Here is a 113,809-nt window from a genome sequence, read left to right on the forward strand (position 1 = left end):
TACATCCTGTGCGGGGGTTGCGGCGGTGACGTCCGACATCGTGTTCTTCCTGAATCTGCTGGGTCTGCGTGCAGGGCCCCTCAAGTGGAGGGGCCGGGTACGCGGGGGCGCGGGGCCTGGGCTCAGGCGCCGATCTTGCGGGCGACTTCGGCCATCTGCTCGCGCAGGGCGGGGTCGATTTCCTCGGGCCTGACGTGGGCGAGGATCTTCTTCAGCACGCGCTTCTCGTTGTCGTCGATGACGCCGTCGCGCTCGGCGATGGCCAGCAGGGCGGCCAGTTCGTGCACGTCCAGGCGGCCGTCGTTGGCGAAGCAGTGGATGGAGCGGAAGGACAGCTCCAGGTAGTCACGGGATTCGGCCATGGCGGGGTTCCTCTTGGCGGGTAGGCGGGCCCGGCCCCTTTCGCAAGGCGGGGCGGACCCTGTGCGCGGCGTCGGGCCCCGGGGGTTCCGGGGCCCGCTCGATCAGGCTTCGGCAGCCGGGGCGGCGTCAGCCTTGGGCGCGACGGCCGGGGTGCGGCCGTTGAGCAGGCGGGCGAGCACGTCCTGCACCACAGGGCTCTTGCCCACCACGCCTTCGATGGCCTTACCGACGGAGAGCGACTTGGCGAAGGAGTTGAAGAAGTCGCCTTCGCCGCCGACGATCTCGATCTTCGCCTTGCCCAGGGCGGTGGCGAGCACCTCGGCCTGGTCCTTGGCGATGTCCTTGTTGGCGGCGATGGCGGCCATGGCTTCCTCGAAGCTCTTCTCCAGCTGCATGCGGAACTCTTCGTGCTGGCGGGCGCTGTCGCTGAGGGCGTCGAGGGCGCTGAACTTCTTGCCCAGGCCTTCGGCCTCGGCGTTGAGGCGCTGCAGGAGGATTTCCGCTTCCGCCGAACCCAGGTCCTTGGTGGCCTTGGCCTTGGCGGCGCCGAGCTGTTCTTCGCCTCGGGCCTGGGCGCCGAGCTTCTCTTCCAGCACCTTGGCTTCGGCCAGACCGTCCTTCTCCTTGGCGGCGGCCTGGGCTTCGAGGATGCGGGCTTCGGCAAGGCCCTTCTCCTGCTCGCCACGGGCTTCGGCGATCAGCTGTTCGGCGCGCACGCGGGCGTCGGCGAGGCCGTCCTTCTCCTTCGCGGTGGCGGTCGCTTCCAGCACGCGGGCATCGGCCAGGCCGGGGGCGGCGCGCTCGGCCTCGATGCCTTCGGCCATGCGTTTCTTGGCTTCGGCCTGCTTGGCGGCGGCTTCCAGTTCGGCCTGGGCGAGGTTGTTGATCTCGACGGCCTTGTGCTTGGAGCGGGTCTCGTCGGCTTCGGCCTGCTTGACCTGGCGCACCAGCTCCTGCTCGGCTTCGGCCTGTGCCTGGAGCACGATGACCTGCTTGGCGCGCTCGGCTTCGGAGACTTCACGCACTTCCTTGATGCGCTCTTCTTCCTGGGCGACGGTCTTCTCGACGGCGACGCGCTCGCGGATCACATTGGCGATGTTCTTGCGCTGTTCTTCCAGCGCCTTTTCCTTCTCGATGCGCTGCAGCTCGACTTCGCGCTCGCGGGCGACCACTTCCAGGTCCTTGGCGCGGGTGACCTTCTCCACTTCGATAACTACGGCGCGCTGGCGGTTCTGCTGGGCCACTTCCACTTCGCGCTGGTGGTTCTCGACGCGGATGTCGATCTCCTGCTGGGCCTGGATGCGGGCCTGCTCGGCCTTGAGGCGTTCCTCTTCCTTGACCTTGGCGGTCTCGGCTTCCTCGCGGGCGCGGATGGTCTCGATCTCGCGCTTCTGCCGGGCCTCGGCGTCGGCCTGCTGGCGTTCGAGGGCCAGGGCGGCTTCGCGGGTCTCGACGTTCTTCTTCTGGATCGCCAGTTCCTGGTTGCGCTCCAGCTCGTTGGTGATGACGTTCTGGTTGGCGGTCAGTTCGGTGATCTTGCGGATGCCTTCGGCGTCGAGGATGTTGCTCGGGTCGAGGGAGTGCTTGGCGGTCTGTTCCAGGTAGTCGATGGCGACGTCTTCCAGCACGTAGCCGTTCAGGTCGTTGCCGATCACCTCGATGATGCGGTCGCGGAAGTCCTGGCGGTTCTCGAAGAGTTCGACGAAGTCGAACTGCTTGCCGACGGTCTTCAGCGCTTCGGAGAACTTGGCGTTGAACAGTTCGTTCACCGCGCCCCGGTCGGAGGCACGGTCGACGCCGATGGCCTTGGCCACCTTGAGCACGTCCTGCTGGGTTTCGTTGACGCGCAGGTAGAAGGCGACGGTGATGTCGGCGCGCATGTTGTCACGGCAGATGAGGCCGTCCTTGCCACGGCGGTCCACTTCCAGGGTGATCAGCGAGATGCGCATGAACTCCTTGAGGTGGATGACCGGGTACACCAGGGCGCCGGTGAAGTGCACCTTGGGGGTGGAGGACATGTCGTTGACGATCAGTGCGGTGCCCTGCGGGACCTTGATGTAGAAGGCCTTGAACAGGGCCAGGAGCCCGACGACCACGAGGACGACGAGACCGACGCCGATCAGGATGGGCAGCAGCGAGGCTAGGTTCATTGCAATCATTCTCCTTTGATGCTGAGGCACACCGGGGTCAGAGCCCGCGGAATTCGTCCTCGGTGATGACCCGATAGGCGTGCTGCGCCTCCAGGTATTCCAGTAACACGACGCGGTCGCCGCGCTTGAGCCCGAGGGCTTCGTCGGCACGGACCTTGAGGATCAGCCCGGCGCCACCGTCCTCCAGCACGGCTTCGCCCTGCCCGGCGGTGACGCGGCCACTGCGTACCACGGCCGTCTGGCCGATGACGCTGCGGGTGCTGGTGGCCTCGGCCTTGAGGAACAGCGGGCGCAGGGGGCGGCACAGGGTGGAGGCGATGGGCACGGCCAGCACCAGGGCGCCGATCATCACCACCAGGCCGAGCGGGTAGCGCAGCCAGCCGAGGGGCAATTGGCCGAGCAGCCAGAGTTCGACGAAGTAGCTGATGAACCAGCCGAAGAAGAACAGCAGGGTCAGCACCAGGGTGACCGGCACGCCGTTGAGCTTGAGCTTGGACAGCAGGCCGGCGAGGCCTTCGGCGTTGCCGTGGCCTTCGAGCAGGGAGTCGGCCTCGACGTCCAGCAGGTCCACCTCCAGCAGGCCGAAGGCGACCACGGTCCAGTAGATGACCGCGATGAGCAGCAGGAAGCTGAACACCACGGTGGGGAACGAGAGGGCGGTGATCAGGAAGAGGTCCATCGTTTCCAGTCCTTGAAACAGGGCGGGCGGGGCCGCGGTCGGGTTTGTCAGCGTTTGTCCCGCAGCCTCGCCAGGACGCTGTCGGCACTGCTGGGCCCGGTGGCGATGCCGGCGGCCCGCAGGCGCGCTTCCAGGTCGTCGCCGCGCTCGGCACTGGCCAGTTCGTCGGCCGCCTCCAGCCGCGCGGCACGCTCGGCCTGCTGGCGCTTGAGGCGCTCCAGCGAGTCCAGGGCGGTGCCCAGGCGGCTGTGGGTATCGCCCTGGCGCTGGGCCACGGCCTGCTGGGCACGCTGCACGCTTTCGGTGGCCTTGACCGTGTCCACCTGTTGCTTGAGGTGGCGGATGTTGGCCTCGGCCTGGGTCACGGCCTTGCGCAACTGGGCGACCTGGGCGCTGAAGCCTTCGGCCTGGCCGCGCTCGCTCCGGTGCTGCGCTTCCAGCTCGGCGATCTTCTCCGCCACTTCACGGGCCAGGGCCTCGTTGCCGCTTTCCAGGGCCTTGAGGGCATAGCCTTCGTATTCGTCGACCTTGGCCTGGCACTGGGCGGCGCGCTCGTCGGCGAGCTTCTGCCGGGCCATGACGCCGGCCAGGGCTTCGCGGGCCTGGCGCAGGGCCTGATCGGCGTCGCGGATCTCCTGGTCGAGGATGCGCAGGGCCTGGCTGTCCACCAGGGCGTCGCCGGCTTCGCCGAGGCCGCCACGCAGGGCGTCGATCAGCTTGCTCCATACGTTCATGGGTTTCTCCGGGGTCAGGCCTGGGGCGCCAGGTAGCCTTCGTAGGCTTCCGTGGCGCGGATGACGTTGCTGGCCAGGGTCTCGATCTCGAACACCACGTTGGACAGGATCGAACGGGCGCTCAAGGCGCCGAACATGATGTAGCAACGCTCGCCGCCGGGACGCGTCTCCAGGCCGATGCTGGAGAGCGGAAAGAGCTGGCGGCTGAGCAGGATTTCTTCGTTGAAGCGCGCCACGTCGCGGACTTCGGACTGGGGCCAGAGCAGTGCCTCGACGAGGATCTGCTCGCCGTGCACGGCGAGGAACAGGGGCAGGTCGCCGAACTCGCGCATGGTCACCAGCAGGCTCGGCTCGGCGCCTTCGATCAGCTCCACCTGGGCCTCGCCCTGGCGGAACAGCTCGGTGGCGGCCAGGGCGTCGCACAGCGCGCGGGCGTTCCAGATCTGCGGCATCTCCATCGCATTCTCCTGTTCCAGGTGGACCGGCCCCGGCTGGGGCTGGCGCAGCGTCCGCTCCACCGCGAGCAGCGCGCGGGCGTTCTCGGGGAGGATCCAGACCTCTTTCTTGACCAGCCCCTGGTCACGCAGGCGCTGGCGGAAGAGTCGCTGGTAGTGGGCGGATGATTTCTGCATGGAGTCGGAGCCTAGACCATCACATGTGAGCCCGCAATAGCTCACATGTAATAGGCGCGCACCGATTCACACCGCCGATTCCCGAGCCGATTAGACCTGCCGATGCCGGCCAGGGACAGCACGGATGTCCCGGGGCGCGACGGGGTTCGCGTTACGCCGGTGGCTGCCAGGGGCGAAGGGATCGTCTAGGCTAGCGCGACCTTTTCCACTGCCCTCCCGGACGACCATGGACACCTCCCGCAAGCCCCTCGCCGGCCTGAAAGTGATCGAACTCGGCACGCTGATCGCCGGCCCCTTCGCCTCCCGCCTGTGCGCCGAGTTCGGTGCCGAGGTGATCAAGGTGGAGTCGCCCGACGGCGGCGACCCGCTGCGCAAGTGGCGCAAGCTCTACGAAGGCACTTCGCTGTGGTGGTTCGTGCAGGCGCGCAACAAGAAGTCCATCACCCTCAACCTCAAGCACGCCGAGGGCCTGGAGGTGCTCAAGCGCCTGCTGGCGGAGGCGGACATCCTCATCGAGAACTTCCGCCCCGGCGTGCTGGAGAAGCTGGGGCTGAGCTGGGAGGTGATCCACGCACTGAATCCGAAGCTGGTGATGGTGCGCCTGTCCGGCTTCGGCCAGACCGGGCCGATGAAGGACCAGCCGGGCTTCGGCGCGGTGGGCGAGTCCATGGGCGGGCTGCGCTACATCACCGGCTTCGAGGACCGCCCGCCGGTGCGCACCGGCATCTCCATCGGCGACTCCATCGCCGCGCTGTGGGCGGTGATCGGCGCGCTGATGGCCCTGCGGCACCGGGAGGTGAACGGCGGGCTCGGCCAGGTGGTGGACGTGGCGCTCTACGAGGCGGTGTTCGCGATGATGGAGTCGATGGTCCCGGAGTTCGACGTGTTCGGCTTCATCCGCGAACGCACTGGCAACATCATGCCCGGCATCACCCCCTCCTCCATCCACACCAGCGCGGACGGCCGGCACGTGCAGATCGGCGCCAACGGCGATGCGATCTTCAAGCGCTTCATGCTCGCCATCGGCCGCGAGGACCTGGCCAACGATCCGCAACTGGCCAGCAACGACGGCCGCGATGCGCGCCGCGACGAGCTCTACGGGGTGATCGACCGCTGGGTGGCGGCGCTGCCGCTGGAGCAGGTGCTGGAGACGCTGAACCGCGCCGAGGTGCCGGCCAGCCGCATCTACTCCGCCGAGGACATGTTCAGCGACCCGCAGTTCCTCGCCCGGGAGATGCTGCTGCAGGCCCGCCTGCCGGACGGCCAGCCGTTCCGCATGCCGGGCATCGTGCCCAAGCTCTCGGACACCCCCGGCTCGGCGGACTGGATCGGCCCGGAGCTGGGCCAGCACAACGCCGAGGTGCTCGGCGAGCTGGGCTACGACGCGGCCCGCATCGACGCCCTGCGTGCCGCCGGGGCGATCTGACGCCCCTGCCCTTCCCCTAGCGTTCTCTCCGCGCGCCCTGCCCAACGGGGCGCCATCCACCCCCTCGTACGTCCCCTTCGTCCCCTTCACAAACCCGGGAAACCTTTCGTCCTGCTTGCTCCAGCCGGCCTGGCAAGGGCTGCCCCTGCAGCACCGCCACCGGCACCAACAAGGAAAGGTACGAGCATGGCGAGCAACCCGGACGCGAGCCTCGAGACAGGCACGCCGCATCATGTGTGGAAACTGCTGATCGAACATGAACCCGTGCTGCGCAGACGCTGCCAGCAACTCACCGCCAACCGCCAGGATGCCGAGGACGCCCTCAGCGAACTGCGCCTGCGGCTCTTCACCCTGCTGCTGCGCGAGCCCCAGCGCCTGGAGCGCATCGAGAACCTCCCTGCGTGGTTGCGACGGGTGGCCAGCAACCACTGCATCGACCGGCTGCGCAGCACCCCGAGCACCTGCAGCCTCGACTGGCTGGACCTGCACCCGGCCGACAGCGCCGGCAACGAACCCGAACGCCAGGCCTGCCTGCGGGAAGCGATGGAGACCCTCGGCAAGGCGCTCCACCAACTGCCGCCCAACCTCGGCGATGCACTCTGGCAGCACTGCGTGGACGGCATGGCCTACGGCGAGCTGGCGCGCCACCTGCAGATCAAGGAGCCCAACCTGCGCAAGCGGGTTCAACTGGCCCGCGATCAGCTGAGGCAACAGGTCGGCGGGTTGTGCCAGGGGCTGCAGCCCTGAGGGGCGCCGGAGAGCCCACCTCGCACGCGAGGTGGGCCCAGGTTCAGAAGCTGGCGATGGGGTAGACCGTGCTCAGCGTCCAGAGCCCCGCGACCTGCTTGATGTAGCCCCCGACAGTAAAGGGATTGCCCCCTTCACCGGTGCAGTAGCCCACGGCGCCGATCAAGGGAGCCGACGGGCCGGCAAAGAAGTTGGCATACGGGGGACGTGCAGGGCCACCAGGCGGCGGCGGAGGAACGAATGGGCCGACATCCTTGAAGGGATGGGTATAGGCGTAGCGGATCGAGGCGATCACCTGTACCTGGCTGCAGCTGTCCGGAAAGAAGGTGGACGGAGCAGCCTTGGGCACCATCACACCAGCGGCATTGGCCACCTGAATCCCTCTGCCCAGGTAGCGATAGGGGCCGGGGTGGTTGATGCCAGGCTGGACGATGTACTGCACCCCGGCGGTGATCCGGGCGGCGAAGGGCGCGCCAGGCGCTGCCCCCAACAGTGGATCATGGCTGTTGGGCCGCGAGTGGAAGCCCGTCGCGACCCCGGCAGCATTGACCTCGCCACAGAAGATGTGGCGCTGGCTGATCTGCGGGTTCATACGGCTGTTGGCGAGGCCAGCGCCGATCTGCACCGGTACCGGGTTGACCCCGGCGGCACCGGCCGAGCAGTCGATCTGGGCGAGGGCCGGGAGGCTGCAGCAGGCGGCCAGCAGGCCGAGCGGCAATGCGTTAACGAAGCGATCCATGGCATTTCTCCTTTACTGGACTGGGCGGAAAGTGCCCAGCAGGCAAGACGCAACGCGGCTGCATCCGTGAAGGCCGCACCGACACCCAGCACGCGACGGCACGGCACTTCACAGCCGCCCCTGCCGGCCGTCAGGGAGACAGACCCAGGCATTCGCCGGGGTCACAACGGAACCAAGGAGAAAAGGACATGACGACTTTCAACGTGAACTTCAATGTGGACGACATGGAAGGCAAGACCGTGCTGGTCTTCCTCAAGCCGCAGAACCCGCAGCGCGACTACCGCGTCCACGCCTGGCAGGTGCTGACCGGCTCGGCCGGTGCCACGGAGTCCTTCGACTACGAGGCGGTGATCGAGACCGACGTGAGCAGCCTCGGCGAGAAGGCCGGCAACCAGATCATCTCCGGGCGCCGCGCCATCCTGCCCGGCCAGCTGCTGCAGGCGGTCAGCCCGAGCGGCCTGTCGCCGCAACTGGAGCCGGCCTCCACGTCGCTGGCGCTGGAGAAGCTGACGCCCCAGCAGTGCGGGGTGATCAACAAGACCAACCCCTACACCCAGTTCGACAGCAACTGGTACGTCAACGGCCGCCCGGTGGTGACCATGCCCAAGGTGGACTCGCGCATGACCGTGAGCTTCGAGTACGAGCCCAACTTCTACTTCATGGTCGCCACCCCGCCCATGATCGGGCAGACCTACATCGTGCAGAACTTCTCGGACATGACCCGCTACGTGGCGCCCATCACCGCCACCGAAGTGGACGTGACCCTGACCCGCCCGAGCGGCCTGTGGACCTTCGACTTCATCGCCCGCTGAAGCCCTGGCGCCCCCGCATGAAGAAGCCCCCGGCGAGTGATCGCCGGGGGCTTCTTAGCATCTGGCATCCTGCGGCATTCACCCGGCATGCCGTGGGATGGCTCGGAACAGCAGGGGCGTGGCGCCGGAGCCCGCAGCACCTGGGGTAGGATCGGGGCCCAACGTCAGCACTGCGCCACCAGGCGCCAGGAGAGGTGAAAAATGGAACGTTTTACCGAGGATCTGGCCCGACTGGATCACTTCGTACTGCGCGCACTGCGCTTCCAGGCCATAGCCCTGGTCTTTCTGATGCTGGGCCTGCTGCCAGGGATCGTGGGCTTCTACCTGCTGGATGGCCTTGGCTGGCACGAGGCCACGCTGAACGCACTGTCCATGCTGGGCTCGGTGGGCCTTGCACACCCGCCGAGCAGCCTGGCTGGCAAATACTTCGCCGCGCTGTATGGGTTGTTCCTGGACAGCGTCTTCCTGGTGGCGCTCGGTGTGGTGGTCACCCCGTTCGCCCACCGCCTGCTGCACCGCTGGAACCTGGCCAACGACTGAGCCTGCCATCAACCGTTTCCCGTACCTGAAAAAGGCCGGCTCCCTGAGGGGAGCCGGCCTTTTTCAGGTTGCATCTGTGAACAGCCATCAACCGGCAAGGGGGTGGGGACTGGCCCATGATCGGTGTCTGCCCCATTGCGTCCGGGGCCTGACGGAGACAGGGAGAAAGGACATGAAATATGAAATCAAGATCATCAATCAGAGCCAGCAAGGCAGCGACCGTGTGATTTTCCAGAAACCGCCCCAGCTGCCGAACACCCCTCGGCCCATAGCCTGGCAGGTGATACGCGACATCAGGGCGCCGGACACGAAGATCGACTTCAAGCTCGACTATGGCGTCTATGTGCCCGGACAGCGCGCCGTCTCCACGCCGGTGGACATGACGAACTGGGGAGCGCTGGAGCTGGAAAGCAGCGCACCTGCAGTGACGGAACAGGACGCGCAGGGGAAAGAGAGCACGGACTGATCCGCCCCGAAACAACAAAAAGCCCCTGGCGATCACTCACCAGGGGCTTTTTCATGGCCGTTCAGCTCAGAGCGGCTTGCCGCGGTTGCCGTGGGCCGCAACGAAGGCCTGGACCTGCTTGAGGTCGTTGGCCAGCACGGTGCAACGCTCTTCGCGCTGGAACAGGTCGGACAGGTGTGCCGGCAGTGCCGGGGCCTGGCCAACGCCGGCTTTCTCCACCGCTTCGGGGAACTTGACCGGGTGCGCGGTGCCCAGGGTGACCATGGGGGTGGACAGGCTGCGGCGGCATTCGCGGGCGGCGCGTACGCCGATGGCGGTGTGCGGGTCCAGCAGCTCGCCGCACTCCTTGTAGACCTCGGCGATGGTCTCGCAGGTCTGCTCGTCAGTGACGGCGAGGGAGTCGAACAGCTTGCGGGCTTCGGTCCAGCGGTCCTGCTCGACGCTGAAGCCGCCACCCTGCTTGAAGGTGTCCATCAACTGGGCGATGGCGGCGCCGTTGCGGCCGTGCAGGTCGAACAGCAGGCGCTCGAAGTTGGACGAGACCATGATGTCCATGGACGGCGACAGGGTCGGGTGCAGGGTTTCCTTGACGTACTGATTGCCGCTCATGAAGCGGTGCAGGATGTCGTTGCGGTTGGTGGCAACGATCAGCTGGCTGATCGGCAGGCCCATGTTGCGCGCCAGGTAGCCGGCGAAGATGTCGCCGAAGTTGCCGGTGGGCACCGAGAAAGCCATGGAACGCGCCGGGCCGCCCAGCTGCAGGGCAGCGTGGAAGTAGTAGACGATCTGGGCCATGATCCGCGCCCAGTTGATCGAGTTCACGGCCACCAGGCGGGTGCCCTTGAGGAAGCCCTGGTCGGCGAAGCTGGCCTTCACCATTTCCTGGCAGTCGTCGAAGTTGCCTTCGATGGCGATGTTGTGGATGTTCTCGCCGAGGATGGTGGTCATCTGCCGGCGCTGCACCTCGGACACGCGGTTGTGCGGGTGCATGATGAAGATGTCGACGTTGTCGCAGCGGCGGCAGCCTTCGATGGCGGCCGAGCCGGTGTCGCCGGAGGTGGCGCCCATGATCACCACGCGCTCACCGCGCTTGGCCAGGACGTAGTCCAGCAGGCGGCCGAGCAGTTGCAGGGCGAAGTCCTTGAAGGCCAGGGTCGGGCCGTGGAACAGCTCCAGCACCCACTCGTTGCCGTTGAGCTGGCGCAGCGGCGCAACGGCGTTGTGGGCGAAGACGCCGTAGGTCTCCTCGAGGATCTTCTTGAAGTCGGCGTCCGGGATGCTGCCGGTCACGAAGGGGCGCATCACCTGGAAGGCCAGTTCGTGGTAGGGCAGGCCGGCCCAGGAGGCGATTTCCTCCTGGGTGAAGCGCGGCAGGTTTTCCGGGACGTAGAGGCCACCGTCGCTGGCGAGGCCGGCCAGCAGGACGTCTTCGAAGTTCAGGGCCGGGGCCTGGCCGCGGGTGCTGATATAGCGCATTTCTTCAAACCTTCGGTTCGAGCCTCCGGCAGCGCGGCGCCCGGCGGCGTCTATGCACCGGGCGGGCCTGCGCGCGGGCGGCTCCGAGTTAATTGAGCTGTTCGACGCGGATGCGGACTACGCTGCCCACCACGTCGTCGAGGGCTTCCAGTGCGGCGATGGCGTCGTTAACGCGCGCTTCGACGACCCGGTGGGTAACCAGAATCATCGGCACCAGGCCATCCTGCTCTTCGACTTCCTTCTGCATGATGGATTCGATGTTGATGCCACGTTCGGACAGGATGGTGGCCACCTGGGCCAGTACGCCCGGGTGGTCCTTGGCCTGGATGCGCAGGTAGTAGGCGCTCTCGCAGGCTTCGATCGGCAGGATCGGGTGATCGGACAGCGCATCCGGCTGGAAGGCCAGGTGCGGTACGTGGTTCTCCGGGTCGGCGGTCAGGGCGCGGACCACATCCACCACGTCGGCGACCACGGCAGAGGCGGTGGCCTCCATGCCGGCACCGGCGCCGTAGTAGAGGGTGCTGCCGGCGGCGTCGCCGTTGACCATCACGGCGTTCATCACGCCGTTGACGTTGGCGATCAGGCGGTCGGCCGGGATCAGGGTCGGGTGCACGCGCAGCTCGATGCCGCTGCTGGTGCGACGGGCCACGCCCAGGTGCTTGATGCGGTAGCCCAGGGCTTCGGCGTAGTTGACGTCGGCGCTGGTGAGCTTGGAGATGCCCTCGGTGTAGGCCTTGTCGAACTGCAGCGGGATGCCGAAGGCGATGGACGCGAGGATGGTCAGCTTGTGGGCGGCGTCGATGCCTTCGACGTCGAAGGTCGGGTCGGCTTCGGCATAACCCAGGGCCTGGGCTTCCTTGAGGACGTCCTCGAAGGCACGGCCCTTCTCGCGCATCTCGGTGAGGATGAAGTTGCCGGTGCCGTTGATGATGCCGGCCAGCCAGTTGATGCGGTTGGCGGCCAGGCCCTCGCGGATCGCCTTGATCACCGGGATGCCACCGGCGACGGCGGCTTCGAAGGCGACGATGACGCCCTTCTCGCGGGCCTTGGCGAAGATCTCGTTGCCGTGCACGGCGATCAGCGCCTTGTTGGCGGTGACCACGTGCTTGCCGTTCTCGATGGCCTTCAGCACCAGGTCGCGGGCCAGGGTGTAGCCCCCGATCAGCTCGATGACGATGTCGATCTCAGGGTTGTTGGCCACGTCGAAGATGTCGGCGGTGATGGGGGTGGCACCGGTTTCGCACTTCGGGTTGGGGCGACGGGCAGCGATCTGGGCAACCTCGATTCCACGCCCGGCACGGCGGGCAATCTCCTCGGCGTTGCGTTTGAGTACGTTGAAAGTGCCGCCACCGACGGTCCCCAGGCCACAGATGCCTACTTTTACCGGCTTCACGCTGAACTCCCCATTTCACTGCGAAAAACGGCCGGCGAATCGCCGGCCGTATAAAAGAACCGCACTTTACGAAGCGCCCGATTGTTGGTCAATCGAGCTGGCGCCCTCGCCTCACTTGGCGTCGAGCGCGAGCTTGGCCAGTTGCGGGGCGGGCTGGTAGCCCGGAATCAGCTGGCCGTTGCCGAGAACGATGGCGGGGGTGCCGTTCACGCCGATCATCTGGCCCAGTTCGAACTGCTTGGCCACCGGGTTATCACACTTGGCGGCGGGCACGTCGAGGCGGGACTTGGCCTGGTTCATGGCGGCCTGGCGGTCCTTGCTGCACCAGACGCTGACCAGGGTGTTGTAGCCGTGGCTGCCGATGCCCTGGCGCGGGAAGGCGACGTAGCGCACTTCGATGCCGCGACGGTTCAGCTCGGGCACTTCGCTGTGCAGTTTCTGGCAGTAGCCGCAATCGGTGTCGGTAAAGACGGTGATGTGGGCCTTGGCCGGCTGGTCCTTGGGTGCGAAGACCACCATTTCACCGGCGGGAATCGCGTTGATTTCCTTGGCGATGGAGCGGCTTTCGGACTGCTCGGTGAGGTTCACCGGCTTGCCGTTCTGCACGTGGTACAGGTAGCCCTGCATCAGGTACTGGCCGTCGGCGCTGGTGTAGAGCATGCGGCCGCCCTTGAGCTGGACCTGGTAGATGCCGTCCAGCGGGCTTTCGCCGATGGATTCGACGGGCAGGCCGAGGTCAAGGCTGGCGAGGGTCTTGCGGATGGCCTGGTCCGGATCGTCGGCAAGGCTGATGGAGCTGACCAGGCCGAGGGCCATGGCCGCGAAAAGGCGGGTCACGCGCATGGTTACTCCTGTGGAGCGGCGACTGTCGGATAGGTGCGAAAGCCTAACACAGAAGGCCTGCCGGGCCGTGCAGAGGAGCCGAACGGTGGCTCGCCGGGGACGGCTGGGCGGTGCTGTGAGGGCTGCGCGGAGGTTGGAGCCGGTGTGAGCGGCCAGGTTCCCTGAAGCAGCCCTCGAAGGATGCAGGCGGCGGCCTTGGGGGGGTGTAGGCAAAAAGCGGGGCGACGCGGAGCAAAGTAAAGCGCAGTGCAAGACGTCCCTGTCGGGGCCACATCGCTCCGTTGAACCCCGGCCCGGCCATCCATGGCCGGTCGTTCGCCGGGGCGACGCGGCGCGCAGCAGAGCGCCTTGCAGGACATCCCTGTCGGGGCCGCATCGCTCAGTTGGGCCCCGGCCCGGCCATCCATGGCCGGTCGTTCGCCGGGGCGACGCGGAGCGAAGTAGAGCGCCGTGCAAGACGTCCCTGTCGAAGCCGCATCGCTCAGTTGGGCCCCGGCCCGGCCATCCATGGCCGGTCGTTCGCCGGGGCGACGCATGCGTCGTCTATTCCGGCTCACCCCCTCGGGTGGTGGCGGGCGTGGAGGTCCTTGAGGCGGGCCTGGGCGATGTGGGTGTAGATCTGCGTGGTGGACAGGTCGGCGTGGCCGAGCAGCATCTGCACCACCCGCAGGTCGGCACCGTGGTTGAGCAGGTGGGTGGCGAAGGCGTGCCGCAGGGTGTGGGGGGACAGGGGCTTGAGGATGCCGGCCACCTTCGCCTGGTGCTTGATGCGGTGCCAGAAGGTCTGCCGGGTCATCTGCTCGCCGCGCAGGCTGGGGAAGAGTACGTCGCTGGGCTTGCCATCCAGCAGGAAGGGCCGCGCTTCGCGGACGTAGCGCTCGATCCAGGCGATGGCTTCCTCGCCCAGCGGCACCAGGCGCTCCTTGCTGCCCTTGCCGAAGACCTTGACCACGCCCTGGCGCAGGTTCACCTGCTCCAGGGTCAGCCCCACCAGTTCGCTGACCCGCAGGCCGCACGCATAGAGCACCTCAAGCATGGCGCGGTCACGCAGGCCGATGGGGTCCTCCAGGTCCGGCACCTCCAGCAGGGCCTCCACATCGGCTTCGGACAGCGACTTGGGCAGCGGCCGGCCCAGCAGCGGCATCTCCACCTGCAGGGTCGGGTCCTCGGCGATCTCGCCCTCGGCCAGCAGGAAGCGGTAGAAGCCTCGCGCGCCGGACAGGAAGCGCGCCGTGGAGCGGGCCTTGTAACCCTGCTCCAGGCGCCAGGCGAGGTGGTCCAGCAATACGTCGCGCCCGGCCTCCGCCAGGTTGCAGCCGCGCTCGTGCAGCCAGCCGTTGAAATGCGCCAGGTCGCTGCGGTAGGCGGAGCGGGTGTGGGGCGAAAGGCCTTTCTCCAGCCAGAGGGCGTCGAGAAAGCGGTCGATCAGGGGGTGGTCGAGTGCAGGCATGGGGAACGCTGGTGGGATGAACGGCGTCTAGTCTTCCACAAGATTCCTGCCCCTCACCAGCGACAAGGAGTCCTGATGGACGAAACCCGCATCCTCCTGGCACTCGGCGGCATCGGCCTGGCCGCGCTGTGCAGCCAGTGGCTGGCCTGGCGCCTGCGCCTGCCGGCGATTCTCTTCCTGTTGCTGTCGGGCATCCTCGCCGGGCCGGTGCTCGGCGTGCTGGACCCGGGCGCGCTGTTCGGCCCCCTGCTCTTCCCGCTGACGTCCCTGGCGGTGGCGCTGATCCTCTTCGAGGGCAGCCTGACGCTGCACCTGTCGGAATGGCGCGAGATCGGCTCGGTGGTCCGCCGCATGGTGACCCTGGGGGCACTGGCGACCTGGGTGGTGATCGCCGTGGCCACACACCTGCTGCTGGGCTTTTCGTGGGAACTGGCGGTGCTGTTCGGCTCGCTGACGCTGGTGACCGGGCCGACGGTGATCGTGCCGATGCTGCGGGTGGTGCGGCCCCGGGCCTCGGTGGCGAACATCCTGCGCTGGGAAGGCATCGTCATCGACCCCATCGGCGCCCTGGCGGCGGTGGTGACCTTCAGCTTCATCGTCAGCCGCGACCAGGGCGGCTGGAGCCAGAGCCTGGCGACCTTCGCCGGGGTGATCGGTTGCGGCACGCTGCTCGGCGTGCTGGGCGGCTGGGCGCTCGGCGTGGTGCTGCGCCGCCACTGGCTGCCGGAGTACCTGCACAACCTGGCAGCGTTGGCGGCGGTGCTGGGTGTGTTCATCGCCTCCAACCTGCTGGTGCACGAGTCGGGCCTGCTGGCAGTGACGCTGATGGGGATGTGGCTGGCGAACATGCGTGGGGTCGATGTGAAGCCGATCCTGCACTTCAAGGAAAACCTCAGCGTGCTGCTGATCTCGGGGCTGTTCATCCTGCTGGCGGCGCGGCTCGACCTGAAGGCGCTGCTGGCCCTGGGGCCGGCCACCCTGGCGCTGCTGGCGGTGATCCAGTTCGTCGCACGGCCGCTGAACATCGGCCTGAGCACCCTGGGCTCGGCTCTGGGCTGGCGCGAGCGGGCGCTGCTGGCGTGGATCGCTCCCCGGGGCATCGTGGCAGCGGCGGTGTCCGCCATCTTCGCCCTGCGCCTGCACGAGCACGGCGACCCGAATGCCCAGTTGCTGGTGCCGCTGACCTTCCTGGTGATCATCGGCACGGTGGTGCTGCAGAGCGCCACCGCCCGCCCCCTCGCGCGCCTGCTGGGGGTGGCCGAGCCCGCACCGGCAGGCTTCCTGATCATCGGTGCCAACCCGGTGGCGCGAGCGCTGGGCAAGGCGCTGAACCAGCTCGGCAGCCGGGTGCTGCTCACCGACTCCAGCTGGGAGAACATCCGCGCGGCGCGCATGGACGGCTTGCCCACCTACTTCGGCAACCCCACCTCCCAGCATGCGGACGCCCACCTGGACCTGGTGGGGCTCGGGCACCTGCTGGCGCTGTCACCCTCCAGCGAGATGAACGCCCTGGCCTGCATGCGCTTTCGTCATGATTTCGCCGAGCCTCGCCGCTTCACCCTGCCCAGCGGGGCGGACAGCCGGCGCAGTGACAAGCACCGCAGCAGCGAGCAGGTTCGCGGCCGTGAGCTGGGCCTGCCGGCACTCACTTATCCACAGTTCGCCAGCCGCCTCGGCCGTGGGGCGGAGATCCGCATCACCACGCTGACGGAGGCCTTCGACTGGCCGGCCTACCAGGCGCTCCACGGGAACCGTGCGACCCTGCTGCTGGCCCGTGACACCCGGGGCTGGGTGCACATCGCCGGGCCTTCGCAGGCACTGGAACCCCAGCCGGGCTGGAGCCTGGTGGCTCTGGTGGACGCCGACACTGTCAGCGATGCGGAGTCATAGACCGATGGCGATGTAAGCCTATCCTTCGTTGGGTGACAGCCTCTTCCCACAAGAGGATGATTCTACCTTGCCACTATCCCTGCCCTGGTCCCGCCCCCATGTCCAACCATCAGAACTCGCGTCTTGGCCAGATCCTGGTCAACAAGGGACTGATCACCACCCAGCAGCTGGATGCTGCCATCAAGGTTCAGCTCACCAGCGACAAACGCCTGGGTGAGCTGCTCATCGAGCAGGGCCTGCTCAGCAAGCGGCAACTGGAGAAGGCGCTCAAGCGCCAGAGCAACCTGCGACTGGCGGCGACGCTGGTGGCGGCACTGCTGAGCCCGTTCCAGATGATCAGCGCCCAGGCCCAGCAACTGCCCAGCGCCATGAGCCAGGACTACGTGCCGCCGGGCATGCAGCCGCTGAGCGAGGCGGAGATGAGCAGCGTCAGCGCCCAGGGCCTGGACGATGTGCTGCAGGGGCTGTTCGTGCAGGCGGAGGCAGGCGACGGCATCGCCACGGTGCAAAGCCTGGCGCGCCTGGTGATGCCGGTGCTGAACAGCCTGGAGGCGGAAACCTCGATGAAGGGCGTGGTCTACGACACCTCACGGCTGACCTCGACGATGAACGCCGACGGTTCCATCAACGTGCGCCTGCCCAGCTCCATCGGCGAGCTGCGCTTCGACAACATCCGCGTGGCCGGCAGCGGCCCGAACGCCGGGAGCTTCGGCAGCCTGACGCTGCACGACATCGACCTCTCCCAGGCGTCCCTGAAGATTGCCATGCGCCCCTGAAGGCAGCCCGCCGACTCAGTCGGCGGGGATTGCCGCTTCCGGCAGCACCGGCACCGGACGCTTGTCGTCGTCGATGGCGACGAAGCTGAACGCGCCGCTGATGGCGCGCTCGCGCCCGGCCTCGTACATCCCTTCGACGAACACCTCGACCTCCACCTTGAGGCTGGTGTTGCCCACCTTCACCACACGCCCGATCAGCTCAACGATGGAGCCGGCCGGTATCGGGTGCTTGAAGTCGATGCGGTCGGTGGAAACCGTCACCAGCGGCAGCCGGCAGAAGCGGGTGGCGCAGATGAAGGACACCTCGTCCATCCAGGCCAGCGCGGTGCCGCCGAACAGGGTGTTGTGGTGGTTGGTGGTCGGCGGGAACACCGCCTTGGTCACACGGCTCTCGGACAAGGCGATGCGCCGTTCTATCTCTCGTTCTCTCGGGGTCATGCCACGACTACCTCGGTGAATCCCACTGTGGCGGCCACGTTTCGGTGACGGCTGGGCTTGCATGTGCACCCTGCGGTATACGCAGGGCCTCCACGCTCCTGTCGATCCTCGGCAGGAGCGCTCTCCCCACGACCAGGCCGGGGGGCGCGGATTATTCCACAGCCACCGCCTCGACGATGGGGTGAGGAGCCGACGACGGGATACCCCTCCCTTGAGAAGATCAGGTTCCGGCAACTGACAACGGTCTTTCCCGAAATCCGGCCCTGTATCAGCCGGGTCTCTCGCCCCTTGCAGGCACTTGCGCCGGACATGCTCGGAATAACCAGAATTTCCGACTTCAGGTAAGTAACGTCCGATCAAAAAGCGGGAAAAACCTGAAACATGCTCATTCCCCCTCCCCCTGCATAGGCCCGACCGGGGCACTGGGATATTTTCTCTGCGCGGCGCCCAGGGTCTGCAATCCAGACCGCCCGCCACCATTAGGAAACGACCATGTGCCTCCGTCTGCTCAAGCCCCTCGTGCTTCTCGCACTCACCGTGCCCCTGCTGGCGCAAGCCGCCTCCCAGTCGATTCCCCTCGGTGCCCGTCCCCTCGCACTGGAAGAGGACATCACCCTGGAACCCGAGGAACGGGCCTGGCTCGCCCAACGCGGTGAGCTGCGGCTGGCCATTGCCGACGACCTGCCCCCCTTCGACATCACGTCCAGCGGCCGCGACTTCGAGGGCATCACTGCCGACGTCGCCGGCCTGCTGTCGCGCCAGTTGCAGGTGCCCGTCCGTGTCGAACGCTACCCCAGTCGGAGCGCAGCCTTGCGTGCAGTGAGCAGTGGCGAGGCCGACCTGCTCAGTGCGTCCAACGACTTCGAAGGCCGCGAACAGGCACTGGCCTTGAGCCTTCCCTATGCACCCGACCAGCCCAGCCTGGTCGCCCGGCAACAGGACAAGCGCGACTGGCCCCGGGATCTGGACAGCCTGCGCATCGCCATCGTCGGCAACTACCTGCCCCTGGACATGGTGCAAAACCGCTATCCGGACGCCATCCTGACGCTCTACCCCTCCACCAGCGCGGCCCTCAACTCGGTGGTCGACGGCGACAACGACCTGTACCTGGGGGATCTGGTCAGTGCGAACTACCAGATCAACCAGGTCTATGACGACCACCTGCACATCGTCCGCCTGGCCGACCTGAAGGCCAGCGGCATCAGCTTCGCCAGCGCACGCGGCAACACCCGCCTGCTGGCGCTGGTGAACAAGGTCCTGCAGCGCTTGCCCACGGGCAACCGCACGCCGCTGATCAAGCGCTGGAGCGGCGGCGCCAGCCCGAGCCTGCTGGACCCGGAACTGCCGTTCACCGAAGAGGAGCGCGCCTGGCTGGCGGCGCATCCGGTCATACGCGTCGCCACCTACGGCAACTACGCGCCGGTGTCGTTCTTCGACAATGAGGGCAACTACCACGGCATCACGGCCGACATCCTCGACCAGATCCGCATCCGCACCGGCCTGCGCTTCGAGATCGTCCGCACTCCCCAGCCCGAAGACATGATGAATGCCGTGCTGAACGGCGAAGCCGACATCGTCGGCGCTGACGGCATAGCCCGCATCCGCCAGCGCGACATGGCCTATTCGCGCCCCTACATGCACGTGCCGTTCGCCACCATCACCCTCAACGACGCGAAGTCCCCGTCCCGACTCAGCGAGTTGCACGGCCAGCGCCTGGCGGTGATCCGCGGCTACTTCCTCAACGACTACATCCGCAGCCGCTACCCCGGTGTTCGCCTGGTGGAGACCAGCTCGCTGCTGGACTGCCTGGTGGCAGTCGCCAACGGCGAGGCGGAGGGCGCCGTGATGTCCACCATCGTCGCCGAGTACTACATCCGCCGGATGTTCCCGGAGCAGCTGCGCATCTCCGAACTCATCGACGTACCCCAGGAAAGCATCGCCTTCGCCATGCGCAAGGAGGACACCCTGCTGCAGTCCATCCTCGACAAGGCAACCGCTGCCATCCCGCCGGATGAGCTGGCGGTGCTGGTCAAGCAACGATGGCGTTCGAACGTCGAGATCAGCGGCACGCGCAGCACCGTGAACCGTGAGCTGATCATGCAGATCCTCTCAATTTCGGGGCTCCTGCTGCTGGTGTCGCTGGGCTGGATCCTCTACCTCAGGCGCCAGATCGGCCGCCGGAAGAAAGCCGAGCAAGCCCTCAACGACCAGTTCCACCTGATGGAGGCACTGGTCAACGGTACGCCGCACCCGATCTACGTTCGCGATCGCGACGGTCACCTGCTGATGTGCAATGACAACTACCTGCAGGCCCTGGCCCTCCGGCGCGAGGACGTGATCGGGCAACCGCCGCCCGCCGCCAAGCTGGGCAGCGAGAGGCAGCGCCAGACGCTGCTGGACGACTACCGCAAGGTGACCGAGTCCGGCGTGCCGTTGCGCTGCGACCGGGAGCTGTACAGCCAGGCCGGCCCCCTCAGCATCTATCACTGGATCGAGCCGTACCGGGATTTCCGTGGTGAGATCAAGGGCGTGGTCAGCGGCTGGATCGACATCAGCGAGCGCCTGCAACTGGTGGAGGACCTGCAGGCCGCCAAGGAGCGGGCCGATGACGCCAACCGAGCCAAGAGCACTTTCCTGGCCACCATGAGCCACGAGATCCGCACGCCGATGAACGCCGTGATCGGCATGCTGGAACTGGCCCTCGAACGGGCCGACCAGGGCCAGTGGGACCGCGCCGCCATCGAGATCGCCCACGGCTCCGCGCGGGACCTCCTGGAGCTCATCGGCAACATCCTCGACATCGCCCGCATCGAATCGGGGCGTCTCAGCCTGTCGCCGGTGCGCAGCAACCTGCGGGAGCAGGCGGAAGCGGTGATCCGGGTGTTCGACGGCCTGGCCCGGCAGAAGAACCTGCGCCTGACCCTGGAGTTCGACCACCGCGCAGGTGGCGACGTACTGGTCGACCCGGTGCGCTTCCGCCAGATCCTCACCAACCTGGTGGGCAACGCCATCAAGTTCACCGACGCCGGCGGGGTCTCCATCGACATCCAGGCACAACCGCGCCCGGACAAGCGCCTGGGCATCCTGCTCAAGGTCGAGGACAGCGGCCGCGGCATCTCCGACGAGGACCAGGCACAGCTGTTCCAGGCCTTCAGCCAGGGCAGCGTAGGCGCCGACGAGGCACGCCGGGGCACCGGCCTGGGCCTGGTGATCTGTCGCGTGCTTTGCGAAATGATGGGCGGCACCATCCGCCTCGAAAGCGAACTGGGCCGGGGCACCTGCATCTGGGTGGAGCTGGACCTGCTGGAGCTGGACCCGCTCCCCCGCCACGCCCGCCAGGAGGAAGAAGACGCCCCCGTGGCACGGCAGGTGCCGCTGGACGTGCTGGTGGTGGACGACAACCCCGCGAACCGCGAACTGCTCAAGCAGCAGCTGACCTTCCTCGGCCACCGCGTCACCGAGGCGGTGGACGGCCGCGACGGGCTGGACCACTGGAGCAAAGGGCACTTCGACCTGGTGATCAGCGACTGCAACATGCCGGTGATGAACGGCTACGCCCTGGCCCGCGCCGTGCGGGAGGAAGAAGCCCGCCGGGAAAGCGGACGGGTGCACTTCATCGGCTACACCGCCAACGCCCAGAGCGAGGAACACGAGCGCTGCCGCAAGGCGGGCATGGACGCCTGCCTGTTCAAACCCATCAGCCTGCGTCAACTGGCCCGGCAACTGGCCACCCTGCAGCCTTCACAGGCGCTGGAACCCCTTGAGATGCCGGAGCTTCCGGCACTGCCGACGACACACCCGGAGGGCCTCTTCGGCATGAAGGAATTCCTGCAACTGGCCGGCAGCGACCCGGCACTGCGCCAGCGCCTGCTGGACACCTTGCTGACTGCCAATCGCGAGGACCTCGATCAGTTGCATCGCAGCCTGGGTGAGAAAGACTGGGAGGAAGTCGCCGCAGCCGCCCACAAGATCAAGGGCGCCGCGCGGATCGTCCATGCACAGCCCCTGGTCAGCTGTTGCGAGGCCCTGGAAGAAGCCTGGGAAGGTCGGCAGCCCGAGGACGTGATGGAGCAGCTCGCCCACGACGTCACCCGGGAAGTCGAACGCCTGGAGCAGGCACTGCTGGAGTTCTGCGCCGAGCCGGTATGAGCCCCGCCCCAACGGCGTGCCGATGGCCGCCTCGGGGGGTGGCTACCTACCAACCCGGCACGCCGACGTGATGAGCGCCGGCGGTCAACCGCCTACAACCAGGCAAACAACGCCAGATGACGATAAGGCTCATTCGCTACGACAAGAGCCAACCCCCGACTCCCACTGCCACTTCCCCACAGGCTCGAACACCCTGCCTACCCGAGTGCCTGCATATCGCTTTCTGCAGGGCAACAAAAAGCCCGCCGCGGTTTCCCGGGGCGGGCCTTTTGCTGTGGAAGCGGGTCTTAGACCAGCTTCTCCTTGATGCGAGCAGCCTTGCCGGACAGGTCGCGGAGGTAGTACAGCTTGGCCTTGCGCACGTCGCCGCGGCGCTTGACGGTCAGGCTGTCAACCAGGGGGGAGTAGGTCTGGAAGGTACGCTCGACGCCAACGCCGTTGGAGATCTTGCGTACGGTGAAGGCGCTGTTCAGGCCGCGGTTACGCTTGCCGATGACCACACCTTCGAAGGCCTGCAGACGGGAACGCTCGCCTTCCTTCACCTTCACTTGCACGATCACGGTGTCGCCAGGGGCGAACGCCGGGATCTCTTTGTTCATTTGTTCAGCTTCGATCTGCTGAATGATCTTGTTGGTCATCGCTGTGCTCCTAAGACAGGCCTTTCGGGCGTGCCATCGATACGTTAACTATCGTCCCGCTGGCGGATGTACTCCTCCAGCAGCTTTTTCTCTTCTCCAGAAAGCGAGCGGCAATCCAGAAGATCGGCCCGACGTTCCCAGGTGCGCCCAAGCGCCTGCTGCAAACGCCATCGCCGGATGTGTTCGTGGTTGCCGCTGAGCAGCACTTCAGGAACACGCTTATCCGCGTACACCTCAGGTCGGGTGTAGTGAGGACAATCGAGCAGGCCGTCCGTGAACGAGTCCTCCTCGGCGGAGTCCGCGTGGCCCAGCGCGCCGGGCAGCAATCGCGTTACCGCGTCGATCAGCACCATGGCCGGCAGCTCACCGCCGGACAGGACGTAATCGCCAATCGACCATTCCTCGTCGACATGCGTCTCGATGAAACGCTCGTCAATGCCTTCGTAGCGACCGGCGATGAGGATGAGGGCTTCCTCCTGCGCCAGTTCGCGCACGGCCGCCTGCTTCAGCTGGCGCCCCTGCGGCGAAAGGTAGATCACCTTCGCCCGATCTCCCGCTGCGGCCTTGGCGGCTGCCAGTGCCCGCTCCAGCGGTTCGATCTTCATCACCATCCCGGGACCACCACCGAAAGGCCGATCATCCACCGTCTGGTGGCGATCCTCGGTGAAGCTCCTTGGGTTCCAGCAATTGAGCTTCAGGAGCCCCTGCTTGACCGCGCGGCTGGTGATGCCGTACTCGCTGATGGCGGCGAACATCTCCGGGAAGATGCTGATGACTTCGACCTGCATGCTTTTCATGTCATGCGGCTCAGAAGTCGGCGTCCCAGTCCACCCTCATTTCACCCGCATCCAGATCGATCGCTTGCACGCATTGCTCCGTGTAGGGCAACAGGCGTTCGCGGTCATCCAGGCTGCCGGTGCAGGGCTTGACCACCATCACGTCGTTGGCGCCGGTCTCCAGCAGATGATCGACCTTGCCGAGCAGCTGCCCGTCCTGGTTGATCACGGAGAGACCTTCCAACTGGTGCCAGTAGAACTCGTCTTCCTCAAGTTCAGGCAGCTCGCTTTCGGGAACACGGATTTCAAAACCCGCGTAGGTCCTGGCGACATCGCGGTCGTCCAGCCCTTTCAGCTTCACTACCAGGAACTTGCCTTGGACACGTCCGCCGGCAACTTCGACTTGCTTGACCTCGCCGTCACGCGTGAGCGTCCAGCGGGGGTAATCGAGCACGTTATCCAGTGGATCCGTGAAGGAATACACCTTCACCTCGCCACGTACGCCGTGCACCGAGAAAATCTTGCCGAGAACGATCAGTTCATCGGCGGCGGCCGGCGTCGCGCTCATGGGAGTTGCTTAGGCAGCAGCCTTGGCAGCTTCCTTCAGCAGCTGAGCAACGCGCTCAGACGGCTGGGCGCCTTGGCTCAGCCAGTAGCTGACGCGCTCCTGGTTGACGGACAGCTTGACTTCGGAACCCTGGGCAACCGGGTTGAAGAAACCGATGCGCTCAACAAAGCGGCCATCGCGCGCGTTGCGGCTGTTGGTCACGGTCAGGTGGTAGAAGGGGCGCTTCTTGGAGCCGCCACGGGCAAGACGGATGGTTACCATTGAACTTCGTTCCTGTAGGTCGGTGCTTTTCAAGCGTGTGTGCACACATGGGCCATGGGCCCGAAAGGCCGCATATTCTAAGGATTATCCGGCCGAATGCAAATCTGTTTGTACGCGCCACCTGTCGGTGGCCCCGAAAGCCGCGCCCCGGGCGGGGCCTGGAGGCGCTGGCGCCTCACCACGGCTGACGGAGAGGACCGCTGGCGCGGTCTTACATCTTCGGCATGCCGCCGGGGAACATGCCGCCCATGCCACGCATCATGCGCGACAGGCCGCCCTTGGCGGTGACCTTCTTCATCATCTTCTGCATCTGCTTGTGCTGCTTGATGAGTCGACCGACGTCCTGCACCTGGGTGCCGGAGCCGAGGGCAATGCGGCGCTTGCGCGAGCCGCTGATCATTTCGGGATCACGGCGCTCGGCGGGCGTCATGGAGTTGATGATGGCTTCCATCTGCTTGAACTGCTTCTCGGCGGCATTCTGCGCCCCCCCCATCTGGGAGAGGTTGACGCCACCGAGCATGGGCAGCTTGTCCATGAGGCTGCCGAGGCCGCCCATGTTCTTCATCTGTTGCAGCTGGTCACGGAAGTCTTCGAGGTCGAAGCCTTTGCCCTTCTTGATCTTCTTGGCGAGCTTCTCGGCCTTCTCGCGGTCGAGGCCCTGCTCGGCCTGTTCGATCAGGCTGAGCACGTCGCCCATGCCGAGGATGCGCGACGCCACGCGATCGGGGTGGAACGGATCGAGCGCTTCGCTCTTCTCGCCCATGCCGAGGAATTTGATCGGTTTGCCGGTGATGGCGCGAACCGACAGGGCAGCACCGCCACGGGCGTCACCGTCGACCTTGGTCAGCACCACGCCGGTCAGCGGCAGCGCATCGTTGAAGGCCTTTGCGGTGTTGGCCGCGTCCTGGCCGGTCATGGCGTCGACCACGAACAGGGTCTCCACCGGCTTGATCGCCGCGTGGACCTGCTTGATCTCCTCCATCATCTCGCCGTCGACGTGCAGGCGACCGGCGGTGTCGACGATGACCACGTCGATGAACTTCAGCTTGGCTTCGCGGATCGCCGCCTGGGCGATGTCCACCGGCTTCTGGCTGGTGTCGGAGGGGAAGAAGGTCACCTCCAGGTCATTGGCCAGGGTTTCCAGTTGCTTGATCGCCGCCGGGCGGTAGACGTCGGCGGATACCACCAGGACCGACTTCTTCTTGCGCTCCTTGAGGAAGCGCGCGAGCTTGCCGACGGTGGTGGTCTTGCCCGCGCCCTGCAGGCCGGCCATGAGGATGACCGCCGGCGGTGCGGCATTCAGCGCCAGGTCTTCGTTGGCGGCGCCCATCAGGTCGACCAGCTCGGCCTGGACGATCTTCACGAAGGCCTGGCCCGGGGTCAGGCTCTTGGAGACCTCGGTCCCGACCGCGCGCTCCTTGACCTTGTTGACGAAGTCCTTGACGACGGGCAGCGCCACGTCGGCTTCGAGCAACGCCATGCGCACTTCGCGCAGGGTGTCCTTGATATTGTCCTCGGTCAGCTTGGCCTTGCCGGTGACGTGGCGCAGCGTCTGCGAGAGGCGGTCTGTGAGATTTTCGAACATGCGCGATCCTTTCAGGCCCTGGAGGCCCCGGGTGAGCTTGCGGCAGGCGGCGGAGTATAGCGAAGAGCGGGCGGCGCCGACACCGCCAGCGGTCTTTCGTGAGCACGCCGTTCTGTGCCACACTCAGCGCCTTTCGGGCTTGCCTTACAAGGACTTATGCACCCTCTGCTGCCCAGCCTCCTGGCTGCCTTCCTCTATGTAGGCGGCGCCATCCACCAGGGCCTTCGCCTGCGCGAGCGCAAGACGCCGGACAAGCGCATGCTCGCCGTGCTCGGCCTGCTGGCCCTGATCAGCCACGCCACCGCGCTGTTCTTCCAGCTCATCGCCCCGGCCGGCCTGACCCTCGACTTCTTCAACGCCGCGAGCCTCATCGCCGCCGCCGTGATCGGCCTCACACTCCTGGCCTGCAGCCGCATGCCGGTGGAGAACCTGCTCCTGCTGTTGTATCCGCTTGGCGCGCTCACGGTGCTGCTGGCGATCTTCGTGCCCTCGGGCACGGTGCAGCCGATCGACGAGGAGCCGGGCATCCTCGCCCACATCCTGCTGTCGATCCTGGCCTACGGCATGTTGACCATCGCCGTGTTCCAGTCGCTGCTGCTGCTGCTCCAGGACCACCAGCTCAAGCACAAGCACCCGTCCGGGCTGATCCGCAACTTCCCCGCCCTGCAAACCATGGAAAGCCTGCTGTTCGGCTTCCTCTGGGCCGGCTGGGGCCTGCTGTCGCTGTCACTGATCTCGGGCTGGCTGTTCGTCGAGAACCTCTTCGCCCAGCACCTGGCGCACAAGACCATCCTTTCCTGCTTCGCCTGGGTGGTGTTCGCCGTGCTGCTCTGGGGCCGCCACCAGCTGGGTTGGCGTGGCCACAAGGCGATCCGCTGGACCCTGGCGGGCTTCTGCCTGCTGATGCTGGCCTACTTCGGCAGCAAGCTGGTCCGCGAATTCATCCTGCACATCTGAGATGCCCGCCCCCGGCCTCCTCCTTGGCCTGATCCTCGGCCTGCTGATCGCCTCGGCAGGCGCCTGGGTGCTGGCGCGCCGCAAGCCGGCTCCCGAGCGCATCCAGGAAGACGAGAGCCCCCAGCAACGCCTGCCCCACGAGCTGACCCGCGCCCTGCAACGGGTCACCATCAGCGAGATCATGGTTCCGCGCAGCGAGATCCAGGGCATCGACATCGCCCAGTCGCCGGAGCGCATCCTGGAACAACTGCGGGCCACCACCCACACCCGCCTGCCGGTGTACCGCGAGGACATCAACCAGGTGGAAGGCATGCTGCACATGCGCCAGGTGGCGCGGCTGCTGCCCAAGACCGGGATCACCGCCGACGAGTTGCTCGGCGTGTGCCGCGAAACCTACTTCATCCCCGAGAGCACGCCCTTGCTGACCCAGCTGGTGAACTTCCAGAAGGAGCAGCGCCGCGTCGCCATCGTGGTCGACGAATACGGCGATGTGATCGGCCTGGTGAGCCTGGAGGACATCTTCCAGGAGCTGATCGGCGAGTTCGGCAGCCTGGAGGACTTCGCCCCCACCCGCACCATTACCCCGGCCGAGGACGGCAGCTACGAACTCGATGGCAGCCTGCACCTGCGCGAGCTCAACCGCCTGCTCGGCTGGCACCTGCCGTGCGACGGCCCCAAGACCCTCAATGGCCTGATCACCGAAGCCCTGGAACAACTGCCCGATGCCAGCGCCTGCCTGAAGATCGGCCGCTACCGCCTGGAAATCCTCGAATCCGGCGAGAACCGGATCCAGCGTGTGCGCGCCTGGCGAACCTGACCGCCTTGCCGGCTTTTTCCCGGCCTTTCTATAATCGCCCTCGGCTCATCCAGCCCCTCTCGCGCACCGGCTACCCGCCCCCGCCACGGCCAGACCCGGCCACCTGAGACCACCCTGCCCTGTCGCCACCCGCCGCAACGGAGCAGTCGCAAGGCCCTGAAGCCGGCTATCCGCCGACCTCGCCCCAGCCCCTCAGTCCACACGCCAATACCAGGGGCGTCGCCCGTGCCGACGCCCGCCAGGGGACAACCGCATGACTTCCACTGCCTGCACCGAGACTCCGGCCACCACGCCTCCCGCGAACTCACCCGCCCGCGTCGCCACGGCCAGCTTCATCGGCACGGCCATCGAGTTCTACGACTTCTATATCTACGCCACCGCCGCCGCCCTGGTAATCGGCCCGGTGTTCTTCCCCCAGGGCTCGCCGACGGCGCAGATGCTTTCGGCCTTCCTCACCTTCGGCATCGCCTTCCTCGCGCGGCCGCTGGGCTCGGCCCTGTTCGGGCACTTCGGCGACCGTATCGGACGCAAGTCGACCCTGGTGGCCTCCCTGCTGCTGATGGGTGTGTCCACCACCCTGATCGGTGTGCTGCCCGGCTACGACAGCATCGGCGCCTGGGCACCGATCCTGCTGTGCCTGCTGCGCTTCGGCCAGGGCCTGGGGCTGGGGGGCGAATGGGGCGGTGCGGCGCTGCTGGCCACCGAGAACGCGCCACCGGGCAAGCGCGCCTGGTTCGGCATGTTCCCGCAACTCGGCCCCTCCATCGGTTTCCTCGCCGCCAACGGCCTGTTCCTCTCCCTGGCTCTACTGCTCAGTGACGAGCAGTTCCGGGCCTGGGGCTGGCGCATTCCCTTCCTGCTCAGTGCCGTGCTGGTGATGGTCGGTCTCTATGTGCGCCTGAAGCTGGAGGAAACCCCGGTCTTCGCCCAGGCCCTGGCCCAGCATCGCCAGGTGAAGCTGCCGGTGGTGGAAGCCTTTGCCGGCCACTGGCGCCCGATCCTGCTGGGCGCCCTGGCGATGGTGGTGTGCTACGCGCTGTTCTACATCTCCACGGTGTTTTCCCTCAGCCACGGCGTGGCGAGCCTCGGCTACAGCCGCGAGAGCTTCCTCGGCATGCTGTGCTTCGCGGTGCTGTTCATGGCGGCGGCCACCCCGCTCTCGGCCTGGCTCAGCGACCGCTTCGGGCGCAAGCCGGTGCTGATCGGCGGCTGCGTGCTGGCGATCCTCTCCGGTTTCTCCATGGAGCCACTGCTGACCCAGGGCTCCACCCTTTCGGTGACCCTGTTCCTCAGCCTGGAGCTGTTCCTGATGGGGGTGACCTTCGCCCCCATGGGCGCGCTGCTGCCCGAGCTGTTTCCCACCCCGGTGCGCTACACCGGCGCGTCGGCGGCCTACAACCTGGGGGGCATCGTGGGCGCTTCGGTGGCGCCGTTCTTCGCCCAGAAGCTGGTCAGCCTTGGCGGCCTGTCATGGGTGGGGGGCTATGTATCGGCAGCGGCGCTGCTCAGTCTGCTGGCGGTGCTGTGCCTGAAGGAGACTCGCGACCGGGACCTCTCCGGCCCGCGTTAACCGGCTGCCGCAGCCAAGGGCGGTTGCGGCACCATCTCGAGCCACAGGCGGTCGGCCAGCAGGCCGGCCCAGATCTCGCAGCCCAGCTCGGACGGGTGGTAGCCGTCGATCGCCAGGTAGTCGGAGCGCATCGCCAGGGTGGCGGTGCAATGAAGGGCGCCCATGGGGCTGGTCGTCTCCGCCAGCACCCGGTCCATCAAACGCGCACGCCAGCCCAGCAGCAGGCGCAACGGCCAGGGCAAGGCCCGGAAGTGACCGAGCGGCGGCACGGCGGAAAACGCCACGCAGGCGCCACGCTGGAGGAAGGGCCTGCCCAGCCCTTCCAGCGCCTGGCGCCAGCGGGATCGCGAAGTGAAATGGGTGGTGTCGTTGACGCCGAAGGCCATCACCACCAGGTCGGGTGCCTCGTCGACCACCTGCGGCAACAGGCGCTCGCAGGCCTCCACGGCGGTGATGCCGTTCTCCCCACAGGCCCGCCAGGCTACCGGGCGCTCCAGGCGGCGCGACAGCGCATTGGCCAGTTGCCCCGGAAGTGCCCGTTCGAGCAGGTCGACTCCGACACCCGCGACGGTGGACTCGCCGATCACCAGCAGCCGCAGCGGTTCACCGGCGAACCCCGCGCCCGCCACCCCCTGCTCGGGGCCTGCTGCCGGCGGCAGGCGCAGAGCGGTGCGCCGGGTATGCAGGGCGAGGGGCAGCATGAGGGGCATCAGCGTGATCGCCGATGCCCACCAGAGTGCCCCGGCCCAGCGGCTCACAGCTTGACGTCGACCGACTGGGCGGAACGGGTCGCCTTGGCGCGGGCCAGGTCGGTGGACTCGTCACGCGCCAGGGCTACGCCCATGCGGCGCTGGCCATCGACTTCCGGCTTGCCGAACAGGCGCAGCGCGGTGTCCGGCTCGCTCAGTGCGGCGGCGAGGTTGCCGAAGCTGACTTCGCCGGACTTGCCTTCCACCAGGATGACGGCGGAAGCCGACGGCCCCTGCTGGCGGATGGCCGGGATCGGCAGGCCGAGGATGGCGCGCGCGTGCAGGGCGAACTCGGAGAGGTCCTGGGAGATAAGGGTCACCAGGCCGGTGTCATGGGGGCGCGGCGAGACTTCGCTGAACCACACCTGGTCGCCCTTTACGAACAGTTCGACGCCGAACAGGCCACGGCCGCCCAGTGCCTCGGTCACGGCCTTGGCCACGCGCTCGGACTCGGCCAGTGCCTTCGGGCTCATGGCCTGGGGTTGCCAGGACTCGTGGTAGTCGCCCTTCACCTGGCGGTGGCCGATGGGCGCGCAGAAGGTGGTGCCGCCGATGTGGCGCACGGTGAGCAGGGTGATCTCGTAGTCGAAGTCGATGAAGCCCTCGACGATGACCCGGCCCTTGCCAGCCCGGCCGCCTTCCTGGGCGTAGTCCCAGGCGGTCTGCAGGTCGGCGTCGCTCTTCAGCACGGACTGGCCCTTGCCGGAGGAGCTCATGATCGGCTTGACCACGCAGGGGTAGCCGACGCTGGCCACGGCGGCGCGGTAGTCCTCGAAGGTGTCGGCGAAGTGGTAGGGCGAGGTGGGCAGGCCCAGTTCCTCGGCCGCCAGGCGGCGGATGCCCTCGCGGTTCATGGTCAGCTGCGCGGCACGGGCAGTGGGAATGACGGTGTAGCCCTCGGCCTCCAGCTCCACCAGGGTGGCGGTGGCGATGGCTTCGATCTCCGGCACGATGTAGTGCGGCTTTTCCAGCTCGATGACACGGCGCAGGGCCTCGCCGTCCAGCATGCTGATGACGTGGCTGCGGTGGGCGACCTGCATGGCCGGTGCGTTCTCGTAGCGGTCCACGGCGATGACTTCAACGCCCAGGCGTTGCAGTTCGATCACCACTTCCTTGCCCAGCTCGCCAGAGCCGCAGAGCAGTACACGGGTCGCGCTCGGCGACAGCGGGGTTCCAATACGGGGCATCGGTGTTTCCTCGAAGGATGAAGAGTCGGTGAGGCGCCGGCGCGACCGGCGCCTGGAAGGGTCAGGCCATCAACTGGCCCTTGTCGCGCGCGCGCTCCAGGCAGCGGGCCAGGACCTCGCGGCGCTCGGTGTTGTCCATGCGCCCCCAGCGGCTGATTTCATCAATGCTGCGCTGGCACCCGAGGCAGGTATCGTCATCGTCCAGCGCACAGACGTGTACGCAAGGGGACGGTACGGGGCGTTCGATTTCCATCAGTCTTCCTGTTCGACCAGCTCGCGGGCATAGCGCTGGGCGTTGTGTACGTAGTGGGCGGCACTGGCTTCGAGCATTTTCTTCTGTGGCTCGGTCAGCTCACGGACGATTTTACCGGGAGAGCCCATCACCAGCGAGCCATCGGGTATTTCCTTGCCCTCGGCGATCAGCGCGTTGGCGCCGATGATGCAGTACTTGCCGATCTTCGCCCCGTTGAGGATCACCGCATTGATGCCGACCAGGCTGTAGTCACCGACCGTGCAGCCGTGGAGCATGGCGTTATGACCGACGGTGACCCCCTTGCCGAGGGTCAGCGGGTAGCCCATGTCGGTGTGCATCACCGCGCCGTCCTGCACGTTGCTGTGCTCGCCGATGTGGATCAGCTCGTTGTCGCCGCGCAGCACGGCACCGAACCAGACGCTGGCGCCCGCATCCAGGCGCACCTTGCCAATCACCGAGGCGTCGGGGGCGATCCAGCTGTCGGGATGGGTTTCGACACGGGCGTTGCCCAGGCGGTATTTCATCAGGCGCTCCTGTATGCGGGACTCAGGTGAGTTTGACGAAGGACTCCGGCGGCTCACGCAGCTCGATGCCGGCATCGAAGATGAGGTTGACCAGCTCCACCACCATGATCGCGGTGAGGCCCCAGATCTTGTACCCGTCGTAGTGATAGCTGGGCACGTACCAGCTCTGCCCGAGGTAGTCGATGCGGTGGGTGACCTCGCGGGGGTCATCACGGAAGAACGACAGCGGCACGCTGAACACCGAGTCGATCTCGCCCCGGTTGGCGTGGTACTCGACGTAATCGGGCACCAGCCCGACATAGGGCGTGACCTTGATGCCGTGGCGGGACACCAGGGTGCTCAAGGGCCCGACCACTTCCACCAGGCCTGGCGGCAGGCCGATCTCCTCTTCCGCCTCGCGCAGGGCGGTGTGGATCAGGTCGCGGTCCTCGGGGTCACGTCGTCCGCCGGGAAAGGCCACCTCGCCGCCATGGGTGGACAAGCCACTGGCGCGCAGGGTCAGGATCAGTTCGGGGTCGTCGCTGCGGGTCACCGGCACCAGCACCGCCGCTTCGGGAAAGCTGCGCTCGATGGGCAGGTCGGTGGGGGAATGGCTCCGCACCCGGCGGAGAAGCTCATCCAGCATGGAAGGTCTCGGTCTCTTGTTGTGCCGGGCATCATGGCACGAACCGCCAGGGGCCCCCAAGCCCCGTTCCGCCCTTCGATCCGGCCACCCGCCCCGCTTGCCGAGCCCCTGGCCGGCGCGCCAAGATGACGACCTCCAACCGAGGGCCCCCGATGAAGTTCTGCAGCCAGTGCGGCACCCCCGTGGTGCAACGCATCCCCCAGGGCGACAACCGCCTGCGTCACGTCTGCGATGCCTGCGACACGGTGCACTACCAGAACCCGCGCATCGTCTCCGGCTGCCTGCCGGTCTGGGGCCAGCAGGTGCTGCTGTGCCGCCGGGCCATCGAGCCCCGCCGTGGCTACTGGACGCTGCCGGCCGGCTTCATGGAGAACGGCGAGACCATGGAACAGGCCGCCGCCCGGGAAACCGCCGAGGAGGCCTGCGCCCGGGTCCACAACCTGCGCCTGTACACGCTGTTCGACCTGCCCCACATCAGCCAGGTCTACACCCTGTTCCTCGCCGACCTCACCGACCTGGACTTCGCCGCCGGCGAGGAAAGCCTTGAGGTGCGGCTGTTCCACGAGCACGAGATCCCTTGGTCCGAGCTGGCTTTTCCCACTGTGGGCCGTACCTTAGAATGCTTCTTCGCCGACCGGGTGCAGCAGGTCTACCCGGTGCGCAACGAACCGCTGGCCCCTCTGGTGGCCCATGACAAGAAAGCCTGATCGCTGCCAACACGTGTTCCCGGGGATGCTGTAGATGCGCTGGATGCTCCTAGCCTTTGTTTTCCTGTTCACCACCCTTTCCCACGCCAGCGCTGCACCCGCCCTGGGCGGCAAGCCCATCGACAAGGTGCTGGTGGTGAAGTCCGAGCGCAAGCTGCTGCTCATGAATCGCGGCGACATCCTCAAGAGCTACCGCATCTCCCTGGGCAAGCAGCCCAACGGGCCGAAGCTGCGCGAGGGCGACCAGCGCACCCCCGAGGGCTTCTACTGGATCGACTGGCGCAAGACCAGCGACAAGTACAACCTGGCCATGCACATCTCCTACCCCAACGCCCGCGACGCCAAACTGGCCCGCGAGAAGGGCGTGCCCCCGGGCGGCATGATCATGATCCACGGCACCCCGCTGGACGAGGAGTACCCCGAGTGGTACTTCCACACCCTCGACTGGACCGAAGGCTGCATCGCCATGAAGAACGCCGACATGCGCGAGATCTGGAGCCTGGTGAAGGACGGGACGCTGATCGAGATCCGCCCCTGAGCCCAGCCCCAATAGAAAAGGCGCCTTGAAGGCGCCTTTTTCATGCCTGGTCGAGCAGCTCAAAACACCAGGTCCGACAACCGCCACACCTCGAAGGCCGGGGTCTCGTAGGGATGGGCCTTCTTCAGGGCCCGCACCGCATCGTGGATCAGCTCGTCGGCCACCACCATCTCCACCTTCCACTCGGGCAGGTGCTCGACCTGCCCCACCTGGCCGATGAACGGATCGGCACCGTCGAGGGGCCTGAACTGCCCCTGACCCAGGGCCTGCCAGGAGCAGCTGTCATAGGCGCCGATGCGCCCTCCACCCGCTGCGAAGACCGCCTGCTTGACGGGTTCGACATGGGACTCCGGCACATAGAAGCACAGCTTGTACATCAATAACTCCGTCAGGAAATTACAGGCTGGACAGTGATGGCACGATGATGCCACTTAATCGAGGCCGTCCGCCAAGATTTTATGAATCCGTGGAATCGACCCGCCATTCGACTAACGGGAAGGTGTCGCGTTCAGCCGGGTCCGGAAAAAACGACGGTTCACCGTCCGGCCCAGAAGCGCCGCCAACGCGCCTTGAAACCGACGGCTTCGGGCGCATGGCTGCCATCGCACCAGGGCAGGCGACGGGATCGACCACAACGACAGAGCAGGAGGATACGCGGGCGTTCGGCCTGGAAGGCGAGCCCTTGTCGACAATCGAGGGGACAGTCGGGAAGCCGGGGCGAATGCCCACAGCGGCAGAGCAGGAGGCGCACGCCAGGCTCGACCTGGCGCACTTCGGGCAGCCTGCCCTCCTCCCCCGGGGCCGGGAGAGGAGGACCGGCAGGGTCGTCAGTCGACCCAGACACGCGCGTTGCGGAACATGCGCATCCAGCCGGCGTCTTCCTGCCACTCGTCCGGGCGCCAGGAGTTCTGCACGGCGCGGAACACGCGCTCCGGGTGCGGCATCATGATGGTCACGCGGCCGTCGCGGCTGGTGAGGCCGGTGATGCCACGGGGCGAGCCGTTGGGGTTGGCCGGGTAGCTCTCGGTGACCTTGCCGTGGTTGTCGACAAAGCGCAGGGACACGCAACCGGACAGGTCCGCTTCCAGCAGGGCTTCCTCGCTCTCGAACTCGGCATGGCCTTCACCGTGGGCGATGGCGATGGGCATGCGCGAACCGGCCATGCCACGCAGGAAGATCGAGGCCGACTCCTGCACCTGCACCATGGCGACGCGCGCCTCGAACTGCTCCGAGCGGTTGCGCACGAAGTGCGGCCAGAACTCGGTGCCGGGGATCAGCTCGTGCAGGTTGGACATCATCTGGCAACCGTTGCACACGCCCAGGGCGAAGCTGTCCTTGCGCTCGAAGAAGGCCTGGAAGCCATCGCGGGCACGGGCGTTGAAGAGGATGGACTTGGCCCAGCCCTCGCCGGCGCCGAGCACGTCGCCGTAGGAGAAGCCACCGCAGGCCACCAGGCCCTTGAAGTCTTCGAGGCTGATGCGACCGGCGAGGATGTCGCTCATGTGCACGTCGATGGCCGAGAAGCCGGCACGGTCGAACGCCGCTGCCATCTCCACCTGGCCGTTGACGCCCTGCTCACGCAGGATCGCCACCTGGGGACGCACACCCTTCTTGATGTAGGGCGCAGCGATGTCCTGGTTGACGTCGAAGGACAGCTTGGCGCTCAGGCCGGGGTTCTCTTCGTCGAGGAGAACGTCGAACTCCTGGTCGGCACACACGGCGTTGTCCCGCAGGCGCTGGATCTGGTAGCTGGTCTCGGCCCACTGGCGCTGCAGCATGCGGCGCTCGCCGGTGAAGACCGCCTCGCCATTGAAGGCGATGGCGACGCTGGCACTGTTGAGCGGACGGCCGATCACCGCCACGCAATCGCCCAGGCCGGCAGCGCTGAACTGGGCCAGCACCTCGGCGGTGGCGCCCTGCTGGACCTGGATGACGGCACCCAGCTCCTCGTTGAACAGCACGGCCGGCAGCTCGGCGGCGGCATCGGCCAGGGCGTCCAGTTGCAGGTCCAGACCACAGTGGCCGGCGAAGGCCATTTCCAGCACGGTGGTCATCAGGCCACCGTCGGAACGGTCGTGGTAGGCCAGCAGCAGGCCGTCCTGGTTCAGGCCCTGGATCACCGCGAAGAAGGCCTTCAGGTCCTCGGCATCATCCACGTCCGGCGCGGCCTGGCCGAGCTTGGCGTAGGTCTGGGCGAGGATCGAGCCGCCCATGCGGTTCTGGCCACGGCCCAGGTCGATGAGGATCAGGTCGGTGTCACCCTTGTCCAGGCGCAGCTGCGGGGTCAGGGTGCGGCGCACGTCCTGCACCGGGGCGAAGCCGGAGATGACCAGGGACAGCGGCGAGGTGACGGACTTGTCCACACCCTCGTCCTGCCAGCGGGTCTTCATGGACATGGAGTCCTTGCCCACCGGGATGGTGATGCCCAGCGCAGGGCACAGCTCCATGCCCACGGCCTTGACCGTGTCGTACAGGCGCGCGTCTTCGCCGGGGTGGCCGGCAGCGGCCATCCAGTTGGCGGACAGCTTGATGTCGGAAAGCTTCTCGATGCGTGCCGCCGCCAGGTTGGTGATGGCCTCGCCGACGGCCATGCGGCCGGACGCCGGGGCATCCAGCAGGGCCAGCGGGGTGCGCTCGCCCATGGCCATGGCTTCGCCGGTGTAGACGTCGAAGCTGGTGGCGGTCACGGCGCAGTCGGCCACCGGCACCTGCCAGGGGCCGACCATCTGGTCGCGGGCCACCAGGCCGGTGATGGTGCGGTCGCCGATGGTGATCAGGAAGCTCTTGCTGGCCACGGCCGGGTGGCGCAGCACGCGGGACACGGCGTCTTCCAGCGCAACGGTGGTGGCGTCGAAGTCATCGCCCTGCTCGGCTTCACGGGTGACGCTGCGGTGCATGCGCGGCGGCTTGCCCAGCAGCACGTTGAGCGGCATGTCCACCGGCTTGTTGCCGAAGTGGCTGTCGGCCACGGTGAGGTGCGGCTCCTCGATGGCCTCGCCGACCACCGCGAAGGGGCAGCGCTCGCGTTCGCAGATGGCCTTGAAGCGCTCGAAGTCAGCGGCGTCGACCGAGAGCACATAGCGCTCCTGGGACTCGTTGCACCAGATTTCCAGCGGGCTCATGCCCGGCTCGTCGTTGGGCACGGCGCGCAGTTCGAAGCGACCACCACGACCGCCGTCGTTGATCAGCTCCGGCAGGGCGTTGGAGATGCCGCCGGCACCCACGTCGTGGATGAACTTGATGGGGTTCTCGGCGCCCAGCTGCCAGCAGCGGTCGATCACTTCCTGGCAGCGACGCTCCATCTCGGGGTTGTCGCGTTGCACGGAGGCGAAGTCCAGGTCGGCGGAGCTGGCGCCCGTGGCCATGGAGGACGCGGCGCCACCACCCAGGCCGATGAGCATGGCCGGGCCACCGAGGACGATCAGCTTGGCGCCGATGGAGATCTCGGCCTTCTGCACGTGGTCCGCACGGATGTTGCCCATGCCGCCAGCCAGCATGATCGGCTTGTGGTAGCCACGCACTTCTTCGCCACGTGGCGACTGGACCGCCTGCTCGAAGGTGCGGAAGTAGCCGTTCAGCGCAGGGCGGCCGAATTCGTTGTTGAATGCGGCACCGCCCAGCGGGCCCTCGATCATGATGTCCAGCGCGGTGACGATGCGCTCGGGCTTGCCGTAGGGCTTCTCCCAGGGCTGTTCAAAGCCGGGGATCTGCAGGTTGGAAACGGTGAAGCCGGTCAGGCCCGCCTTCGGCTTGGCACCGCGACCGGTGGCGCCTTCGTCACGGATCTCGCCACCGGAGCCGGTGGAGGCACCGGGGAACGGGGCGATGGCGGTCGGGTGGTTGTGGGTCTCCACCTTCATCAGGATATGCACGGGCTCTTCGGTCGCGCCGTACTGGCGGGTGGCCGGGTCGGGGAAGAAGCGGCCGGCGGTGAAGCCCTCGATGACCGACGCGTTGTCCTTGTAGGCGGACAGCACGCCTTCGCGGTTCATCTCGTAGGTGTTCTTGATCATGCCGAACAGGCTCTTCTCCTGCGCCTGGCCGTCGATGTCCCAGCTGGCGTTGAAGATCTTGTGGCGGCAGTGCTCGGAGTTGGCCTGGGCGAACATCATCAGCTCGACGTCATGGGGGTTGCGCCCCATTTCGTTGAAGCTCTTCACCAGGTAATCGATCTCGTCATCGGCCAGGGCCAGGCCCAGCTCGACGTTGGCCTTCTCCAGGGCGGCGCGACCGCCACCCAGGACGTCCACCACGGTGAGCGGCTTGGGCTCGGCATGGCTGAACAGGGCGGACGCGGCTTCCAGCTCGCCCAGCACCAGTTGGGTCATGCGGTCGTGCAGGACGCTGGCAATCAGTTGTGCATCGGCGTCCGACAGCTGGCCGGCGACGTAATAGGCGATGCCGCGCTCGATGCGCTGGATCTTCGCCAGGCCGCAGTTGCGGGCGATGTCGGTGGCCTTGCTGGACCAGGGCGAAATGGTGCCGAAACGCGGGACCACCAGGAACAGGCGCCCTGCGGGCTCCTGCACCGGTACGCTCGGCCCGTACTGGAGCAGCCGTGCCAGCACCTTCTCCTCAGCGGCGTCGAGCACGCCGGTGACTTCGGCAAAGTGGGCGAACTCGGCGTACAGACCGGAGACGGCGGGTACCTTCTGGGTCAGTTGCTCGAGCAGTTTGCCGTGACGGAAGGCGGAAAGGGCGGGGGCACCGCGCAGGATCAACATCGTCGGGACAGCCTCTGGGAAGGGGTGTACTTGGAGGCCGTGCATTCTAGCCTAAAGGACCTCTTTTCGGCACCTTCGACAAGGCGGGACGACAGCAGGCTCTGAGGACGCTGTATTCCCCGTCCCACGGCGCCTCAAGCCGTTTCGGTTAGCAGAGAAGAATCTCGCTGTCGAGATATGGCAAGAAACGGCGTTTGCGTATACTGCGCCGATGTTCACCCCACCCGTGTTCCGCACGCGCCGTGCCCTGTGGCTGATGGCGACCGGAATCCTCCTGCTGCTCGGCGGCTGCAAACAGCCCAATACCCTCGAGCGCATCCAGGAGGAGGGCGTCCTACGCGTGGTCACCCGCAACAGCCCGGCCACCTACTTCCAGGACCGCAACGGCGAAACCGGTTTCGAGTACGAACTGGTCAAGCGCTTCGCCGATGACCTGGGCGTGCGCCTGGAAATCGAGACCGCCGACAACATCGACGACCTCTTCGGCCGCCTCGGCCAGGCCAAGGGCCCGGTGCTGGCCGCCGCCGGCCTGGTGGCCAGCGATGCCCGCCAGCGCCAGGTGCGCTTTTCCCACCCGTACCTGGAGGTCACCCCCCAGGTCATCTACCGCAACGGCGAACGCCGCCCTACCCGCCCGGAAGACCTGGTGGGCCAGCGCATCCTCGTGCTCAAGGGCAGCAGCCATGCCGAACAGCTCGCCGCCCTCAAGGCCCAGTACCCGGAGCTGAACTACGAGGAATCCGACGAAGTCGAGATCGTCGACCTGCTGCGCATGGTGGATGAAGGCCAGATCGACCTGACCCTGGTGGACTCCAACGAACTGGCCATGAACCAGGTCTACTTCCCCAACGTGCGCGTCGCCTTCGACCTGGGCGACGCCAGCAACCTGGCCTGGGCCGTCGCCCCCGGCGAAGACAACAGCCTGCTCGACCAGGTCAACGGCTTCCTCGACAAGGCCAAGCAGAACGGCACCCTGCAGCGCCTGAAGGATCGCTACTACGGCCATGTCGACGTCCTTGGCTACGTCGGCGCCTACACCTTCGCCAAGCACCTGCAGCAACGCTTGCCCAAGTACGAACAGCACTTCCGCCAGGCCTCCCAGAGCAACCAGGTGGACTGGCGCCTGCTGGCCGCCATCGGCTACCAGGAGTCGCTCTGGCAGCCCACCGCCACCTCCAAGACCGGCGTGCGCGGCCTGATGATGCTGACCCAGGACACCGCCAAGGCCATGGGCGTGTCCAACCGGCTGGACGCCCGCCAGAGCATCGGCGGCGGCAGCAAGTACTTCGCTATGATCAAGGAAGGCCTCTCGGACGACCTCAAGGAGCCGGATCGCACCTGGTTCGCCCTGGCCGCCTACAACATCGGCATCGCCCACCTGGGCGACGCCCGCAAGCTGGCGGAAGCCGAAGGCCTGAACCCCAACAAGTGGCTCGACGTGAAGCAGATGCTGCCGCGCCTCTCGCAGAAGCAGTGGTACCGCAAGACCCGCTACGGCTATGCACGGGGCGGCGAGACGGTGCAGTTCGTGCAGAACATCCGCCGCTACTACGACATCCTCACCTGGGTGACCCAGCCGCAGATGGAAGGCACCGAAGTGGCCGAGGGCAGTCTCCATGTGCCGGGCATCGACAAGACGCCGCCGGCGGACGGTGCCAACGAGAAGCTCTGATACTCGAACCGCCCCCACAAAAAAGCCCGGCAGATGCCGGGCTTTCTCGTACCTGGGGCCTTACCAACCCGAAGGCAGCAGGTTCAGCGCGCTGCAGATCGCATAGGCCGCGCTGGCCAGGTAGATCATCACGATCACCACCTGGATGGCCGGGTGGGCGATCCAGCCACAGGACCAGGCCGGCTGCAGGTCACCCTGGCGGCGGGCCGAGCGCAGCATCAGGATCGGCATGATGGAGAGGATCACCCCACTGAAGGCACCGGCGAAGTACAGGGCGTTCACGAAGCCGACCATGCCGCTGTACGCGAGCACGAAGGGCGGCACGCAGACGATGCCCAGCACCACCAGGCGGGTCTTGGGCTGGGACTCGGAGCCGAGGGCATGGAACTTGTCGAAGATGTTGGTCAGGAAGCTGCCGCCCAGGCCCCAGTAGGAGGTGAGCATGGCGCACAGGGCGAAGGTGTTGGCGGTGTAGAACGCCCACTGGCCCAGCGCCTCGCCCCAGGCCAGGGTGGCCACCTCGGTCTGGCCGTCCAGGCCGGTCAGGGCGATCACCGACATCGGCACGATGGCCAGCAGGCAGAAGGTCAGCACCATACCGGTGATCACCGCCTTCGGCAGTTGCTCCGGCGCATGGCTGAACCCTCGGGCCATTTCCGGGACGATGTACTGCGCGGAGAAGCAGAACACGGCGATGTTGAACACCGGCACCATGTAGATCCAGTCACCTTCCAGCAGGCGCGCCACGTCGGTGTGCTCGTTGAGCAGGGTCGCCACCACCAGCAGTACGATCATGCTGACCATGCCGATGCTGATGAACTTCTCGCCCTTGCCGATGGCACCCAGGCCCAGGTAGAGCACCAGCGCAGCCGGAATGAAGAACACCAGGCTGCCCACCGCCGGGCTGATGCCGAGGAAGGCCGCGAGGATCTTGCCGCTGCCGCTCATGTAGGCGATCAGTGCACCGATGCTGTTGACCGCCACCGACAGGAAGATCGCCCAGGAGCCGAACGAGCCCACGTAGCGCTGGGCCAGGCCGCTCAACTGGGAGTGGGTGCGGGTGCGCAGGGCCGTCTCGGAGACGTAGAGCATGGAGATGGTGGTGAACACGCCGGCCACCGCCAGCCACAGCAACAGCGGCATGAAGCCGGCCTTGCGGCTGGCGTAGGCCATGGACAGCACGCCGGCGCCGATGTTGGTGCCCACGATCATGGCCACCGCTTCGAGGAAGGTCAGTCGCTTGACCTCCAGCCCGGACGCATCGACTGCGCCCTCTTCCGCCGCCCCGAGGTGGGACCGCACTTGCGTTTCACTCATCACAGCACCCTCGACAACATTCAACGGATCAGGAGGGCCACACCGAACTGCCACGGCCTTGCGTCATCGTCGAAAACGGGCACTGCGGGACAACGGTACTGCGGGCGCCTCCTGGCAATGCAACCTCCCAGCTCGATTCACCAAAGAACCGCTCTAGGACGCCACTTCTGGCGGCCGCGCACCTTACCACAGCATTTCTGTAGGACAAGGCTGACAGCCTGCGACCTTGGTCGCAGGCCCTCAGCTCTCCCGACGGGCGGCGCGCCGGGCCTGGAAGAAACCGGACAGCAGTTCGCTGCAGGCCTCCCACAGCACCCCGCCTTCCACCAGCACCCGGTGATTGAGGAAGGCCTGCTCGAAGAACTGGCCACGGCTGATCGCCACCCCGGCCTTCGGCTCGGTGGCACCGTAGACCACCCGGGCGATCCGCGAGTGGACGATGAGCCCGGCGCACATGCTGCAGGGCTCCAGGGTGACGTAGAGGGTGGCCCCCACCAGCCGGTAGTTCTCCAGCGCCTGGGCCGCGTCGCGGATCGCCACCATCTCGGCATGGGCACTGGGGTCGTGGCGGGAAATGGGGCAGTTGAAGCCGCGCCCAACCACCTGCCCGTCGTGCACCACCACCGCGCCCACGGGCACCTCGCCCAGGGCCGCACCCTCGGCGGCCAGGACCAGCGCTTCCTGCATGAAGCGCTCGTCCTGGCTGCGGTCGATGAACATCGGCTGGCGCACGGTCAGGCCACCTCGATAGCGGCCATCAGGCCGGTTTCCATGTGGTCGATCACGTGGCAGTGGAACATCCACACACCGGGGTTATCCGCCACCAGCGCGATGCGCGCGGTCTCGTTCTTGCCCAGCAGGTAGGTGTCGGTGAAGTACGGGATGATCGACTTGCGGTCCGAATCCAGCACCTTGAAGGACATGCCGTGCAGGTGGATGGGGTGCAGGTACTGGGCCATGTTGCGCAGCTCGAAGATGTAGTGCCCCCCCTTCTTCAGGGTCGCGATGGGCCGGTCGGCGCAGGTCTTGTCGTTGATGTCCCAGGCCTTGCCGTTGATCTGCCAGTAGTTGCTGGGCTTGCCGGCAGCGCTGACCAGGGTGGCCGCCCACTCGAAGCGGAAGCTCAGCGTCTCGGCCTTGGCCAGGTCGGGCTCGGGAATCGGGTTCGGCGGCAGTGCAGCCGGCCAGTCACCGGCCGGCTCGTTGCTCGGCACGCTGCGCAGGGTGGCCAGGCGCAGCGGCCCGTTGCGCATGGACAGCTCCTGCCCCGCCTCCGGCACCTTGATGCCCAGCTCGATGCGCATGCCCGGGCCCAGCCAGTATTCCTTGCCCAGCGGGCGCGGCTCGATGGGGTGGCCGTCCAGGGCGTAGATGCGCACCTCGGCACCCGGCAGGTTGAGCCGGTAGGTGATGGTGCTGTCCAGGTTCAGCAGGCGCAGGCGAACCACCTGCCCGGCCGGCAGGTCGAGGGTCGGCGTGGGCTTGCCGTTGATGGTGGTGAGCCGGCCCCGGGTGCCTTCGCGCGCGGCCTCGCGGGGCACGCTGAAGGCGGTGAAAGCGCCTTCCTGATCCACATGCCAGGTCTTCAGCGAGAGCACCTGTTCATGACGGAAGCCGGACGGCTCGCGCTCCTCGACGATCAACGGCCCGACCAGCCCGCGCCCGAGCTGCACCGCACTGGACTCGTGGGGGTGGTACCAGAAGCTGCCGGCATCGTCGGTGCGGAAGCGGTAGTCGAAGTATTCGCCCGGCAACACCGGCAACTGCGACACATAGGGCACGCCGTCCATCTCCAGCGGCAGGCGGATGCCATGCCAGTGAACGGTGGTGGGCTCGTCCAGCTTGTTGATGAAGCGCACCCGCAGCCAGTCGCCCTGGCGCGAGCGCAGTTCCACGCCCGGCGCCTGGCCGCCATAGCCCCAGGCGGGGGTGGTGTGGCCGGGGACCAGTTCGAGGTCGAAGGGGGCGGCGATCAGTTCGTAATCGTGGGTCTTGGCATCGAGGGAACGGCCCAGCCAATAGCGGGCGGCGCCACCGGCACCAAGGCCGACCACGCCGAGGCCGACGAGGCCACCGAGAATCTGTCTGCGGGTGAATGACACGGGTGCAGGCTCCTGTCAGTAAGGCATCGGGCCCATCAGGCGTTACGCGGCCACTCTGTTGGCGGCCTCATCATCGCGGCCCGGGGGCCGCTCGCAGGTCGCGCATTTTCGCACAGCCCTCCCCTTGCGGGGCGGCCGCCCGCCGTGGCGCGATGCCACAGCGGGATCAGCCACGGCGCCCGAGGTAGGCGCGCGTGGTGAGCAGGTACACCGGCAGGCCGGACACCAGCACGATCAGCGCCGCATAGGGCGCCGCCGCGGCGTATTCCAGGTTGGCCGTGTGCGACCACACGGCGGTCGCCAGGGTGTCCAGCCCGGTGGGGCCGAGGATCAGGGTGGCGGTCAGCTCCTTCATGCAATCGAGGAACACCAGCACGAAGCCGGCACCGATGGCCGGGAAGATGATCGGCAAGGTCACCCGCAGGAAGGCCAGGAACGGCGTCTGACCCAGGGTCCGGGCGGCTTCCTCCAGTTGTGGCGAGGCCTTCTCCAGGGCCACCCGCAACGGCGACTGGGCCATGGGCATGAACAGCAGGGCGTAGGCCACCAGCAACAACAGGGTGGTCTGGTACAGCGACGGCGCATAGCCCAGTGCGAAGAACACCAGGGACAACGCAATGACCAGCCCCGGCAGCGCATGCAGCAGGTACGGCAGGCGATCCGCCAGGCGCGCCAGGCGCCCGTGGTAGCGCACCACCACCAGGCACACCGGCAGGGCCAGCAGGCAGCTGATCAGCGCCCCGCCGAAGGAAAGATAGAGGGACGAGCCGAGGGTGCGGAGGATGTCACCGAGCGGGAAGGCGGCGGAGCTGCCTTCATGAATCCAGAAGCCCAGGGTCACCAGCGGCACCAGCGAACCCACCACCACCAGGGCCACCAATACCCCCTGCACCAGCCAGTCCCAGTGCCCCAGGCGCACCGGCGCGATGCGCCGCGCCACGCCCTGCCCGGTGCGTGCATGGCCACGGCCACGCAGGCGCAGCTCCAGGCCCATCAGCAGCATGCACAAGGCCAGTAGCAGGGCGGAGAGCATCGCCGCGTTGGCGTTGCTGAACTCCAGTTCGAACTGTTGATAGATGGCGGTGGTGAAGGTCTGGTAGCGCATGATCGACGGCGCGCCGAACTCCACCAGCATGTGCAGCGCCACCAGCAGGCTGGTGCCCATCAGCACCGGGCGCAGCAGCGGCAGGGTCACCCGCCAGAACACCTGGCGCCGGGTGTAGCCGAGCATGCGCGCGGACTCTTCCAGGGCCGGGTCGAGGTTACGCAGGGTGGCCATCACCGGCAGGTACACCAGCGGGTACTTGGACAGCACCATCACCAGCACCGTGCCCCACAGCCCCTCGAACAGCGGGCTGAGGGAAATCCAGCTGAAGCCGGCGACGAAGGCCGGGATGGCGAACGGCAGGCAGAGCAGCACGTTCCACTGCCGGCGACCGCGCAGGTCGCTGCGCTCCACGCACCAGGCCAGCGCCAGGCCGAGCAGCGCGCAGCCGGCGGTGACCGCCACCATCAGCTTCAGGGTGTTGCCCAGCAGGTGGAACACGAAGGGCCGCCACAGCAGCTGCCAGGCGGTGTGCCAGCCGGACTCCCAGCTGCGCACCGCCACGTAGAACAGTGGCAGGGCCGCCACCAGCAGCAGCGCCATGACCGGCACCTGCAGCCAGATCGGCGGCGCGCGCCGCCGGCGGCTGGGCACCAGCGAGGGTGTGTCCGGCAGCGCCGGGTCGACGGCTTCGGCGTGCATCAGTTCAGCCCGACCTCGCGTTCGAGTTCCAGGGCGTCCTCGGCCAGGCCGATGTCGGAGGCGCTGAGTTTCGGCGGGCGCAGCTGGTCGTAGGGCTTGAGCAGCGGATCAGCCGGCACCTTCGGGTTCACCGGGTATTCGGCCGACTGGCTGAGGATGGCCTTCTGGCCTTCTTCGCTGAGCATGAAGGCCACGAACTGCTGGGCCTCCTTCGGGTGCTTGCTGGCCTTCACCACGGCCACGCCGGACACGCTGGCCAGGCCGCCGGCATCGCCATCGGCGAAGTAGTGCAGCTTGCTGTTCAGCTCGCCCTTCTCCTTCTTCAGCGCCATCCAGTAGTAGCTGTTGATCAGGGCGGCGGCGACTTCGCCATTCTCCACCGCCTTCATGGCGATGACGTTGTTGGTGTAGGTGGAGCCGAAGGCTTTCAGGCCGGTCAGCCACTCCTCGGCCTTCTCGCGGCCCTGCAGCTTGATGATCGCGGCCACCTGGCCGAGGAACTCACCGCTGCTGGGTACGAAGGCGATCTTGCCGCTCCACTCCGGATCGGCGACATCGAGCACGCTCTGCGGCAGGGGCTGGTCGCCCAGCTCCTTGGGGTTGTAGGCCAGCACGCGGACCCGGGAGGTGACACCGATCCAGTGGCCAGCAGGGTCGGCGTACTGCGGCTCGACCTGCTTGAGCAGTGCCTCGTCCACCTTGGCCAGCAGACCCTGGTTGGCCAGCTTGATCAGCGGCGGCGCTTCCTCGGTGTAGATGATGTCGGCGGGCGAGCGCTCGCCTTCCTCGGCGATCTGGTTGGCCAACTGGCCACCACCACCCTTGCGGATGCGCACCTGGATGCCGGTGGCCTTGGTGAAGGCCTCGGCCACGGCCTTGCCGGTGGCTTCGTGCTGCCCGTTGTAGAGGGTCAGGGTCACTGCGTCATCGGCGCGGGCCGCCAGCGGCAGCAGCAGGCCGAGGGACAGCAGGCCGGCGCCACAGGCGCGGGCCAACGCAGTTGCGAGACGTACCGACATGTAACCACTCCTCTGAACTCAGCAATGATCTGTAATGATTATACGGATCAACTGCTGCTCATTCTCAAGAAATGTCTGCGACACAAGGCATCAGGCGAGGGACGGTCGCAGGGCCACCACACGAAAAAGGCGCGGATCGCCTGAGCGGTCCGCGCCTTCGTTCATCCAGCGATCAGGGGAGCTGGATCACTCCCACTCGATGGTCGCCGGCGGCTTGCTCGACACGTCGTAGGTGACGCGGGAGATGCCTTCGATCTCGTTGATGATGCGGTTGGAAACCTTCTCCAGCAGCTCGTAGGGCAGGTGCGCCCAGCGCGCGGTCATGAAGTCGATGGTTTCCACGGCGCGCAGGGCGACGACCCAGGCGTAGCGACGGCCGTCACCGACCACGCCCACGGATTTCACCGGCTGGAACACCACGAAGGCCTGGCTGGTCTTGTGGTACCAGTCGAAGGCACGCAGCTCCTCGATGAAGATGTGGTCGGCGCGACGCAGCAGGTCGGCGTACTCCTTCTTCACCTCGCCGAGGATGCGCACGCCCAGACCCGGGCCCGGGAACGGGTGGCGGTAGACCATGTCGTAGGGCAGGCCCAGTTCGAGGCCGATCTTGCGCACCTCGTCCTTGAACAGCTCGCGCAGCGGCTCGACCAGTTCGAACTGCATGTCTTCCGGAAGGCCGCCGACGTTGTGGTGGGACTTGATCACGTGGGCCTTGCCGGTCTTGGCGCCGGCCGACTCGATCACGTCCGGGTAGATGGTGCCCTGGGCGAGGAACTTCACGTCCTGCAGCTTGGTGGCTTCCTCATCGAAGACCTCGATGAAGGTGCGGCCGATGATCTTGCGCTTCTCTTCCGGGTCGGCAACGCCGGCCAGGCGGCCCAGGAACTTGTCCTCGGCGTTGGCGCGGATGACCTTCACGCCCATGTTCTCGGCGAACATGGCCATCACCTGGTCACCTTCGTGCAGGCGCAGCAGGCCGTTGTCGACGAAGACGCAGGTCAGTTGGTCGCCGATGGCCTTGTGCAGCAGGGCCGCGACCACGGAGGAGTCGACGCCGCCGGACAGGCCCAGCAGCACCTTGTTGCTGCCCACCTGGGCGCGCACGGTGGCGATGGCGTCTTCGACGATGTTCGACGGGGTCCACAGCGCGGCGCAGCCGCAGATGTCCAGCACGAAACGGGAAAGGATGCGGCCGCCCTGCTTGGTGTGGGTCACTTCCGGGTGGAACTGCACGCCGTAGTAGGCACGGGCGTCATCGGCCATGGCGGCGATGGGGCAGCTCGGGGTGCTGGCGAGGATGTGGAAACCCTCGGGCATGGCGGTGACCTTGTCGCCGTGGCTCATCCACACGTCCAGGCCCAGCAGGCCGTCCGCGTCGACGTGATCTTCGATGCCGTCCAGCAGGCGCGCCTTGCCGACCACGTCGACACGGGCGTAGCCGAATTCGCGCAGGTCGGAACCCTGCACCTTGCCACCCAGTTGCTCGGCCATGGTCTGCATGCCGTAGCAGATGCCGAACAGCGGGACGTTGAGGTCGAACACCGCCTGCGGGGCGCGCGGGCTGTTGGCCTCATGCACCGACTCCGGGCCGCCGGCAAGGATGATGCCCTTGGGCGCGAAGGCGCGGATGGCATCGTTTTCCATGTCGAACGGGTGGATCTCGCAGTACACGCCGATCTCGCGAACGCGGCGGGCGATCAGTTGGGTGTACTGGGAACCGAAGTCGAGGATCAGGATGCGGTGAGCGTGGATGTCTTGATGAGCCATGTGCTTCCCCTGGGAAAGTGGCTGAAACGCTGAAGGCTGAAGGCTGGACGAAACCCTGTCCGTCCAGCCCCCAGCCTCCAGCTCCAGTGAAGTGTCAGTTAGCCGACCCGGTAGTTCGGCGCTTCCTTGGTGATCTGCACGTCATGCACGTGGGACTCGGCCATGCCGGCACCGGTGATGCGCACGAACTGCGGCTTGGTGCGCATCTCTTCGACGGTGGCGCAGCCGGTGTAGCCCATGGAGGCGCGCAGGCCGCCCATCAGCTGGTGGACGATGGCGGTCAGGCTGCCCTTGTACGGCACGCGGCCTTCGATGCCTTCCGGCACCAGCTTCTCGGCACCGGCGGCGGAGTCCTGGAAGTAGCGGTCGGACGAGCCCTGGGACTGCGCCATGGCACCCAGCGAACCCATGCCGCGGTAGGCCTTGTAGGAGCGGCCCTGGAACAGCTCGACCTCGCCCGGCGCCTCTTCGGTACCGGCGAACATGGAGCCCATCATCACGCAGGACGCGCCGGCCACGATGGCCTTGGACAGGTCGCCGGAGAAGCGGATGCCGCCGTCGGCGATCAGCGGAACGCCAGTGCCGGCCAGAGCGGCGGCAACGTTGGCGATGGCGGAGATCTGCGGTACGCCGACGCCGGCGACGATACGGGTGGTGCAGATGGAGCCCGGGCCGATGCCGACCTTGACCGCATCGGCGCCGGCCTCAGCCAGGGCCTTGGCGGCTTCGCCGGTGGCGATGTTGCCGCCGATCACCTGGACTTGCGGGTAGGTTTCCTTGACCCAGCGAACGCGGTCGATCACGCCCTTGGAGTGGCCGTGGGCAGTGTCCACCACCACCACGTCGACGCCTGCGGCAACCAGGGCTGCGACGCGCTCGCCGGTGTCGGCGCCGGTGCCGACCGCTGCGCCGACGCGCAGGCGGCCCTGCTCGTCCTTGGAGGCCAGCGGGTAGGTCTTGGCCTTCTCGATGTCACGGAAGGTGACCAGACCACGCAGGTAGAAGTTCTCGTCCACCACCAGCATCTTCTCGATGCGGTTCTCGTAGAGCTTGGCCTTGATGTCGTCCAGCGGGGTGCCCTCGTGGACGGTGACCAGTTTGTCCTTGGGGGTCATGATCGCTGCCACGGTGTCGCCGACGTTCGGCTTCACGCGCAGGTCGCGACCGGTGACGATGCCGACCAGCTCGCCCTCTTCCACCACCGGGAAGCCGGAGAAGCCGCACTCGCGGGCGATCTGCAGCAGTTCGAGGATCTTGGTGGAAGGGGTGACGGTGACCGGGTCACGGACGATGGCGGTCTCGTGACGCTTGACCTTGCGGACCTCGGAAGCCTGCTGCTCGATGGTCATGTTCTTGTGAACGATGCCGATGCCGCCTTCCTGAGCCATGGCGATGGCCAGCCGGGCTTCGGTCACGGTATCCATCGCGGCGGATACCAGGGGAATGTTCAGTTCGATGCCACGGGTCAGTCGGGTCTTGAGACTGACGTCCTTCGGCAGGACCTCGGAATACCCCGGGATCAGGAGTACGTCGTCGAAGGTAAGGGCTTCTTGGCTGATGCGCAGCATGGCGGGGGCTCCCAGGCGGGAAAATTGGAAGCGCGGCATTATATCCCAGCTGCGCACGGGCGCTCAATTGGCCATCACACACCGACGACAGGTCTCATGCCTGCGTCAGATAACGCGCCACCAGCGCCACCCCACTGCACAGCACCAGCCAGGTCACCAGCCGGACGAACGCCTCCCGCGACAGGCGCAACGTCACCCGCCGCCCCACCCACAACCCGGCGGCCATCCCCGGCAGCAGGCACAGGGCGATCAGCAGCAACGAGGCATCGGCATAGAAGCCCGCCAGCAGGAACAACCCCAGGCGGACGAAGGTGCTGCACCCGATCAGCGCGCTCTGGGTGGCGCGGATCTGCTCCTTCGCCTCCAGCCGCCCGCTCAGGTAGAGGGAATAGAGGAAGCCGCCACTGCCGAACAAGGCCCCGAACAAACCGCCGAACAGCCCGAACGGCACCACCCAGCCCACCGCCATCGGCGCACGGCGCACCGGCTGGAGGAACAGCGAATACACGGCATAGAGGCAGACGAACACACCCAGCAGCAGCATCAACAGCTCCGAGCGCAAGGTCGCCAGGCCATAGACCCCTACCCCGCAGCCCAACGCCATCAAGGGCAGCAGCCGGCGCAACTCGCTACCCGACACCGACCTACGCGCCGGCAGCCAGTTGCCGAACGAGGCGGTGAAATCCAGCAGCACCAGCAACGGGATCACCTGGGACAACGGCAGCCAACCCACCAGCAAGGGCGCGGCCACCAGTGCCGTGCCGAACCCGGCGATGCCGAAGACCACATAGGCCAGCGCGATGACACCCTCCAGCAGCAGCCACTCCAGTGGCGTGAACGGCAGCGCCCCCAACAGCTCGAACAGGTGCATGAACGACTCCTTACGAAAAACAGGTGGACTCTAGCGAGCACGCCTGCCATCTCACCAATACAATCCAAGACCTCTCTCTATCTCGAAAAGGCATGGATTGATGGTCTCCCTTCGCCAACTGCGCTACTTCGTGGAAATCGTCGACGCCGGCAGCCTCAGCCGTGCGGCGGAGCGCCTGTTCATCGCCCAATCGGCCCTGAGCCGCCAACTGCGGGAACTGGAGGACGACCTGGGCACCGAACTGCTGCTGCGCGGGCCGCGCCAGGTGACGCTGACCGAAGCCGGCCAGGCCTTCCTGCCCCGGGCCCGGCGCCTGCTGCTGGACCTGGAAGCCGCCAGCGACCTGGCCCGCCAGGTCGGCCAGGGGCAGCACGGCAGCCTGCGCCTGGGCCACTCCAGCTCCGTGCCGCTTATCGCCCCGCTGCAGGCGGCACTGTGCAGCTACCTGGAAGCGCACCCCGGCGTCAGCCTCGAACTCATTCAGCAATCCTCCGAACAGCAACTGGCGGACCTGCGCGAAGGACGCCTGGACGCCTGCCTGCTGCGCATGCCGGTCCTGCGCCAGCACCCCGGGTTGAGCCTCCGCCCGCTGTACCGCGAGCCCCTGCTGCTGGCGGTGGCCGTCGACCACCCACTGGCGCGACGCAACGGGCCGGTGCCCCTGGCCGATCTGCGTGAAGAAGCCTTCGTCTCCATCCCCCACCTGCAACGGGGCGGGCTGAGCTACCGCGCCGCCGAACTGTGCCTGCGGGAAGGCTTCTTTCCCCGTGCCGCGCGGGTGGTGTCGCGCAAGACCAGCCAACTGCACCTGATCGAAGCCGGCCTTGGCGTGGCCCTGGTGGCGGCCTCCATGAGCCGCATCGCCCCTGCCGACGTGCGCTTCCTGCCGCTGGCCGATCCCCAGGCCGACAGCGAGGTCGCCCTGGCCTGGCGCAGCGAGACCCGCGCCCTGAACCGGGGCCTGGTGGAGCACCTCTGCCAGCACCTCGCCAGCGACCCGACCACCGCCGATTGACGAGGCCGGCGGGGCGGGTAAGCTGCGCGCCCTCGTCCACCGGAGCCGGCCATGGAAACCCGTCAGCTGATCATCGTTCCCCAGGTCTCCAGCGTGCCCGGCCACCAGGTCCTGGCCGGGCGCCTGCTGCGCTGGCTGGTGCAGAGCGGCGTGGTCGAGGCGGTCCCGAGCGCCTTCGGCCGGGGCGGCAACCGCGCGCTGCACGCCCCCGCTGCCGGTGCCCGCCGCGTGGTGGAACATCCCGAGCGCCTGCCTATCGGCCAGCCGGGCTGCGGCCTGGAGATCGTCGACAAGCGCTGCATCTATACCCCGGTGCGCGGTTTCCTCAGCGAGGCTGGCTGCCCGGAATGCCGCCGGGAGATCGGCGAGCCGCTGTTCGACAGCCTGGAAGCCTGGTGGCCGGGCGAGACCGACAACTTCACCTGCCCCAAATGCGGCTTCGAGGACGACATCAACGGCTTCCTCTACCTGCAGCCCTGCGGCTTCTCCAACCTGGCCTTCATCTTCAACCACTGGGTAGAGGCCGGCTTCACCCGCGCCTTCCTCGACGGCTTCGCCGACCGCCTGGGTTTCCCCGTGCGCGTGGTGCGCGTCGAAGACTGACGCGTGCGCATTGGCGCCATCCCCGTGCGCCCGTATCATCCCGCGCCATGTACAAGGACCCCTTCCAACGGCTGGGCCTCGATCGCGAGGTGCTGACCGTCAGCCAACTGAACCAGCGTGCCCGCCACCTGCTGGAGGACGTGTTCCCCCAGGTCTGGGTGGAAGGCGAGATCTCCAACCTCGCCCGGCCCGCATCCGGCCACCTCTATTTCACCCTCAAGGACAGCCAGGCCCAGGTGCGCTGTGCGCTGTTCCGGCAGAACGCCCTCAAGGTGCGCCAGGCCCTGCGTGACGGGCTGGCGGTGAAGGTGCGGGGCAAGGTCTCGCTGTTCGAAGGCCGTGGCGACTACCAGATGATCGCCGACGCCGTTGAGCCAGCCGGTGACGGCGCCCTGCGCCTGGCCTTCGAAGCGCTCAAGGAGAAGCTCGCCGGCGAGGGCCTGTTCGCCACCGAGCGCAAGCGCCCGCTGCCGGCACACCCCCAGCGCGTGGGCATCGTCACCTCCCCCACCGGCGCGGTGATCCGCGACATCATCAGCGTGTTCCGCCGCCGTGCGCCCCAGGTCAGCCTGACCCTGGTGCCCACCGCCGTGCAGGGCCGTGAAGCCACCGCGCAGATCGTCCGCGCCCTGGCCCTGGCCGATGCCCAGGGCTTCGACGCGCTCATCCTGGCCCGGGGCGGCGGCTCCCTCGAAGACCTCTGGTGCTTCAACGAAGAGGCCGTGGCCCGCGCCGTCGCCGCCTGCAAGACCCCCATCGTCAGCGCCGTGGGCCACGAGACGGATGTGTCCATCAGCGACTTCGTCGCCGACGTTCGCGCGCCGACGCCCTCTGCGGCCGCCGAGCTGCTGGCACCGGACTCCAGCGGCCTGCGCCAGCGCCTGGAGGGCCTGGAGCGCCGCCTGCTGCTGCGCATGCGCCAGCTGATCGCCCACCAGCACCTGCGCCTGGACGGGCTGACCCGACGCCTGCGCCACCCGGGCGAACGGCTGCGCCAGCAGGCCCAGCGCCTGGATGACCTGGAGATGCGCCTGCAACGCGCCCTCGACCGCCAAGTGAGCCAGCGCCGCGAGCGCCTGGCCCGCCTGGAGACGCGCCTGGCGGCCCAGCACCCGGGGCGCGCCCTCGGCCTGCTGCGCCAGCGCCTCGACGCCCTGGCCGCGCGACTGCCCCGGGCCATGCGCGAAACCCTCGGTACCCGTCGCCTGGAACTGCAGAGCCTGGTGCAGACGCTGCACGCCTTCAGCCCCCTGGCCACCCTCGGCCGCGGCTACAGCATCCTCCTCGACGAGCGCGGCCAGGCTATCCGCAGCGCCAGCCAGACCCAGCCCGGCCAACGCCTCAAGGCACGCCTCGGCGAAGGTGAGCTGGAGGTACGGGTCGAGGACAACCATCTGGCCCCCGTCACCCTCTCACTGCTGGACTGATCGATGCGCCTGTTGCTCGCCCTGCTGCTTCTCGTCGCCCTCCCCGTCCAGGCCGAGGGCTTCATCACCCGGCTGCTGGACAAGCCGGTGCCCGGCGGTGTCGCCGTGGTCCAGCTCGGCCAGGGCGCCCAGGCGCCCACGGCCCGCTACCAGGGCAAGCCGGTGCTGGTGGTCAAGGAAGAGGGGCGCGACTGGATCGCCATCGTCGGCATCCCACTGGGCACCGCCGCTGGCGAACAGCGCATCGAGGTGAACGATGGCCGCCGCCTGGCCTTCACGGTCGGCCCCCGCCACTACAAGGAACAGCGCATCACCCTGAAGAACACCCGCCAGGTGAACCCGCTGCCCGAGGACCTGAAGCGCATCGACCGCGAACTGGCGGAACAGACCCGCGCCTACCGCAGCTTCAGCCCCGGCACGCCGAGCAACCTGCTGTTCGACAAGCCGGTGAACGGCCCGCTCTCCAGCCCCTTCGGCCTGCGCCGCTTCTTCAACGGCGAGGAGCGCAACCCGCACTCCGGCCTGGACTTCGCGGTGGGAGCCGGCACCCCGATCAAGGCCCCGGCGGCCGGCAAGGTCATCCTCATCGGCGACTACTTCTTCAACGGCAAAACGGTTTTCGTCGATCACGGCCAGGGGCTGATCAGCATGTTCTGCCACCTGTCCAAGGTGGACGTTAAGCTCGGCCAGGCACTACCGCGCGGCGGCGTGGTGGGGCGCGTCGGCGCCACCGGCCGGGCCACCGGGCCGCACATGCACTGGAACGTCAGCCTGAATGACGTGCGGGTCGACCCGGCCATCTTCATCGGTGCCTACACCCCCTGAACGTGACGGCCCAGGGCGCAGCGACACCTGCGCTTACACCCCCGGGCTTGGGCCGCCGGGCTGCGTTTTGCTAAGGTCCGGCGGTTTTGGGGCAGACCCCCACCCATCGGAACCCTGAAGGGAGCAGCCCATGCAAGACACGTTCAACCATTCCCTGGAGTGGCTGCGACAGCACCCGGAACTGCACACGCTCGTCGCCTCCTCCGTCCTCCTCCTGCTGGCCTGGCTGTCCAACTGGATCGTCCGGCGCATCCTCCTCAAGGGCCTGCTGCGCCTCGTCGGCGGGCAGATCCAGGACCAGGGGCTGATCAAGCGCCTGGCCAACGTCGTCCCCGCGCTGGTGCTGACCGCCGGGGTGAAGGTGGTGCCCGGCCTGCCCGCTGCGCTGGTGACGGTGGTCACCAATGTCTGCGCGGCGTTCATCATCCTCACCCTGGCCCTGGCGATCAGCGCCCTGCTGGACATCGTCAACAGCCTCTACAACCGCCGCCCAGACGCGCACCTGCGGCCCATCAAGGGCTACCTGCAGGTGCTGAAGATCGCTGTGTTCGCCATCGCCGCGATTCTCATGGTGGCCAGCCTGATCGACCGCTCGCCGCTGATCCTGCTGTCAGGCCTCGGTGCCATGGCCGCGGTGCTGATGCTGATCTTCCAGGACACCCTGCTGTCCCTGGTGGCCAGCGTGCAGATCACGTCCAACGACATCATCCGTGTCGGCGACTGGGTGGAGATGCCCCAGCTGAACGCCGACGGCGACGTGATCGACATCGCCCTGCACACGGTGAAAGTGCAGAACTGGGACAAGACCATCACCACCATCCCCACCAAGCGCTTCATCACCGACTCGTTCAAGAACTGGCGGGGCATGCAGGAGTCGGGCGGACGGCGGATCAAGCGCAGCCTCTACCTGGACCAGAACAGCGTGCATTTCCTCAGCGCCGACGAGCAGGCCGGCCTGCGCCGCTTCCGCCTGCTGGACAGTTACCTCAAGGCCAAGGAAAGCGAGCTGCTGAGCTGGAATGCCCAGCTGGACGAGTCGGCCCGCCTGCCGGTCAACAGCCGTCAGCTGACCAACATCGGCACCTTCCGCGCCTACGTGGAGCAGTACCTGCGCCACCACCCGGAGATCCGCCAGGACATGACCCTGCTGGTGCGGCAGATGGCGCCGACCGCCGACGGCCTGCCGCTGGAGCTGTACTGCTTCACCAGCACCACGGCCTGGGCCCGCTACGAGGCCATCCAGTCGGACATCTTCGACCACCTCCTGGCGATCCTCCCGGAGTTCGGCCTGCGGGTCTTCCAGCATCCCAGCGGTGCAGACCTGCGCGAACTGCAGCGCCCGCGTCCCCGCCATTCGTCGGCCTGAGACGGACGGCCATCAAGAAGCCAGCACGACCGCCGATGACCCTGACGAGCCGGAATTTCCCGGCCTCAGGGTCCGAGCGATCGACTGATGCTGACGGTCAATACCAACACCGCCTCATCGTTCACGCAGCGGCAACTGGGCGACACCAACAGGACGCTCGACAGGGCCATGCAGCGCCTCTCCACCGGCCAGCGCATCAACAGCGCCAAGGACGATGCGGCCGGCCTGCAGATCTCCAATGCCCTCACGTCCCAGGTGCGCGGCCTCGGTATTGCCGTGCGGAACGCCAATGACGGCCTGTCCATGCTGCAGGTGGGCGAAGGCGCGCTGCAAAGCGTGACCGGTGCGCTGCAGCGCATCCGCACGCTCGGGCTGCAGGCCATGAACGGCTCCAACACCGCCACCGAGCGCGCCGCGCTCAACCAGGAAGCGCAGCAGCTCCTGCAGGAGATCAACCGGGTCAACGAAACCACCACCTTCGGTGGTCGCCAGGTGTTCAACCAGGACAACAGCTCACGCCTGGGCAAGCTCGATGAACGCGCCGTGCTCAACTCGCTGCAGGGGTTCTGGATCGGCGAAGGCGAAAAGCGCGTGCTGGATGCCTACGGACTGAAGGCGGACGGTGCTCCGCTGACCATCACCCTGACCAACGATCCGTCGAGCAACGCACTGGCCTCCGTCTCCGGCACTCCGGGGGCTGGCGGCAAGTACTACGATCAGGTGCTGAATGTGAACCTGGCCTATTTCGATGGCTCCACCCTGCCCAACGGCGGCACCAACCCCGGCCAGTACACCGACCGCGTGCTGGCCCACGAGATGGTGCACGCGGTGATGGGGCGGACGATGAACTTCAACGCCCTGCCCGGCTGGTTCAAGGAGGGCACGGCGGAGGCCGCCCAGGGCGCCGACGAGCGCCTGGCCGGCGACATCGCCGCCAGCGGCATCGGCGGGGTGATGGGGGCCTTCGGCAGCATCGCCAGCAGCGCCGGCTATTCGGCCTCCTACGCGGCCGTGCGCTACATGCACGCCGAGATCAAGGCAGCCGGCGGACTGGGCATTCGCGACGTGATGCAATACCTCGCCGGCCACGCCAACTCAACCCTGGACGACGCCCTGGCCAACGCCAGCCGCGGGGCCTTCGCCAGCACGGCGGACTTCACCACGAAGTTCAACACCGATGGCGCGGCCTTCATCGCCGCCATGAACCTGACCAACGCCGACACCGGTGCCATCGGCGGCTTCGATGCCGATGGCGGCGACGTGCTGACCGCCGAGAACGTGCTGCCCAACCGAGGCGTTGGCGTGCCAGGCTCCATCGGCTTCAAGCTCATCCCACCCAAGCTGTTCGACCCCAACGCCACCGGCGGCGGGACCCAGGTTTCCCTGCAGGTGGGCGCCAAGGCCTTTGAAACCATCGACGTGGGGCTGGACGCGTTCAACGTCGGCGCCATGGCACTGAACAACATCGACCTGATCAAGACACCCGGCCTGGCGGTGATGGACATCGACGATGCGCTGGCCTACGTCGACAGCCAACGTGCCTACATGGGCGCCATCCAGAACCGCCTGGACGCCACCATCTCCAACCTGCAGAACATCGGCGAGAACGTCAGCGCCAGCCGCTCGCGCATCCTCGACGCCGACTACGCCAGCGAAACCGCCACCCTCGCCTCCCAGCAGATCCTGCGCCAGGCCGCCCAGAGCGTGCTGGTGCAGGCCAACCAGATACCGCAGTCGGTCCTGACGCTGCTCCGCTGACGCGCAATTCCCCTCAAGCAACGCCCACCCAGAAAGCATAAAAACCCTTTAAAAATCCGCTTTAAGCTGCTTTCCACCAATTTTTCCGCAAGACTTGCCATCCACAACCCGAATCAATAGGGTTATCCGCATGCAAAACGCTCACACCCTCATCCTCCTCCGGCAGCATGCCTGCCTCCGCCTGGTCAGCCCGCGACTGCGTAGCTGAACAGCGTCGCCTCATCCCGGCTTTTTCATTCGCCCAGGGCCCCGCAACGACCAGGCCCAACACAAGGATTTCGCCATGAGCATGCTCAAAGACCCGTCCAGCAAGTACCGTCCGTTCCCCGCTATCAACCTGCCGGACCGCACCTGGCCGTCGAAGACCATCACCGAAGTGCCGATCTGGTGCAGCTCCGACCTGCGCGACGGCAACCAGTCGCTGATCGAGCCGATGGATGCGCAGAAGAAGATGCGCTTCTTCAAGACCCTGGTGCAGGTGGGCCTGAAGGAGATCGAGGTGGCCTTCCCCTCCGCCTCCGACACCGACTTCAACTTCGTCCGCGAGCTGATCGAAGGCGGCCACATCCCCGATGACGTGACCATCCAGGTGCTGACCCAGGCCCGCGAAGACCTGATCACCCGCACCTTCGAATCCCTCAAGGGCGCGAAGAAGGCCATCGTCCACGTCTACAACGCCACCGCGCCGTCCTTCCGCCGCATCGTCTTCAACCAGGACCGCCAGGGCGTGATCGACATCGCCACCAACGCCGCGCGTCTGATCAAGCAACTCGCCGCCGAACAACCCGAAACCCAGTGGACCTTCCAGTACTCGCCGGAAATCTTCAGCTCCACCGAGCAGGACTTCTCCCTGGCGGTGTGCAACGCGGTGATCGACGTCTGGGAACCGACCCCGGCCAACAAGATCATCCTCAACCTGCCCGCCACCGTTGAGTGCGCCACGCCGAACGTCTATGCCGACCAGATCGAGTGGTTCGGCCGCCACATCAACAAGCGCGACAGCGTGATCATCAGCCTGCACACCCACAACGACCGCGGCACCGGCGTGGCCGCCACCGAGCTGGGCCTGCTGGCCGGCGCCGACCGCGTGGAAGGCTGCCTGTTCGGCAACGGCGAACGCACCGGCAACGTCGACCTGGTGACCCTGGCGCTGAACATGTACACCCAGGGCCTGCATCCGAAGCTGGACTTCTCCGACATCGACGCCGTGCGCAAGGTGGTGGAAGAGTGCAACCAACTGCCGGTCCACCCGCGTCACCCGTACGTGGGTGACCTGGTGCACACCGCCTTCTCCGGCTCCCACCAGGACGCCATCCGCAAGGGCTTCGCCCAGCAGCAGGACGGCGCGCTCTGGGAGGTGCCCTACCTGCCGATCGACCCGGCCGACATCGGCCGCAGCTACGAGGCGGTCATCCGCGTCAACAGCCAGTCGGGCAAGGGCGGCATCACCTTCCTGCTGGAGCAGGAATACGGCATCAGCCTGCCGCGCCGCATGCAGATCGAGTTCAGCCAGGTGGTGCAGAAGGAAACCGACCGCCTCGGCCTGGAAATGACCGCCGAGCAGATCCACAAGCTGCTCGACGCCGAGTACCTGCAGGCCACCACGCCCTACACCCTGAAAGGCCATCGCCTGCAGGAAGAGAACGGCACCAGCGCGGTGGACATCGAGGTCCAGGTCAAGGGCGAGACCCAGCACCTGCGCGGCATGGGCAAAGGCCCGCTGGAAGCGCTGGTGGCCAGCCTGCCGGTGAAGGTGGAAGTGATGGACTACTCCGAGCACGCCATCGGGGCCGGCAGCAACGCCAAGGCCGCTGCCTACATCGAGCTGCGGGTGAACGGCGGCCGCGCCCTGCACGGCATCGGCATCGACGAGAACCTGACCACCGCCAGCTTCCGCGCCCTGTTCAGCGCCCTCAACCGCGCCCTGAGCCAGGCCGAGGCCGAAGCGGCCTGAGTCAGCCGCGCTGAAAAAGAACCCCGCCAACAGGCGGGGTTCTTCGTTTCAGGGGAGCGTCGGACTCAGTAGCTGACAACCGGTGACACCCGCTGGTAGCGGCCATCGATGAACGCCTTCAGCCAGGTGCGGTAGCGCTTGCCCGGGGTGTAGGCGAAGTAGTGGTAGCTCAGCTCGTTCTCTGCACCTCGCTCCAGCACGATCTGGCCATCCTCTTCGATCACCCAGGTCAACATGGTGTGCGTACCCTGGGTGCGGGTCAGGTTCTGACTGCCGTCAACCGACAACTGGTAGAGCGGCAGGTAGTCCTCGACCGGTGCCGCGGCCCGACCGTAACGCACCACGTTGGATACGCGCTGGTAGTAGCCGTTCTCGAAGCGGGTCAGCCAGACACGGTAGCGCTTGGTGGGATAGAAGGGCGAGTAGGTGAAGCTCAGTTCGTTCGCTGCATTGCGCTGCAGCACGGTATTGCCGTCCTCTTCGATCACCCAGGTCAGGGGATCGTTGAGGCTGCCGCTGCGAGTCAACTGATTGTTCGCGCCAATGGTCAGCTGGAAGAGATCGGTGAGCCCCGGTGAGAAGTACTCGGCATCGGAGACCTGCACCGATTCGCCCCCAACGGTCTGTTCGATCCAGACCTTGTACTGGCGCCCCTTCTGGAAGGGATAGCGCAGTTCGGACGCACCGCCGGTGGGCTGGCGCAGGACTTCGACGCCGTTCTCGCGGATGACCCAGCTCAGCGGCTTGCCGCTCGGTCCGTTGTGGCGGAGCTGGAAGTCCGCCTCCACCTCCAGGTCGATGTAGGGCGACGGGAACCCCTCGCGGAAGGCCAGCGGGACGGAGATCGCCTCATCCTTGCCATTCACGTTGGCCTCGGCCCAGACCTGGTAGCGCTCGCCATAGGTGAAGGCGAACTGCAACGGAACGCCCGCCTGGGCCGGCTGGCGCACCACCTCGGCCCCTTGGCGGGCAATCACCCAGTTGCCCTGGAACGCGGCCGAGGGGCTGATGCTGCCCTGGCTGGCATCACGGGTCAGTACCACGCGATCGGTTACACCGGGCTGGTAGCTGACGGTATTGGACACGGTCTTGTAACCATCACCGTTGTTGGCTTCGAGCCAGATTCGGTAGCGACTTCCAGCGAGGTTGCGCCAGTACCGATCACGCAGATTGCCGGCAGCATTGCGGTCGAGAACGCGCTCACCGTCCATCTCCACGATCATGCCCAGCTTGTCTCCCAGCTCACCGCTACGGGTCACCCAGAAACCAGGCTCCAGGGTGAGGGTGTAGGGGAACGTGGACGGTGCCGGGCCATCCGGCAGCTTGACGGTGTAGTCCTCGGTCTCACCGTAGCCAATGCTGCCGCAGGGCTGGGCCGCAGAGCCCCAGCGCATCTGCACGCGCATGCGCGTGGTGCCGGTGACGCCGGAGGGAATGGCGATGGGGGCGGACACAGCCGCGCTGCCCTGGGCGGTCAGGACCTTTTCGCTGGCGTCGAAGGTGCCGTTCTGGTTGAAGTCGATCCAGGCGCCCCAGTTCTCGTTGTATTGAGAGCCACGGAAGCCGGGACGCAGTTCCAGGCGGTCGCCCTTGCCAGTGAGCTGGAAAGGTGGCTTGCCAGTGGCATCCAGGTAGCCACCGTCACTACCGGAGACCTGGGTCGTGCCATTGACGCTGACCCCGGCCACCCACTCGCTGCTGCTGTTGCCACGGCTGTCGCAGTAGGTGGCGGCCATCACCGGGCCCATCGCCAGGCAGGTGCCCAGCGCCATGAGTGTCTTGTGCATTGAATTCGCTCCTTGCGTTCATGTTGGGCAGGGAGCGGCAACACCACACCAGGCACACCCTGTGACCTGTCATCGACGCATCCCTGCATCAGCCATGTTAAGGGCTAAGGCGAAGGCTTTCCGGGAATTATTGGCAAACTGCCATCACCACGATCAGCCCTGTTGCTGCCAGTGGCACTTGCCCCAGGCGCACATCGCATCGAGCACCGGGCGCAGGCTGAGGCCGTGCTCGGTGAGGCTGTACTCCACCCGCGGCGGCACCTCGGCGTATACGGTGCGGGTGACCACGCCGTCGCGCTCCAGCTCCCGCAGTTGCTGGGCGAGCATCTTCTCGGTGATGTCCGGTACCAGGCGCTTGAGTTCGGAAAAGCGCCGGGTCTGCCCCATCAGGTGGTAGACCAGCAGCGCTTTCCACTTGCCCCCGACCACCGCGAGGGTGACCTCCACCGGTGTGTTGAACACCCGGTCTCCCAACACCAACCGGGGCCCGGAGGCAGGGAGCGGCTTCTGTTCGCTCATGCTTGATCCTCTTCCGTCGTCGCCTGGCGCTCAGGGCGTAAGCTGGAAGCCGTCGGCGTCGAGGTAGGCCGGGAAACGCTCGCGGTAGGCGGCGAGTGCGGTGGCCGACAGGGTCGTGCGGAAAACGCCATCGCCGTCATCGGCATTCAGCAAGGGCTCCCCCTGGAAATCGAGCACCTGACTATCGCCGCTGTAGGGGTGGCCTTTTCCGTCGCTGCCTACACGGTTGACGGCGGCGACGTAGCAGAGGTTCTCGATGGCACGGGCGGGGATCAGACGGTTCCAGTGATGACGGCGAGCAGCAGGCCAGTTGGCGGTGTACAGCAGCAGGTCGGTGTCGTGCGGGTCACGGCTCCAGACCGGGAAGCGCAGGTCGTAGCAGATCAGCGGGCGTACCCGCCACCCCTTGAGCTCGAACAGCGCCTGGGTCTCCCCCGGGCTGTAGTGCTTGTGCTCACCGGCCATGCGGAACAGGTGGCGCTTGTCGTAATGCAGCACCTCTCCGTCCGGGCGGGCCCAGAGCAAGCGGTTGCGGTGGCTGCCGTCGGCGGCACGGATGATGACGCTGCCGGTGATCACGGCACCCAGCCGGGCAGCCTGGGCCTTGAGCCAGGCATGGGTGGGGCCCTGTTCGGGTTCGGCGAGTGCTTCGGAGTCCATGGAGAAGCCGGTGGTGAACATCTCCGGCAGGATCACCAGGTCAGCGCCTTGCGCGGAATCCAGCAGGGTTTCGAACCGGGCCAGGTTGGCGTCGCGGTCGTGCCAGGCCAGGGTGGTCTGAACCAGGGCCAGCTTCAGGTCGGGCAGAAGGCTCAGATCGCGCATAGTTTTTCCGCTGCCTGGCGCAGCGTCTCCTCACGTTTGGCGAAGCAGAAGCGCACCAGCCGCAGGTCGGCCGGGGCGTGCTGGTAGAACACCGAGACGGGAATGGCGGCCACGCCGTGCTCACGGGTGAGCCACTCGGACATGGCGACATCGTCCAGGTCGGGGCGGATGCCGCTGTAGTCGACCAGCTGGAAATAGGTGCCGGCGGCGCGGGTGAAGCGGAAGCGCGAGTCGGCCAGCAGGTCGCAGAAGAGGTCGCGCTTGGCCTGGTAGAAGCCGGGCAGCTCGGCCAGGTGCTCGGGGTGGGCGGCCATGAAGTTGGCCAGCGCCCACTGCAGCGGGGTGACACCACAAAAGTTGACGTACTGGTGGACCTTGCGCAGCTCGGCGGAGAGCGCCGGGGGCGCCACCACGTAGCCGGTTTTCCAGCCGGTGACGTGGTAGGTCTTGCCGAAGGAGCTGACCACGAAGGCGCGGGCATAGAGCTCGTCGTGGGCCAGCACGCTGACGTGCTGGACGCCATCGAACACCAGGTGTTCGTAGACCTCGTCAGACACCAGGTAGATGTCGCGGCCGCGGATCAGCGCCGCCAGCTGGTCCAGCTCGGCACGGGAGATCAGCGCGCCGCTGGGGTTGTGCGGGCTGTTGAGGATGATCATGCGGGTGCACGGACTGAGCGCATCCTGCATCCGCTGCCAGTCGATGGCGAAACCCGGCAGGGCCAGCGGCACGTGCACGCAGCGCCCGCCTGCCAGTTCCACCGAGGGCTCGTAGCTGTCGTAGCAGGGGTCGAGGACGATGACTTCGTCACCGGCGCGGACCACCGCCTGGATGGCGCAGAAAATGGCCTCGGTGGCGCCGGGGGTGATGGTCACTTCGCTGTCGGCGCTGACCGTGCGGCCGTAGAAGGTCGCCACCTTGGCGGCGACCTGCTCGCGCAGCGCCGGCAGCCCGGTCATGGGCGCGTACTGGTTGTGCCCCTGGGTGATGTGCTGGCCGACGGCATCGCACAGCGCGGCGGGTGCGGCAAAGTCAGGAAAGCCCTGGGACAGGTTGATGGCGCCGACTTCGGCGGCCAGTTGCGACATGCGGGTGAAGATGGTGGTGCCGACGTTGGGCAGCTTGCTGGTGATCATTGCAATCCGGCTGTTGGCGACTGGGAAATGCGCCATAGCTTAAGCGCTGCGCGGGCTGCCGACCACAGCCGACGCGCCCCATGAAAAAGGGCGCCCACAGGCGCCCTCTTCCAACCGGCAGCGGAATCAGCGCTTCTTGTCGCGGCGCTTCTTCTCGGCCTTCTTGTGGTGCGACATGAGGCGACGCTTCTTGTTCACCTGGCGCTCGGTGAGCTTGTTCTTCTTGCCCTCGAAGGGGTTTTCGCCGCCCTTGTACTCGATGCGGATCGGCGTACCGACCAGGCGCAGGACCCGGCGGTAGGTGTTCTCCAGGTAACGGGTGTAGGACTTGGGCACCGCCTCCACCTGGTTGCCGTGGATCACGATCAGCGGCGGGTTGGCGCCGCCCAGGTGGGCGTAGCGCAGCTTGATGCGGCGACCGTTGACCAGCGGTGGCTGGTGCTCCTGCACCGCGTCCTCGAGGATCTGGGTCAGGCGGCTGGTGGGCCAGCGGGTGATGGCGGAGTGGAAGGCGGCCTGGACGGACTTGTACAGGTGGCCCACGCCCGTGCCGTGCAGGGCGGAGATGAAGTGGATGTCGGCGAAGTCGACGAAGAACAGCCGGCGCTCCAGCTCGGTCTTCACGTAGTCGCGCTCGCCCGCCTCCATGCCGTCCCATTTGTTCAGGGCGATGACCAGGGCACGACCCGTCTCCAGCACGAAGCCCAGCAGGTTGAGGTCGTGCTCGACCACGCCTTCGCGGGCGTCCATGACGAAGATCACCACGTTGGCGTCCTGGATCGCCTGGAGGGTCTTCACCACCGAGAACTTTTCCACCGCCTCGAAGATCTTGCCGCGACGGCGCACGCCGGCGGTGTCGATCAGGGTGTACTTCTCTTCGTTGCGCTCGAAGGGGATGTAGATGCTGTCGCGGGTGGTGCCGGCCTGGTCATAGACGATCACCCGCTCCTCACCGAGCATGCGGTTCACCAGGGTGGACTTGCCGACGTTGGGGCGGCCGATGATGGCGATCTTGATGCCGTCCTTCTCGCTCGGGCCGGGGATGCGTGTGGCCTCCTCGCCTTCGGCGACCTCTTCGGTCTCGGCGGCCTCCTGCTCGTCGGCATCGTCGTCACGGGGGAACTCGCCGAGGGCGGCCTGCAGCATCTGGCTGATGCCCCGGCCGTGGGCGGCGGCGATGGGCAGTGCGTCCCCCAGGCCCAGGGGGCTGAACTCGGCACGGGCCAGGTCCGGGTCGACGGTGTCGACCTTGTTGGCCACCAGGAAGGTGCGCTTGTTACGGCGGCGCAGGTGCTCGGCGATGGACTGGTCGGCGGCGCTCATGCCGGCACGGGAATCCACCATGAACAGCACGGCATCGGCTTCCTCGATCGCCTGGAGGGACTGCTCGGCCATCTTCGCGTCGATGCCTTGCTCGTCACCCGAGATACCCCCGGTGTCGATGACGATGTAGGTGCGTCCCTGCCACTTCGCCTCGCCGTACTGGCGATCACGGGTCAGACCGGCGTACTCCGCGACGATGGCGTTGCGGGTCTTGGTCAGGCGGTTGAACAGGGTGGACTTGCCGACGTTCGGGCGGCCCACCAGGGCGATTACGGGAACCATGAGGCTCTCCACTGCATTTTTCAGAAAACACAACGGCCGCTGCCGTCGAACGGCAGCGGCCGGACATTGAACACCAGCTTAGCGGATGGTCAGGGCAACCAGCTTCCCACCGTTGCCGAAGGCGTAGAGCATGTCGCCCACCACCAGCGGACGGGCGCGCAGGCCGTCACCGTCGATCTTCTCGCGACCGACGAAGTGGCCGTCCACCTGGCTCAGCAGGTGCAGGTAGCCTTCGAAATCACCGACCGCCACGTAGCTGGAAAACACCTCGGGTGCCGAGAGCTGGCGACGGGCCAGGGAGTCGTTGCTCCACAGGGCCGAGGTCGAACGCTCGTCGATGCCTTCGATGGTGCCGCTGGCCTGGCTGACGTAGACGCTGCCGAAGCCCTGGGCGACGCCCACGTAGCTGGACGCTTCGCGCTGCCACAGCACGCGACCGCTTTCCAGGTCCAGGCCGGCGACGCGGCCCTGGTAGGTGGAGACGTACAGGGTCCCACCGGACAGCAGCAGGCCACCGTCGATGTCCACCACGCGATCCAGCTCGGAACGGCCCTGGGGCACGGCAACACGCTGCTCCCAAACCGGCAGGCCACGCTGCACGTCGACGGCGATCACCTTGCCGGAGGACAGGCCGGCCACCGCCAGGCGGTTGGTCACGATCGGCGCACCGGTGCCACGCAGGGTCAGCACGGCCGGGGTGTTCTCGTAGATCCAGCGCTGGTTGCCGGTGGACGCGTCGAAGCCGAACAGGGTGTCGTTCTGGGTCTGCACGACCACCACGTCACCGTTGGTGGCCGGCGGAGCCAGCACCTCGCCGTTGACACGGGCGCGCCAGCGCTCTTCGCCGTTGCTGGCGTCGAGGGCGATGATCTCACCCTTCAGGGTGCCCACCAGCACCAGGCCGTAGCCGGCACCGACCGCGCCGGACACCGGCAGGTCGAGTTCCTTGGTCCACAGCTTGTCGCCGGTCATGCGGTCCATGGCGACCACCAGACCTTCGACGTCACCGGCATAGATGACCTCGCCGTCGACGGCGGGCACCAGCATGTTGTAGGTCTCGCCCTGGCCTTCGCCGATGGAGCGGCTCCAGACTTCCTTGAGCTGGACCTCTTCGGTGATCTTCGGCAGCTCGGCCGGCGGCAGTTCCTTCTTGCTGTTGCTGCTGCAACCGGCGGCCAGGACGGCCAGGGCCAGCAGTGCGGCGAATTTCCAGCGCATCGTCATGCGTCCCCTTTGGCGAGGTCGTCGAGCTTCATCTGCAGGCCACCGACTGCGGCGTCATCCGACAGCGCGGCCTTGGCCTTCTCGTAAGCGGCATGGGCATCATCGGCACGGCCCAGCTGGACCAGCAGATCACCCTTGAGTTCTTCACGGCTGGCGAGGAACGCCTTGGTAGCGTCGCCTTCCAGCAGCTTCAGGGCGTCATCGACCTTGCCCTGGGCCGCCAGGACACGGGCCAGGCGCTGGCGTGCCAGCTCGCCCAGGGTCGGGTCGGCCGGCTTGTCGACGATGGCCTTGAGCTCGGCGGCCGCGTCGTCCAGCTTGCCGGACTCCACCGCCACCTTGGCGACGAACAGGCTGCCGTACTGGGCATAGTGAGTGCCGCCGAAATCGCTCTTCAGCTTGTTGGCCAGCTCCGCGACCTTGCCGGCGTCGGGCTTGCCGCTGGGGTTCAGGGCCGTCTCCAGCAGTTGCTGGTAGACGATGGAGGCGCCCTGGGACTGGTTGGTCTGGTACTTCTGCCAGGCCTGCCAGCCGAACACCACGGCCAGCGCCAGTGCGCCGCCAGTGACGAGGGGCTTGCCGTTGCGCTGCCACCAATCCTTGATCGCCGCCAGTTCTTCGTCTTCGCTACGCGTGCTCACCCCAATCAACTCCTATGTTCCAAAGCTCAAGCCTGTTGCAGGCAGGCGGCCAGGTGCTCGGTCAGAGCATCCCAGGCAATGTTCTGTTGTTCCTGGTCTTCGCGCAGGGGTTTGAAACCTACCACGCGCTTGGCCAGTTCGTCCTCACCCAGGATCAGCGCATACCGTGCGCCGCTCTTGTCGGCTTTCTTGAACTGGCTCTTGAAGCTGCCGGCGGCGGCATTGACCAGCAGGCGCAGGCCCGGCAGGCCATCACGCAGGCGTTCGGCCAGGGCCAGGGCAGCCAGCTCGGCCGGCTCACCGAAGGCGCAGATGTAGACGTCGGCCGGGGCGTTAAGGGTGTCGGGGATCTGCTGCAGGGTCTCCAGCAGCAGCACCAGGCGCTCGACGCCCATGGCGAAGCCCACGCCCGGGGTCGGCTTGCCACCGAACTGGCTGACCAGCCCGTCGTAGCGGCCACCGGCACAGACGGTGCCCTGGGCGCCGAGCTTGTCGGTCACCCACTCGAAGACGGTGCGGCTGTAGTAATCGAGGCCACGTACCAGCTTCTGGTTGATCTCGTAGCGGATACCGACGGCATCCAGGCGCGCCTTGAGGCCCTCGAAGTGCGCGACGGACTCTTCGTCCAGGTAGTCGTGCAGCGTCGGCGCATCCACCAGCAGTGCCTGGGTATCGGCATTCTTGCTGTCGAGGATGCGCAGCGGGTTGGTGGTGAGGCGACGCTGACTGTCTTCGTCCAGGCGCTCGAAACGCTCCTGCAGGTAGGCCACCAGGGCGTCGCGGTAGCGCGCACGGGCCTCGCTGGAACCCAGGCTGTTCAGTTGCAGGGTCACGGCGTCGGCAATGCCGAGCTTCTGCCACAGGCGCCAGGTGAGGACGATCAGCTCGGCGTCAATGTCCGGCCCCGGGAGGTTGAACACTTCCACGCCGATCTGATGGAACTGTCGGTAGCGGCCTTTCTGCGGCTTCTCGTAGCGGAACATCGGGCCGGCGTACCACAGCTTCTGCACCTGGCCGCCACCAGTGAGGCCGTGTTCGAGGACGGCACGCACGCAACCGGCTGTGCCTTCGGGGCGCAGGGTCAGCGACTCTTCGTTGCGGTCGAGGAAGGTGTACATCTCCTTGTCGACCACGTCGGTGCCCTCGCCGATGCCCCGGGCGAACAGTTCGGTGAACTCGAGGATGGGCAGGCGGATTTCCTTGTAGCCATAGCCGTCGAGCAGCGTGGCGAAGGTGTTTTCCAGGTAGCGCCAGGCAGGGGTCTGCTCCGGCAGGATGTCGTTCATGCCACGGATGGCTTGGAGGGTCTTGCTCACGGGGTGTCCTTAATTCAGCTGCGGGCGATGACGGCCGCGTCAGCCTCGGCCTTCTCGGCCGCCTTGCGACGGATCAGCCTCTCCAGCTCATCCACCAGGTTCTCGTTCTGCAGTTTCTGCGCCGGCTTGCCGTCGATGTAGACCAGGTTGTTCGGCGTGCCGCCGGTGAGGCCGACATGGGCCTCCTTGGCTTCGCCGGGGCCGTTGACCACGCAACCGATGACGGCGACGTCCAGCGGGACCAGCAGGTCCTCCAGGCGCCCTTCCAGCTCGTTCATGGTCTTGACCACATCGAAGTTCTGCCGCGAGCAACTCGGGCAGGCGATGAAGTTGATGCCACGGGAGCGCAGGCGCAGGGACTTGAGGATATCGAAACCGACCTTGATCTCTTCCACCGGGTCGGCGGCCAGGGAGATGCGGATGGTGTCGCCGATGCCTTCGGCGAGCAGCATGCCCAGTCCGACCGCCGACTTGACGGTACCCGAGCGCAGGCCACCGGCCTCGGTGATGCCGAGGTGAAGGGGCTGCTCGATCTGCTTGGCCAGCAAGCGATAGGCGGCGACGGCCATGAACACGTCAGAAGCCTTCACGCTGACCTTGAAGTTCTGGAAGTCCAGCTTGTCGAGGTAGTCCACATGACGCATGGCCGATTCGAGCAGGGCTTCCGGGGTGGGCTCGCCGTATTTCTTCTGCAGGTCCTTCTCCAGGGAACCGGCGTTGACGCCGATGCGGATCGGGATATTGCGGTCACGGGCGGCGTCGACCACGGCCTTGACGCGGTCCTCGCGGCCGATGTTGCCGGGGTTGATCCGCAGGCAATCGACGCCCAGTTCCGCCACGCGCAGGGCGATCTTGTAGTCGAAGTGGATATCGGCCACCAGCGGGACACGGACCTGCTGCTTGATCAGGCCGAAGGCTTCGGCTGCCTCCATGTCCGGCACGGATACACGGACGATATCGGCACCGGCTTCCTCCAGGCGACGGATCTGGCCGACGGTGGCGGCGACGTCGCAGGTGTCGGTGTTGGTCATGCTCTGCACGGCGATGGGGGCATCGCCCCCAACCGGCACGGAGCCGACCCAGATCTTGCGGGAGGGGCGGCGTTTGATCGGGGATTCGCAATGCATCGTTTATTGACCCAGTTTCAGGCGAGCGGTCTCGCCATGGATGAACGGCGCGATATCCACGGGCTGGCCGTTGTAGCTGACCTGGGCGCCTCGGGCATAGCCCAGTCGCAGTTCGAGGGGGGCCTTGCCGGCAGCCTCGATGCTCTCGCCGGAGCGCTTGATCCCGCTCTGCAGCACAGCGCCGCCAGCATCGGTGAGCTGGAACCAGCAGTTGGCGGTGAACTGCACACGCACCAGGCCTTCACCGGCAGCGGCCACGACCGGGGCGCTGGGCGACGCGGCAGGCGCGGGTGCCTGGGCCGGGACAGCGGGCTGGGCCGGCGCAGTGGCCGGTGCTGCGGTGCTCGGTTGCGCGGGCTGAGTGGCAGCGGAATTGACGGTGGGGGTGGTTGCAGTAGCAGCCGGCGCCTGGGACGGCGTAGCGGGCTGCTGCGGCGAAACCGGGGGAACAGCGGCGGTCTCGCTACCTGCGGCCTGGGCTTCCTGCTCGGCTTCGACAACGGCCTGGTCTTCAGGCTCGTCCAGCGGGTGGATCTGGGTGGTACCGTCGGCACTCTCGACTTCCACGTGCTCCAGGCTCAGCTCGCTGTTGTCGCTGGCGCGACGCTCGGCCTGGTCCTGCCACCAGAGGAAGCCGATGACACCGAGGGCGACGAGGATCGCGAAGCTGACGAAACGCAGCACGCTCTGGGACAGGCGAACCGGTTCCTCGATACGACCGAGGCTGTGCACGTTGCTGCCAGTGGCATCGGTACCGGTGTAACGATCGAACTCGGCAACCAATTCAGCCTGGTCGAGCCCGATGAGCTTGGCGTAGGCGCGGATGTAACCGCGCGCGAAGGTGTGCCCGGGAAGCTGCTCGAAAGAGCCGGCCTCCAGTTGGCGCAACGCGTATTCGGTCAGGTTCAGCTGGCGGGCGATGTCGGCCAGGTCCAGGCCCTGGTTCTCTCGCGCCTGGCGCAGCACTTCGCCCGGATTGCCCCGGGTCGCTGCAACAGGTTCGGGTTGCGACGATTTCATCTTTGCTCCGACAGGTATTGCTGGTACTCGGGCGTACCGGGATAGAGGCGTTTGAGCTGCAGGCCCAGGCTGGCGGCCTGGTCACGGTCGTCGAAGACCGTGGCGATGCGCACGCCGAGCAGGAGGCTGCGGGCTGTCTGGGACGCCATGGACGAAAAGCTCAGGTAATAGTCGCGGGCGGGGACGTATTGCTTCTCGTCGTACAGCAACTGCGACATCTCGAGAAGCGCTCTGGGTTGCTGGCTGTTAAGACGAAGGGACTTCTCAAAATGCTGCTTGGCCAGGGCAGGCTGCTTCAGTTGGAGAGCTACCAGCCCCATATTCTCGAATACGCGGGAACGCTCTGGGTAAAGATTATCTTCGGCTGCAGCCTGGAACTGCTCGTAAGCTTCCTTGTAGCGCTTTTGCTCGAACAAGAAGCTTCCATAGTTGTTTCTGATGCGAGCATCAGCACGCGCAGAAAGCGCCCTTCGATAATGCTCATCAGCCAGCGCAGGTTCTAACTCATTTTGAAAGACAAGCGCTAACGCCGCATGGGCGTCGGGGTTGGAGGAGTCCAGATCCAGCGCCTGCTTCAACGGAACCTTGGCTTGCTCGGACTGCCCTTCCTGCAAATACCCGAGGCCAAGACGAATATAGGCATCACGCGCCTCATCTCGCCCTTTTGACGTTGAGAGGGGATCTACGCTCCCGCTCGAAACACATCCCATGCATAGGCTTGCGAGTAAAGCAGTCAGCGCGATGCGCAGGGTCATGGGGTTCCTCCCTTCAGTTTCGATTGGCTGCGTTCAGGCCGGCGTCCGCATCGGTATCGAGCTGACGCAGGGCGATGTAACGCTCACTGCGGCGGGTACGGTCCATGACCTGCCCGACCAGTTGCCCACACGCGGCGTCGATGTCGTCGCCACGGGTGGTGCGAACGGTGACGTTGTGGCCGGCCTTGTGCAACAGGTCCTGGAAACGGCGAATGGCGTTGTTGCTCGGCCGCTCGTACCCGGAGAAGGGGAAGGGATTAAACGGAATGAGGTTGATCTTGCAAGGAAAATCCTTGAGGAGTGCGATCATCTGCTCAGCATGGACAGGCTGATCGTTCACATCCTTGAGCAGTGTGTACTCGATGGTCAGGAAGCGCTTCTCTCCAAGGCGGGAGATGTAGCGATTGCAGGCATCCAGCACCACCGCGAGGGGGTACTTCTTGTTGATCGGTACCAGCTCGTTACGCAGTTCGTCATTGGGCGCGTGCAGGGACAGCGCCAGGGACACGTCGGTGACCTCAGCGAGCTTGTCGATCATCGGCGCCACGCCTGAGGTGGACAGGGTCACCTTGCGCTTGGAAATGCCGTAGCCGAGGTCGTCCATCATGATGGTCATGGCGGCGACGACGTTGTCGAAGTTCAGCAGCGGCTCGCCCATGCCCATCATCACCACGTTGGTGATGGCGCGGTCGATCTTGGCCGGCACGGTGCCGAAGGATTTGTTGGCGATCCAGACCTGGCCGATGATCTCGGCGGCGGTGAGGTCGCTGTTGAAGCCTTGCTTGCCCGTGGAGCAGAAGCTGCAGTCCAGCGCGCAACCAGCCTGGGACGAGACGCACAGCGTGCCGCGCCCTCCCTGGGGGATGTAGACGGTCTCGACGCAGCTGCCCGATGCCACCCGGACCACCCACTTGCGGGTGCCATCGCTGGAAATGTCCTGGCTGACCACTTCCGGGCCACGGATCTCGGCAGAGGCCTTGAGCTTTTCGCGCAAGGCCTTGCCGATATTGCTCATGGCGTCGAAGTCCTCGACGCCGAAGTGGTGAATCCACTTCATCACCTGACCGGCGCGGAAGCGTTTCTCCCCGATGGTTTCGAAGAAGCTTTCCAGTTGCGGCTGGGTCAGACCCAGCAGGTTCACTTTACCGGTCGATGCAGTCATGGCTTCACCCTCTCCCAGCCGCGATCAGCGGATGCGAGCGCACACCTCGGTGGCGGCGAAGAAGTAGGCGATCTCGCGAGCAGCGGAGGCCTCGGAGTCGGAACCGTGTACGGCGTTCTCGTCGATGGAAACGGCGAAATCAGCGCGGATGGTGCCGGCGTCGGCTTTCTTCGGATCGGTAGCGCCCATCAGTTCACGGTTCTTGGCAATGGCGCCTTCGCCTTCCAGGACCTGGACAACGACCGGACCGGAAGTCATGAAGGACACCAGGTCCTTGAAGAAGGGGCGCTCTTTGTGCTCGGCGTAGAAACCACCGGCTTCACGCTCGGACAGCTGGACCATCTTGGCGGCAACGACGCACAGGCCGGCCTTTTCGAAGCGGGTGACGATCTCGCCGATGACGTTCTTGGAAACGGCGTCCGGCTTGATGATGGAGAGGGTACGTTCAACAGCCATGGAATTACTCCGGAAACTATGGATTAAAGCGAAAAATTAAACCCGCGAATTATACGCGGGTTCCTGTTAAATGCGTAGGGTGGCTGAGCAGGCCTCAGTCGGCCTCTTCGATCCAGGCCGCCTGGATCGCCTCCAGGACCTTCTCCCCGCCTCGCTGGGTGTCATCGTCGAACTCGGGCAGGCTGGTCACCCAGTTGTGGAGATCGACGAAATTGACGTAGCGCGGGTCCACGTCAGGCTTGCTTTCGGCGAGCTGGATGGCGATTTCCAGCACATCGACCCATTTCAGACTCATGGCGCGGCCCTCAGTGCTTTTCCGAAACCTGGTTGATGGTGTACTTCGGAATCTCCACCACCAGGTCCTCTTCGCCTACGACGGCCTGGCAAGACAGGCGCGACTCGGCCTCAAGCCCCCAGGCCTTGTCCAGCATGTCGTCCTCCAGCTCGTCGGAGGGCTCCATGGAGGCGAAGCCTTCACGCACGACCACGTGGCAGGTGGTGCAGGCGCAGGACATCTCGCAGGCGTGCTCGATCTCCAGGCCGTTGCGCAGCGCCGCCGCGATGATGGTCTCGCCCGGCTGGGCCTCTACCACCAGCCCTTCGGGGCAGTGCTCGGCGTGGGGCAGGAATACGATCTGCGGCATGGGGTCATTCCTCGATTTCATTCAGTCGGCGCCCGGCGAGGGCTGCCTTGACACTGGCATCCATGCGCCGCGCCGCGAAGGCGTCGGTCACCTGGACCAGTCGTTTGGTCTGCTGCTCGATCGCCACGCCGTCACTGCCTTCGAGCAGCTCGCGCAGTTGATCCAGCTGGTAGGCGATAGCGGCACGTTCGTCGGCGTCCAGCAGGGTGTCGCCGTCCGCCTGGACAGCCGCCTCGACCGCCTCGATCAGGCGACGGGCCTCAACCTGGTGCTCACGCAGCACCCGGGCCTGCTTGTCGTCATTGGCGTACTGGAAGGAGTCCTGCAGCATGCGGGCGATCTCGCCATCGGTCAGGCCGTAGGACGGCTTGACCTGGATGCTCGCCTCGACACCCGAGCCCAGCTCGCGCGCGGTCACGCCCAGCAGGCCGTCGGCATCCACCTGGAAGGTGACGCGGATCTTGGCCGCACCCGCCACCATCGGCGGGATGCCGCGTAGCTCGAAGCGGGCCAGGGAGCGGCAATCCTTGACCAGCTCGCGCTCGCCCTGGAGCACGTGGATCATCATGGCGGTCTGGCCGTCGCGGTAGGTGGTGAAGTCCTGCGCACGCGCCACCGGGATGGTGGTGTTGCGCGGGATGACCTTCTCCATCAATCCGCCCATGGTCTCGAGACCAAGGGACAGCGGGATCACGTCGAGCAACAGCAGCTCTTCGCCGCGCTTGTTGCCCGCCAGGATGTCAGCCTGGATGGCGGCGCCGATGGCCACCACCTGGTCCGGATCGATGTCGGTGAGCGGCTCACGCCCGAACAGGCCGCCCACCGCCTCGCGAACGCGGGGCACGCGGGTCGAGCCGCCGACCATCACCACCGCCTCCACATCCTCGACTTCAATGCCGGCGTCCCGCACAGCACGCCGACAGGCCTTGAGGCTGCGCGCCACCATGGGCTCGATCAGCGACTCGAAGTGGGCACGGGTCAGGCTGGAGGTCCAGCCACGGTAGGCAACATCTACCTGGTCGGCCGTGGTAAGCGCTTCCTTGGCAGCGCAGGCCACCTGCAGCAGGTTGCGCTGGGCACCGGCATCCAGGTCAGCGGAAAGACCAGCCTGCTCGACGATCCAGCCGGCGATGGCATGGTCGAAGTCATCACCGCCGAGGGCGCTGTCACCGCCGGTGGCCAGGACCTCGAAGACGCCACGGGTCAGGCGAAGGATGGAAACGTCGAAGGTGCCGCCGCCCAGGTCATAGATGGCGACAACACCCTGGGCCTGCTTGTCCAGACCATAGGCGACCGCTGCCGCCGTCGGCTCATTGAGCAGGCGCAGCACATTCAGGCCAGCCAGGCGCGCGGCGTCCTTGGTGGCCTGCCGCTGGGCGTCATCGAAATAGGCCGGCACGGTAATGACCGCACCCACCAGTTCGCCCCCCAGGCTCGACTCGGCACGCTGACGCAATGCGCGAAGGATTTCGGCGGACACCTCGACCGGACTGCGGACGCCCTGCACGGTCTCGATGAACGGCATGTGGGATTCGCCCGCGACGAAGCGGTAGGGCAGGTGCTCGCCGAGGTGCTTCACATCCTCCAGGCCACGCCCCATCAGGCGCTTGACGGAGAGGATGGTGTTCAGCGGATCTTCAAGGGCGGTGTCACGGGCGGTACGCCCGACCTCGACCCGGTCGGCATGGTAGCGAACGGCCGAAGGGACGATCACGTCGCCCTGGGCATCGGGCAGGGGCTCGGCGACACCGCTTCTGACGGCGGCGACAAGGGAATTGGTGGTGCCGAGGTCGATCCCCACGGCCAGGCGACGCTGGTGCGGCTTGGGGCTCAGTCCGGGTTCGGCGATCTGCAGTAGGGCCATGCTGGTCTGCTAGTCAGGCGGCGCCCCCGCCATGGCGAGGGCGACAGGGTTAGTCGTCGAGGCGCTCTTCGAGTTGGCGCACTTCCTGGGCGAGCTTGTCGAGGAACTGCATGCGGCGCACGAGGCGCTCGGCTTCATCGCGGCGGGCTTCGTCATCCCAGCAGGTGCCAAACGCCGACTCGAGCTCGGCCTGGGCCGAACGCAGGCGGTGCTTGAACGAGGCCACACCATCGAGATCGGCGGAGTCCTGAAGGTCTTCCAGCTCTTCGCGCCACTGCATCTGCTGCAGCAGGAAGCCGGGATCCTGGACGGTCGCTTCAAGCGGCAGCTCGCGCCCCTTCAGCGCCAGCAGGTAGAGCGCGCGCCGCGGGGCACTGCGCAGGACCTGGTAGGCCTCGTTGAGCTGGGCGGCATGCTCAAGAGCCAGACGCTGCTCGCGCTCGGGCGCATCGACGAAGCGGTCGGGGTGGACGGTACGGGCCAGCTCGCGATAGCGAACCGCCAGGCGCTCCGGATCGATCTCGAAGCCGGGCTTGAGATCGAACAACGCGAAGTGACAGGGACTACCCACACCGAACCTCAGACGTTGAAGCTTTCGCCGCAACCGCACTCGCCGCGAACATTCGGGTTATTGAACTTGAAGCCCTCGTTGAGGCCTTCACGGACGAAGTCCAGTTCGGTGCCGTCGAGGTAGGCCAGGCTCTTGGGATCGATGATCACCTTGACCCCGTGGCTCTCGTAGACGAGATCCTCGGACGCCACCTCGTCGACGAACTCCAGCACGTAGGCCAGGCCGGAGCAGCCGGTGGTGCGGACGCCGAGTCGGATGCCCTCGCCCTTGCCGCGCCCTTCGAGAGAGCGACGGACATGGCTGGCGGCGGCTTCGGTCATGCTGATGGCCATAACGACTCCTCGATGATCAGATCAGACCCTTCTTCTGCTTGTAGTCCTGGACGGCCGCCTTGATGGCGTCCTCGGCCAGGACCGAGCAGTGGATCTTCACCGGCGGCAGGGCCAGCTCTTCGGCAATGGTGGTGTTCTTGATGGCAGCGGCCTCGTCCAGGGTCTTGCCCTTCATCCACTCGGTGGCGAGGGAGCTGGAGGCGATGGCGGAACCGCAGCCGTAGGTCTTGAACTTGGCGTCTTCGATCACGCCCTGCTCGTTGACCTTGATCTGCAGGCGCATCACGTCGCCGCATGCCGGGGCGCCGACCATGCCGGTGCCGACGTTCGGGTCCTCGGCGTCGAGCTTGCCGACGTTCCGGGGGTTCTCGTAGTGGTCGATGACCTTTTCGCTGTATGCCATGTGCTTATTCCTCGCTCATCAGGGGTGGCGTCAGTGCGCCTGCCATTCGACCTTGGAGAGGTCGACGCCCTCTTTGTACATGTCCCACAGGGGGGACAACTCACGGAGTTTGTCCACGGCCTCGCGCACCTTGGCGGCCGCGTAGTCGACCTCTTCCTCGGTGGTGAAGCGGCCGAAGGTGAAGCGGATGGAGCTGTGCGCCAACTCGTCGTTACGGCCCAGGGCACGCAGCACATAGGACGGCTCGAGGGAGGCGGAGGTGCAGGCCGAACCCGAAGACACGGCCAGGTCCTTGAGCGCCATGATCAGCGACTCACCTTCGACGTAGTTGAAGCTGAGGTTCAGGTTGTGCGGAACGCGGGCGGTGGCGCTGCCGTTCAGGTACAGCTCTTCCATACCTTCCAGGGCAGCCCAGAAGCGCTGGCTGAGACCACGGATGCGCTCGTTCTCGGAGGCCATTTCCTGCTTGGCGATCTGGAAGGCTTCGCCCATGCCGACGATCTGATGGGTGGCCAGGGTGCCGGAGCGCATGCCGCGCTCGTGACCGCCGCCGTGCATCATCGCTTCCAGACGCACCCGCGGCTTGCGGCGTACGTAGAGAGCGCCGATGCCTTTCGGGCCGTAGGTCTTGTGGGCGGAGAAGGACATCAGGTCGACCTTGAGCTTCTCCAGGTCGATTTCCACCTTGCCGGTGGACTGGGCCGCATCCACGTGGAACAGGATGCCGCGGGCGCGGGTCAGCTCGCCGATGGCGGCGATGTCGTTGACGGTGCCGATCTCGTTGTTCACGTGCATGACGGAGACGAGGATGGTGTCGTCGCGCAGGGCCGCCTCGACCATCGCCGGGGTGATCAGACCGTCTTCACCGGGTTCCAGGTAGGTGACCTCGAAGCCTTCGCGCTCCAGCTGGCGAGTGGTGTCCAGGACCGCCTTGTGCTCGATCTTGGAGGTGATCAGGTGCTTGCCCTTGCCCTGGTAGAAGTGCGCGACACCCTTGATGGCGAGGTTGTCGGACTCGGTCGCACCGGAGGTCCAGACGATTTCGCGGGGGTCGGCATTGACCAGTTCGGCCACCTGGCGACGGGCGTTCTCCACCGCCTCCTCGGCTTTCCAGCCGAACACGTGGGAGCGGGAAGCGGGGTTACCGAAGTTGCCGTCGGCCAGCAGGCAATCGCTCATCTTCTGAGCAACGCGGGGGTCGACCGGAGTGGTTGCGGAGTAATCCAGGTAAATCGGCAATCTCATCGGTTGTCTCCTATCAGGCGGGTGCCCTGCTCATTCGATGGCGGACACTTCAATCTTTTCGGGGCTCGAATTCCGTCCACTGGGACGACGCTGGCCATGGCGCTCGTTCTGACGCTGGGCGACTTCCTGGACCTCGTTGCGACTGACGATGTCGCTCAGGCTGATGCTGCTGAGGAAGTCGTGGATCTGGAGGCTGAGGTCATCCCACAGGTGGTGGGTCAGGCAGGCACCGCCGGAGGAGTCGCAGTTGCCCTGGCCCTGGCAGCGCGTGACGTCGACGGACTCGTTGACCGCATCGATGACCTGCGCCACGTAGATGCTGGAAACGTCGCGGGACAGCTGATAGCCGCCGCCCGGGCCGCGAACGCTGCTGACCAGGTTGCCACGGCGCAACTTGGCGAACAGCTGCTCGAGATAAGAGAGGGAGATGCCCTGACGCTCGGAAATATCTGCCAGAGAAACCGGACCTTGCTGCGAGTGCAAAGCCAGGTCGAGCATGGCTGTGACGGCGTAGCGGCCTTTGGTGGTCAGTCGCATGGGAAGTCCACGGTTCGCTGAAGTGCGAGCGAGTATGCCATTCCCGACTATTTAAGTCAACTATAAGCCTGATTAAATAAGTCGGGTATTGCGCTAGACAGGGGCGCGAATGATATCAGAATTTCACCCCCTCGCCTATCAGACCGCCGGACGCTCCGTAGCGCCCTTTTCATCCTCGAAGGCCTCGCAACGCAACTCGGGCAAGGCTGCCGCGCGGTAATCGCTACCCAGCTCGGTCAGCGCCTTGCACATGCCATCGAGGCGCTGATCCACCGCCTGGACGTGATCGAGCAGTTGACCGATGGCGCGCGCCACCGGATCCGGCATGTCCTGCCCGACGCCATAGGCATCGAAGCCGAAGCGTTCGGCGAGGGCCTGGCGCCGCGCAGCCTGCTCGGAATCCTCCTTGATGATGATCCGCGCAGGAATGCCGACCGCCGTTGCGCCAGCCGGGACGGCCTTGGTCACCACCGCATTGGAGCCGATCTTGGCGCCCGCCCCGACCGTGAACGGGCCAAGCACCTTGGCCCCTGCTCCCACCACCACACCATCTTCAAGAGTCGGGTGGCGCTTGCCCTTGTTCCAGCTGGTGCCACCGAGAGTCACGCCCTGGTAGAGGGTGACGTCGTCACCGATCTCGGCCGTCTCGCCAATGACGATGCCCATGCCGTGGTCGATGAAGAAGCGCCGACCGATCCGCGCACCAGGGTGGATCTCGATACCGGTCAGCCAGCGACCGAAGTTCGACACCAGCCGCGCCGCCCACTTCCACCCGGCAACCCACAGCGCGTGCGCGACGCGATGCAGCCAGATGGCGTGCAGCCCCGGGTAGCAGGTGAGCACCTCGAAGGCCGTGCGCGCTGCCGGGTCACGGTGAAATACACCCCGGATGTCTTCCCGCATGCGAGCCAGCATCACTTCTCCCTCCGCTTCTGGATCTCGCCGTGCGCCGCCTTCTGCGTCTCGGTGAGGATGCCGCGCAGGATGTTCATCTCGAGCTTGCTGATGGAGGCGCGCCCGTAGAGGCGGCGCAGGCGGGTCATCAGGTGGCGGGGACGCTCAGGGTCGAGGAAGGCGATGTCCACCAGGGTCTGCTCCAGGTGACCGAAGAAGCGCTCGAGCTCGTCGACCGTCACCGGCTGCACGTTCTCCTCGGCCGTGAGCTCCACCTTCTCCATCTTGGTCGGCTGGCCCTGGACCTGCAGCCAGGCCATGCGTGCCTCGTAGGTCAACACCTGCACGGCGGACGCCAGGTTCAGGGAGCCAAAGGTCGGGTCGGACGGGATATGCACATGGAACTGGCAACGCTGCAGCTCGTCGTTGGTCAGGCCGGCGTATTCGCGCCCGAACACCAGGGCGACTTCGGCCCCGTCGCTGATCTGCTCGACACAACTGGCCGCGCACTCGCGAGGGTCCAGCAGCGGCCAGGGGATATGGCGATCCCGCGCGCTGGTGCCATAGACCAGGCTGCAGCCCACCAACGCCTGCTCCAGAGTGTCCACCACCAGGGCGGATTCGAGGATATCGTCGGCACCCGAGGCGCGGGCATAGGCCTCGCGATCGGGGAACTGCTCCGGCTGGACCAGCACGAGCTTCGACAGGCCCATGTTCTTCATCGCCCGCGCGGCACCACCGATGTTGCCGGGATGACTGGTGCCGACCAGCACCACACGAATGTTCTGCAGCACGCCCGCCTGCTCCCACCTGGACTACAAAAGGGTGGGAAATCTTACAGAAACAGTCGGGTAAACACCACGAAGGCCGATGGGCGCATCTACATGGCCCGGCCTTTTCTGCTAGAATTCGCGGCTTTCTTTAACGACCCCAGGTATACGCCCCATGCAGCCCATGCTGAACATCGCCCTGCGCGCCGCTCGCAGCGCCGGCGAATTGATCTTCCGTTCGATCGAGCGCCTGGACGTGATCGCCATCAACGAGAAAGACGCCAAGGACTACGTCACCGAAGTCGACCGCGCTGCCGAGGAAACCATCATCCAGGCCCTGCGCAAGGCGTATCCGACCCACGGCATCCTGGGCGAGGAAGGCACCTCCATCGCCGGCACCGGCGAGGGCGCCGACTACCAGTGGATCATCGACCCGCTGGACGGCACCACCAACTTCATCCGCGGCGTCCCGCACTTCGCCGTCAGCATCGCCTGCAAATACAAGGGCCGCCTGGAACACGCCGTGGTCCTCGATCCGGTCCGCCAGGAAGAGTTCACCGCCAGCCGTGGCCGTGGCGCCGCCCTGAATGGCCGCCGCCTGCGCGTCAGCAACCGCAAGAGCCTGGAAGGCGCCCTGCTCGGCACCGGCTTCCCCTTCCGCGACAGCCAGCTCGACCACCTGGACAACTACCTGAACATGTTCCGCAGCCTGGTCGGCCAGACCGCAGGCCTGCGCCGCGCCGGCTCCGCGAGCCTGGACCTGGCCTATGTCGCCGCCGGCCGCTTCGATGCGTTCTGGGAGTTCGGCCTGTCCGAGTGGGACATGGCAGCAGGCGCCCTGCTGGTACAGGAAGCCGGCGGCCTGGTGAGCGACTTCACCGGCGGTCACGACTTCCTGGAAAAGGGCCACGTCGTGGCCGGCAACACCAAGTGCTTCAAGGCCGTGCTGACTGCCATCCAGCCGCACCTGCCGCCTTCGCTGAAGCGCTGAACCGCGACTGCAACGAAAAAGGCGCCTTACGGCGCCTTTTTCATGGGCGAGAACCAGCGGTTACTGGTTGACGCCGGCCTGCTGCAACGGCTGGCGCTGCGACAGGATCAGGCGACCGTCCTTGCCCACCGGGATCTGAGCACCCGGATCGTGATCCATGCGCACCTGGTTCACACGACCGTCCAGCTGGTACTGCACGTCATAGCCGACCACCTTCTCGCTGGTCTCGTGCACGGTGTTGCAACGGGTTTCGGTGGTGGTGTAGGTGTCGCTGTTCTGCATGTGCTCCTGCACCTTGTTACCCGCATAACCGCCGCCCACGGCGCCAGCCACGGTCGCGATCTTCTTGCCGTTGCCGCCGCCGACCTGGTTGCCCAGCAGGCCTCCCGCCACCGCGCCGAGCACGGTACCGGCGATCTGGTGCTGGTCCTGGACCGGCCGTTGACGGGTCACGGCGACATCCTTGCAGACCTCGCGCGGGGTCTTGATGGTCTCCTTGACGGGCTGTACCGCGAGCACCTCGGCGTATTCCGGGCTATTGCCCACAAGGCTGTAGGTTGCGACGGCGCCACCGGCGGTTACACCGACCGCACCCAGCACCGCGCCGACGAGCATCGACTTGTTCACTTGAACCTCCTGGTTTCACTCCGGGCTTTCGCCCTATGCCTTGCCTTGGATTACACGCATTCACCCAAGTTCCTACAGACCGACCAGCAACACAGCCAATGGGATGTCTTTCACAAAGCCAGAAACGAGAAAGGCCCGCTTTCGCGGGCCTTTCCGATGAAGCACACCTGCTGTCAGGGGCGCTCGTCCACTTCGGCAGTCGCGGCCGGCGGGATGAGGTCCTCGGAGGTCAGTTTCAGCCAGATGAGCACCGGCGCACTGATGTAGATCGAGGAGTAGGTCCCCACCACGACACCCACCATCAGCGACAGGGCAAAGCCGTGCAGGCTGTCGCCACCGAACAGCAGCAGCGCCAGCAGGGCCAATGCCGTGGAGGTGGAAGTGGCGATGGTACGCAGCAGCGTCTGGGTGCAGGACACGTCGATGTTCTCGATCAGGTCTGCCTTGCGCAGGACGCGGAAGTTCTCGCGGATCCGGTCGAAGATGATGATGGTGTCGTTGAGCGAGTAACCGATCATCGCCAGCACCGCCGCCAGCACCGTCAGGTCGAACGGCACCTGGAAGAACGCCAGGATGCCCAGGGTGACGATCACGTCGTGGATCAGCGATGCCACCGCACCAACGCCGAACTTCCACTGGAAGCGGAAGCCGAGGTACAGCAGGATGCCGCCCAGCGCCAGGAGCATCGCCAGGCCGCCCTGGTCGCGCAGCTCCTCACCCACTTGCGGGCCGACGAACTCGACGCGCTTCACGGTGAACTGGGTGTCGGCGTCGATCTTGCGCAGCGAAGCCGCGACCTGGTTACCCAGCTGCGGGTCTTCGCCAGCCAGGCGGACCAGCACGTCGGTGGTGGCGCCGAAGCTCTGCACCACCGCATCGCGGTAACCGGCCTGCCCCAGCTCTTCCTTGATGCGCTCCAGGTTGGCCGGCTTCTCGTAGGACAGCTCGATCAGGGTGCCGCCGGTGAAGTCCAGGCCGAAGTTCAGGCCCTTCATGAACAGGGCACCGATGCCGATCAGGCTGATGACGACGGTGATGGCGAACGCGAGGTTGCGGATCGCCATGAAGCGAATGGTTGACTTGATCATGGCTGCCTCAGATCCACAGTTTCTTGAAGTTGCGGCCACCGAAGATCAGGTTGACCTGGCCTCGGGTGAACATGATCGCGGTGAACATCGAGGTGACGATACCCAGCGACATGGTGACGGCGAAGCCCTTGATCGGCCCAGTACCCAGGGCGAAGAGGATGCCGCCCACCAGCAGGGTGGTCAGGTTCGAGTCGACGATCGCGGTGTAGGCACGGTCGAAGCCCTCGTGGATCGCACGCTGGACCCCCATCCCGTTGGCCAGCTCCTCGCGTATCCGCGAGTAGATCAGCACGTTGGCGTCCACCGCCATGCCCAGGGTAAGGACGATACCGGCGATACCCGGCAGGGTCAGGGTGGCACCGATCACCGACATCAGGCCGACCAGCAGCACCAGGTTGAATGCCAGGGCCACGGTGGCCAGCACACCGAAGAAGCGGTAGATCGCGATGATGAACAGCGACACGAAGACCATCGCCCACTCGGTGGACTCGATGCCCTTGACGATGTTCTCGGCACCCAGGCTCGGGCCGATGGTGCGCTCTTCGGCGAAGTACATCGGCGCAGCCAGGCCACCGGCACGCAGCAGCAGGGCCAGCTCGGAGGATTCACCCTGGCCGTTCAGGCCGGTGATACGGAACTGGCTGCCCAGCGGCGACTGGATGGTCGCCAGGCTGATGATCTTCTTCTCTTCCTTGAAGCTCTGGACCTCGACTTCCTTCTCGACGCCATCCACCACCTGCTTCACGTAGCGGCTCTGCGGACGTTGCTCGATGAAGATCACCGCCATGCTGCGGCCCACGTTGTTGCGGGTGGCACGGTTCATCAGCTCGCCACCGTGGCCATCGAGGCGGATGTTCACCTGCGGGCGGCCATTCTCGTCGTAGCTCGCCTGGGCATCGGTGACCTGGTCACCGGTGATGATCAGGCTGCGCTCCAGCGGCACCGGCGGACGACCCGGCTCGCGGAATTCGAAGGATTCGGTGCTGGCCTTGCTGGCATCGGCCGCAGCCGCCAGGCGGAATTCGAGGTTGGCGGTCTTGCCGAGGATACGCTTGGCTTCGGCAGTGTCCTGCACGCCGGGCAGCTCCACCACGATACGGTTCGCGCCCTGGCGCTGGACCAGCGGCTCGGCGACACCCAGCTCGTTCACGCGGTTGCGGACGGTGGTGAGGTTCTGCTTGATGGAGTATTCGCGGATCTCGGTGACCTTGGCCTGGGTCAGGGTGAGGGTCAGGACCTGCTGGTCGCCGCGCTCGCCGGTCTTCAGGTCGAAGTCATTGAAGGTCTTGCGGATCAGGGACTGGGCCTTGTCCAGGCTCTCCTGGTCGCTGAAGCCCAGCTGGAAGCCGTTGTCGACGCCCGGCAGGCTGCGGTAGCGCACGCGCTCCTTGCGCAGCAGGGTGCGGACTTCGCCTTCGTAGATTTTCAGGCGCGAGGTCAGGGCCTTCTCCATGTCCACTTCCAGCAGGAAGTGAACACCACCGGAGAGGTCGAGGCCCAGCTTCATCGGCGAGGCCCCCAGGCTACGCAGCCACTGGGGCGTGGTGGGGGCCAGGTTGAGGGCAACCACGTAGTCGTCACCCAGTGCACGGCGGATGGCGTCCTTGGCCGGCAGCTGGTCGCCCAGCTTGGTCAGGCGGAACAGGCCACCACGCTCACTGATACTGGAGCTCTTGACCTCGATGCCGGCTTCCTTCAGCGCCGCCAGCGCGCGGTCCACATCGGGCTGCTGGATCTTCAGCGCGGTGCTGGTGCCGGAAATCTGGATCGCCGGATCATCGGGGTAGAGGTTGGGTGCGGAATAGATGAGGCCGACGGTGAGGACCGCCAGGATCAGCAGGTACTTCCACAGGGGATATTTGTTGAGCATGACACCGCCCGTTATGACGCGGGGCGCCCAAGGCGCCCCGTGAATGGTGAAGATGATTCGTTAGATGGCTTTCAGCGTGCCTTTCGGCAGAGTCGCGGCGATAGCGACCTTCTGGATCTTCAGCTCGACGGTGTCGGACACCTCGATGACCACGAAGTCATCGGACACCTTGACCACCTTGCCGGCGATGCCGCCGGAGGTGACCACTTCGTCACCTTTCTGCAGGCCGGAGAGCAGGTTCTTGTGCTCCTTGGCGCGCTTGGACTGGGGACGCCAGATCATCAGGTAGAAGATGACCAGGAAACCGATCAGGAAAACCCACTCGAAGCCGGTGCCGGCAGGACCTGCGGCGGCGGCCGGAGCGGCTGCGTCGGCGTAGGCGGCGGGGATCAGAAAGCTCATGTAGCACTCCTGTTGCGGAAATTTGAAAAGTGTTCGGCTTGGAAAAATGCGGCGTTATCAGTCCAGGGGCGGTGTCGGTAGTCCGCGCCGGGCGTAGAAGGCATCGACGAAGTCGGCCAATTTACCCTGTTGAATAGCCTCGCGCAAACCAGCCATCAGGCGCTGGTAATGCCGCAAGTTGTGGATTGTATTCAACATGCTGCCGAGCATTTCGCCGCATTTATCCAGATGGTGGAGATAAGCCCGTGAGAAGTGTTTGCAGGTGTAACAGTCGCAGCCAGGTTCCAACGGCGAATCATCGTGACGATGCACGGCGTTGCGGATTCTCAGCACGCCGGTGTCGATGAACAGGTGGCCGTTGCGCGCGTTGCGGGTGGGCATCACGCAGTCGAACATGTCGACGCCACGGCGCACGCCTTCCACCAGGTCCTCCGGTTTGCCGACACCCATCAGGTAGCGCGGCTTGTCCGCCGGCAGGTGCGGCGGGAGGAAGTCGAGCACGCGGATCATCTCTTCCTTGGGCTCGCCCACCGACAACCCGCCGATGGCCAACCCGTCGAAGCCGATTTCCAGCAGGCCTTCGAGGGAGCGCAGACGAAGCTCCTCGTGCATGCCACCCTGGACGATGCCGAACAGCGCGGCGGTGTTCTCGCCATGGGCAGCCTTGGAACGCCTAGCCCAGCGCAGCGACAGCTCCATGGAGCGCTTCGCGGTGTCGAAGTCCGCCGGGTACGGGGTGCATTCGTCGAAGATCATCACGATGTCGGAGCCCAGGTCACGCTGGACCTGCATGGACTCCTCGGGCCCCATGAACACCTTGGCGCCATCCACCGGCGAGGCGAAGGTCACGCCCTCTTCCTTGATCTTGCGCATCGCCCCCAGGCTGAACACCTGGAAGCCGCCGGAGTCGGTGAGGATCGGGCCCTGCCACTGCATGAAGTCGTGCAGGTCGCCATGGCGCTTGATCACCTCGGTACCCGGGCGCAGCCAGAGGTGGAAGGTGTTGCCGAGGATGATCTGCGCACCGATGCCTTCGATATCACGCGGCAGCATCCCCTTCACCGTGCCGTAGGTGCCTACGGGCATGAAGGCGGGCGTCTCGACCACGCCACGGGGGAAAGTCAGGCGCCCGCGACGGGCCTTGCCCTCGGTGGCGAGCAGTTCGAAGCTCATGCGGCAGGTGCGCGTCATGCGAGGTCCTCGGGTCCGCGCGGAGCGGGGTTGCGGGTGATGAACATGGCATCACCGTAACTGAAGAAGCGATAGCCCTGCTCCACCGCCGCCCCGTAGGCGGCCATGGTCTCCGGGTAGCCGGCGAAGGCCGAGACCAGCATCAGCAGGGTGGATTCGGGCAGGTGGAAATTGGTGACCAGGGCATCCACCACATGGAAGGGCCGCCCGGGGTACAGGAAAATGTCGGTGTCGCCACTGAAGGGCTTGAGCTGACCATCCCGCGCGGCGCTTTCCAGCGAACGCACGCTGGTGGTGCCGACGGCGATCACGCGCCCGCCGCGCGCCCGGCAGTCGGCGACGGCATCCACCACATCCTGCTTCACCTCGAGCCACTCGCTGTGCATGTGGTGGTCCTCGATACGCTCCACCCGTACCGGCTGGAAGGTACCGGCCCCCACGTGCAGGGTGACGAAGGCGCGTTCGACTCCCTTGGCGGCGATGGCGTCCAGCAAGGCCTGGTCGAAATGCAGGCCCGCAGTGGGCGCCGCGACGGCACCGGCGTGCTGCGCGTACACCGTCTGGTAGCGCTCGCGGTCGGCGTCCTCGTCAGGGCGATCTATATAAGGAGGCAATGGCATGTGCCCGACCCGCTCAAGCAGCGGCAGCACCTCTTCGGCGAAGCCCAGCTCGAACAGCGCGTCATGGCGAGCCAGCATGGTGGCCTCGGCGCCGCCGTCGATGAGAATCGTCGAGCCCGGCTTGGGCGACTTGCTCGAACGGACGTGAGCCAGCACGCGATGGCTGTCCAGCACACGCTCCACCAGGATTTCCAGCTTGCCGCCCGAAGCCTTCTGCCCGAACAGGCGCGCCGGGATCACCCGGGTGTTGTTGAACACCATCAGGTCGCCAGGGCGCAGGTAGTCGAGCAGATCGGCAAAGCCACGGTGGGCCATTTCGCCGCTGGCGCCATCGAGCACGAGCAGGCGACTGGCACGTCGCTCGCTCAGCGGGTGGCGGGCGATCAGGTGTTCGGGAAGGTCGAAATGGAAATCGGCAACGCGCATGGTGGGTCGTCTCACAGGGGCGCGAATAGTAGCGGAATTACGCAAATCTGACCACGCAGGCGGATTGACCGCCCCAGGCGCCCTCCCTATACTGCGCCGCCATCGTGCCTCGGTGGCGGAATGGTAGACGCGGCGGATTCAAAATCCGTTTCTGGCGACAGAGTGAGAGTTCGAGTCTCTCCCGGGGCACCACGATCCTTAGGTCGCAAGACCACCTCCCCTCGTATCAATTCGTCCTTGTCTGCGCTGTTCAGCGTTCCCAGAACGACATGTCGTCGCTTGCGCACATGCCGCGTCGAAACTCGCCCGCACGGGGGATTGGCAGCCCCGGACAGTTAGCGTAGAGTGTCACGCACTGTGTTTGCATGGGTCGCTGTTGAATCGTGACCTGATGCAGTAGATCCGACAGATCCGCTACATCCCGCTCGACTTCTCTTACTCTTTGCAACCAGTTCCTAGCCCTCGGCCCAATGTCGGGCAGAGGCTGAAAATCAACTCCAGTTCCAAGGAAATTGAGACATGTCGAATCGTCAAACCGGCACCGTTAAGTGGTTCAACGACGAGAAGGGCTTTGGCTTCATCACCCCCGAGAGCGGTCCGGATCTGTTCGTACACTTCCGCGCCATCGAAGGCAGCGGCTTCCGCAGCCTGAAGGAAGGCCAGAAGGTTACCTTCGAAGCCGTCCAAGGCCAGAAAGGCATGCAAGCTGACAAAGTCCAAGTCCTGGCCTAAGTCGCTGCAAGAGAACCCCTGATGTTTCATCAGGGGTTTTTTTATGCCCGCGTTTCAGTGCCTGCCCTTAGAATGCGGCGTCTTCACACGTCACAAGGGCCCTCCATGCCGAAACACATCCTGCGCCCGGAAGGCGAGTTCCCCACAGCCGGGGCCGTTCGCCGCTTCGCCGCCATCTTCTATGACTTCCTCCTCAGCGTCGCCCTGCTGATGGTGGTCACCCTCTTCTACCAGCAGGTCATCCTGCGCTCGATCTACGGCGGCGAGCGCCTGCGGGAAATGGCCGAGCAGGGCCTGCTGGCCCACGACCCGGTCCTGTCCACCTTGCTGCTCTTCAGCCTGTTCGCCTTCTTCGCCAAGTTCTGGACCCACAACGGCCAGACCCTCGGCATGCAGGTGTGGGGTGTGCGCATCCAGAATCGCGACGGCTCGGCGGTCAGCCTGTGGCAGGCCCTGCTGCGCTTCGTGGTCGCCATGGGTTCCTGGCTCTGCTTCGGCCTCGGCTTCCTGTGGATGCTCTGGGACAAGGACAAACGCACCTGGCACGACCGCTACTCGGAGAGCATCGTGGTGCAACTTCCCAAGAGCGCTCACAAGAAATAGCGAACACGAAAAAGCCGGCTCGAAGCCGGCTTTTTCATGAGCGATCTGATCAGCCAGCCCGGCGCAACAGCCAGACACCTGCCAACGCACAGATACCCGCAGGGATCAGCACCGCCAGGAACGGCGGGAAGCCGAACACCAGGCTCGACGGTCCCAGCAGATCCTGGCTGATACGCACCACGAAACCGATGACCACACCGGTAAAGATGCGCTGCCCCAGGGTCACCGAACGCAGAGGCCCGAAGATGAACGAAATCGCCATCAGCACCAGCGCCCCCGTCACCAATGGCTGCAGCAGCTTGGTCCAGAAGGCCAGCCAGTAGCGACTGTTGTTCAGCCCCTGCTCCGCCAGGTAGTGCACATAGCTCCACAGGCCACTGATGGACAGCGCCTCGGGCTCCATCACCACCGTACTGAGCAGTTGCGGGTTGAGCTGGATGTCCCAGCGCTCGCTGCCCGCTTCTATCACCTCGGTGTGGTCGCCACGGAAGTGCGTGGTGGTCACCTCCTCCAACTGCCAGTGATCGCCCTGGTACAGCGCACGCCGGGCGAAACTGGCGGCCTGCATGTGCCGCTCGCCGTCGAACTCATAGCGGGTCACGCCGTAAAGCACGCCATTGGGCTGCACGGCATTGATGTGCACGAACTCATTGCCCTGGCGGTGCCACAGGCCGCGCTTGGAGGTCTGGGCCTCGCCGCCGCCCTGCGCCAGGGCGCGGTTGGCCTGGGCCAGGTTCTCGCTCCAGGGCGCCACGTACTCGCCCAGCAGGATGCCCGCCAGCATCAGCACCAGCAGCGGCTTCATCACCGCCCAGACGATACGGCCGATGGAAACACCGGCCGCCCGCATGATGGTCAGCTCACTGCTGCTGGCCAGGGTGCCGAGGCCGATCAGGCTGCCGATCAGCGCCGCCATGGGCAGCATCTCGTAGGCGCGGCGCGGCGCGGTAAGCAGCACGTAGCAGATGGCGTCCATCAGGGTGTAGCTGCCCTCGATGTCGCCCAGCTCATCGATGAAGGCGAACAGCAGCGCCAGGCTGACGATCACACCCAGCACCGCCAGGATGCCGAAGAACACGCTGGTACCGATGTACCTGTCCAGCTTAGCCATGGGCCACCTCACGAGCGGAACGACGGGCAGCCCACTTCAGGCGGAGCGGTTCCCAGTAAAGCAACAGCAGCCCCACACTCAGGAAGATGCCATGCACCCACCACAAGCCGAGGGCCATCGGGATCTTGCCCTTGTCGAGCTGACCACGGGCGGCGATCAGCATCGACAGGTAAGCCATATAAAGAAGGATCGCCGGCAGCAGCTTGAGGAAGCGCCCCTGGCGCGGATTCACCCGCGACAGCGGCACCGCCAGCAGGGTCACCACGAACACCAGCACCGGGATGGACAGGCGCCACTGCAGCTCGGCCTGGTAGCGCGGGTTGTCGCTGCCCAGCAGGTCGCGGGTCGGGATCGCCTCGCGCTCGCCGATCTCGGCACTGATCTCCGGCTTCGGCAGGAGGATGCCGTAGGTCCCGTACTTGATGGCACGGTAGTCGGCCTTGCCCGGATTACCGTCGTAGCGGTAGCCGTTCTCCAGGATCAGGTAGCGACTGCCGTCCTCGTGGATGACCTGGCGCCCGCTCTCGGCCACCAGCACCCCGATGCCCTGCTCCTTGTTGTCCTGGGACAGGCGCTTCTCGGAGATGAACACCCCGCCCAGCTCGCCACGGTCCGCCGACAGGCTTTCGGTATAGGTGACCCGGTTGCCATTCTTCAGGGTCTGGAAGCGCCCCGGCACAAGGGTGTCGAACTCGGTCAGCGCGTCCTGCTGGTTGAGGATGCGGCCCACAGCCGTCACGCCCTGGGGCGCCAGGCCCAGGCTCAACCAGGCCACCATCAGTGCGACCAGCGTCGCCGGCGCCAGACTGTACGCCATCAGGCGCTGCTGGCTCATGCCGGTGGCGGAAAGCACCGTCATCTCGCTGTCCAGGTACAGCCGACCGTAGGCCAGCAGGAAGCCGAGGAACAGGCCAAGCGGCAGGATCAGCTGGAGGAAGCCCGGTATGCGGTAACCCATGATCAGGAACAGCACGCCAGGGTCCAGGGCACCCTGCGCCGCCTGGGCCAGGTACTTGATGAATCGACCGCTCATGATGATCACCAGCAACACGGCGCTCACCGCGCTGAGGGTCACCAGGACTTCGCGGGACAGGTAACGGAAGACGATCAAACCAGACACTCCAGGGTTGTCAGGCTCAGGCGGCTACGCTCAAACTAGCCGCTTTGTGGCCGGCACGCCCGAACGGGCACGCCACGGAAAATGGCCGGCATTATACCCTGCAATCCCGACTCTTTGTCTTGGGGACATCACATGGAATTCCTCGTCAAAAGCGCACGCCCGGAAACCCTGAAGACCGCCACCCTGGTGGTCGCCGTCGGCGAAGGCCGCAAGCTCGGCACCGCTGCCGGCGCACTGGACACCGCCACCGGCGGCGCCATCGCCACCCTGCTCAAGCGCGGCGACCTGGCCGGCAAGGTCGGCCAGACCCTGCTGCTGCACAGCCTGCCCAACCTGAAGGCCGACCGCGTGCTGCTGGTCGGCGTCGGCAAGGAGAGCGAGCTGACCGACCGTCAGTTCCGCAAGGTGGCCGCGGCCGTCGGCGGCGTGCTCAAGGGCCTGGGCGGCAGCGATGCCGTGCTCACCCTTGGTGAACTCAAGGTCAAGGGCCGCGATGCCTACGGCAAGGCTCGCCTGCTGGTGGAGACCCTGGCCGACGGCAGCTACCGCTTCGACCGCTTCAAGAGCACCAAGGCCGATGCCCCGGCCCTGAAGAAGATCACCCTGCTGGCCGAGAAGGCCGAGCAAGCCGACGTCGAGCGCGGCAGCCTGCACGCCCGCGCCATCGCTACCGGCATGGCCTACACCCGCGACCTGGGCAACCTGCCGCCGAACCTCTGCCACCCCAGCTTCCTCGCCGAGGAAGCCAAGGCCCTGGCCAAGGCCCACAAGAACCTCAAGGTCGAGGTGCTGGACGAGAAGAAGCTCAAGGAGCTCGGCGCCGGCGCCTTCCTTGCCGTCGCCCAGGGCAGCGAGCAGCCGCCGCGGATGATCGTGCTCAACTACCAGGGCGGCAAGAAGGACGACAAACCCTTCGCCCTGGTCGGCAAGGGCATCACCTTCGACACCGGCGGCATCAGCATCAAGCCCGCCGCCGGCATGGACGAGATGAAGTACGACATGTGCGGCGCCGCCAGCGTCCTCGGCACCTTCCGTGCCGTGCTGGAGCTGCAGCTGCCGATCAACGTCGTCGGCCTGCTGGCCTGCGCCGAGAACATGCCCAGCGGTGGCGCCACCCGCCCCGGCGACATCGTCACCACCATGAGCGGCCAGACCGTCGAGATCCTCAACACCGACGCCGAAGGCCGCCTGGTGCTGTGCGACACCCTCACCTACGCCGAGCGCTTCAAGCCCCAGGCCGTGATCGACATCGCCACCCTCACCGGAGCCTGCATCGTCGCCCTGGGCGCCAACACCTCCGGCCTGATGGGCAACAACGACGCACTGGTGAAGCAGATCCTCAAGGCCGGCGAGTACGCCGACGACCGCGCCTGGCAGCTGCCGCTGTTCGAGGAATACCAGGAGCAGCTCGACAGCCCGTTCGCCGACATCGCCAACATCGGCGGCCCCAAGGCCGGCACCATCACCGCCGGCTGCTTCCTGTCGCGCTTCGCCAAGAAGTTCCACTGGGCCCACCTGGACATCGCCGGCACCGCCTGGGTCAGCGGCGGCAAGGACAAGGGCGCCACCGGCCGCCCGGTCCCGCTGCTCACCCAGTACCTGCTCGACCGTCTCTGATCCACTGCGACACCTCCCGGCGCCCCAGGCGCCGGGCCTCTTTCCAGGAACACCGAAATGACCCGCGTCGAGTTCTACGTCCTGTCCACCAGTACCCCGGCAGACCGCCTGCGCGCCGCCTGCCAGCTGGCCGGCAAGGCCTGGCGCCACGGCATGCCGGTGTTCGTCCGCTGCACAGACGATGCCCAGGGCCAGGCCCTGGACGAACTGCTCTGGCAGTTCCGCGCCGAGACCTTCATCCCCCACGCCCAGCACGGGGAAGACCCGCACGCCCCGGTGGTCATCGGCCGGGACCAGCAGCCCGGCGCCAGCCAGGGCCTGCTGATCAACCTCGACCCGACCCTCTCGCCCCACCTCGGCCACTTCAGCCGGGTCATCGAGATCGTCAACCAGGAGCCAGCCCTGCTTGCCGCCTGCCGGGAGAATTTCCGCACCTACCGGCAGCGGGGCTATGATCCCAAACGAGTCGAACTCTGAGCCGCACCATGGACAACCCCAGCCAGCCTCCCCGCCCGGCCCACCTGCTGGACGACCTCGAGTCCATCCGCGCCCTGCTCGATGAACACACCAGCAGCGAGCCGCCCCTGCTCACCGAATCGGTGGACCCTGCCAGCATCCCCCTGCTGTCCGAGATCGTCGAACCGCCGCCGTTCAGCCTCAGCCCCGCTCCCGCGCCCCAGGCCGCCCAGCCGGCGACGCCCGCAGCCCCGCGCCCGGCACCCGCACCGACGCCCGCCCCTGTGAAGGCCGCTGCCCCCGTACCGCCCGTCGCCCCGGCGCCTGCAGCGCCCAGTGCCGCCCAGCCCTCCGTGCGCGCCGGCGTCGAAGCCGCCACGCAAACCCAGCTCAATCGCCTGGACGGCGAGCTGCGCGCCGCCGCCCAACTGATCCTGCAGGACGTCATCGACGACTTCGTCCCGCAGATCGAAGCCGAGCTCAAGCGCCGCCTCAACGCCCGCCTCGCCCGCCTGCTTCCCCAACTGCCGCGACGCAGCTGACCGCCTGCTTAGCGGCCTTTGGCCGCCTGGGTTTTGCCCGTTATACTCGGCGGCTTTCCGATCAGTTGCCGACACGGTCCCGCCGCACACATGGACAAGACCTACCAGCCCCACGCCATCGAAACTTCCTGGTACCAGACCTGGGAGAAGAACAACTACTTCGCCCCGCAAGGTTCCGGCGAGCCCTACACCATCATGATCCCGCCGCCGAACGTCACCGGCAGCCTGCACATGGGCCACGGCTTCAACAACGCGATCATGGATGCGCTGATCCGCTTCCGCCGCATGCAGGGCCGCAACACCCTGTGGCAGCCCGGCACCGACCACGCCGGCATCGCCACCCAGATGGTGGTGGAGCGCCAACTGGCCGCCCAGGGCATCAGCCGCCATGACCTCGGCCGCGAGCAGTTCCTCGACAAGGTCTGGGAGTGGAAGGAACAGTCCGGCGGCACCATCACCCGCCAGATCCGCCGCCTCGGCTCCTCCGTCGACTGGTCGCGCGAGCGCTTCACCATGGACGACGGCCTCTCCGAAGCGGTCAAGGAAGCCTTCGTGCGCCTGCACGAAGACGGCCTGATCTACCGCGGCAAGCGCCTGGTCAACTGGGACACCAAGTTCCACACCGCCATCTCCGACCTCGAAGTGGAGAACCACGACGAGAAAGGCCACCTGTGGAACCTGCGCTACCCCCTGGCCGACGGCAAGAAGACCGCCGAAGGCAACGGCTACCTGATCGTCGCCACCACACGCCCGGAAACCATGCTGGGTGACAGCGCCGTCGCCGTGCACCCGGAAGACGAACGCTACAAGGCCCTGATCGGCAGCTTCGTCGAACTGCCCCTGGTCGGCCGTCGCATCCCCATCGTCGCCGACGAATACTGCGACCCCGAGTTCGGCACCGGCTGCGTCAAGATCACCCCCGCCCACGACTTCAACGACTACGAAGTCGGCAAGCGCCACGACCTGCCGCTGATCAACATCTTCGACAAGAACGCCGCCGTGCTCGCCACCGCCCAGGTGTTCAACCTCGACGGCAGCGTCAACGACAGCCTCGACACCACCCTCCCGGCCCAGTTCGCCGGCCTCGACCGCTTCGAAGCACGCAAGCAGATCGTCGCCGCCTTCGAACAGCTCGGCCTGCTGGAGAAGATCGAAGACCACGCCCTCAAGGTGCCCAAGGGCGACCGTTCCGGCACCGTCATCGAACCCTGGCTGACCGACCAGTGGTACGTCTCCACCAAGCCCCTGGCCGAACCGGCCATCGCCGCCGTGGAAGATGGCCGCATCCAGTTCGTGCCCAAGCAGTACGAGAACATGTACTTCTCCTGGATGCGTGACATCCAGGACTGGTGCATCAGCCGCCAGCTCTGGTGGGGCCACCGCATCCCCGCCTGGTACGACGAGGCCGGCAACGTCTACGTCGGCCGCGACGAGGCCGAAGTCCGCGCCAAGCACAACCTCGGCGACCAGCCGCTGCGCCAGGACGAAGACGTCCTCGACACCTGGTTCAGCTCCGGCCTGTGGACCTTCTCCACCCTCGGCTGGCCGGAACAGACCGAGTTCCTCAAGACCTTCCACCCCACCGACGTCCTGGTCACCGGCTTCGACATCATCTTCTTCTGGGTCGCCCGCATGATCATGCTGACCATGCACCTGGTGAAGAACGAGGACGGCACCCCGCAGGTTCCGTTCAAGACCGTCTACGTCCACGGCCTGGTGCGCGACGGCCAGGGCCAGAAGATGTCCAAGTCCAAGGGCAACGTCCTCGACCCGCTGGACATCGTCGACGGCATCACCCTCGACGCCCTGCTGGAGAAGCGCACCAGCGGCATGATGCAGCCCAAGCTCGCCGAGAAGATCGCCAAGCAGACCCGCATCGAGTTCCCCGACGGCATCAACAGCTTCGGCACCGACGCCCTGCGCTTCACCTTCTGCTCGCTGGCCTCCACCGGCCGCGACATCAAGTTCGACATGGGCCGCGTCGAGGGCTACCGCAACTTCTGCAACAAGCTGTGGAACGCCGCCAACTTCGTCATCGAGAACACCGACGGCCAGGACACCGGCGTCAACGGCGAAGCCGTCGACCTCTCCTCCGTCGACCGCTGGATCATCAGCCAGCTGCAGCGCACCGAAGCCGAAGTCACCCGCCAGCTCGACGCCTTCCGCTTCGACCTGGCCGCCCAGGCCCTCTACGAGTTCGTCTGGGACGAGTACTGCGCCTGGTACCTCGAACTGGTCAAACCCGTGCTCTGGGACGAGAACGCCCCCATCGAGCGCCAGCGCGGCACCCGCCGCACCCTGGTGCGCGTGCTGGAGGTCATCCTGCGCCTGGCCCACCCGTTCATGCCCTTCATCACCGAAGAGATCTGGCAACGCATCAAGGGCCAGGCCGGCGTCAGCGGCGACACCCTCATGCTGCAACCCTGGCCGGTGGCCAACGAAAGCCGCATCGACGCCGCCGCCGAAGGCGACATCGAATGGGTCAAGACCCTGATGCTCGGCGTGCGCCAGATCCGTGGCGAGATGAAGATCTCCATGGCCAAGCGCATCGACATCATCGTCGCCAACACCAATGCCGAAGACCTGCGCCGCCTGGCCGACTTCGAGCCCCTGCTGAACAAGCTGGCCAAGCTCGAATCCGTCCGCGTCCTGGCCAGCGGCGAGGAAGCCCCCATGTCCGCCACCGCCCTGGTGGGTGACATGCAGGTGCTGGTGCCCATGGCCGGCCTGATCGACAAGGACGCCGAACTGGCGCGCCTGGACAAGGAAATCCAGCGCCTGGACGGCGAGGTCAAGCGCGTCGGCGGCAAGCTCGCCAACGAAGGCTTCGTCGCCAAGGCCCCGGCCGAGGTGCTCGAGAAGGAGCGCGCCAAGCTGGCCGAGGCCGAACAGGCCCTGGCCAACCTCACCGAGCAGCGCGGGCGCATCGCCAGCCTGTGATGCACAAGAGCCCGCCCATCGACAGATCGGCGGGCTTTTTACTCCCTGCGACCCCGCTCACCGCTCACCGCTCACCGCTCACCGCTCACCGCTGAAAGGATGTCCCCATGTACGCGCTGATGGCCCTGCTGTTCATCGCCGGTTACCTGTGCATCGCCCTGGAACACCCGCTCAAGGTGGACAAGGCCGCCTCGGCCCTGATCACCGCCGTCCTCTGCTGGACCGCCCTGGTCCTCGGCGTCGACAGCATCGCCCCCGGCCTGGCCCAGGGTGAGCACGGCGTCAGCGGCGAACTGCGCCACCACCTGGGGGAAATCTCCGAGATCCTGTTCTTCCTGCTCGGCGCCATGACCATCGTCGAACTGGTCGATGCCCACGAAGGCTTCAAGGTCATCACCGACCGCATCCAGACCCACAAGCGCGTCACCCTGCTCTGGCTGATCGGCTTCATCACCTTCTTCCTCTCCGCCGTGCTGGACAACCTCACCACCACCATCGTCATGGTGTCCCTGCTGCGCAAACTGATCCGCCACCAACACGAGCGCTGGTTCTACGCCGGCATCGTGGTGATCGCCGCCAACGCCGGCGGCGCCTGGTCCCCCATCGGCGACGTCACCACCACCATGCTCTGGATCGGCCACCAGATCAGCGCCAGCGGCATCATCAGCAGCCTGTTCATCCCCAGCCTGGTGTGCCTGCTGGTCCCCCTCGCCGTCCTCAGCTTCATCCTGCGGGGCGAATTCCAGCGTCCCGACGAGGAAGCCGACGCCGCCGAGCACGACCCCACCACCCCCTTCGAGCGCAACCTGGTGTTCGTCCTCGGCCTCGGCGCCCTGCTCTTCGTCCCGGTGTTCAAGAGCATCACCCACCTGCCGCCGTACATGGGCATCCTCCTCGGCCTCGGCGTCCTCTGGGTCGTCACCGAATGGCTGCACCGCGGCAAGCACGACGAAGACAAGCACCCGCTCTCGGTGATCGGCGTCATGCGGCGCATCGACACCCCCAGCATCCTGTTCTTCCTCGGCATCCTCCTGGCCGTCTCCAGCCTCGCCACCGCCGGCCACCTCACCCAGGTCGCCGCCGCCCTCAAGGACAGCCTCGGCAACGTCTACGCCATCAACATCGCCATCGGCCTGCTGTCCTCCGTGGTCGACAACGTGCCCCTGGTGGCCGGCGCCATGAAGATGTACCCGCTGGCCACCCCCGAGGCCGTCGCCGCAGCCGGCGACCAGGCCGGCTGGCTCGGCCACTTCGTCGTCGACGGCACCTTCTGGGAACTCCTCGCCTTCTGCGCCGGCACCGGCGGCAGTTGCCTCATCATCGGCTCCGCCGCCGGCGTCGCCGCCATGGGCATGGAGCGCATCGACTTCCTCTGGTACCTCAAGCGCATCAGCCTCCTGGCCCTGCTCGGCTACCTCGCCGGCGCCGCCACCTACATCGGCCTCGCCCAGCTCTGAAGGGAACGACACGGATGTCCGGCCCGATCCAGCTGCAATTCGAATCCACCCTGCCCATCACGACAGAGACCGCCTGGCGCTGGATCACCGACGTCGACCTGCTGCGCGCGGAAATGCGCCCCTGGCTGCGCATGAGCGTCCCGCCCGGCGTCCGCTCCCTCGATGACCTCACCCTCGTACCGGGACGCCCCCTGTTCACCAGCCGCCTCTGGCTGCTCGGCTGCCTGCCCATGGGCCACTCCCACCTCACACTGGAATCCCTCGAACCCGGCCACGGCTTCGTCGAAGCCTCCCCCATGACCGGCATGCGCCTGTGGCGCCATGAACGCACGCTGCACGCCGTCGAGGGCGGCGTGCGGCTCTGCGACCGGTTGACCTTCGAGCCGCGCCTGGCGACCCTGCTCGTCCGCGCCCTCACCCGCTTCTTCTTCAACCAGCGCCACCAGGCACTTCGGCGCCGTGCCAGCGCCCTGCACAAGGAACACCCCGGTGACGGACCACCGCCTCCAGACCGCCCGAACCCTCGCCCAGGCCATCGCCGCCGGTGAATGCTCCAGCGTAGAAATGACCCAGCGCGCCCTGGCGTCGATCCAGGCCCGCAACCCGGCGCTCAACGCCCTCGTCACCCTCAACGCCGAACAGGCCCTGGACACCGCCCGCCAGGTTGACGCGGGGCTGATCCGTGGCCCGCTGGCCGGCGTCCCCATTACCCTCAAGGACGCCTTCGAAACCGCCGGCCTGCGCACCACCAGCAGCCACAAGCCGCTTTCCAGCCACGTTCCTCAGCGCGACGCCAGCGCCGTCGCCCGCCTGCGCGCGGCCGGTGCAGTGATCCTCGGCAAGACCAACCTCCCCGAACTGGCCGGCGACCTGCAGTGCAACAGCCCGCTGTTCGGCCGCTGCAACAACCCCTGGGACCTTGAGCGCACCAGCGGTGGCAGCTCGGGTGGCAGCGCCGTCTCGGTGGCCGCCGGCCATGCCTGGCTGGACCTGGGCAGCGACATCGGTGGTTCGATCCGCATCCCTGCCGCGTTCTGCGGCGTGGCAGGCTTCAAGGCCACCGAGAACCGCATCCCCCGCACCGGTCACATCCCCCACCTGCCGGGTACCGCACGCAGCGTTCGCCACCTGCTGGCCTTCGGTTGCCTGGCCCGAACGGTCGATGACCTGCGCCTGGGCTTCGAACTCATCGCCGGGCCGGATGGCCACGACAGCGAAGTGCCGCCGCTGCCGATCCAGCCCGCCCAACCCGTTTCTGCCCGGAGCCTGCGCATCGCCTGGTGGGATGAATTCCCCATCCCACTCTCCACCGCCACCCGCGACGTGCTGAAGGCCACGGTCCAGCGCCTGGAATCGGCCGGCGTCACGGTGCAGCGCATCCAGCCGCCCGGTTTCGACCTGGCCAGCTGCTGGAACGCCTACGGCGCCGTGGCCGGCGCCGAGATCGCCCTCGGCATGCCCCGGCTGACCCGCACACTGTTCGCGACCGCCGGCTCGCTCCTGCCCGGTCTGGGGCCACTCACCCGGGCTTTGCTGAAGGGCATGCGGCTCGACGCCCGCACCTACAACCAGGGCCTCCACCTGCGGGAGCAACAGCTCAACGCCCTGGAGTCCTTCCTCGGCACCTGGGACGCCTGGCTGTGCCCCACCGTCGTCATCAGCGCCTTCGAACACCAGAGCAATCCCCTGGGGCGGCTGACGGTAGACGGCCAACGCTACCCCTACCTCGATGCCGGCATCGGCCTGACCTGCCCCTTCTCGCTGACCGGCCACCCCGTGCTGGACCTGCCCGCCGGGCTCGACGCCCACGGCCTGCCGGTGGGTCTCCAACTGATCGGAAAACGCTGGCAGGATGAACGCCTGCTGGACATCGGCGCGGCACTGGAGCCCCTGTTCGGCCCCAGCCCCGCCCTCGCCTGCCTCGACAAGGACCTGCCATGGAAACCAGCAAGACCCGCACCAGCTTCTACCGCCGCCTCTACGTCGCCTGGCTGATCGACAGCGGCACCGCCACCAGCGTCCCCGCGCTGATGGAGGCCACCGGCATGCCCCGCCGCACCGCCCAGGACACCCTCGCCGCCCTCGCCGAACTGGACATCGACTGCCGCTTCGACCAGGCCGAAGGCGAGCGCAACAACAGCGGCCACTACCGCATCCACGACTGGGGCCCCATCGACCCGGCCTGGATCGATGCCAACCTGAGCCCGATCAAGGCGGTGCTCGGCTATCCCTGACAAGCTGCCGCCGCGTCAGAAACAGGAAGCCCCGCGTGAACAACGACCTGCTGATGGTCCTCGGCCTGCTGGCCGGCGCCGTCACCCTCTTCGCCCTCAACCGCCCGCGCATGGACGTGGTCGCCCTGCTGGTGCTCGTCGCCCTGCCCCTCACCGGCGTGCTCGACACCAGCGAAGCCCTGTCCGGCTTCAGCGACCCCAACGTGGTGCTGATCGCCGCCCTGTTCATCATCGGCGACGGCCTGGTGCGCACCGGCATCGCCTATCGCCTGGGGGACTGGCTGGTGGCCAGGGCCGGCAGCAGCGAAACGCGCCTGCTGGTCCTGCTGATGCTGGCCGCTGCCGGGCTCGGCTCGGTGATGAGCTCCACCGGCGTGGTGGCCATCTTCATCCCGGTCGCCCTCGGCGTCGCCTCGCGCCTGCGCATTCCGCCAGGTCGGCTGATGATGCCGCTGGCCTTCGCCGGGCTCATCAGCGGCATGCTCACCCTGGTGGCCACCGCCCCCAACCTGGTGGTCCACGCCGAACTCAAGCGCGCCGGCCTGGAGGGCTTCGGCTTCTTCAGCATGACCCCGGTGGGGCTCGCCGTACTGGTCCTCGGCATTGGCTACATGCTGCTGGTACGCCGCTGGCTCACCCCACGGGGCGATGACGGCCACGCCAATGTCCCACGACTGACCCTCGCCGACCTCGCCCGTGCCTACCGCCTGGACGAACGCGAACGACGCCTGCGGGTGCGCGCCGACTCGCCCCTGGCCTGCCAGGCCCTCAACGAACTGGAGCTGCGCAGCCAGTACGGCATCAACGTCATCGCCGTGGAACGCCAGCGGCGCTTCCGCACCCTGCTGCTGATGGCCACCGGCGACACCCAGCTGGAGCCCGGCGACGTGCTGCTGGTGGACCTGGCCAGCCCCGCCATCGGCCTGCTCGGCGCCTACCAGCAGCTGGGGCTGGAACCCATGCCCCTGACCGATTCCTACTTCAGCCTGCACGCCCACCAGCTCGGCCTGGCCGAGGTGGCGATGCCGCCGGAATCCCAACTGCCGGGCAAGACCATCCAGGAACTGGGCTTCCGCACCCGCCACAAGCTCAACGTGGTCGGCCTGCGCCGGAGCGGCAAGGCCCTGGAAGGGGTGCTGGTGGACGAGAAGCTCAAGGCCTCCGACACCCTGCTGGTGGCCGGCGAATGGCGGGCCATCCACCGCCTGCAGGGGCTGAGCCGCGACTTCCTGGTGCTCAGCCTGCCGGCCGAGGTGGACGAGGTCGCCCCCACCGCGCGCAAGGCGCCCTACGCCCTGCTCAGCCTGGGGGTGATGATCGCGCTGATGGTGTCCGGGCTGGTGCCCAACGTGCTCGCCGCGCTGATCGGCTGCCTGTTGATGGGCGCCTTCCGCTGCATCGACCTGGACAGCGCCTACCGCGCCATCCACTGGCCGACCCTGGTGCTGATCGTCGGCATGCTGCCTTTCGCCACCGCCCTGCAGCGCACCGGCGGCATCGACCTCGCCGTACAGGGGCTGGTCGCCCTGCTCGGCAACGCCGGGCCCTACGCCATGCTGGCCAGCCTGTTCGCCGTCACCGCGCTGATCGGCCTGTTCATCTCCAACACCGCCACTGCCGTGCTCATGGGCCCGGTGGCCATCGCCACGGCGCAGCAACTGGGCGCCTCGCCGCTGCCCTTCGCGCTGATCGTCGCCCTTGCCGCCTCGGCCGCCTTCATGACGCCGATCTCCTCCCCGGTGAACACCCTGGTGGTCGGCCCCGGGCATTACCGCTTCGGCGACTTCGTGAAGATCGGCGTGCCCTTCACCCTGCTGGTGATGCTCGTCAGCGTGGTGCTGGTGCCCTGGCTGTTCCCGCTCTGAGCGGGCAGCCCTCAGGCCGTGCGCAGGAAGAAGCGCTTGGTGGCGCGGCGCAGCCAGTTGGACTCGGCCGCCAGGCGGGTGAGGTTCTCGCGCACCGCGCCCACGTAGTCGCGGTCGTCGTTGAGGATGTGGTTGAACAGCCAGCGGCCCAGCAGGGACTTCAGCTCATCGGCCACGTCCTCGCCCCGCACGAAGCGCTCGCGGTATTCCCCCACCCGGCGGATGAACAGCTCGTGCACACGCTTGTGGGCACGGGTGAAGGCGTAGCCGGCCTCCTCCATCATCGATTCCTCGAAGGCGAAGTGGGACAGGGTGTAGTCCACCAGCTCCTCGATCACCGTGGCGACGACCCCGGCATCCGCCCGGAGCTGCGCCTCGTGGAGCTGGTTGATCATGTCGACGATGCGCCGGTGCTGGTCGTCGATCACGCTGATGCCACTGTCCAGCTCGTCACGCCATTGAAGAAAAGCCATGGTGTCCTCCTGATCTCGCGGTCTGCCCGACAACCTAAGCGGCCCGCCCCTCTCGTCCCATGACACGCATCAACAGAGTTCCCCTCGCCACGGCGTTGCACGGCAAAACAGGCGCTTCCCACAAGGCACCGGCTGCGCATCCGACCGCTGACTTCAGCCTCCAGCCGTGGGAAAATCCCGCGCCCAACCCCAGCCGACAGCCGCCCCATGCCCCAGCCGCCGAAACGCCCCCGCACGCCTGAAGCCCAGGCCGGCAAGGGCGCCCTGCACCCGCGCAATCGCCACCAGGGCCGCTACGACTTTCCCGCGCTGATCGCCGGCAGCCCCGAGCTGGGTGCCTTCGTCATCACCAACCCCTACGGCAAACCGAGCATCGACTTCGCCAACCCCGAGGCGGTGAAGGTGTTCAACCGGGCCCTGCTCAAGCAGTTCTACGGCATCCGCCAGTGGGACATCCCTGCCGGCTACCTGTGCCCGCCGATCCCCGGGCGTGCCGACTACCTGCACCACCTGGCCGACCTGCTCGGCGCCGCCCACGACGGCGTCATCCCCCAAGGCCCCGGCCTGCGCGGGCTGGACATCGGCGTCGGGGCCAACTGCGTCTACCCGCTGATCGGCCACCACGACTATGGCTGGTGCTTCGTCGGTGCCGACATCGACCCGCAGTCATTGGATTCCGCCGCCGCCATCCTCGCCGCCAACCCACGCTTCGGCGACGCCATCGAACTGCGTCGCCAGGAAAACCCGCAGCACATCTTCCAGGGCCTGGTGCAGGCGGACGAACGCTTCGACTTCACCCTCTGCAACCCGCCCTTCCACGCCTCCCTGGACGAAGCCCGCAGCGGCAGCACCCGCAAGTGGAAGAACCTCGGCAAGCAGGACCCGAGCCGCCAGCTGCCAGTGCTGAACTTCGGCGGCCAGTCCAACGAGCTGCATTGCGAAGGGGGCGAAGCCGCCTTCATCGCCCGCCTGGCCGACGAGAGTGCCGCCTTCGCCCAGCAGGTGTTCTGGTTCAGCACCCTGGTCTCCAAGGTCGGCAACGTCGCCCCCCTGCAGGAGCGCCTCAAGGCCCTCGGCGCCACCGACATCCGCGTGGTGCATATGGCCCAGGGCCAGAAGCAGAGCCGCTTCGTCGCCTGGACCTACCTGGAGAAGAACCAGCGCCGCGCCTGGCGCAAGGCACGTTGGCCATAAGCACCGCGCAGCCCAAACTGCCGTAGCCCGGACTTCAGTCCGGGAAAACCGGTGCACATGCTCCCGGGCTGAAGCCCGGCTACAGGACTCGACCGCGAACGGCCCGCCCAACGACCTGCCAGCCGTAGGGTGGGCTTCAGCCCACCAACGAATGCACCGCGTGGGCTGAAGCCCACCCTACGAACAGCACCGCCCAGCGCCGTAGCCCGGACTTCAGTCCGGGAAACCCAAGCACACATCCCCGGGCTGAAGCCCGGGCTACAGGGCTCGGCCACGAACGGCCCGCGCAACGGCCTGCTCTGGCCGTAGGGTGGGCTTCAGCCCACCAATAAACGCGCCGCATGGGCTGAAGCCCACCCTGCGAACAGCCCTGCCCAGCTACACGGCGAAGCGTTGTTCCAGGCGGCTGTAGCCCATGCCGACGCCCTTGTGCACCTTGAGTTGCACGGGAATACGTTCCTTGAGGGCTTCGACGTGGCTGATGACGCCGATCATCTTGCCGCTGGCGTTGAGGGCATCCAGGGCGTCGAGGGCGATTTCCAGGGTCTCGCCGTCGAGGGTGCCGAAGCCTTCGTCGAGGAACAGCGAGTCGATGCTGGTCTTGTGGCTGACCAGGTCGGAGAGCGCCAGGGCCAGCGCGAGGCTGACCAGGAAGCTCTCGCCGCCGGAGAGGGTGCGGCAATCCCGGGCGACGTCGCCCTGCCAGGTGTCCAGCACCTCCAGTTCCAGTTCGCCCTCGGCCTTGCGTGCCAGCTGGTAGCGCCCATGCAGGCGTTGCAGCTGGCGGTTGGCCAGGTGCACCAAATGGTCCAGGGTCAGGCCCTGGGCGAAGCGCCGGTACTTGGCGCCGTCGGCGGCGCCGATGAGGCTGTTGAGGCGCTGCCAGAGGTCGTAGGCGGCGGTCTGCCGCTCGATCTCGGCGAACAGCGCCTGCTGCCCTTCCCGACGCTGGGCATCGGCGACCAGCAGCCCACGGACCTCGCCCTGGCGCTGGGCCAGGCCACGGCGCTCCGCCTGCACGGCCTGCAGCTGTTCGTCGAGCTGGGCCAGGGTCTGCTCGGTCTGCGGAGCCGCCAGCAGCGCATCCAGGGCCTCCCGGGCCGAGGTTTCCAGGGCCCGGGCTTCGGTGGCGGCCTTGTCCAGGCGCGCCTGGAGGGCCAGCAACCGGTTGCGGGTGTCCTCGTCCAGCAGGGCCGCCCGGTACTGCGCCTCGTCGGCGAAGGGGCTGTGGGTCAGGGCCTGTTCCCAGGCGCTGCGCTGGGTGTCGAGGGAAACACGGGCGGCCTCGCCCTGCTCGACCAGGGTGTGTTCGCGCCCGACCAGGGCCTGGCTGCGTTCCTGGGCCAGCGCCAGGCGCTGCTCGGCCTGCTCCAAGGCGGCGACAGGGTTATCCACAGGGGCCAGGGGCTCACCATCGGCCTGGCCGAGTTCGCGCCAGCGTTGCTGCCAGCGACTGGCGGCGCTTTCGGCCGCCTGCAGCTCCACTCCCAGCGCCTGCTCATCCCGCTCCAGGCGTTGTTGCAGGGCCTGGGCCTCGCGCCAGGTCCGGGCTTCGGTCTCGCGCTCGCTCAACCAGCCTTCACCATCTTCGGGCAGGGCGTAGCCGAGTGCCTCCAGGGCGGCGCGCAGTTCTGCCTCCTGGCGGGCCTGCTGCGCCTGGAGCTGGCCCAGGTGTTCGGTGTTCTCCGCTTCGCGGCGGCGCAGGGCGTCCTGCTCCTGCACGGCCAGGGCGAGGTTCTGGGCGGCCTCCTGTTGCTGCCGCTGCGCCTGCACATGCCGGGCTCGGGCGTTTTCCAGGGCCTGCTTGAGGCCATCCAGCTCACCCAGGCTGCGCTGCAGGGCGGCCAGGTCCGCCTGCTGTTGCGCCAGGGCCGCCTCCACCGCCTGGGCATCGGCCAGTGGCCGGCCCAGCGCCGTGCACAGCTGCTGCCACTGGGCCTGCAGCTGTTGCAATTCATCCTGCAGGCGTTGGGCATCCTGCTGGCGCTGGCGCAGTTGCGCCTCCAGGGAGGCCAGTTCGTCGCGCAGCGCCTCGCCGCGCTCGCGCACCTGGTCCTGCTCGGCGCGCTTGGCTTGCAGGGCCCGCTGGGTCTTCGAGGTGTCCAGCGCGCCGTAGGCCTCGATGGCCGGGTGTTCGCAGGAGCCGCACAGCGGGCAGGCCTCCCCCGGCTGCAGGGCCGCACGGTGGGCCTCCAGCTTGAGGATGCGCTGCTCCTGTTCCAGCAGTTTTTCCTTGTCCTGGATCTGTTGCTTGAGGTCGGTGAACTGCAGGCGCAGGGCATCCCGCGCCGCCGCCTTCTCCGCCTGGGCACGGCTGTCGGCGTCGATGCCGGCCTGTGCCTCGGCCAGCTGGCGCGCCAGGCGCGTGCGGGTGTCCGCCAGCTGCTGCAGACGGGTGAGCTGGTGGCCCTGGTCGCTGAGGCGCTGCCAGCGCTCACGCAACGCGGCTTCGGACTCACCGGCCAGCAAGGCGCCCAGGGCAGCCTGGCGTTGCGCGTCGTCGGCGCGGGCCCGCTCCAGGTGCTGATCACTGTCAGCCAGCGTGGCCTGGAGGCCGGCGATGCGCTGCGCCACGCGCTCCGCGTCCTGCTGGTCCTGCTGCTGGCGGGCCAGCGACTGGACGATGGCCTGGGCCAGGTTGCGGCGCGCACCGAACTGCTCGCGCCAAGCGCCCAGGCGCTCGCCCAACAGGCCGTGCTGCGGGTTGGCCGCCAGTTGTGCCTCTACCTGCAGCCTCTGCCCGGCCAGGGCCTCGCATCGGGCAGCCAGGGCTGCCGCCTGCTGCTGGCTGTAGCCGCGCGCCCTCCACAAGCCGTCGGCCACCTCGCGGGCGGCCTCGGCCTTCTGTTCACGCACCTGCGCCAGGGCCGCCACGGCTTCAGCAGCGGCCTGCTCGGCACGCTGCCAGTCGCGGTGGGCACTGCGCAGGCGCTCGGCCGGCTCGCTGGCGGCCAGTTGCTGCAGCTCCGGCTCGGCGGCGTCCCGGGCCTGCCGGGCGGCCTCGCCCTGGGCCTGGGCGGCGTGCAGGCGGGCCTCGGCGTTGGCCACGGCCTCGCGCCACTGGCGCTGGCGTTGCAGGGCCTCCTGCTGCTGGCTGAGGGCGGCTTCGCGGGGGTCGAGGGCAGCGAGTTCGTCCTGCAGGCCCTGGCGCTGCGCGTCGTCGAGCAGTTCGACACCCTCGGCGCGGGCACGGGTCTGCTCCAGGGCTGCCTTGGCTTCGCGGGTGGACTCGAACACCCGCTGGGAGATCAGCCCGTACACCTCGGTGCCAGTCAGCTCCTCCAGCAACTCGGCGCGCTGGTTGGCGCTGGCTTCGAGGAAGGCGGCGAACCCACCCTGGGCCAGCAGCATGGACTTGGTGAAGCGCTCGAAATCGAGCCCGGTGAGGCTTTCGGTCTGCTTGAGCTTGTCGTTGATCTTGTCGGTGAGGATTTCCCCGTCGGCGATGCGCGCCAGCTCCACCTTGGGTGGCTGCAGCCCGCCGTCCACCTTGTCGCGGGCCCGGCGCTGGCTCCAGAAGGCGCGGTAGCCCACGCCCTTCACCTCGAACTCCACCTCGGCCAGGCAGTCGGCGGTGTGCCGCGTCATCAGCTCGTTGGCCGAGGCGGAGACGCTGCTCATGCGCGGCGTGCGGTGGTAGAGCGCCAGGCAGATGGCGTCCAGCAGGGTGGTCTTGCCGGCACCGGTGGGGCCGGTGATGGCGAACAGGCCGTTGCCGGCGAAGGGCTCGGCGGTGAAGTCGATCTTCCACTCGCCCTTGAGCGAGTTGAGGTTCTTCAGGCGCAGGCTGAGGATTTTCATGCGGGGGTCTTGCTCATCCGGGAAGCCGGCATTCTGTCATCCCCGCGCGCCCGTGCCGACCCGCATCCGCACCCGCGCAGCGGCCCTGCCCCATTGGCCTGCCAAAGCCGTACACTCGCCGACTTCCTGCCAGACCACCCACAGGCCACGCCATGGCGACACGTTTCGAGCTGGACACCCTGAAGATGCGCATCGCCCAGGCCGAGCTGCAGCCCCTGGACCTGCACCAGCGCATCCAGCGGGCGCTGCAGGGGCTGATCCTCGACGGCACCCTGGCCCCCGGCCTGCGCCTGCCGGCCACCCGCAGCCTGGCCACTGCCCTGGGGGTGGCCCGCGACACGGTGGAGAACGCCTACGTGCAGCTCCAGCGCGACGGCTACATCGCCCGCCAGCAGGGCTCGGGGAGCTTCGTCTCCGACAGCCTCGGCCAGCGCCTGCGCGGTGCACCCGTCCAACGCCGGGCGCCCCGCCCTGCTGCCACCACCGCCACCCCGACCAGCGGGTTGAGCCGGCGGGGCGAGGCCATCCTCGCCAGCGGCGGCATCCAGGACCACCGGCAGGTGCGTGCCTTCGCCACCGGCCTGCCGGAGACCCGCTCCTTCCCCCTCGCCACCTGGACGCGCCTGCAACGCCAGGCCCAGAAGGACACAGGCGCCATGCTGCACGGCGATCCGCAAGGCTGCGAGGCGCTGCGCACGGCCATCGCCACCTACCTGAACCTGGAGCGCGGCGCCCGCTGCAGCCCGGACCAGGTGCTGGTGCTGAGCAGCACCCGCCAGGGCCTGTTCCTCTGTGCCCAGCTGCTGGTGGACGAGGGCCGCCCGATCCTGCTGGAAGACCCGGGCTACATCGGCGCCCGCCGCGCCTTCGAGGCTGCCGGGACGCGGGTGCTGCCGGTCCCGGTGGACACCCAGGGCCTGAGCACCGAGGCGCTGCGGGCCGACCGCAGCGGCGCCAGCTGCGTGTACGTGACGCCGTCGCACCAGTACCCCACCGGCGCCACCCTGCCGTTGCAGCGGCGCCTGGAGCTGATCGGCTGGGCCGCCGAGCGCCGGGGCTGGATCATCGAGGACGACTACGACAGCGAGTTCCACTACGACGGCCTGCCCACCGCCTGCGTCCAGGGCCTGGACGACCAGCAGCGCACCCTCTACCTGGGCACCCTCAGCAAGGCCCTGTACCCCGGCCTGCGCCTGGGCTACATGGTGCTGCCCCAGGCGCTGGTGCCCGCCTTCACCCATGCCCGCAGCATCATCGACGGCCACAGCCCGCAGGTGCTGCAGCTGACCCTGGCGCGCTTCATGGAGGACGGCCACTACAACGCCCACGTGCGCGCCATGCGCAAGCTCTACGCGCAACGCCAGGGGGTGCTGGTGGGTGCCCTGGAGCGCCACCTGCCGAACGTGGTCCAGGCCCTGCGGCCGCCGGGCGGCCTGCAACTGCCCTGCCTGCTCGCCGAGGGCTGGACGGAGGCGCGCACCCAGGCGCTCGCCGCCCGTGCCGGGCTGCTGCTGCCGGGGCTCAGTCGGTTGTACCTGGGGGCGGAGAAACGCCAGGGCTGGCTGCTGGGCTATTCGGCCCTCAGCGACCACGAGATCGAAGGGGCGGTGCGGCGCCTGGCCGACGCGCTGGGGGCGTGACGGCTCAGGCCGTGTCGTCGCGCACCTGCTCCAGCACCTGGCGGTAGAGGTCGGTCAGCCGCGCGGCCTCGGCCTCTTCCAGGGCTTCGAGCCCCAGGCGGCGCTGGAACACCTCTTCCACGCTCAGCTCGTCGAGGGTTTCCCGCGCCTCGCCCTGCAGGCCGGGGCGCGCAGCACCGCGCTCGCGGCGGATGCGCAGTACCTCCACCGGCAGCCCATCGCACAGCTGTGCCAGGCGGGCCTGGAGGTCATTGAGGTAGTCGTCCGTGGTCACCACCACCTCCAGCCAGGCCGGGCGCTCCGGGGTGCCCTCGCGGGCAGCTTCGGCTAGACGTTCGGGCAGCTCGGCGAGGCTGCCTCGCAGGCTCAGCAGCGGCTGGAAGCACGGCACCGGGAGCGCCTGTACCTCGCGCAGGCCGCTGCCGTCCAGCTCCACCAGCAGCACCTCCTTCTGCTGGCGCGCCTCGTCGAAGGCCAGGGGGATGGGCGAGCCGCTGTAGCGGATGTGCGCCAGGCCGCCGACCTTCTGCGGCCGGTGGATATGCCCCAGGGCGATGTAGTCGGCCGCCGGGAAGGCGCCGGTGGGGAAGGCCTCCAGCGCACCGACGTAGATTTCCCGCACCGACTCGCTGGCACTGGCGCCCACCGTGGTGAGGTGGCCGGTGGCGATGATCGGCAGGTCAGCCCCCGAGGCGGCGCGGCACTGCAGGGCGCGCTCGAACAGCGCCTGGTAGTGGGCCTGGATGGCCTGCTGCAGGCCCAGCTGCTTGTCCTCGGCACTCTGCCCGGCCTGGCTCAGCAGCACGTCGCGGGGGCGCACGAAGGGCACCGCACAGAGCACCGCACCGGGCTGGCCATCGCGCCGGGGCAGCACCCGCACCTGTTCGTCCGGGTCGGCCACCACCGCTGGCACCACCCAGGCGTCCAGCTGGGCCAGCAGCTCGCGGCTCTCGCCGAGCATCGCCACCGAGTCGTGGTTGCCCCCCAGCACCACCAGCCGCGCCCCGCTGGCGCGCAGGTCGACGATGAAGCGGTAGTACTGCTCGCGGGCATAGCTGGGCGGCGCGCCGGTGTCGAACACATCGCCGGCCACCAGCACTGCGTCCACCTCATGCACCCGCACCTGCTCCAGCAGCCACTGGCAGAACGCCTGGTGCTCGGCCTGGCGGGTCTTGCCCATGAAATGCTGGCCCAGGTGCCAGTCGGAGGTGTGCAGGATGCGCATCGGAAACCACGCTGAAGACGATGAAGGCGGCCACCTTGTCATCGGCCACCGGCGCTGGCAACCACCGCAAGCGGCTCGTGCTGCCCAGCGCAGCGGCACGCACTATCCTGTAGCCGTCATACCCGCAACGGAGTCCCCATGCCGAGGCTGTTGAAAGACCTGAAGATCATGCTGCTGGCCAACCTGTGGACGGTGCCGGTGCTGGCTGCGCTGGTGGGCGCGCTGTTCTACTTCGTCGCCCCGCCGCCGCCCATGCACGCGCGCCTGGCCACCGGCGGTGCCAATGGTGGCTACGCGGTGTTCGGCCAGCGCCTCAAGGAGGAACTGGCGCGCCAGGGCTTCGACCTGGAGCTGGTGCCCAGCGACGGCTCGCTGGACAACCTGGAGAAGCTGCGCAACGGCGAAGTGGAGATGGCCCTGGTGCAGAGCGGCCAGGAACTGACCCTGCCCGTGGAGGTGCGCCAGCGCCTGCACGGCCTCGGCGTGATGTACCAGGAGCCGCTGTGGCTGTTCCGCCGCGCCGACGTGGACATCGACAGCATGGCCGACCTGCAGCAGCTGCGGGTGGCCATCGGCAAGCCCGGCAGCGGCACCCGCGCCATCGCCGATGTACTGTTCGCCGCCAACGCCATCCCCACGGACAGCTACCCGGCCAGCTGGCAGGCCTACAGCGGCAGCCGCGCCGCCGAGCAGTTGCTGAATGGCGAGCTGGATGCGGCCTTCTTCGTCGGCCCGGCGGAGAACGCCGTGGTGCAGCGCCTGGCCGCCAGCCCGGGGGTGGACCTGGTGAGCTTCCGCCGCAGCGCCGCCTACCGCGCGCGGCTGCCCTACCTGACCCGCCTGGAAGTGGGCGAAGGGTTGCTTAACCTGGCCAACAACGTGCCCCGCCAGGACGTGCTGACCCTCGGCCCGGTGGCCACCCTGGTGGCCGGCGAAGGCTTCCACCCCTCGCTGACGCCGCTGATCCTCGAAGCCGCCCGCGAGGTGATGCAGAACGGCAGCCTGCTGGACCCGTCCGGCACCTACCCGAAGGAGCAGCCGATGACCCTCGCCGCCCTGGACGAGGCCAGCTACTACTACCGCAACGGTTTGCCGATCCTGCAGCGCTACCTGCCCTTCCGCATCGCCTCCCTGGCGGACCGCTACATCATCCTGCTGATCCCGCTGCTGGTGGTGATGTTCCCGCTGTTCAAGGCCGTGGGCCCGGTGTACCGCTGGCGCGTCCGCGCACGCATCTACCGCTGGTACAAGCACCTGCGGGAGATCGACCGCAAGCTGCAGCACGGCACCGCCCTCCCGGCCCTGGACGAGGAAATACGCGGGCTGGAAGCCCTGGAGGCACAGCTGGACCGGGTCGACGTACCGCTCTCCTACACCCACGAGCTGTACGACCTGCACATGCACCTGCGCTACGTCATCGAGCGCCTCAAGGCCCTGCGCGCCCAGCGCCAGGCCGACGCACCGGGCATGCGGGACTGAACGCAAGCGGGCCGGGTTACCCCGGCCCGCAACGCCCGATTCAACGACCTACGCCAACTGCAACCAGCGCCACAGCGCCGCCCAGCGCGGAGTCAGCGGGCCAAAGGCCAGGCGCCGCACCAGGCCACGGCGCAGGCGCCGGTAGAAGGGATGACTGCCGACATGACGGGCGTACCCGCCGGCCTCCCCGAAAAGGGCTCGGGCGGCGCGGGCGTCGCCCTGTTCCCAGGCCTTGGCGGTGCCTTCGGCCAGCCGCTTCAGGCACAGGTAGAAGGCTCTCAACTCTGCCCCTTCCAGCCTGGCCAGCCACTCCGCCACCGCTTCACGGTCATCGGCCAGGGCGGCGTCGCCCACCAGCCAGGCCATGGCGTCGTGGTTGTTGGGGTCGCGCTGCAGCGACAGGCGCGACACCTCCGCCGCCTCGGCATCGCGCTTGAGGGCACGCAGCGCCAGGGACAGGTTGTCCAGCGCCCAGGCGGGCAGGTCGTCGCGCTCGCGCCAGTCGCCCATCCAGTGGAGCATCGCCGAGTAGCGTTCCTGGCTGCTCAGCGCGTAGCTGGCCATGCCCCAGGTCACGGGGTTCTCGCGGATGGCCGGGGCGCACGCCTCCAGGGTGCGCGTGAGCAGCCCGCTGGCATTCTTGCGCTCGGCCAGCAGGTCGAGCATGCCGTGGCGGGCGGCATGACTTTCATCCTCGGGCAGCACGCGCTGGAAGGCCCGCCACAGGGAACCGGGCAACCAGCGGGCATCCTCCATGGCAAACCAGTGGCGGTAGGCGATGCGGTGCAGCTCGCCGCTCGGGGCGAACTGCTCGAGCACGTCGCTCCAGATCCGATCATCCACTGGGACGCCCAGCACCTCGATGACGCCTTGCCAGGCATCCAGCCCCGCGGTGGTGGTGCAGACCCGCTCCAGGGCCTGGCGCTTCAGTTCGCGGTCGTTGACCATCCCGGCCGCCCGCACGCCGCGCACCAGCGCGGAGGGGCTGGCCTCGCCGGCCAGCAGGCGGCGCACCACGTCGGCCGACTCGGCGTGCCGGCCGCTCTCGGCCAGCAGGTCGAAGGCATGCAGCCCGGCGAAGCTGTAGTCGCGGTCCAGCTCGAAGGCCTTGAGGAAGGCCGGCAGTGCATCGGCCTTGCGTTCGGCCATCAGCAGGGCATGGCCACGGAAGCCATGGGAGACGGCCTTGCGCGGCTCCAGGCGGACCATCTGGTCGGCGGCGGCCAGGTAGGCCTCGGCGTTGCCGCCGTTGTCGTGCAGGTCGGCCAGCTCGCGCCAGCCGTCGTAGGCATCCGGGTGCACCCGCAGCAGCGCGTCGAGTTCAGCCTGGGCGCCCTCGCGGTCGTCGTTGCGCAGGCGCACGCGGGGGCCGTAGAGCGCCAGTTCCACCGGTGGCGCGCCGCCCCAGCAGGGCGCCTGGAGCAAGGCATCCAGCTCGTCCTGGCGGCCGCCTTCCAGCAGCAGGCGGGCCAGCTGGTCGTTGGCGCCCCGGTGCCGGGGGGTGAGCTGCAGGGCGCGGCGCAGGGCCTGTTCGCGGGCTTCGTCAGCGCTTTCCTGCTCGGCCAGGGCCAGCCAGGCGTCGCTGTCACCGGCGCGCCGCTCCACCAGGCTGCGGGCCAGGGCCAGGGGCCGCTCGGGCTGGTCCAGCGCGGCGCTGTAGCGGCGCAGCTGGTTCCAGGCCCAGCCGTTGCCGGGTTCGTCGAGCAGGACGCGCTCGGCCTCGTCGGCACCGGCGGCCATCTCGCCGCGCTCGCCCAGCACGTAGCCGAGCCAGGCGCGCAGGTCGGTGTTGTCGGGGGTGCGCTGGAGCACGCCGCGCAGCATGGCTTCGGCCTCGTCGAGGCCGGTGCCCTCCTCCACCAGGGTCTCCACGTAGAGGCGCACGCTCTGGGTCCACAGCGGGTTGATCCGCAGGCTGTCGCGCAGGGTCTCGCGGCACTCGGCGTAGCGGCCCTGGTCACGCAGCAGCAGGGCGCGCTCCAGGCCCAGGCGCGGCATCTGGCTGAAGCGTTCCTGGGCACGGGCCAGCAGGGCGTCGGCTTCGTCGGTGCGTTCGAGGAAGGCCAGTTGGCGGGCGGT

General features: G+C 66.9%; 103 protein-coding genes, 1 tRNA gene and 1 pseudogene (2 of these 105 cut by a window edge). 37 read left to right on the forward strand and 68 right to left on the reverse strand.

Features of this window, described 5'->3' with window-relative positions:
* From PotMrB4_RS22465 to bacA, 6 genes are all read right to left on the reverse strand, one after another.
* Positions 1–39, reverse strand: partial view of a DNA repair ATPase gene (locus tag PotMrB4_RS22465; protein ID WP_172434528.1) — the beginning only. It extends 5,205 nt beyond the left edge of the window; the window shows 39 of its 5,244 coding nt (coding positions 1–39); its start codon is at positions 37–39; its stop codon lies off the left edge, out of view.
* A gap of 83 nt (positions 40–122) precedes the next feature.
* Positions 123–362, reverse strand: coding sequence for a hypothetical protein (locus tag PotMrB4_RS22470; protein WP_044405865.1), 240 nt, complete (start codon positions 360–362; stop codon positions 123–125).
* 102 nt (positions 363–464) lie between these two features.
* Positions 465–2,513, reverse strand: coding sequence for a flotillin family protein (locus tag PotMrB4_RS22475; protein ID WP_044405867.1), 2,049 nt, complete (start codon positions 2,511–2,513; stop codon positions 465–467).
* 37 nt (positions 2,514–2,550) lie between these two features.
* Positions 2,551–3,192 carry an OB-fold-containig protein gene (locus PotMrB4_RS22480; protein WP_044405869.1) on the reverse strand — a complete coding sequence of 214 codons (642 nt, stop codon included), beginning with the start codon at positions 3,190–3,192 and terminating at the stop codon, positions 2,551–2,553.
* A gap of 47 nt (positions 3,193–3,239) precedes the next feature.
* Positions 3,240–3,926: a PspA/IM30 family protein gene (locus PotMrB4_RS22485; protein ID WP_074970945.1), complete on the reverse strand. Its 687-nt coding sequence runs from the start codon at positions 3,924–3,926 to the stop codon at positions 3,240–3,242.
* A gap of 14 nt (positions 3,927–3,940) precedes the next feature.
* A complete protein-coding gene (gene bacA, locus PotMrB4_RS22490) occupies positions 3,941–4,558 on the reverse strand; it encodes a biofilm formation regulator BacA (protein ID WP_044405874.1) in 618 nt (205 codons plus the stop codon).
* A 226-nt stretch (positions 4,559–4,784) separates the two neighbouring features.
* On the opposite strand from bacA, the gene PotMrB4_RS22495 reads away from it, so the two are divergent.
* Both PotMrB4_RS22495 and PotMrB4_RS22500 read left to right on the forward strand, forming a co-directional pair.
* Positions 4,785–5,984, forward strand: a complete 1,200-nt coding sequence (locus PotMrB4_RS22495) for a CaiB/BaiF CoA transferase family protein (RefSeq protein WP_069559275.1) — start codon at positions 4,785–4,787, stop codon at positions 5,982–5,984.
* A gap of 186 nt (positions 5,985–6,170) precedes the next feature.
* A complete protein-coding gene (locus tag PotMrB4_RS22500; RefSeq protein ID WP_172434529.1) occupies positions 6,171–6,731 on the forward strand; it encodes an RNA polymerase sigma factor in 561 nt (186 codons plus the stop codon).
* A 43-nt stretch (positions 6,732–6,774) separates the two neighbouring features.
* Here the strand turns inward: PotMrB4_RS22500 and PotMrB4_RS22505 are convergent, their stop codons facing one another.
* Positions 6,775–7,470, reverse strand: a complete 696-nt coding sequence (locus tag PotMrB4_RS22505) for an EndoU domain-containing protein (RefSeq protein ID WP_172434530.1) — start codon at positions 7,468–7,470, stop codon at positions 6,775–6,777.
* A 188-nt stretch (positions 7,471–7,658) separates the two neighbouring features.
* Between PotMrB4_RS22505 and PotMrB4_RS22510 the strand changes: the two genes are divergently transcribed.
* From PotMrB4_RS22510 to PotMrB4_RS22520, 3 genes are all read left to right on the forward strand, one after another.
* A complete protein-coding gene (locus tag PotMrB4_RS22510) occupies positions 7,659–8,282 on the forward strand; it encodes a hypothetical protein (protein ID WP_172434531.1) in 624 nt (207 codons plus the stop codon).
* A gap of 201 nt (positions 8,283–8,483) precedes the next feature.
* Positions 8,484–8,822 carry a hypothetical protein gene (locus tag PotMrB4_RS22515; RefSeq protein WP_172434532.1) on the forward strand — a complete coding sequence of 113 codons (339 nt, stop codon included), beginning with the start codon at positions 8,484–8,486 and terminating at the stop codon, positions 8,820–8,822.
* A gap of 172 nt (positions 8,823–8,994) precedes the next feature.
* Positions 8,995–9,288 (forward strand): hypothetical protein, encoded by a 294-nt coding sequence (locus PotMrB4_RS22520; RefSeq protein ID WP_172434533.1) that lies wholly within the window; start codon positions 8,995–8,997, stop codon positions 9,286–9,288.
* A 66-nt stretch (positions 9,289–9,354) separates the two neighbouring features.
* On the opposite strand, the gene thrC is transcribed toward PotMrB4_RS22520, so the two are convergent.
* From thrC to xerD, 4 genes are all read right to left on the reverse strand, one after another.
* A complete protein-coding gene (thrC, locus tag PotMrB4_RS22525; protein ID WP_172434534.1) occupies positions 9,355–10,764 on the reverse strand; it encodes a threonine synthase in 1,410 nt (469 codons plus the stop codon).
* Positions 10,765–10,852: 88 nt separating this feature from the next.
* Positions 10,853–12,157: a homoserine dehydrogenase gene (locus tag PotMrB4_RS22530; RefSeq protein WP_044405888.1), complete on the reverse strand. Its 1,305-nt coding sequence runs from the start codon at positions 12,155–12,157 to the stop codon at positions 10,853–10,855.
* A gap of 111 nt (positions 12,158–12,268) precedes the next feature.
* Positions 12,269–13,000, reverse strand: coding sequence for a disulfide isomerase DsbC N-terminal domain-containing protein (locus PotMrB4_RS22535; RefSeq protein WP_074970932.1), 732 nt, complete (start codon positions 12,998–13,000; stop codon positions 12,269–12,271).
* Between the two features lie 553 nt (positions 13,001–13,553).
* Complete coding sequence (xerD, locus tag PotMrB4_RS22540; protein ID WP_172434535.1) at positions 13,554–14,450, reverse strand: site-specific tyrosine recombinase XerD; 897 nt, start codon at positions 14,448–14,450, stop codon at positions 13,554–13,556.
* Positions 14,451–14,525: 75 nt separating this feature from the next.
* Between xerD and PotMrB4_RS22545 the strand changes: the two genes are divergently transcribed.
* Together PotMrB4_RS22545 and PotMrB4_RS22550 are read left to right on the forward strand one after the other, a co-directional pair.
* Positions 14,526–16,340 (forward strand): cation:proton antiporter, encoded by a 1,815-nt coding sequence (locus tag PotMrB4_RS22545; RefSeq protein ID WP_172434536.1) that lies wholly within the window; start codon positions 14,526–14,528, stop codon positions 16,338–16,340.
* Positions 16,341–16,438: 98 nt separating this feature from the next.
* Positions 16,439–17,116 (forward strand): hypothetical protein, encoded by a 678-nt coding sequence (locus PotMrB4_RS22550; RefSeq protein ID WP_172434537.1) that lies wholly within the window; start codon positions 16,439–16,441, stop codon positions 17,114–17,116.
* Between the two features lie 15 nt (positions 17,117–17,131).
* Here PotMrB4_RS22550 and PotMrB4_RS22555 read toward each other — a convergent pair whose 3' ends face one another.
* Positions 17,132–17,554, reverse strand: a complete 423-nt coding sequence (locus PotMrB4_RS22555; protein WP_074970929.1) for an acyl-CoA thioesterase — start codon at positions 17,552–17,554, stop codon at positions 17,132–17,134.
* Positions 17,555–18,046: 492 nt separating this feature from the next.
* Between PotMrB4_RS22555 and PotMrB4_RS22560 the strand changes: the two genes are divergently transcribed.
* The gene (locus PotMrB4_RS22560; protein WP_172434538.1) at positions 18,047–21,703 is read left to right on the forward strand and encodes a transporter substrate-binding domain-containing protein; all 3,657 of its coding nucleotides are present in this window, start codon (positions 18,047–18,049) and stop codon (positions 21,701–21,703) included.
* A gap of 287 nt (positions 21,704–21,990) precedes the next feature.
* On the opposite strand, the gene rplS is transcribed toward PotMrB4_RS22560, so the two are convergent.
* The 5 genes from rplS to ffh form a co-directional block, all read right to left on the reverse strand.
* On the reverse strand, positions 21,991–22,341 hold the full coding sequence (gene rplS / locus PotMrB4_RS22565) for a 50S ribosomal protein L19 (protein WP_044405904.1): 351 nt from the start codon (positions 22,339–22,341) through the stop codon (positions 21,991–21,993).
* A gap of 44 nt (positions 22,342–22,385) precedes the next feature.
* A complete protein-coding gene (gene trmD / locus PotMrB4_RS22570; RefSeq protein WP_044405907.1) occupies positions 22,386–23,138 on the reverse strand; it encodes a tRNA (guanosine(37)-N1)-methyltransferase TrmD in 753 nt (250 codons plus the stop codon).
* A 10-nt stretch (positions 23,139–23,148) separates the two neighbouring features.
* The gene (gene rimM, locus PotMrB4_RS22575) at positions 23,149–23,685 is read right to left on the reverse strand and encodes a ribosome maturation factor RimM (protein WP_172434539.1); all 537 of its coding nucleotides are present in this window, start codon (positions 23,683–23,685) and stop codon (positions 23,149–23,151) included.
* 9 nt (positions 23,686–23,694) lie between these two features.
* Positions 23,695–23,946 (reverse strand): 30S ribosomal protein S16, encoded by a 252-nt coding sequence (rpsP, locus tag PotMrB4_RS22580; protein ID WP_044405910.1) that lies wholly within the window; start codon positions 23,944–23,946, stop codon positions 23,695–23,697.
* Positions 23,947–24,157: 211 nt separating this feature from the next.
* Positions 24,158–25,531 carry a signal recognition particle protein gene (ffh, locus tag PotMrB4_RS22585; protein ID WP_044405912.1) on the reverse strand — a complete coding sequence of 458 codons (1,374 nt, stop codon included), beginning with the start codon at positions 25,529–25,531 and terminating at the stop codon, positions 24,158–24,160.
* A 156-nt stretch (positions 25,532–25,687) separates the two neighbouring features.
* Between ffh and PotMrB4_RS22590 the strand changes: the two genes are divergently transcribed.
* The 3 genes and pseudogenes from PotMrB4_RS22590 to PotMrB4_RS22600 all read left to right on the forward strand — a co-directional run bounded on the left by PotMrB4_RS22590 (position 25,688) and on the right by PotMrB4_RS22600 (position 28,875).
* Positions 25,688–26,488: a cytochrome C assembly family protein gene (locus PotMrB4_RS22590; protein ID WP_074970922.1), complete on the forward strand. Its 801-nt coding sequence runs from the start codon at positions 25,688–25,690 to the stop codon at positions 26,486–26,488.
* Positions 26,489–26,642: 154 nt separating this feature from the next.
* A pseudogene (locus PotMrB4_RS22595) lies at positions 26,643–27,305 on the forward strand (transporter associated domain-containing protein); the annotation flags it as partial.
* Positions 27,306–27,558: 253 nt separating this feature from the next.
* Positions 27,559–28,875 carry an MFS transporter gene (locus PotMrB4_RS22600; protein ID WP_172434540.1) on the forward strand — a complete coding sequence of 439 codons (1,317 nt, stop codon included), beginning with the start codon at positions 27,559–27,561 and terminating at the stop codon, positions 28,873–28,875.
* On the opposite strand, the gene PotMrB4_RS22605 is transcribed toward PotMrB4_RS22600, so the two are convergent.
* From PotMrB4_RS22605 to PotMrB4_RS22625, 5 genes are all read right to left on the reverse strand, one after another.
* A complete protein-coding gene (locus tag PotMrB4_RS22605) occupies positions 28,872–29,585 on the reverse strand; it encodes an SGNH/GDSL hydrolase family protein (RefSeq protein WP_394354007.1) in 714 nt (237 codons plus the stop codon). The two genes, PotMrB4_RS22600 and PotMrB4_RS22605, sit on opposite strands and share 4 nt — an antisense overlap.
* Before the next feature lie 44 nt (positions 29,586–29,629).
* A complete protein-coding gene (purT, locus tag PotMrB4_RS22610) occupies positions 29,630–30,811 on the reverse strand; it encodes a formate-dependent phosphoribosylglycinamide formyltransferase (protein ID WP_107331818.1) in 1,182 nt (393 codons plus the stop codon).
* Positions 30,812–30,872: 61 nt separating this feature from the next.
* Positions 30,873–31,064, reverse strand: a complete 192-nt coding sequence (locus PotMrB4_RS22615; protein WP_170832296.1) for a DUF1289 domain-containing protein — start codon at positions 31,062–31,064, stop codon at positions 30,873–30,875.
* Positions 31,064–31,588, reverse strand: coding sequence for a gamma carbonic anhydrase family protein (locus tag PotMrB4_RS22620; RefSeq protein WP_172434542.1), 525 nt, complete (start codon positions 31,586–31,588; stop codon positions 31,064–31,066). The genes PotMrB4_RS22615 and PotMrB4_RS22620 overlap by 1 nt, the downstream gene beginning before the upstream one ends.
* 22 nt (positions 31,589–31,610) lie before the next feature.
* Positions 31,611–32,213: a CoA pyrophosphatase gene (locus PotMrB4_RS22625; RefSeq protein ID WP_044405928.1), complete on the reverse strand. Its 603-nt coding sequence runs from the start codon at positions 32,211–32,213 to the stop codon at positions 31,611–31,613.
* A gap of 152 nt (positions 32,214–32,365) precedes the next feature.
* Between PotMrB4_RS22625 and PotMrB4_RS22630 the strand changes: the two genes are divergently transcribed.
* Both PotMrB4_RS22630 and PotMrB4_RS22635 read left to right on the forward strand, forming a co-directional pair.
* Positions 32,366–32,920 (forward strand): NUDIX hydrolase, encoded by a 555-nt coding sequence (locus PotMrB4_RS22630; protein WP_044405930.1) that lies wholly within the window; start codon positions 32,366–32,368, stop codon positions 32,918–32,920.
* 34 nt (positions 32,921–32,954) lie between these two features.
* The gene (locus PotMrB4_RS22635; RefSeq protein WP_044405932.1) at positions 32,955–33,458 is read left to right on the forward strand and encodes a L,D-transpeptidase family protein; all 504 of its coding nucleotides are present in this window, start codon (positions 32,955–32,957) and stop codon (positions 33,456–33,458) included.
* A 59-nt stretch (positions 33,459–33,517) separates the two neighbouring features.
* Here the strand turns inward: PotMrB4_RS22635 and PotMrB4_RS22640 are convergent, their stop codons facing one another.
* The 3 genes from PotMrB4_RS22640 to purL form a co-directional block, all read right to left on the reverse strand.
* The gene (locus tag PotMrB4_RS22640; RefSeq protein WP_044405934.1) at positions 33,518–33,835 is read right to left on the reverse strand and encodes a Nif3-like dinuclear metal center hexameric protein; all 318 of its coding nucleotides are present in this window, start codon (positions 33,833–33,835) and stop codon (positions 33,518–33,520) included.
* A gap of 158 nt (positions 33,836–33,993) precedes the next feature.
* On the reverse strand, positions 33,994–34,302 hold the full coding sequence (locus PotMrB4_RS22645; RefSeq protein WP_325169983.1) for a CDGSH iron-sulfur domain-containing protein: 309 nt from the start codon (positions 34,300–34,302) through the stop codon (positions 33,994–33,996).
* The gene (purL, locus tag PotMrB4_RS22650; RefSeq protein WP_142014979.1) at positions 34,286–38,182 is read right to left on the reverse strand and encodes a phosphoribosylformylglycinamidine synthase; all 3,897 of its coding nucleotides are present in this window, start codon (positions 38,180–38,182) and stop codon (positions 34,286–34,288) included. The genes PotMrB4_RS22645 and purL overlap by 17 nt, the downstream gene beginning before the upstream one ends.
* A gap of 211 nt (positions 38,183–38,393) precedes the next feature.
* Between purL and mltF the strand changes: the two genes are divergently transcribed.
* Positions 38,394–39,854, forward strand: a complete 1,461-nt coding sequence (gene mltF / locus PotMrB4_RS22655) for a membrane-bound lytic murein transglycosylase MltF (protein WP_044405939.1) — start codon at positions 38,394–38,396, stop codon at positions 39,852–39,854.
* A 60-nt stretch (positions 39,855–39,914) separates the two neighbouring features.
* On the opposite strand, the gene PotMrB4_RS22660 is transcribed toward mltF, so the two are convergent.
* From PotMrB4_RS22660 to PotMrB4_RS22695, 8 genes are all read right to left on the reverse strand, one after another.
* Entirely contained in the window at positions 39,915–41,171 is a 1,257-nt protein-coding gene (locus PotMrB4_RS22660) for an aromatic amino acid transport family protein (protein WP_044405941.1), read from the reverse strand.
* Between the two features lie 240 nt (positions 41,172–41,411).
* Positions 41,412–41,903, reverse strand: a complete 492-nt coding sequence (gene tadA / locus PotMrB4_RS22665) for a tRNA adenosine(34) deaminase TadA (protein WP_172434543.1) — start codon at positions 41,901–41,903, stop codon at positions 41,412–41,414.
* 2 nt (positions 41,904–41,905) lie between these two features.
* The gene (locus PotMrB4_RS22670; protein WP_074970901.1) at positions 41,906–43,273 is read right to left on the reverse strand and encodes a multicopper oxidase family protein; all 1,368 of its coding nucleotides are present in this window, start codon (positions 43,271–43,273) and stop codon (positions 41,906–41,908) included.
* 166 nt (positions 43,274–43,439) lie between these two features.
* Positions 43,440–44,921 carry an ABC transporter permease gene (locus PotMrB4_RS22675; RefSeq protein WP_232060875.1) on the reverse strand — a complete coding sequence of 494 codons (1,482 nt, stop codon included), beginning with the start codon at positions 44,919–44,921 and terminating at the stop codon, positions 43,440–43,442.
* 98 nt (positions 44,922–45,019) lie between these two features.
* Complete coding sequence (locus PotMrB4_RS22680) at positions 45,020–46,039, reverse strand: iron ABC transporter substrate-binding protein (RefSeq protein ID WP_172434545.1); 1,020 nt, start codon at positions 46,037–46,039, stop codon at positions 45,020–45,022.
* Between the two features lie 186 nt (positions 46,040–46,225).
* Complete coding sequence (gene guaA, locus PotMrB4_RS22685) at positions 46,226–47,806, reverse strand: glutamine-hydrolyzing GMP synthase (protein ID WP_044405949.1); 1,581 nt, start codon at positions 47,804–47,806, stop codon at positions 46,226–46,228.
* Between the two features lie 98 nt (positions 47,807–47,904).
* A complete protein-coding gene (gene guaB, locus PotMrB4_RS22690; protein WP_044405951.1) occupies positions 47,905–49,374 on the reverse strand; it encodes an IMP dehydrogenase in 1,470 nt (489 codons plus the stop codon).
* A gap of 94 nt (positions 49,375–49,468) precedes the next feature.
* Positions 49,469–50,245: a sulfite exporter TauE/SafE family protein gene (locus tag PotMrB4_RS22695; RefSeq protein WP_074970897.1), complete on the reverse strand. Its 777-nt coding sequence runs from the start codon at positions 50,243–50,245 to the stop codon at positions 49,469–49,471.
* A gap of 100 nt (positions 50,246–50,345) precedes the next feature.
* Between PotMrB4_RS22695 and PotMrB4_RS22700 the strand changes: the two genes are divergently transcribed.
* The 7 genes from PotMrB4_RS22700 to leuA all read left to right on the forward strand — a co-directional run bounded on the left by PotMrB4_RS22700 (position 50,346) and on the right by leuA (position 59,193).
* Entirely contained in the window at positions 50,346–51,260 is a 915-nt protein-coding gene (locus PotMrB4_RS22700; protein WP_172434546.1) for a LysR family transcriptional regulator, read from the forward strand.
* 51 nt (positions 51,261–51,311) lie between these two features.
* Positions 51,312–51,863, forward strand: a complete 552-nt coding sequence (locus PotMrB4_RS22705; RefSeq protein WP_074970893.1) for a sugar ABC transporter ATPase — start codon at positions 51,312–51,314, stop codon at positions 51,861–51,863.
* Between the two features lie 47 nt (positions 51,864–51,910).
* A complete protein-coding gene (gene xseA / locus PotMrB4_RS22710; protein WP_172434547.1) occupies positions 51,911–53,290 on the forward strand; it encodes an exodeoxyribonuclease VII large subunit in 1,380 nt (459 codons plus the stop codon).
* A gap of 3 nt (positions 53,291–53,293) precedes the next feature.
* A complete protein-coding gene (locus PotMrB4_RS22715) occupies positions 53,294–54,115 on the forward strand; it encodes a M23 family metallopeptidase (protein ID WP_107329396.1) in 822 nt (273 codons plus the stop codon).
* Between the two features lie 130 nt (positions 54,116–54,245).
* Positions 54,246–55,481, forward strand: a complete 1,236-nt coding sequence (locus tag PotMrB4_RS22720) for a mechanosensitive ion channel family protein (protein WP_074970887.1) — start codon at positions 54,246–54,248, stop codon at positions 55,479–55,481.
* A gap of 84 nt (positions 55,482–55,565) precedes the next feature.
* Complete coding sequence (locus PotMrB4_RS22725; RefSeq protein ID WP_172435140.1) at positions 55,566–57,239, forward strand: flagellinolysin; 1,674 nt, start codon at positions 55,566–55,568, stop codon at positions 57,237–57,239.
* 283 nt (positions 57,240–57,522) lie between these two features.
* Complete coding sequence (leuA, locus tag PotMrB4_RS22730) at positions 57,523–59,193, forward strand: 2-isopropylmalate synthase (RefSeq protein ID WP_160480939.1); 1,671 nt, start codon at positions 57,523–57,525, stop codon at positions 59,191–59,193.
* 65 nt (positions 59,194–59,258) lie between these two features.
* Here leuA and PotMrB4_RS22735 read toward each other — a convergent pair whose 3' ends face one another.
* From PotMrB4_RS22735 to trmJ, 23 genes are all read right to left on the reverse strand, one after another.
* Positions 59,259–60,980: a GEVED domain-containing protein gene (locus PotMrB4_RS22735; RefSeq protein ID WP_172434548.1), complete on the reverse strand. Its 1,722-nt coding sequence runs from the start codon at positions 60,978–60,980 to the stop codon at positions 59,259–59,261.
* A 153-nt stretch (positions 60,981–61,133) separates the two neighbouring features.
* On the reverse strand, positions 61,134–61,499 hold the full coding sequence (locus PotMrB4_RS22740) for a winged helix-turn-helix transcriptional regulator (protein WP_044405973.1): 366 nt from the start codon (positions 61,497–61,499) through the stop codon (positions 61,134–61,136).
* Positions 61,500–61,529: 30 nt separating this feature from the next.
* Positions 61,530–62,324 carry an amidohydrolase gene (locus tag PotMrB4_RS22745; RefSeq protein ID WP_172434549.1) on the reverse strand — a complete coding sequence of 265 codons (795 nt, stop codon included), beginning with the start codon at positions 62,322–62,324 and terminating at the stop codon, positions 61,530–61,532.
* Positions 62,312–63,460, reverse strand: coding sequence for a pyridoxal phosphate-dependent aminotransferase (locus PotMrB4_RS22750; protein ID WP_172434550.1), 1,149 nt, complete (start codon positions 63,458–63,460; stop codon positions 62,312–62,314). The genes PotMrB4_RS22745 and PotMrB4_RS22750 overlap by 13 nt, the downstream gene beginning before the upstream one ends.
* Positions 63,461–63,586: 126 nt before the next feature.
* Positions 63,587–65,065, reverse strand: a complete 1,479-nt coding sequence (gene der / locus PotMrB4_RS22755; protein WP_107329403.1) for a ribosome biogenesis GTPase Der — start codon at positions 65,063–65,065, stop codon at positions 63,587–63,589.
* 78 nt (positions 65,066–65,143) lie between these two features.
* Positions 65,144–66,283 (reverse strand): outer membrane protein assembly factor BamB, encoded by a 1,140-nt coding sequence (gene bamB / locus PotMrB4_RS22760; protein WP_044405981.1) that lies wholly within the window; start codon positions 66,281–66,283, stop codon positions 65,144–65,146.
* Between the two features lie 2 nt (positions 66,284–66,285).
* A complete protein-coding gene (locus PotMrB4_RS22765) occupies positions 66,286–66,930 on the reverse strand; it encodes a YfgM family protein (RefSeq protein ID WP_044405983.1) in 645 nt (214 codons plus the stop codon).
* 26 nt (positions 66,931–66,956) lie between these two features.
* Positions 66,957–68,246, reverse strand: coding sequence for a histidine--tRNA ligase (hisS, locus tag PotMrB4_RS22770; RefSeq protein ID WP_142014933.1), 1,290 nt, complete (start codon positions 68,244–68,246; stop codon positions 66,957–66,959).
* Between the two features lie 14 nt (positions 68,247–68,260).
* Complete coding sequence (ispG, locus tag PotMrB4_RS22775) at positions 68,261–69,373, reverse strand: flavodoxin-dependent (E)-4-hydroxy-3-methylbut-2-enyl-diphosphate synthase (RefSeq protein ID WP_044405987.1); 1,113 nt, start codon at positions 69,371–69,373, stop codon at positions 68,261–68,263.
* Positions 69,374–69,376: 3 nt separating this feature from the next.
* Positions 69,377–70,393 (reverse strand): RodZ domain-containing protein, encoded by a 1,017-nt coding sequence (locus PotMrB4_RS22780; protein ID WP_172434551.1) that lies wholly within the window; start codon positions 70,391–70,393, stop codon positions 69,377–69,379.
* Positions 70,390–71,148, reverse strand: coding sequence for a type IV pilus biogenesis/stability protein PilW (gene pilW, locus PotMrB4_RS22785; protein ID WP_172434552.1), 759 nt, complete (start codon positions 71,146–71,148; stop codon positions 70,390–70,392). Before pilW ends, PotMrB4_RS22780 begins: the two co-directional genes overlap by 4 nt.
* A 13-nt stretch (positions 71,149–71,161) precedes the next feature.
* On the reverse strand, positions 71,162–72,310 hold the full coding sequence (rlmN, locus tag PotMrB4_RS22790) for a 23S rRNA (adenine(2503)-C(2))-methyltransferase RlmN (protein ID WP_044405992.1): 1,149 nt from the start codon (positions 72,308–72,310) through the stop codon (positions 71,162–71,164).
* Between the two features lie 24 nt (positions 72,311–72,334).
* A complete protein-coding gene (gene ndk, locus PotMrB4_RS22795) occupies positions 72,335–72,766 on the reverse strand; it encodes a nucleoside-diphosphate kinase (RefSeq protein WP_172434553.1) in 432 nt (143 codons plus the stop codon).
* Positions 72,767–72,860: 94 nt separating this feature from the next.
* Entirely contained in the window at positions 72,861–73,061 is a 201-nt protein-coding gene (gene iscX, locus PotMrB4_RS22800; RefSeq protein ID WP_044405996.1) for a Fe-S cluster assembly protein IscX, read from the reverse strand.
* A gap of 10 nt (positions 73,062–73,071) precedes the next feature.
* A complete protein-coding gene (gene fdx / locus PotMrB4_RS22805) occupies positions 73,072–73,410 on the reverse strand; it encodes an ISC system 2Fe-2S type ferredoxin (protein WP_044405997.1) in 339 nt (112 codons plus the stop codon).
* A gap of 4 nt (positions 73,411–73,414) precedes the next feature.
* Positions 73,415–75,274: a Fe-S protein assembly chaperone HscA gene (gene hscA, locus PotMrB4_RS22810; protein ID WP_044405999.1), complete on the reverse strand. Its 1,860-nt coding sequence runs from the start codon at positions 75,272–75,274 to the stop codon at positions 73,415–73,417.
* A gap of 49 nt (positions 75,275–75,323) precedes the next feature.
* The gene (hscB, locus tag PotMrB4_RS22815) at positions 75,324–75,845 is read right to left on the reverse strand and encodes a co-chaperone HscB (RefSeq protein WP_172434554.1); all 522 of its coding nucleotides are present in this window, start codon (positions 75,843–75,845) and stop codon (positions 75,324–75,326) included.
* An 8-nt stretch (positions 75,846–75,853) separates the two neighbouring features.
* Entirely contained in the window at positions 75,854–76,177 is a 324-nt protein-coding gene (gene iscA, locus PotMrB4_RS22820; protein ID WP_044406003.1) for an iron-sulfur cluster assembly protein IscA, read from the reverse strand.
* A 16-nt stretch (positions 76,178–76,193) separates the two neighbouring features.
* Positions 76,194–76,580, reverse strand: coding sequence for a Fe-S cluster assembly scaffold IscU (gene iscU / locus PotMrB4_RS22825; protein ID WP_044406005.1), 387 nt, complete (start codon positions 76,578–76,580; stop codon positions 76,194–76,196).
* Positions 76,581–76,610: 30 nt separating this feature from the next.
* Positions 76,611–77,825, reverse strand: a complete 1,215-nt coding sequence (locus PotMrB4_RS22830) for an IscS subfamily cysteine desulfurase (RefSeq protein WP_172434555.1) — start codon at positions 77,823–77,825, stop codon at positions 76,611–76,613.
* 30 nt (positions 77,826–77,855) lie between these two features.
* Entirely contained in the window at positions 77,856–78,362 is a 507-nt protein-coding gene (gene iscR, locus PotMrB4_RS22835; RefSeq protein WP_044406009.1) for a Fe-S cluster assembly transcriptional regulator IscR, read from the reverse strand.
* A 138-nt stretch (positions 78,363–78,500) separates the two neighbouring features.
* Positions 78,501–79,277, reverse strand: a complete 777-nt coding sequence (gene cysE / locus PotMrB4_RS22840) for a serine O-acetyltransferase (protein ID WP_142014920.1) — start codon at positions 79,275–79,277, stop codon at positions 78,501–78,503.
* Positions 79,277–80,050 (reverse strand): tRNA (cytosine(32)/uridine(32)-2'-O)-methyltransferase TrmJ, encoded by a 774-nt coding sequence (gene trmJ, locus PotMrB4_RS22845; RefSeq protein WP_172434556.1) that lies wholly within the window; start codon positions 80,048–80,050, stop codon positions 79,277–79,279. Before trmJ ends, cysE begins: the two co-directional genes overlap by 1 nt.
* A gap of 151 nt (positions 80,051–80,201) precedes the next feature.
* Here trmJ and suhB point away from each other — a divergent pair, with 151 nt between their 5' ends.
* Positions 80,202–81,017 carry a type III secretion system regulator SuhB gene (gene suhB / locus PotMrB4_RS22850; protein ID WP_044406015.1) on the forward strand — a complete coding sequence of 272 codons (816 nt, stop codon included), beginning with the start codon at positions 80,202–80,204 and terminating at the stop codon, positions 81,015–81,017.
* A gap of 60 nt (positions 81,018–81,077) precedes the next feature.
* Here the strand turns inward: suhB and PotMrB4_RS22855 are convergent, their stop codons facing one another.
* From PotMrB4_RS22855 to queA, 6 genes are all read right to left on the reverse strand, one after another.
* Positions 81,078–81,644, reverse strand: a complete 567-nt coding sequence (locus tag PotMrB4_RS22855; protein WP_044406016.1) for a glycine zipper 2TM domain-containing protein — start codon at positions 81,642–81,644, stop codon at positions 81,078–81,080.
* Between the two features lie 173 nt (positions 81,645–81,817).
* Positions 81,818–82,732 carry a protein translocase subunit SecF gene (secF, locus tag PotMrB4_RS22860; protein ID WP_074970857.1) on the reverse strand — a complete coding sequence of 305 codons (915 nt, stop codon included), beginning with the start codon at positions 82,730–82,732 and terminating at the stop codon, positions 81,818–81,820.
* Positions 82,733–82,739: 7 nt separating this feature from the next.
* The gene (gene secD / locus PotMrB4_RS22865) at positions 82,740–84,602 is read right to left on the reverse strand and encodes a protein translocase subunit SecD (RefSeq protein ID WP_172434557.1); all 1,863 of its coding nucleotides are present in this window, start codon (positions 84,600–84,602) and stop codon (positions 82,740–82,742) included.
* Between the two features lie 60 nt (positions 84,603–84,662).
* On the reverse strand, positions 84,663–85,004 hold the full coding sequence (gene yajC, locus PotMrB4_RS22870) for a preprotein translocase subunit YajC (protein ID WP_044406020.1): 342 nt from the start codon (positions 85,002–85,004) through the stop codon (positions 84,663–84,665).
* A gap of 57 nt (positions 85,005–85,061) precedes the next feature.
* Entirely contained in the window at positions 85,062–86,177 is a 1,116-nt protein-coding gene (gene tgt / locus PotMrB4_RS22875) for a tRNA guanosine(34) transglycosylase Tgt (protein WP_172435141.1), read from the reverse strand.
* Between the two features lie 14 nt (positions 86,178–86,191).
* Entirely contained in the window at positions 86,192–87,241 is a 1,050-nt protein-coding gene (gene queA, locus PotMrB4_RS22880; RefSeq protein WP_172434558.1) for a tRNA preQ1(34) S-adenosylmethionine ribosyltransferase-isomerase QueA, read from the reverse strand.
* Between the two features lie 106 nt (positions 87,242–87,347).
* On the opposite strand from queA, the gene PotMrB4_RS22885 reads away from it, so the two are divergent.
* The 3 genes from PotMrB4_RS22885 (at position 87,348) to PotMrB4_RS22895 (ending at position 88,576) form a co-directional block, all read left to right on the forward strand.
* A tRNA-Leu gene (locus PotMrB4_RS22885) sits at positions 87,348–87,433 on the forward strand.
* 327 nt (positions 87,434–87,760) lie between these two features.
* Complete coding sequence (locus tag PotMrB4_RS22890; RefSeq protein ID WP_044406025.1) at positions 87,761–87,973, forward strand: cold-shock protein; 213 nt, start codon at positions 87,761–87,763, stop codon at positions 87,971–87,973.
* A 105-nt stretch (positions 87,974–88,078) separates the two neighbouring features.
* Positions 88,079–88,576 (forward strand): RDD family protein, encoded by a 498-nt coding sequence (locus PotMrB4_RS22895; RefSeq protein WP_172434559.1) that lies wholly within the window; start codon positions 88,079–88,081, stop codon positions 88,574–88,576.
* A gap of 49 nt (positions 88,577–88,625) precedes the next feature.
* Here PotMrB4_RS22895 and lptG read toward each other — a convergent pair whose 3' ends face one another.
* Positions 88,626–89,687 carry an LPS export ABC transporter permease LptG gene (gene lptG / locus PotMrB4_RS22900; protein WP_172434560.1) on the reverse strand — a complete coding sequence of 354 codons (1,062 nt, stop codon included), beginning with the start codon at positions 89,685–89,687 and terminating at the stop codon, positions 88,626–88,628.
* Positions 89,680–90,798 carry an LPS export ABC transporter permease LptF gene (lptF, locus tag PotMrB4_RS22905; protein WP_044406030.1) on the reverse strand — a complete coding sequence of 373 codons (1,119 nt, stop codon included), beginning with the start codon at positions 90,796–90,798 and terminating at the stop codon, positions 89,680–89,682. Before lptF ends, lptG begins: the two co-directional genes overlap by 8 nt.
* A 141-nt stretch (positions 90,799–90,939) precedes the next feature.
* Between lptF and PotMrB4_RS22910 the strand changes: the two genes are divergently transcribed.
* The 9 genes from PotMrB4_RS22910 (at position 90,940) to PotMrB4_RS22950 (ending at position 101,918) form a co-directional block, all read left to right on the forward strand.
* Positions 90,940–92,424: a leucyl aminopeptidase gene (locus PotMrB4_RS22910; protein WP_172434561.1), complete on the forward strand. Its 1,485-nt coding sequence runs from the start codon at positions 90,940–90,942 to the stop codon at positions 92,422–92,424.
* A 57-nt stretch (positions 92,425–92,481) separates the two neighbouring features.
* Positions 92,482–92,901 carry a DNA polymerase III subunit chi gene (locus PotMrB4_RS22915; RefSeq protein ID WP_172434562.1) on the forward strand — a complete coding sequence of 140 codons (420 nt, stop codon included), beginning with the start codon at positions 92,482–92,484 and terminating at the stop codon, positions 92,899–92,901.
* Positions 92,902–92,909: 8 nt separating this feature from the next.
* Positions 92,910–93,422: a DNA polymerase III subunit chi gene (locus PotMrB4_RS22920; protein WP_172434563.1), complete on the forward strand. Its 513-nt coding sequence runs from the start codon at positions 92,910–92,912 to the stop codon at positions 93,420–93,422.
* A gap of 90 nt (positions 93,423–93,512) precedes the next feature.
* Positions 93,513–96,362, forward strand: coding sequence for a valine--tRNA ligase (locus PotMrB4_RS22925; RefSeq protein WP_172434564.1), 2,850 nt, complete (start codon positions 93,513–93,515; stop codon positions 96,360–96,362).
* A gap of 107 nt (positions 96,363–96,469) precedes the next feature.
* Positions 96,470–97,819, forward strand: coding sequence for a sodium:proton antiporter NhaD (gene nhaD, locus PotMrB4_RS22930; RefSeq protein WP_172434565.1), 1,350 nt, complete (start codon positions 96,470–96,472; stop codon positions 97,817–97,819).
* Between the two features lie 14 nt (positions 97,820–97,833).
* Positions 97,834–98,367, forward strand: coding sequence for an SRPBCC family protein (locus PotMrB4_RS22935; RefSeq protein ID WP_172434566.1), 534 nt, complete (start codon positions 97,834–97,836; stop codon positions 98,365–98,367).
* On the forward strand, positions 98,309–99,814 hold the full coding sequence (locus PotMrB4_RS22940; RefSeq protein ID WP_197939499.1) for an amidase: 1,506 nt from the start codon (positions 98,309–98,311) through the stop codon (positions 99,812–99,814). Before PotMrB4_RS22935 ends, PotMrB4_RS22940 begins: the two co-directional genes overlap by 59 nt.
* Positions 99,757–100,053, forward strand: a complete 297-nt coding sequence (locus PotMrB4_RS22945) for a winged helix-turn-helix domain-containing protein (RefSeq protein ID WP_044406049.1) — start codon at positions 99,757–99,759, stop codon at positions 100,051–100,053. The genes PotMrB4_RS22940 and PotMrB4_RS22945 overlap by 58 nt, the downstream gene beginning before the upstream one ends.
* A 35-nt stretch (positions 100,054–100,088) precedes the next feature.
* Positions 100,089–101,918 (forward strand): SLC13 family permease, encoded by a 1,830-nt coding sequence (locus PotMrB4_RS22950; RefSeq protein WP_172434567.1) that lies wholly within the window; start codon positions 100,089–100,091, stop codon positions 101,916–101,918.
* 11 nt (positions 101,919–101,929) lie between these two features.
* Here the strand turns inward: PotMrB4_RS22950 and PotMrB4_RS22955 are convergent, their stop codons facing one another.
* Complete coding sequence (locus PotMrB4_RS22955; RefSeq protein WP_044406053.1) at positions 101,930–102,391, reverse strand: bacteriohemerythrin; 462 nt, start codon at positions 102,389–102,391, stop codon at positions 101,930–101,932.
* Between the two features lie 207 nt (positions 102,392–102,598).
* On the opposite strand from PotMrB4_RS22955, the gene rlmF reads away from it, so the two are divergent.
* Positions 102,599–103,585, forward strand: coding sequence for a 23S rRNA (adenine(1618)-N(6))-methyltransferase RlmF (gene rlmF, locus PotMrB4_RS22960; RefSeq protein ID WP_172434568.1), 987 nt, complete (start codon positions 102,599–102,601; stop codon positions 103,583–103,585).
* 378 nt (positions 103,586–103,963) lie between these two features.
* Here rlmF and PotMrB4_RS22965 read toward each other — a convergent pair whose 3' ends face one another.
* Complete coding sequence (locus PotMrB4_RS22965) at positions 103,964–107,386, reverse strand: AAA family ATPase (protein ID WP_172434569.1); 3,423 nt, start codon at positions 107,384–107,386, stop codon at positions 103,964–103,966.
* A 152-nt stretch (positions 107,387–107,538) separates the two neighbouring features.
* Between PotMrB4_RS22965 and pdxR the strand changes: the two genes are divergently transcribed.
* The gene (gene pdxR / locus PotMrB4_RS22970; RefSeq protein WP_172434570.1) at positions 107,539–109,026 is read left to right on the forward strand and encodes a MocR-like pyridoxine biosynthesis transcription factor PdxR; all 1,488 of its coding nucleotides are present in this window, start codon (positions 107,539–107,541) and stop codon (positions 109,024–109,026) included.
* Positions 109,027–109,030: 4 nt separating this feature from the next.
* Here pdxR and sbcD read toward each other — a convergent pair whose 3' ends face one another.
* On the reverse strand, positions 109,031–110,251 hold the full coding sequence (sbcD, locus tag PotMrB4_RS22975) for an exonuclease subunit SbcD (RefSeq protein WP_172434571.1): 1,221 nt from the start codon (positions 110,249–110,251) through the stop codon (positions 109,031–109,033).
* A 138-nt stretch (positions 110,252–110,389) separates the two neighbouring features.
* On the opposite strand from sbcD, the gene PotMrB4_RS22980 reads away from it, so the two are divergent.
* Positions 110,390–111,730, forward strand: a complete 1,341-nt coding sequence (locus PotMrB4_RS22980) for a TAXI family TRAP transporter solute-binding subunit (RefSeq protein ID WP_172434572.1) — start codon at positions 110,390–110,392, stop codon at positions 111,728–111,730.
* Between the two features lie 48 nt (positions 111,731–111,778).
* Here PotMrB4_RS22980 and PotMrB4_RS22985 read toward each other — a convergent pair whose 3' ends face one another.
* On the reverse strand, positions 111,779–113,809 hold the end of the coding sequence (locus PotMrB4_RS22985; RefSeq protein WP_172434573.1) for a C39 family peptidase. 2,934 nt of this gene lie beyond the right edge of the window; 2,031 of the gene's 4,965 nt are visible here — the last part of the coding sequence; its start codon lies off the right edge, out of view; its stop codon occupies positions 111,779–111,781.

This window comes from Metapseudomonas otitidis (genome assembly GCF_011397855.1).
GTDB classification, from domain to species: Bacteria; Pseudomonadota; Gammaproteobacteria; order Pseudomonadales; family Pseudomonadaceae; genus Metapseudomonas; species Metapseudomonas otitidis.

Coding starts and splice junctions, on each gene's coding strand:
- nhaD (WP_172434565.1), top strand. CDS start 96,470: ATGTACGCGCTGATGGCCCTGCTGTTCATCGCCGGTTACCTGTGCATC.
- PotMrB4_RS22470 (WP_044405865.1), bottom strand. CDS start 362: ATGGCCGAATCCCGTGACTACCTGGAGCTGTCCTTCCGCTCCATCCAC.
- PotMrB4_RS22745 (WP_172434549.1), bottom strand. CDS start 62,324: ATGCGCGATCTGAGCCTTCTGCCCGACCTGAAGCTGGCCCTGGTTCAG.
- PotMrB4_RS22715 (WP_107329396.1), top strand. CDS start 53,294: ATGCGCCTGTTGCTCGCCCTGCTGCTTCTCGTCGCCCTCCCCGTCCAG.
- PotMrB4_RS22485 (WP_074970945.1), bottom strand. CDS start 3,926: ATGAACGTATGGAGCAAGCTGATCGACGCCCTGCGTGGCGGCCTCGGC.
- PotMrB4_RS22550 (WP_172434537.1), top strand. CDS start 16,439: ATGTCCAACCATCAGAACTCGCGTCTTGGCCAGATCCTGGTCAACAAG.
- PotMrB4_RS22910 (WP_172434561.1), top strand. CDS start 90,940: ATGGAATTCCTCGTCAAAAGCGCACGCCCGGAAACCCTGAAGACCGCC.
- PotMrB4_RS22700 (WP_172434546.1), top strand. CDS start 50,346: ATGGTCTCCCTTCGCCAACTGCGCTACTTCGTGGAAATCGTCGACGCC.
- PotMrB4_RS22925 (WP_172434564.1), top strand. CDS start 93,513: ATGGACAAGACCTACCAGCCCCACGCCATCGAAACTTCCTGGTACCAG.
- PotMrB4_RS22475 (WP_044405867.1), bottom strand. CDS start 2,513: ATGAACCTAGCCTCGCTGCTGCCCATCCTGATCGGCGTCGGTCTCGTC.
- PotMrB4_RS22545 (WP_172434536.1), top strand. CDS start 14,526: ATGGACGAAACCCGCATCCTCCTGGCACTCGGCGGCATCGGCCTGGCC.
- PotMrB4_RS22625 (WP_044405928.1), bottom strand. CDS start 32,213: ATGCTGGATGAGCTTCTCCGCCGGGTGCGGAGCCATTCCCCCACCGAC.
- iscA (WP_044406003.1), bottom strand. CDS start 76,177: ATGGCCATCAGCATGACCGAAGCCGCCGCCAGCCATGTCCGTCGCTCT.
- rplS (WP_044405904.1), bottom strand. CDS start 22,341: ATGACCAACAAGATCATTCAGCAGATCGAAGCTGAACAAATGAACAAA.
- PotMrB4_RS22890 (WP_044406025.1), top strand. CDS start 87,761: ATGTCGAATCGTCAAACCGGCACCGTTAAGTGGTTCAACGACGAGAAG.
- PotMrB4_RS22740 (WP_044405973.1), bottom strand. CDS start 61,499: ATGAGCGAACAGAAGCCGCTCCCTGCCTCCGGGCCCCGGTTGGTGTTG.
- PotMrB4_RS22605 (WP_394354007.1), bottom strand. CDS start 29,585: ATGCCCCTCATGCTGCCCCTCGCCCTGCATACCCGGCGCACCGCTCTG.
- PotMrB4_RS22695 (WP_074970897.1), bottom strand. CDS start 50,245: ATGCACCTGTTCGAGCTGTTGGGGGCGCTGCCGTTCACGCCACTGGAG.
- PotMrB4_RS22830 (WP_172434555.1), bottom strand. CDS start 77,825: ATGAGATTGCCGATTTACCTGGATTACTCCGCAACCACTCCGGTCGAC.
- PotMrB4_RS22945 (WP_044406049.1), top strand. CDS start 99,757: ATGGAAACCAGCAAGACCCGCACCAGCTTCTACCGCCGCCTCTACGTC.
- PotMrB4_RS22915 (WP_172434562.1), top strand. CDS start 92,482: ATGACCCGCGTCGAGTTCTACGTCCTGTCCACCAGTACCCCGGCAGAC.
- fdx (WP_044405997.1), bottom strand. CDS start 73,410: ATGCCGCAGATCGTATTCCTGCCCCACGCCGAGCACTGCCCCGAAGGG.
- PotMrB4_RS22590 (WP_074970922.1), top strand. CDS start 25,688: ATGCACCCTCTGCTGCCCAGCCTCCTGGCTGCCTTCCTCTATGTAGGC.
- PotMrB4_RS22555 (WP_074970929.1), bottom strand. CDS start 17,554: ATGACCCCGAGAGAACGAGAGATAGAACGGCGCATCGCCTTGTCCGAG.
- iscR (WP_044406009.1), bottom strand. CDS start 78,362: ATGCGACTGACCACCAAAGGCCGCTACGCCGTCACAGCCATGCTCGAC.
- trmD (WP_044405907.1), bottom strand. CDS start 23,138: ATGAAAAGCATGCAGGTCGAAGTCATCAGCATCTTCCCGGAGATGTTC.
- pdxR (WP_172434570.1), top strand. CDS start 107,539: ATGGCGACACGTTTCGAGCTGGACACCCTGAAGATGCGCATCGCCCAG.
- hscA (WP_044405999.1), bottom strand. CDS start 75,274: ATGGCCCTACTGCAGATCGCCGAACCCGGACTGAGCCCCAAGCCGCAC.
- rimM (WP_172434539.1), bottom strand. CDS start 23,685: ATGAGCGCGACGCCGGCCGCCGCCGATGAACTGATCGTTCTCGGCAAG.
- PotMrB4_RS22620 (WP_172434542.1), bottom strand. CDS start 31,588: ATGAAATACCGCCTGGGCAACGCCCGTGTCGAAACCCATCCCGACAGC.
- PotMrB4_RS22980 (WP_172434572.1), top strand. CDS start 110,390: ATGCCGAGGCTGTTGAAAGACCTGAAGATCATGCTGCTGGCCAACCTG.
- cysE (WP_142014920.1), bottom strand. CDS start 79,277: ATGCTGGCTCGCATGCGGGAAGACATCCGGGGTGTATTTCACCGTGAC.
- PotMrB4_RS22895 (WP_172434559.1), top strand. CDS start 88,079: ATGCCGAAACACATCCTGCGCCCGGAAGGCGAGTTCCCCACAGCCGGG.
- PotMrB4_RS22630 (WP_044405930.1), top strand. CDS start 32,366: ATGAAGTTCTGCAGCCAGTGCGGCACCCCCGTGGTGCAACGCATCCCC.
- bamB (WP_044405981.1), bottom strand. CDS start 66,283: ATGCGCTGGAAATTCGCCGCACTGCTGGCCCTGGCCGTCCTGGCCGCC.
- PotMrB4_RS22520 (WP_172434533.1), top strand. CDS start 8,995: ATGAAATATGAAATCAAGATCATCAATCAGAGCCAGCAAGGCAGCGAC.
- PotMrB4_RS22965 (WP_172434569.1), bottom strand. CDS start 107,386: ATGAAAATCCTCAGCCTGCGCCTGAAGAACCTCAACTCGCTCAAGGGC.
- PotMrB4_RS22735 (WP_172434548.1), bottom strand. CDS start 60,980: ATGCACAAGACACTCATGGCGCTGGGCACCTGCCTGGCGATGGGCCCG.
- thrC (WP_172434534.1), bottom strand. CDS start 10,764: ATGCGCTATATCAGCACCCGCGGCCAGGCCCCGGCCCTGAACTTCGAA.
- iscU (WP_044406005.1), bottom strand. CDS start 76,580: ATGGCATACAGCGAAAAGGTCATCGACCACTACGAGAACCCCCGGAAC.
- PotMrB4_RS22480 (WP_044405869.1), bottom strand. CDS start 3,192: ATGGACCTCTTCCTGATCACCGCCCTCTCGTTCCCCACCGTGGTGTTC.
- ndk (WP_172434553.1), bottom strand. CDS start 72,766: ATGGCTGTTGAACGTACCCTCTCCATCATCAAGCCGGACGCCGTTTCC.
- PotMrB4_RS22600 (WP_172434540.1), top strand. CDS start 27,559: ATGACTTCCACTGCCTGCACCGAGACTCCGGCCACCACGCCTCCCGCG.
- pilW (WP_172434552.1), bottom strand. CDS start 71,148: ATGACCCTGCGCATCGCGCTGACTGCTTTACTCGCAAGCCTATGCATG.
- PotMrB4_RS22750 (WP_172434550.1), bottom strand. CDS start 63,460: ATGATCACCAGCAAGCTGCCCAACGTCGGCACCACCATCTTCACCCGC.
- PotMrB4_RS22680 (WP_172434545.1), bottom strand. CDS start 46,039: ATGTCGGTACGTCTCGCAACTGCGTTGGCCCGCGCCTGTGGCGCCGGC.
- bacA (WP_044405874.1), bottom strand. CDS start 4,558: ATGCAGAAATCATCCGCCCACTACCAGCGACTCTTCCGCCAGCGCCTG.
- xseA (WP_172434547.1), top strand. CDS start 51,911: ATGTACAAGGACCCCTTCCAACGGCTGGGCCTCGATCGCGAGGTGCTG.
- xerD (WP_172434535.1), bottom strand. CDS start 14,450: ATGCCTGCACTCGACCACCCCCTGATCGACCGCTTTCTCGACGCCCTC.
- PotMrB4_RS22515 (WP_172434532.1), top strand. CDS start 8,484: ATGGAACGTTTTACCGAGGATCTGGCCCGACTGGATCACTTCGTACTG.
- mltF (WP_044405939.1), top strand. CDS start 38,394: ATGTTCACCCCACCCGTGTTCCGCACGCGCCGTGCCCTGTGGCTGATG.
- PotMrB4_RS22495 (WP_069559275.1), top strand. CDS start 4,785: ATGGACACCTCCCGCAAGCCCCTCGCCGGCCTGAAAGTGATCGAACTC.
- PotMrB4_RS22615 (WP_170832296.1), bottom strand. CDS start 31,064: ATGGAAATCGAACGCCCCGTACCGTCCCCTTGCGTACACGTCTGTGCG.
- PotMrB4_RS22640 (WP_044405934.1), bottom strand. CDS start 33,835: ATGTACAAGCTGTGCTTCTATGTGCCGGAGTCCCATGTCGAACCCGTC.
- lptG (WP_172434560.1), bottom strand. CDS start 89,687: ATGGCTAAGCTGGACAGGTACATCGGTACCAGCGTGTTCTTCGGCATC.
- rlmN (WP_044405992.1), bottom strand. CDS start 72,310: ATGACTGCATCGACCGGTAAAGTGAACCTGCTGGGTCTGACCCAGCCG.
- PotMrB4_RS22505 (WP_172434530.1), bottom strand. CDS start 7,470: ATGGATCGCTTCGTTAACGCATTGCCGCTCGGCCTGCTGGCCGCCTGC.
- PotMrB4_RS22720 (WP_074970887.1), top strand. CDS start 54,246: ATGCAAGACACGTTCAACCATTCCCTGGAGTGGCTGCGACAGCACCCG.
- PotMrB4_RS22660 (WP_044405941.1), bottom strand. CDS start 41,171: ATGAGTGAAACGCAAGTGCGGTCCCACCTCGGGGCGGCGGAAGAGGGC.
- PotMrB4_RS22510 (WP_172434531.1), top strand. CDS start 7,659: ATGACGACTTTCAACGTGAACTTCAATGTGGACGACATGGAAGGCAAG.
- sbcD (WP_172434571.1), bottom strand. CDS start 110,251: ATGCGCATCCTGCACACCTCCGACTGGCACCTGGGCCAGCATTTCATG.
- der (WP_107329403.1), bottom strand. CDS start 65,065: ATGGTTCCCGTAATCGCCCTGGTGGGCCGCCCGAACGTCGGCAAGTCC.
- ffh (WP_044405912.1), bottom strand. CDS start 25,531: ATGTTCGAAAATCTCACAGACCGCCTCTCGCAGACGCTGCGCCACGTC.
- PotMrB4_RS22955 (WP_044406053.1), bottom strand. CDS start 102,391: ATGGCTTTTCTTCAATGGCGTGACGAGCTGGACAGTGGCATCAGCGTG.
- guaB (WP_044405951.1), bottom strand. CDS start 49,374: ATGCTGCGCATCAGCCAAGAAGCCCTTACCTTCGACGACGTACTCCTG.
- purT (WP_107331818.1), bottom strand. CDS start 30,811: ATGCCCCGTATTGGAACCCCGCTGTCGCCGAGCGCGACCCGTGTACTG.
- tgt (WP_172435141.1), bottom strand. CDS start 86,177: ATGAGCTTCGAACTGCTCGCCACCGAGGGCAAGGCCCGTCGCGGGCGC.
- secF (WP_074970857.1), bottom strand. CDS start 82,732: ATGATCAAGTCAACCATTCGCTTCATGGCGATCCGCAACCTCGCGTTC.
- purL (WP_142014979.1), bottom strand. CDS start 38,182: ATGTTGATCCTGCGCGGTGCCCCCGCCCTTTCCGCCTTCCGTCACGGC.
- ispG (WP_044405987.1), bottom strand. CDS start 69,373: ATGCATTGCGAATCCCCGATCAAACGCCGCCCCTCCCGCAAGATCTGG.
- PotMrB4_RS22920 (WP_172434563.1), top strand. CDS start 92,910: ATGGACAACCCCAGCCAGCCTCCCCGCCCGGCCCACCTGCTGGACGAC.
- rlmF (WP_172434568.1), top strand. CDS start 102,599: ATGCCCCAGCCGCCGAAACGCCCCCGCACGCCTGAAGCCCAGGCCGGC.
- suhB (WP_044406015.1), top strand. CDS start 80,202: ATGCAGCCCATGCTGAACATCGCCCTGCGCGCCGCTCGCAGCGCCGGC.
- rpsP (WP_044405910.1), bottom strand. CDS start 23,946: ATGGTAACCATCCGTCTTGCCCGTGGCGGCTCCAAGAAGCGCCCCTTC.
- PotMrB4_RS22535 (WP_074970932.1), bottom strand. CDS start 13,000: ATGCGCGTGACCCGCCTTTTCGCGGCCATGGCCCTCGGCCTGGTCAGC.
- PotMrB4_RS22780 (WP_172434551.1), bottom strand. CDS start 70,393: ATGAAATCGTCGCAACCCGAACCTGTTGCAGCGACCCGGGGCAATCCG.
- queA (WP_172434558.1), bottom strand. CDS start 87,241: ATGCGCGTTGCCGATTTCCATTTCGACCTTCCCGAACACCTGATCGCC.
- leuA (WP_160480939.1), top strand. CDS start 57,523: ATGAGCATGCTCAAAGACCCGTCCAGCAAGTACCGTCCGTTCCCCGCT.
- PotMrB4_RS22935 (WP_172434566.1), top strand. CDS start 97,834: ATGTCCGGCCCGATCCAGCTGCAATTCGAATCCACCCTGCCCATCACG.
- secD (WP_172434557.1), bottom strand. CDS start 84,602: ATGCTCAACAAATATCCCCTGTGGAAGTACCTGCTGATCCTGGCGGTC.
- yajC (WP_044406020.1), bottom strand. CDS start 85,004: ATGAGCTTTCTGATCCCCGCCGCCTACGCCGACGCAGCCGCTCCGGCC.
- PotMrB4_RS22675 (WP_232060875.1), bottom strand. CDS start 44,921: ATGGCGCTGCTGCTGGTGGCGGCCCTGCCACTGTTCTACGTGGCGGTG.
- PotMrB4_RS22635 (WP_044405932.1), top strand. CDS start 32,955: ATGCGCTGGATGCTCCTAGCCTTTGTTTTCCTGTTCACCACCCTTTCC.
- PotMrB4_RS22705 (WP_074970893.1), top strand. CDS start 51,312: ATGGAAACCCGTCAGCTGATCATCGTTCCCCAGGTCTCCAGCGTGCCC.
- iscX (WP_044405996.1), bottom strand. CDS start 73,061: ATGAGTCTGAAATGGGTCGATGTGCTGGAAATCGCCATCCAGCTCGCC.
- guaA (WP_044405949.1), bottom strand. CDS start 47,806: ATGGCTCATCAAGACATCCACGCTCACCGCATCCTGATCCTCGACTTC.
- PotMrB4_RS22560 (WP_172434538.1), top strand. CDS start 18,047: ATGTGCCTCCGTCTGCTCAAGCCCCTCGTGCTTCTCGCACTCACCGTG.
- PotMrB4_RS22500 (WP_172434529.1), top strand. CDS start 6,171: ATGGCGAGCAACCCGGACGCGAGCCTCGAGACAGGCACGCCGCATCAT.